The organism is Thermomicrobiales bacterium, from assembly GCA_041390825.1.
In the GTDB taxonomy this organism is placed as follows: Bacteria; Chloroflexota; Chloroflexia; order Thermomicrobiales; family UBA6265; genus JAMLHN01.
Window position 1 is genome coordinate 56,735 of sequence record JAWKPF010000009.1, and the last position, 115,343, is coordinate 172,077.

Below are 115,343 nucleotides of genomic sequence, written 5' to 3' on the forward strand. Positions count from 1 at the left end.
TGTGCTCGAGATGCCTTCGTCGACCGCCTGCACATCGAGCGCGCCGCCGCCGCGAATGGTGAACGAGACGTTCCCATAGAGCGCGGCATCCTGCTCCGCGGCGCCGCCATCGCTGATTGCATTGTTGGTGCCGTCCATCAGAGAGACGGTCGCTTCAGCAGCGCTTTCGAGATAGATAGCCGGGCCATCGCTGTTCGAAATCGTGGCCCCGGCAAGAACAAGATCGACCGAAGCACCCGGAGCGGCAACATGAATCATCCCGTCGGCGAGCGTCCCTTGCACAACGTAGGATCCACCTTCGGTGATGACGATGTCAGTGCCATCTTGCGTTGCGCCGTCTCCGTCGATGGCAATTTCCTCGGCCAGCGTGATAGTGGTCGCCCCAGTGATATCGATGGATGTTGCCGCCTGGGTGGCATCCTGAGCGTTACCGCTCGAACCGCCGAGCGCCAACAATCCAACCAAGGCAACTGCTGCAATCGCTCCGCTGAATCGACGTCCGTAAGGGTGCAATGGTGTTCCTTTCATCGTGCCTAGCCCAAACTTCTACCTGCGCGGAGTGTGATGGTCCGCGCTGTGGTTTCGCTGGGAAACGACTGTGCGTTGCCCAAGTAATCCCAATGGGCTTCGAACGCGCTGTGAATGGGTTGCATGGAGCAGTTCGGTACGTATTCGAGTGCCGGATGATTTCGAATCCAGCACTACGCAATGTGCAGATTCGCCATAGCGGTTCAGTCGATTCTTCTGTGAGTCTCAGCAATCAACCCGTGTGACCTGGACGATGTGCGTTTCTTCGTCCTCGTCAGCGCAGGAACAAGAATCGACGGGCGAATCACGGATCCTGGGGTACGTGGCCGATCTCGGTCGACGATGCATCGTGCACCGCCTCGAAAACATCGAGGAAGAAGCTCTCCTCTCCGATCGCCTGAACGATCCCGTCGCGAATCAGAATATCCATCACCAATGGCTTGACTCGCGCCAGACGGAGCGCAATTCCTCGCTCGGTTAGGAACTGCGCGATTCGATCGAGTTTCGCTGCGCCCTGGGAGTCGATGAAATTCACGCTCTGAAAATCCAGAACAACCAGACGCACATCGACGGGCGCTTCTTCTACCAGCGTGTGGACGCGGTCCTCGAAGGAGTCGGCGGTCACGAAGAACAGAGCTCCCTCGAGTCGAACGGCCACAATGCCCGGAAGTTGCGTGCTGTCGGGATGTGCTTCGAGATCGCGAAACACGTGCGTGCCCTTCGCAAGTCCCAGCAAGGAGACCGACGGGGAGGTAACGACCTTGAGGAGCCAAAGAATCGAGAGCATCACCCCGACCAGGACACCCGCCAGTACCCCGAACGTGACGACTCCAGTCAGCGCCGCGAGAGCGATCCAAAAGTCGGAGCGCTTAACCCTATAGAGTCGTCGCATTGCAGGCACATCCATCATGCCGAGCGTGACGGCTTCGATGACAACCGCGCCGAGCACTGCCTTCGGCAAGTCCGAGAAGAGTGGAGCGAGGAAAATCAGTGTGAGGATGATCGTGCCGCCTGTGGCCAAAGAGGCAAACTGGCTTCGCGCGCCGGCTCGGTCGTTGAGCGAACTCGCCGAAAGGCTCGTCGCGACCGGAATCCCTTGAAAAAGTCCCGATCCGATGTTCGCGACTCCTTGAGCCAGTGACTCTTGATCGATATCGACTCGGTAATCGTGCTTGGCGGCGAAGAACCGTGCGTCTCCGGCGCTCTGCGAGAAACCGATCAATACAATTGCTACTGCAGCCAAGAGAATCAAACCAGCGTGATCTGATACGAGGTCCCAGGACGGCACCGCGAGTGATGGCAATCCGCGGGGCACTTCACCAACGAGTGCAACGCCACGCTGGTCCAGCCCGAATAGTCGTGAGAAGAAGATCCCCGCCGCAACCACAATGAGCTCCCCCGGAAGGTGCGGAGAGAGCGCATGCATCCCAAACAGCGCTACCAGGGAGGCGATTCCGACGGCAAGAGTCGTGGAATGCGTATCCCCGAGCCCACTCACCCAACTCCACAGTTCACGCCAGGCATTGCTGCCATCCGCGTCTGTCCCTGTGATCTTGGAAAGCTCGCCGACAACCACATCGATGGCGGCGCCGAAGAGAAAACCAGTGATGACTGCCTTGGAGATGAACTGCGAGATCCACCCCATACGCAGGATCGACATCAAGACGAAGAGCAGTCCAGCGACGATGGCAATGGCGGCAACAAGCGCGGCCGCTTGGGTGACTGGTGCAACCCCAGCGGCAATCACCGCGCTGCCGGCGACAGCGGCCAGTCCAGAACTCGGTCCGGTGGAAATTTGCCGAGATGTTCCGAAGATGGCATACAGGATCGCGCCGGCCGCCGCGGCGTACAAGCCATTCTCGATCGGAACGCCGGCAATTTCAGCGTAGCCAAGGTTCTTTGGGACGACCAACGCGGCAACGGTGACACCGGCAAGGATGTCGCCGCGGATGAACGATCGTTGGTATGTCTCTTTCAAGCTGAGGATCGGAAGCGCCTTGGTCATTGCCGATCTCGCTGCTCCGGCACGCATTGCGAACTGCTGGACACCGAAGGCACGAGTTCTGGTGCCTTGGACCTATACCGAGATGGCGTCGATTGCGCAAGCGAGACCAACAGTTTCGAATGCCGGTCTCCTCGTCATGAATTTGGGGCTCGTTGCGGACAACCTGGCCGCATGTGCGACGAGCGCAAAGTACATGACTAGACTCCCAGCTCGGCCTCGATCTTTCCCGACTTTGCTGCTTCCACCAATGCCTTGTGGTCGGCCTCTGCTTGGTCTGCATAGCTCATCGCGAAGCGGGCCACCGCCTGATCGAACTCTTCGTTCTTTCCGAGATAGGCCGCGATTTGCAGCGCATCGCCGGAGCGCGCGTGTGCGCGCGCAAGAATTTCGCCGCAGACACCCGCGTAGGTCGCAAAGAGTGACGCCTTCATCGAAGCCAGATCGGCGGAAGCCTTCATGTTGAACAACTGCCGCACGTACAAGTCCCTGCCCGTTGTGTGCCTCACCCAACCAAGGAAGGGGTCGGAGACTGCCTGAATGAGGCGCTGACCCTGCACTACGCGCTCGCCTTCATTCTTGTACGGATTCAATCGGACATATTGAGACAAGACCGAGCTACCTGCTTCTTTGAGCTGCAACACAAGCGGGTCGCTGCTGTCTTTCCCAGCAAGGACGACGATGTAACAGCGTGTTCCCACGCTTCCGACCCCACCGACGCGAATGGCAGAGTCGATGTAGCGATAACGATCGAGTAGCGCGCGCCGATCATCCGTCAGCGTCTGCATGTATTTGGCGAAGACGGGTTGGATAACGGCTCCCACCTCGTCTTCAGGCAGCCGCACGATCAGGGGCGGTCGCTCGACGATGCGAAGGTCGCCATGAGCAGCATCGGTGAGCTTCGCCGCCGCGTAGAGACTGTCCTTTCCCCGGGCTTTCTGGATCTTGGCTAGGACATCTTTACGGCGTCGTGCGTTCGGAATGAAATCGAGCAACGACTCTGCAGTCACATGGGAATACCAGACCTCGAGCGTCGTCATCTCGGAAAACTCTATCAGCTTCTTGCGGTATTGATATACACAAGATCGAGCAATGTCCCTGCAATTGGGGTCCGAAAGGCCATTGCTCCGCCCAGCGAGAACCGCACTCGCAGCAAGCCGCTTCACGTCCCACTCGAATGGTCCCGGGATGGTCTCGTCGAAGTCGTTCATGTCGAACATAAGCACGCGTTCTGGCGAGCCAAAGAATCCAAAATTCGATAGGTGTGCGTCGCCGCAAAGCTGCGCTACCAGGTTGGTGCTTGTTGCGTGGCCGAGATCCCATGCCATGATCGCCGCCGAACCCCTGAAGAACGCAAACGGAGACGCCATCATCCGTCCATAGCGGATGGGAAGCAGGTGCTGGAGGCGGCTCTCGCCTTGTTGAACCAGTGTGTCGACCGGATCCGGACGGTAGGCGCTCTTCTGAAAGATCTCATGCGCTTGGCGTGGGACCGCTACGCGCTGCGCTCGTCCCTTGTCCCTGCGTTGGTCAGGAGTAAAGAGCTCGACACGCCCCGAAACGGAACGGTATTCCGCGGAACTTCCGTTGCTCGCTTTCGAGGTGACGGTTTCTGTGGCTGAAGGTCGATGTGCCATAGCATGACGTTCCTGTTGTCCGGGAACCGCGCGCCACTGCGCGCGGTTCCATTTTCCGTTTTCGGCGATCTACGAAGCTGTCGTTGCCTGACCGACCTGAAGGATGGTCAGCGGATGGTCGGTCGATCCCGGGCTCCCGATGACGACAAATGTGTAGGACTGCCCTGCCTCGATCGAGACTCCGTTGCTCTCCACCGCGACGGTATCTGTGCCAGTGGCCTTGCCGGTGATGTCGTAGCTGCCGGAGTGCACCTCGCCCGCGTCAGTTGCCTGACCAAAGCGGACGTCGGTGACGACCGGAGACAGATCGCCAACCACCGTCGCATCGCTGGCACGGGTGAGATAGAAATCGAGCGCTGGCGCCTGAGCTGCGCCATTGATCGCGCGAACGCGCGCCTGGTCCTCACCAGTGGCGGAGAGGTCGACCTCGGTCGGGATGATGAGTAGATCGGAAACGACGACCAGATACTCCTTGCCGGCTTCCGTCGGAACCACGACCTGGTACAGATATCGGTCGAACCCGCTGTTGACATTCTGCTTGACGATGACAGCGGTGACAGGAGCGGTTCCCTGATAGGCATCGGAAACGGTGCCGTACTCGAGTCCTTCGACAACGCGCTGATCGGATTCATCGCCGTTGATATAGACATCGATCTTGTCGAGCGATGTCATCGCATTGACAAAGCGAATGTTGACCGGAAACTCATTGGTCGGAGTGCCGTCCTGAGCGCGGGCGGCCGGCATGGAGGCCAGCATGCCCAATCCAAGTGCGGCGACTGCCGCGATGACGAGAAACCGAAGTCGAAGTGATTTCATTGGTGATCCCTTTCCGTGATGAATGCGAATTGGCATCGAATGACGATCGATAGTTGAGGCGAAATGCGCGACTACCTTGAGACCATTCACACGCCTCCCTTCTGTCTTTCAGCGGGTCCGCACGGCTGCGACCGTTCGTGCTGAACTTCTTGTCGCGGCGCGTACAATGACGGTCTATTCTTCCTCGCCGAAGGCATTTCGCAGGGCGGTTTCCTGCTCGGCTGATAGATTGCTGGCGATCAACTCAGGCGCAACACCGGCATCCTTGAGCTGTGCAATGACGCGGTCACGGGCGGTGACCTCGCCGAGCAGGAAGAGCGCAGACGTGCCTGGAGTCACCTTTCCCTGCACACTCTTGATGAAATTGTCATCGATGCCATAGTCCTGAAAACTCGCGGTCAACGCCCCAGCCGCCGCGCCAATCGCAAGACCCAGGAACGGAATGAAGAAAAGCAATCCAAAGAGCATGCCCCAGAATGCACCGCTCAGCGCTCCTGCGCTCTTTAGATGAACGAGTTGCTCTGTCTTGGGCTTCTTCTTACCGACTTCCCAGCGAACAATTGCTCCGTCCTCGATCGTGACGATTCGCTGAGCTTGCAGGCTCTTCAGAACCGCGAGCGCCCGATCCGCTCCGTCCACCGTATCGAACTTCCATGCCGTGAGCGTTGTCATGTTCCTTTTCCCAGTTTCGAAATTCGCATTGCGACCACATAGATCGCGCCATTTTCGTCGCTCCGCTCTGTGAGCCAATTCAGTCCTGCCGGTCGAGAGTCCTCCTTATTTCACTACTTGAGGAGCGGTTGCTCGCGCAGAAGCATCTGCGAGAGGAGCGTTGGTGTAATCCAGCAATTCGCAAGTACGTGCCCGTGCGCCTCAGCAGCAGCGATGTCTAGTTCAGCAGCCCATAGGTGCTCGATGAGCAAAATGAGCGCGCGTGAATTGACCGGAATCAGGTCGGCGATCTCGAGGAGTTGCTCTTCGGTAACGCTAAAGTCGGATTGCCTCTCGATCGAACTGTTTGGTTCCGGGAACGATCTCGCCTTCCAAGAACCTTGGTTTGGAAGACCAAAGAGTGCTTTGCTGAGCAGACCGCTCCAGCGTGGATCGCCGCGCGGAGCATCGAGCGTATCGAGAACGATGAGCTCTCCATCTTTTCCCTTCACGGTGACCACGCTGTCGATGAGTCCGATCAAACTCCTTCGACGCAGATGATCGACTTGCGCGTGCGCCAATGTTGGCAGTACTGCGCTGTCGAAGTTAATGACTACCAACTGGAGTGGTCCGACTGTGTTCATAAGCGACTCTCGGCAACATAAACTTATGACGGCGTTCCACCATGTGACATCAGATCCAGGGCAACAACGCTTGCAATGAGTAGTGCGTCTGGCTGGCCCGGAGTAGTTTCGATTCCATATGAGTTTGTCGTCCGAAACCATTTTCGAGATATGGCTGCGACAATGCCGCTTGGTCCGACAATCGAAAACTCGTAGGAAGCCGGGCTTCCCTTAACCTCGAGCGAGATCCCGTTCGAGAGTTCAATCGAGAAACGGTCTCGGAGTGGACTTGCGAGCGATCGGTGCACCACTCCTGTCTCTGTTCCCGTTGCGTCGTAGATGGTGAGACGATCGGTCTTGCGCACGTGATGTGCAGGAACCCGGAAGAGCGTGCGACCAGCGAGGTCTTCGACAACGATCGTGTCTCTCTCGGCAAGTTCGATTCCGCTGATACGCAGCACATGTTCTCCATCTGCGTTGAGGATCAGGAAGTCTGTGCCGAGCGCAGCTAGATCTGACGTCATCCGATAGCGGTTCGATCGTGACCGTGTTGGGTCTTCGCCTCCAGGATCAGCGCTGTCGCTGCTTGACGACGTGATCGGCTTGTCATCGTCCATTTGGTTCAACTCGCCTGTACCTCCGTCAACGCAGCGGGTTTCGCCACAACGAACGTAACAGGCGTGGTCGCACCTCACCATCACCAGAAAGCGGTAATGGTCAGGGGTACTCGTCGAGATAACGGGAAAATGGGCAGAATCGAAGGCTAGAGCAGACCGAGTTGCTGAGAGCGATTGATCGCTTGGGTTCGGCTGGAAACGTCCAGCTTGTCGAAGATGCGCCGGAGGTGAGTCTTGACGGTCTCTTCTGAGATAAAGAGAGCGTCGCCGACATCTCGATTCGAGAGGCCGGCGGCAACCAGGCGCATAACGTCGCGTTCGCGCGGACTCAGAACAGATTGCGCCGAATCGATTGGGGTCGTCGAGAGATAGGGTTCGCCTGCACTTGCGAACAGTGTGACTGCCTGCGCACGATGTGGTCCCGATTCGAGGGAGACGCGTTTCAACAGTTGGACAAGAAGCGGACCTTCGTCCAGGAACGTTCGCAGGAACCCTTCTCCGGCTCCGATCTGCAACGCATGTCCAATGGCGGAGCGAGCTGCCACATCGTTTCCGATCTGCACCTCAGCGAGAGCTCGTAGGCACTGTATCGAAATCAGGACTCGGTTCCAGCGCTGCTGGGTCGCCATTCGGCAGAGGGAATCCAGATGCGCGAGGGCTTCCTGAGCGTGTCCATCGCGGATCTGCACACGCAGCGCTGTCAGTACGATGGGCAGATCTTGGTATCGCGCTGAGTTGGTGATCTCGCTGCCGAGGTGTTGGCGCCAGCCTTGGGCGAGTGCGATTTGGTCGGTCATTAGCCACAGGCGAGACCTCATCTCTTCGAAGACCGGAACGATTCCCGAGTATCCTGCCCCTTCCGCGCCGGCTATTGCGAGCTCGATTTCATCAAAGGCCCGATCCCATTCGCCGCGCGCGGCAGCGACTCGCGAACGAAGCGCCGGAATCTGAGCCAAGTGAAATGGAGCGCCCATGCGGCGAGCCAACGCTTCGGCCAGGTCTGCATGCGTGATGACCTCGTCGAGCTGGTTCCATTCGTAGAGGATGCCGCCAAGTTTCTGATGCGCATTCTGCAAACCGAGATCGTTCCATTCGTCACCAATGGCAATAACGCGGCGAAAGACCTCCGCCGGTTCTCGCAACTTGGCCTGCGAAAGTTGCACGAGCCCGGTTGCCGCAAGTTCGGCAACTTGGAAACCGCGGACACCGAGTCGACTATTGACGGTTCTGGCTTCGTCGAGGACGCGCTCGGCTTCTTTCAGCTTCCCGCCGGTTTCGAGAAGCATTCCCAGCATGATGAGCGTCCGCGCTCGATCGGACAGGTCTTCAGGGTTGAAATACTCGAGGGCTGCGGCGGCGGCCGCTTCTCCCTCTGATGTTGCCCAGGCGAAAAGCGACTTGAGCACCTGGAGTTGTAATGCCGCACGCGCGACGACCGGATCGCCCTCTCGGCCCTCGATCGCCTTTTCCGCTACCTCGAGCGAGTGGTGTGCCTTTCGCGGTCGTCCAGTACGCACTTGCGCCCACGCGAGCCAATAACCCAATCTCGGTTCTATCGCGAGCGGTTCGTCGGGAAGGTCCTGCAACCACGATAAGAGAATGCCAATCCGTTCTTGATCAAAGAAGTCTTTGCAGATCTGCACCAGCAAGTGAGCTGCCAATTGCCACGACTGAGCCTGGATAGCGTGGTATGCGGCCTCGGATGTGAATTGGTTCGTCTCGTACCACCGGGCCGCGCGGACATGCAACTCCCGAACCGCTTCTACATCGTACTCGCGTACGAGGCGCTGGCGCAGCACATCCGTAAAGAGGTGGTGAGAGTGGTACCAGTTTCCTGGTCCGTCCAAACGAGAAATGAAGATGTTGTCGCGTGACAGAATGCTGAGCAGCTCGTCTGCCGCGGGGACTCCAGCGACCTCGGTGGCGATCTCCGGGTTGGTTTCGCGCAAGATCGCAGTCTGAAGCAAGAAACTCTTTCGTTCTGGGGGCTGGTTCTCGATAACTTCATCCCAGAGATATTCGGACACGGACGGAACGTTGTCCGTAAGGGATTCGAGCAAGCTGCGAATTTCAGTGGGGGAGCGTCGCCGAAGCGCTGCAGCCAAGAGTCGAAGGGCAACGGGCCAACCCTCTGCCCATCGCTCTATTTCTTCCAGATCGGCCTCCTGAAGATCGAGGTGCTGGCGTTCGATCAGGAACAATCTAGTTTCCTCAGTGGTGAACCTGAGATCGCCGGATCCAAGCTCGACCAGCTCCCCGCGTGCGCTCATGATTAGCGTCGGGAGACTCGGGTCGGTTCGTGACGTCAGGATGAGCGACATGTTCGCTGGCATCAGACTCAGCAACTGGGCGACAGCGTCCTGTACTTCGTCCGACTCGATGACGTGATAGTCGTCCAGAACCAGCACGAACGGGCGCGTAGACTCAGCAACTTCATTGCTCAGCAACTCTATGAGGTGGCGCGCTGGGGGTTGGGACGGATCGTTGATCATTGCCGCCGTTCCGTGGCATAGAGAATCATCGATCGACTGGATGGCAGCTACAACATACGAAAGAAAGATCCTGAAGTCATTGTCTCCGGCATCGAGCGAAAGCCATGCGGAAGCGCGATCGGATTCCGACTGCCATTGGCTCACCAGCGTCGACTTACCATACCCCGGAGGCGTGACTACCAGTGTCAGCTTGCCCTCGACTCCCCGATCGATCTCGCGAATCAAGCGATCGCGGATCACGCCATCGCTGGCGGCTCGGGGGGCGCGCAGCTTGGTGAGCAAGAGCCGCTCCCGCGGCTGGAGAGAGGTTCTGATCGTAGGTTGATTCGGATCCGACACGTCCCGGCTACCTCCACTGGGACTCCTAACGAGCTCGAGCGAATGCATGAGGCGTCACGTATGAGGTCTCAGATCTTATCCAATTCAGAACGACTGACTGAGTCTGGCTCGACGGTCGTCACTCGCTACGTTCTCCTCGGGACATCGGCTCGTACTGGTATCGTGTCGCTCCCGGCCTGGGTGGGAACGCCCAGATCCAGGCTGATTGCCACTGTTCACATGGTATGCCAGTACGGCGTCGATTGCTCGCGGCTTGAGGATGACTCGAATTGACACCCTTCAGCAATTTACCTGGCGAAACCCGGTCGGGCAAACAGCTACCGCTGCAATTACTTCTTTGCAGGGATACTTGTCCGTTTCCGAATCTAGTAGCGTGCTTTCATACTCGTCCGCTGCCGATCCGTTCCCATAGATCCATGAGAGGAAGTTACCTGTAGCTTGGCTCGACCTGCGTTGGATACGGGCGCTGATCGCGTGTTGGGCTCTACCGGTGTCGGATCCGGGACCATGGTGGTGCTCGAATCGCTGATCGCACATGCGTTTTCGGAACACAGGTGACGAGAGTTCGAAGTTCAGGGAATCGGAAACGAAATCGGCAGGATTGCTTCTGCGCGAGTCCAAAAAGGAAGTCGCGTTGGGATCGTTGCCACTTGCGAATACGAAGAAGGCTTTGAGCTGAGGAAGCGGAGAATCAGTGCCATGTTGAGACGACGAGGCGGACCAGGAATCATCGGCACAATGGCCACGACGGCGGTCGTGGCTGGCACTGCCGGAGCTGTGCATCATCGCCAGGATCAGCGATATCAGAACAAGGCGATGCAACAACAGCAAGACTACCAGGTGCAGCAGGCTGCATACGATAGCCAGGCGCAAATCGCAGACCTGCAAGCACAGGTGAATGCGATGCAGAACCAGCAAGCCGGCGGCGCTCAATCGGCCACTGGAGGATCCGACATCATGGCTCAGCTTCAGCAGCTATCGACCATGCAAGCGGCAGGGCTTCTGACACCAGAACAATTCGAAGCCGCAAAGAACAAGCTATTGGGTTCATGACGTTTTCGGTCGTGTGTCGCCCTGGGTCTTACTTCCGGTCGAGCGAACTCCTTCTCGTGTTGTGACTTTGCAATCATGCTGACGTTCGGCAAGCGGTCATGGCGGCGAGGGGCGCATTGAGCCGCTACTCGACATTCGAGTACGACGGTCTGCCCAACCGCACTCGAAAGGCAACGGGGCCAGCGGGTTCACCAGCAGAGCAGGAGACGGGACCGTATGGAGTCGGCGACGAGTCCGCGCAAGATCAGCACATTCAGCGCGGCGTTCATGGGCATCGGTGCCATGGTCGGGGCAGGTATCTTCGCATTGCTTGGCGAGGCGGGAGCAATCGCTGGGACTGCTGTGTGGCTCTCATTCCTGATTGCCGGTGGTATCTCCCTCCTCCAGGGTTATTCGTTTGCCAAATTGGGGCGCGTCTACCCTTCACGCGGCGGGATGCTCGAATTCTTTGTGAAAGGATTTGGCAACGGCCACATGACCGGGGCAACGTCATGGCTCTTCTACCTGGTGGGTCAGCTCATCACTGTGATGGTGGCGTTGTCATTCGGTAGCTACGCCGGAGCGCTTTTCTTCGGGGATGACGTGACGGTCCAGGCGGAGAAACTGCTTGCGATTGGCATCATCATCGTGATGGCGCTGCTTAACATGGAACTTGCTCGCGGAGCCGTCGCCCGCGTACAAACCGGCATCGTCTGGGCAGTTGTAGCGATCCTGGGCGGATTCGCGTTTATCACGCTTCGCAATGCAGACTATTCTCTCCTATCACCAGATGGGTATCCGGGCGTCTCGTCGATCATTTCGAGCGTGGCCATCACGTTTTTCGCGTTTCTCGGATTCTCTGTGGTTGCGTTCATTGGACCCGATATGGACGACCCCGACAAGAACCTGCCGCGTGCAATGTACTTATCACTCATCCTGACCACTGCGCTCTACGTTGCAATTGCGATCGGCGTGTTCGGGATGTTGACGCTCGATGAGGTGATTGCCGCCGGAAACACGGCAATTGCAGCGGCTGCTGAACCGGTGCTCGGCGCGGCAGGCTTCACCATCATGACCATTGCTGCAGTGTTTTCCACGTCATCGGCTGTGAACTCGCAGTTCTTCGCGACGACCGGTGTCACCGCCTACCTTGCCGAGATCGGCCAGTTCCCACCGGTTCTCGGGCAGAAGACGGGGAACTACGGCAACCTGGGCACTGTCATTTCGACGGTCGTTGTCATCGCGCTGACGCTGATGTTCGATTTGTCAGCCATCGCTTCCATTGGAAGCGCGGTGGCGTTGCTCATTTTCATGCTGGTCGGAATCGCTCACTTGCGGCTGATCGATGAAACCGGCGCTCGCCGCTGGATCATCTATCTCTCGATCATCACAGTCGTGATCACACTGCTGGTTTTCACGTTTGTGACCTTAGTCGACGAGCCGGCAACGGCCATCGCCATGGTGATCTTTCTCGTATTGGCAGTGATCATCGATCGAATTTGGCGCGGTATCAGCTGGCTCAACCAACCACTGCCCACACAGGAAGCGTCGGACACGTCTACGGTCTGAGCAGTCTGAAACTAGAACCGCGCGGTTGAGTGATGCATCGGTACCTCAAGAAGACGCTGGGCGTCGGCTCACTCCAGCCCGATCGACAGCGCCAAGCAGTGCCATGAGGGTCGTCATTTGCCCAGGTTTGAGCTAGTTCGGCTCACTCCTCGAATGCATTCGATTACCACTTTCCAGCGATTACGGCGTCCTGCACCGGCGAATAGGATCGAACTCGTCAGGAGTTCGATCCCGTCTCTCCGCGGGCGATTGGAGGTGGAAACAATGAGCGGCTATGGAGTTCATTCCGAAGTCGGGACGTTGCGGAAGGTCATCGTCCATCGCCCGGAGTTGAGCCTGAAACGGCTAACACCGGGGAATCACGACGAACTGCTCTTCGACGATGTGCTTTGGGTCGAGCAGGCGCAACGCGAGCATGATGCATTCGTCGAGGTGCTCCGCAGCCGTGGCGCCGAGGTGTTCTACGTCCAGGATCTTCTTGCGGAAGCGTTGGCGGCCAGCGACGTGGCGCGCGATCGAATCATCGAGCATGTCGCCGGCGCCTATACGGTTGGGTGGTCAGCATCCGACGAAGTTCAGTCGCTCCTCCAGGGGTTCAAGCCAGATGTGCTGGCAAAACATCTGCTCGGTGGCCTCACGATCGGCGAGTCCGGGCTCGACATGAAGCGACTTGGCTCGGTCTCCCTGCTTGCGGCTGCAAGCGACGATCCAGATGCGTTCCTCCTTCCGCCGCTCCCCAATTCCCTCTTCACCCGTGACTCTTCATGTTGGATCTACGGCGGCGTTTCGGTAAACCCGATGTACTGGCCGGCGCGCCGCCGCGAGGCCTTCAACATGATGATCATCTATCGCTATCACCCGATGTTCGATGGTGCCGACTTCGACTGGTGGTACCCCCACCGAGGATCGGACGGGCAGGCCATCCTGACCGATTTCGGCCAGGCTGCGCTCGAGGGTGGTGACGTGCAACCCATCGGCAACGGAACCGTGCTGATCGGCATGAGCGAGCGCACGACAGGCCGCATGATCGAACAGATCGCGCATGGGTTGTTCAAGGCCGGGCAAGCGGAGCGCGTGATCGCCGCAGTGATGGGCAAAGACCGAGCCCACATGCATCTCGACACCGTATTTACCATGCTCGATCGCGACGTCGTCACTGCGTACACCGAGGTTGTCGACAAGATCCGAGCCATCAGCCTGCGTCCCGGGAAGAAAGAGGGCGACTTTCACGTTACCGAGGAGGGGAGCTTCCTGGGGGCTGTCCAGGATGCGCTTGGGGTATCCAGGCTTCACGTGGTTGGAACCGGTGGCGATACGTATCAACAGGCCCGCGAGCAATGGGACGATGCCAACAACACGGTTGCATTGGCACCAGGGGTCGTCATCGCATACGAGCGAAACACCTTCACGATCTCCAAGATGCGCGAAGCCGGAATCGAGGTTATTCCGATCCAGGGATTTGAGCTTGGCAAGGGACGTGGCGGCGGCCACTGCATGACCTGCCCGATCCTTCGCGACCCGATCTAGGTCAGGATAGGAGAACCCATGCGCATCTGGGCGTATCTCTTTGGAGTCATCGCAGCGGTGGGAATCGTCGCGCTTATTGTCACGGACAACCGTGCGGATGGCGAGACGGTCGCCCCCCAGGCGGCCAACACCACGGCGGACTTGGAAGCCGGCGCTTTCGAGGCATCCATTGGGCTCCTGTCACCCGCGACATCGATCCAACTCTTGATAGATGGGGGGACGTTGCCCGAGTCGGCAATCGCGCCGCTCGAGGAAGCGTCGGGGCAATATCAGCAAGCGCTATCAGTACCGCCTGCAGAGGCCGCCGAACTCCTCGAACAATCCCTGGCGAACCTGAACGAGGCTGAGGCGATCGTTGAGGAAGCTGCGATCGATGCGTCGAACCAGGTAAGCAAGGACGCGCTCAAGCGGAGTGCGTCCGCGATCGATGCCATCGCTGCACGCGTCGAATCGGATCTCGGGCTGGTGCAACAAACGGGGAGCCCGGTCCCATCCGTGGTCGCCGAGGGAGAAGAGAAATGACCGAAGCTGCTGCTTCAACGCCGATTCAACCTGAGCCGTCCGAGAAAAAGCACGGTTTCAAGATGCCCGGCGCGTACACGATTCTGTTCATCCTGATCGTGATCGTGGCCATTTCCACGTACTTCATCCCAGCAGGGGTCTACGACCTGAATGCTGACGGCGAGCCGATCCCTGGCACATATCACGAGGTCGATGCTCAGCCAGCGCGCATCATCCGCGATTCACTCAGCGCCCCAATCGAGGGCATGTACGGCATCCAGGATGAAACCGGGAATGTCAACGCATTCAACTACGGTGAGCTCTATGGAGCTATCGATGTCGCGCTCTTTGTAATCATCGTCGGAGGCTTTCTGGGTGTGACGATGAAAACCGGAGCAATCAACACTGGGATCAACAGCTTGGTGAGGTCGCTCAAAGGGCGCGAGAAGCTCATGATCCCGGTACTTATGTGCATTTTCGCACTCGGCGGCTCCACGTACGGCATGGCGGAGGAAACACTCGCGTTTTACCCACTCGTTGTCGCAGTGATGATTGCCGCTGGATACGACGCGCTGACCGGCGCCGCGATTCTCTTGCTGGGTGCTGGGATCGGTGTGATTGGGTCGACAATCAATCCGTTCTCGACCGGCATCGCATCCGGATTCGCCGATGAGTCGATCGCTGACGGATTGCCCGGGCGGCTAGTCATGCTCGTAGTTGGTTCGGCCATCGGTATCTTCTGGGTGATGCGGTACGCGGAACGGGTCAAAAATGACCCGTCCAAATCGCTCGTCTTCAGCATGAAGGAAGAGAACGAGCAGAAATTCCTCTCCTCGAGCGCCGGAGAGGTGAATGAGTCGCTGACCGGAAAGCAGAAGATTTGCCTGATTCTCTTCTTCTTAGGATTCCTCTTCATGATGTACGGGGTCATTCCATGGTCGGATCTCGGGCTTGGGTTGCCCACCCTCTGGTGGTGGTTTCCTCAGATGAGCGCCTCGTTCATTCTCTTTTCGATCCTGATCGGGATCGTCGGCGGGCTTGGCGAAGAAGGATTGACCAATGGATTCGTCGATGGGGCTCGCGACCTGCTTGGGGTTGCGTTGATCGTTGGAGTGGCACGGGGTATCTCCGTGATCATGAACAACGGTCAAATCACCGACACGGTCCTGCACTGGGCGGAAGACGCGGTTAGCGGCTTGAGTGGGGCCACCTTCCTTATCCTGCTCTTCCTCTTGTTCATTCCGTTGTCATTTCTCATTCCTTCCAGCTCCGGTTTGGCGACTGTGACGATGCCGATCCTGGTGCCGCTTGCTGGCTTCGCCGGAGTCACCGGATTTCTTGTTGTGTCCGCATATCAATTCAGCTCTGGATTGGTTGCGTTGCTCACCCCCACGTATGCGGTCGTGATGGGCGGCTTGGCCATTGCCCGGGTGCCCTATCCCACATGGGTGAAGTTCGCGATTCCTGTCGTCGTAGCGCTTGGAATCTTGAGTGTCTTGATCCTGTTGGGAGGTAATGCCCTGCAGAGCTGATGTCGACGTTTTGAAAGCGCGCAGTCCGGTTGTTCCGGATCCAAGGGAGACAAGACAGATGAAATTCGAATTCTCGGGACGTGACCTACTGGATGTTGGCGAGTTGACCAAGGACGAGTTCGTCCGACTGCTCGATTTGGCGGCCGAGTTAAAAGCAGCCAAGAAGGCCGGTAATGAATTCGAATACCTGCGGAAAAAGGAGATTGTGCTCATCTTCGAAAAGACCTCGACTCGCACGCGTTGCGCATTTGAGGTCGCCGCGTACGACCAGGGCGCTCATGTGACGTACCTCGGACCAGAGGGGTCGCAGATCGGCCACAAGGAGTCGATGAAGGACACCGCCCGCGTGCTTGGCCGCATGTACGACGCAATCGAATACCGCGGCTTTTCGCAGGAGATGGTCGAGACACTCGCCCAGTATTCCGGTGTGCCGGTCTACAACGGGCTGACAGATGAGTTTCATCCAACGCAGATGTTTGCGGATGTCCTCACCATGCGCGAGCACAGCTCCAAACCTTTGGAAGAAATCGCGTACGCGTTCCTCGGAGATGCTCGCAACAACATGGGCAACTCGTTGCTGGAGTCCGGCGCGAAGCTTGGAATGGATGTGCGCATCGTCGCCCCGAAGCACCTCTGGCCACACGACGATCTGGTAATGAAATGCAAGCAATGGGCGGCAAAGAGCGGCGCGCGTATCACATTGACCGAAGACATCAGTGAGGGAGTGCGCGGCGCAGATTTCGTGCACACCGATGTCTGGGTCTCCATGGGAGAGCCGATGGAGGTGTGGGGCGAACGAATCGAGCTGCTGCGTCCGTATCAAGTCAATGCCGCGGTTCTTGCGCAAACGGGCAACCCGAACGTCAAGTTCATGCACTGTTTGCCAGCGTTCCACAACAACGAGACAAAGGTGGGCAAGGAAATCGAAGAGAAATACGGGATCGTTGGGCTGGAAGTTACGGAAGAGGTCTTCGAGTCGCCGGCCTCGATCGTCTTCGATCAGGCCGAGAACCGCATGCACACCATCAAAGCGATTCTGGTCGCAACCCTGGCTTCGTAGGACCGTCAATAGTCGTCGACCGGGATTGCCGCGATGTCTGCCGACTTGCCCAGTGCTCGACAAGACGAATCAATTCCGACGCCTTCGCTTGCCGAAGCATTGGTCGCTGTTGGGGTGCTTGTCACGCTGCTGGCATTGTCGGTCTACCTCTATGGTCTCGATTCGAGCAGCGGACCGATCCAGGTGAGTCTCCTGACAACGTCGCTCTTTGTGGCGATGTTGGCCGCGCGTCGCGGGGTGTCGTTCGACCATCTTCGGATTGCAATCATCGAGGGCATTTCCGCTGGCCTGGGCGCGATATTCATTCTGCTCGGGGTCGGTGCGTTGTTGGGGATTTGGAACATGGGGGGCACGATTGCGACCGTTGTCTATTACGGCCTTGATCTGCTCGAACCGAGCTATTTCTATTTCGCGGTCAGCATCGTTTGTGCAATCACGGGGTTGGTAACCGGCAGTTCGTGGACGACCGCTGGAACTCTTGGCGTGGCATTTGTGGGAATCGCGAAGGTACTGGGCATGGATCCCGCAATTACGGCGGGAGCTGCGATCTCGGGGGCGTACATGGGCGACAAGATGTGCCCGCTCTCTGAGACCACGGTCCTTGTGCCAAGCATCACTGGCGCCAAGCTGTCCGCTCACATCAAGGCAATGATGTGGACTGTTGTCCCGTCGTTTAGCATCGCCGCGGCACTTTTCTTGGCACTGAGTTTGCGAGCGAACCCTACCTCAAATTCACTGAATGTCGACGAAGTCAAAGCGACGCTCGACGCGACGTACAACATCGGCTTGGTCACGCTCCTACCGATCGTCATTCTTATCGTCTTGAGTGTGCTCCGGTTTCCTCCATTTGTTGCGATCTACCTCACTGCGCTTGGGTCCGGAATTCTGGCCTGTTTCACGCAACGTGACCGGGTCGATGCCTTCGTCGCCGATCCGAGTTTGGGTCCGGTCTTGACCTCCATCAAAGCGATCATTTCGGCCGCGGGAACTGGATTCACACTCGAAACAGGAAATGCCTCCATCGACAAACTCTTCAGCGGAGGTGGTATGTCCAGCATGCTCACGACGCTGTGGTTGATCATCGGCGCCCTTACCTTCGGAGCAGTAATGGAGCGAGCGGGGTATCTCGACGCGCTGGTTGCTCCACTCTTAAGGCACGCCACATCCAGCGGGCGACTGACTCTTGCCGTAGCGTCGAGCGCCATCGGACTCAACATTCTCGCTGGTGACCAGTATGTTGCAGACGTGATTCCAGCAAAGACTTTCAAAGAAGAGTTCAGAAACCGGGGGTATCGGCCGGAAACGCTCTCTCGCATTGTTGAGGACAATGGGACAGTAACATCCGTGCTCATTCCCTGGAATACATGCGGCGCATATCACGCCGCGGTGCTGGGAGTCGCAACATTTGACTATCTTCCCTATTGCTTCTTCAACTTGATCAACCCCTTGCTTTCCATCGTTTACGGATTCTTGGGATTCCGAATGGAAAAGTTCAAAGACGGGGAACGTGATGGCGAATCTGCAATCGACGCCAGAATTGCTATCTGAGGAGGTCCGAGATGAGTAGTGCGCCCGTTGGCCGTGATGAACATTGGTACAAGGATTCTCCAGAGAATGCTTGTAAGCAGCTCGGCGTCGTTCCCGCAATCGGTCTCTCGTTGGAAGAAGTCTCCAGCCGGCAGTCGAAGTACGGGCCGAACAAGCTGGCTGAGCAACCACCTGAACCTACCTGGAAAGCATTCCTCCGCCAATACAAGGACCTGATGCAGATCGTCCTCATTGGTGTTGCGGTCATCAGCATCGTAGCACTGGGCGATCTTGGCACTGGATTGCTGATTCTTGGGTTGACCGTTTTCAACGCTGTGCTTGGGGTAAACCAAGAGGGAAAGGCCGCTGAGAGCGTCGCCGCGCTGCGAAAAATGCTGATCATGAAATCCAAGGTCCGCCGCAGCGGTGAGATTCAGGAAACACCGGCAGAGGAGCTGGTCCCAGGCGACATCGTTACCTTCGAAGCAGGCGACAAGGTCCCGGCCGATGGACGGCTGATCAATGCTGCGTCGTTGCAGATCGAAGAGGCTGGTTTGACCGGAGAGAGCGCCCCCGTCGACAAGGACATTGCCACGATCTCGGCTGACGACGTGCCACTCGGAGACCGGGTGAACATGGCCTTCATGAACACAACGGTGACACGTGGCAGAGGCGAGATGGTGGTAACCGGCACCGGGATGCAAACGGAAATGGGCGCCATTTCGAACATGCTTGGGCAGGTGGAGCAGGAGAAAACGCCGCTCACCAAACAGCTTGACCAGCTCACCATCGCGATAACGATTGCTGCCGCCGCCGCGCTTGTGCTCATCGTGGCCATCGGACTGTATCGAGACCAGTCGGCTGAGCAGATGTTGCTCCTGGGCATCAGTCTCGCGATTTCAGCAATTCCAACGGGTATGCCGGCCGTGGTCACCACGCTTCTTTCTATCGGGACGCAACAGTTAGCGGAAAAGGGAGCGATCATCAAGCGGCTGCGATCCGTCGAAACACTCGGAGCCACATCCGCCATCTGCTCGGACAAGACCGGCACGTTGACACTCAATCAGATGACAGCACGCCAGATGGTGATCCCGGGGCGGAAATACGAGATTGATGGGGAAGGGTATTCGACCGTTGGCAAGATTCTGCGAGTGGCCGGCGAAGGAGAGCCCGAATTCGATGAAATCCTCATGCCGATGTCACTTTGCTGCGATGCGGTGGTCTCAGATGGGGAAATTGTCGGCGATCCGACCGAAGCCGCGCTGGTTGTGCTGGCGGCCAAGGGAGGCATCGATGTTTCTGGAACGCGCCAGCAATACCCGCGCGTTGCCGAGGTTCCGTTCGATTCCGCATACAAGTTCATGGCTACGTTCCATGAAATGGAGGGAAAGGACGGGAAGCCCACCGTTCGTTGCTATGTCAAAGGCGCGCCCGATGTCATCCTCGCGCGCTCGTCATCAGCGCGGTTGTCAGATGGGTCGCTGACCGACATTGCCACCTACCGTGACACCGTGTCGGCGGAAAACGATCGGTTGGCCAGCGAAGGTCTGCGCGTTATGGCGGTTGCGTCACGAGACATTCCTCCGAAGTCTTTCGATCCAAATGGGAACTTGATGGCGCAAGTCCAGGACTTGCAGATGCTGGCCCTGGTGGGCATAGTCGACCCGCCGCGCAAAGAAGCAAAGGACGCGATCGCGCTCTGCAAGGATGCCGGCATCCGCATTCGCATGATCACAGGAGACCACGCGACAACTGCTGCTGCGATTGCGAAACAACTCGGCATCGAGGGTGAGGCGATCACCGGAGCAGAGTTTGCTGCCATGAGCGACGAGGAGCTCGATCGCCGCGTGGCGAATATCGGGGTGGTCGCGCGCGTGGCGCCGGAAGACAAGGTCCGCTTGGTCGACATCCTCAAAAAGCAGAACAACGTGGTGGCGATGACTGGGGACGGCGTCAACGATGCTCCCGCGCTCAAGCGAGCGGACATTGGCGTCGCCATGGGGATCACCGGCACGGAGGTCACCAAGGAAGCTGCCGAAATGATCCTGACCGACGACAACTTCGCGACCATCGTGAAGGCAGTCGAGGGCGGTCGAGGACTCTATGACAACCTCATGAAGTACGTTCGCTTCCAGATTGGCGTTCTGGTGGCATTCATCGCGCTCTTCGTGTTGGCCGGCATTTTCAACATTGCGAAGGGCAGCCCACTCAATCCGCTTCAGGTTCTGTGGATCAACTTCGCGATTGACGTGCCGTTGGCGATTGGTTTGGGGTTCGATGCCCCGACGGCAGGACTCATGAGTCGGCGACCGCGACAGGCGAACGCTGCCGTCTTGCCACGCCCCCTTGCGATTCGGCTGATCTCAGCGGGGCTCTTGATGTCGGTTGTTGTCCTTGGCATCGTCAGGTACGCAGAGGACCACTACGGCCTGCCAGTGGCGTTGACCATGGGATTGACAACCTTGTCGCTCTGTCATGTTGTCGCTGCCATCACGACCCGCGATCCTGACCGGAGTGCGTTATCGCTCTATACGTTCGTCAACCGGCGATTTACGTACATGATTGGTCTCGTCACGCTCTTGACAGTGTTGGCGTCCGAGCTGGATTTCATGCAACGAATCTTCGACACGGTCTCGCTCACGAGGAATCAGTGGCTCATCTGTCTCTTGGGTACGGGCCTGCTGCTGGCGATCTATGAGGTTGGGAAGCTGGTGCTCGGCAAGACAGGCTGGCTTGGAGTGTCTGCTGCACAATCGGGTCGGCCAGAGGGAGCAACCGTCTCAATTGCGCCCGAAGGGGCGAACCCATAGTGCACATCGCAGCAATTGTCACCGACTGAGCCAGAGGAGAGCAGTCATGAGGATCGTCATCGCGCTTGGGGGCAATGCCCTACTCGAACGTGGGCAGGCAATGTCGCAAGAGAACCAGGAAGCCAATGTCCGCACTGCTGCCTCCGCAATCGCGCCGCTCGTTGCTGAACACGAGGTAGTGGTTACCCATGGCAATGGACCGCAAGTCGGTCTCCTCGCGCTTCAGTCGCACGCCTATTCCGGTGTGGAGCCATATTCACTGGACGTACTTGGCGCCGAAACGGAGGGGATGATCGGCTATCTGCTGGAAATCGAGCTTGGGAACAGGCTCCCACCCGACCAGCCGATTGCAACAATCCTAACCATGGTCGAGGTGGACGCCAACGATCCCGCGTTCGACGATCCAACAAAGTTTGTCGGCCCGATCTACGAAAAGGCCGAGGCCGATCGAATCTCTGCCGAAAAGGGCTGGGTGATGAAAGCTGATGGCGCGAAATGGAGACGAGTGGTCCCGTCTCCTGCCCCGCGGCGCATCTTCGAAATTCGCCCCATTCGCTGGCTGCTCGACAAGGGAACGCTCGTCATTTGCGCGGGAGGAGGAGGAATTCCAACTGCGTTTGCTGCCGGGAACCAACGGACCCTCGAAGGAATCGAAGCTGTTATCGACAAGGATTTTGCCAGTGAACTCCTGGCGCGTGAGATCGGCGCAGATCTCTTTGTCATGGCTACTGATGTGGATGGTGTCTACCGAGGCTGGGGGACGGCCGATCAGACCCGGATCGAGACGATTCGGCTCTCCGAACTCGAGGGCGTGTCGTTTCCCGCTGGGTCGATGGGGCCAAAGGTAGAGGCAGCCGCTCAATTCGTGCGGGAAACCGGGAACATCGCCGCGATCGGTTCCCTCAACGACATCGAGGGCATTGTTGCGGGCAACAAGGGAACGCGGTTCTCCGCGTAGCACCCTGGAGCGATAGATTCTGTGGACAACCCAACACAAATCACCAGCGACACTTTGAGCGTCGGGTCAGCGCCACAAGACGGGCTCTTGACTGGGTCAGATCGACGGCTTGCACTTCTGCTCGCGATGGCGATGTTTGTGCTTGTGGTCGATACCTCCCTAATGAACGTATCGATCTCGGCAGTTGTTTATGACCTTGGCACAACAGTCAGCCGGGTTCAGTCAACGATTGCGCTCGAAGCGTTGATTTCGGCATCGTTCATTCTCATTAACAGCAAGATCGGAGACCTCATCGGTCGCAAGCGCGCCTACGTTCTCGGTCTGTTGGCCTACGCGTTGGGTGCGGCCGCGATGGTGCTTGCGCAGAGCATGACCGCCATTGTCATCTTTTGGGCCATTCTCGGTGGGCTCGGTGCGTCGTTGCTCCTACCGGCCATGCAGTCGTTGATTCATGGCAATTTCGAGGGGACCGCACAGACGAAGGTTTACGCCATGGTGGGCGCGTCGGCTGCCATCGCTGCTGCAATCGGTCCATTGATTGGCGGGTTCATCACAACCTATCTCTCCTGGAGAGTCGGGTTTGCTCTGGAAGTCGTCATCATAGCCATCGTCCTGTCCGGCATCAAGCTTGTGAAGGATGTGCCATACACCGGCGAGCGAGGGATCGACATTCCGGGCGCGGTATTGTCGGTGATCGGGATGGGGGGCGTCGTGCTTGGGATCCTGGTCTGGCAGGAAGGTGGAGAGTCCGTCGCCATATTGATTGCGGTTGGTGCGTTTGCGATGGGCGCGCTCGTGTACTGGTTGATGCGACAGAAGCGCCTTGGAAAACGCGCACTGCTCGACATCGACCTCTTCCGCTCTCCGCACTACCGCCTGGGTATCTCGCAACAAATGTTGCAGCAACTGGCGCTCGGTGGCGCGATGATCGTGCTGCCAATCTTTTTCCAAATGGTGCTCGAGTACAACGCAATGAAATCGGGGCTCTCGATTGCTCCGCTGTCACTGAGCATGTTTGCGATTGCCATGATCGCTGGGCGACGAGCTGGCAAGCGTCGGCCGGCCATCATCGTGCGTGCGGGCTTTGCGTTGTTGGCAATCGGATCTGCCTTGCTCATCATCATCGTTCCCAGAGCAGACAATGGATGGGCCTTTGCTCCGGCCTTGATCGTCATGGGAAGCGGCTTGGGACTGCTGGTCTCACAGCTCAACAACTACACGCTTGCTCCGATCTCTGACGATCGCATCAGTGAGGCAGCCGGCGTGAACTCCGCCGCCGGTCAATTCGGGCTGTCAGTGGGATTGGCGCTCGCTGGAGCCATCATGTTGGCAACATTGGCCTGGGCATTCACTGACCTGGCCGATCAGAGCACCGTACTCACACCAACTGAGCAGGAACAAGTTGCTACCGCGTTGGATGAAGACGCGGAAGTCATGAGCAATACGCAACTTGAAGCGATTATCACGGATGTGCCGCCCGAAACCAAAGAAGAGGTGCTCCGAATCAACTCTGAGGCACGCCCGTTTGCGTTGCAGGTAGCGCTTCTCGTCCCGTTGCTGGCCGGAATCATTGGATTGTTTCTCTCGTTCCGTATGATTCGCCTCCCTGACATTGAAAATACCGCTGATCGGCCGTCGGTTCTGGGTGCATGACCAGCAAGTGCGCCAGAGACCGATTTCGAAAGGAGCACCAGAAGTGCCCGATCTCATTGCCATTACCTACCCAGACTCCGGCACTGCAGCCAAGGCAATTGAGCATGTCGACTGGGCTGGATTCGACAAGCGAGTCGACATCATTGACGCATGTTGGATGTCGAACGAAAACGGCAAGGTCGTTGTACGGCCAGGTGGCCATCCGGTTCTTGGACGTGCGGTTATCGGCGGCACACTTGGACTTGTGATCGGTGCTGTGTTCGCGCTTCCAGTGGCCGGAATCGCAGCTGGAGCGGCACTGGGCGCGCACCGCGGAGCTAAGAAGGCACATGAGCGGGACGATCCATTCATCGCGTCAATTGAATCCGAGGTCGCATCAGGCGGATCAGCGTTGGTCGTTCTATTCGAAGGTGGCACTGACACCGAGGGTGCGGGCGCCGACCTTCTGGAATTCGGAGGAACTATCAGAAGTACAACGATATCAGCCGAACGGCTGGCGGAAATCCAGGCCAGGCTCGATCTCGCTGGAGGTTGAGTTAATCACGCACGCTATCTAGGTCGCAGGTCGTTTGGGTCGTTACCCAGATGAGATGCGAGAGGAGACTTCGCATGAAGAATAACATCGATCGGATTCAGTATCACCGCGCCGCGTTCCGAATAGCCGCGGTCCTTGGCGTTGCCTTGATGCTGTTCATGGCGGTGAGCGCAACGTTCGCCCAGGATGCTACCCCGGTCTCGATGAGCCCATACGATCCGGCCAACTGCGCCACTGAGCCGATATCCACCGACCATATGGCGAGCCTGCTGGAGACTCCGGTCTCCCAGCCTGTGCAGCCGACAGATGCAAGTGGAGTTGTGGCGCTGCCGACCGGTGGTCCTGTGAGCGAGACCGACCAGGCGCTCGTGGTCGACACGCTCGAGCAGCTCTGGGCATGCAATAACGCCCGCAACAAGGCGGCGGTTTATGCGCTCTTCACCGATCAAGCGATCCAGGAGACGATCGGCTTCACCGATGGATCGTCCTGGGATGCCGCCGATCTGCGCGCCGATGTGGCGGCTGCATTGACACCCGGAGAGCCTCGATCGGAGGAAGAGTGGGCCACCGTGAACTCGATCGTGAGCGCCACCACCTATGACGACGGTCAAATTGGCGTACTCATTCTGAACACCGATCCACTTGTCGCGGATGGCGACCAGGTGCTCGACTATTTCCGCTTCATCATCGTGGATGGTGTCGCCAAGGTGAGCCAAGTTGTGCTCGATCCGTATGACCTCACGTCGGGGTATGGATTCGAGAAGTCTTCCTAACGACAGGAAACCGACATGCGGTCGGTGAACGAAGGAGCCACGGATGACATCAAGACTGCGAAATCTCCGTGAGCGCTGGGTGATCGTTGGGGGCATGCCGATCCATTACTGGGCGTCGGTTCCCACCGAAGACCAAAGTTCGCCGACCCTTATTCATTTGCACGGATTCGGCATTTCTGGATCGTATCTGTTGCCGACGGCAGACCTGCTCGCCGCGGAGTTTCCAACTTGTGTTCCGGACCTGCCAGGATATGGCCGCAGCCCGAAACCCGAGCATGTTTATGGAATTCCGGAGCTTGCGCAATCGGTGATCGGATTCATGGACGCGCTCGGGATCGAGCGTGCGTGGCTGGTAGGAAACTCGATGGGATGCATCGTGGCGATCGAGACAGCCAACGAGGCGCCGGATCGAATCGAAGCGGTGGTTCTGGTTTCGCCTGCCGGTGGCCAGAACAACCGACCGATTTTCAAGGGAGTCGGACAACTCGCGATCGACAGTGTGCGCGAGCCAGTGCGTATGTATCGCATCGCGCTCCCTGACTATCTGCGATTCGGCATGATCAATGCGGGGCGACTCTTTTGGCGGATGATCCACTACCCGACGGTCGACCGGTTTCAGGAAACGACCACGCCTGCGCTGGTCGTGATCGGGCGAAGGGATCCCCTCGTCAATGGGGCGCGAATACTGGAGGGGACTGCGTCGAATCCGCAGATTCGGGTCGAGTACATCGACGACGCAGCCCATGCCATCAACTATTCACATCCAGAGGTGCTTGCGAGGTTGATTCGCGACTTCCTTTCCGAGCGCCACTTCGAAGGTGAGCGCGTGATCCTGGTTGCCGATATCGAATAGGCTCCAGTTCCCTATCGGAACGTGACTGCGCCTCGAACGGCTCCTCATTCCACGTTACTGCAGATGATCACTATTAAGGGCCGCACCGCTGAGCTCCGTGGGGACGCCGATCAGTTTCCTGCCGGTGTTTGAGGACGAGTCTCCTGCTGGGAGCGAATTGCTGCCCAACAGGTTCATGTTGTCGTTGGCTTGGAAGCTGATCTCCGACCGCCACCTCGGCGGTTGAGGGCAGATGGAAGCGAACGCAATGCTCCCAGGACGTCATTCGCGGGATTCGCTTCGATGTCTGTTGGGCGCTCAGCCGGATCGATACAAGCTAGCCAGCGCCACTTTCAGTTGAACGCGAGAAGTCGATGTGGTGCCGCGTTGGACATGTGCAGTGCAGATGGTTAGCTGCGGTACGCCCGGCGTGACTCGAACACGCGGCCTCTTGCTCCGGAGGCAAGCGCTCTATCCACTGAGCTACGGGCGCGCAACCGTGAAGCTGTCGAAGCACTGTCCCGGAAACCGGGCCGACAGAGTTCGATCAGCTTCCCCATATGATACATGCTCCGTTCTTCTGGCTGTGGTGGTTCCCAGAAAGCGCCGCACGATTCATTCTCAGCCAGGCATCGGCCCGGTCGCCGGTTCCTGCGGGCGCGGGCGCAAGCGGACCGAGAGCCTGGAAAACCCGTTGCCGGGATAGACGCCTCGTTGCGCGGAATCCCCAGCGACACCTTTGATGACCGATGTGCGGGCGAGGAGTTCCTCCAGCGCGACGCGTAGCTCGAGCCGAGCCAATGGCGCGCCGATGCAGTCGTGGATTCCGGAACCGAACACGAAGTTGCCCCGCTGATCGCGGTCCAGGTGAATTCTTTCAGCATCGGGAAACGCTTGCTCGTCGCGGTTTGCCGCCATCCACATGAGCGTCACCTTGGAGCCTTCCGGAATCTGTCGGCCACCTATTTCGACGTCCTCGCTGGTGGTACGCCGATTTGCAACCAGTGGATCGTCGACGCGCAAGATCTCGTCGACGGCCGCCGCGATCGAAGCAGGGTCGTTTCGGAGTCGTTGTTGTAGCTGTTGGTCGGTCACCAGGTGAAAGATCAGGATGCCGAGCCCCGCCGCGACTGTTCCATGCCCAGCGATCCAGTTGCGCAAGATGCTGCCCCTGCCGTTGCAGCTGCTCAACCATTTCCGCTTTTTGCTCGAGGAGTACCTCGGCGATGACGTGATCTGCCGGAATGCCGGCCTGTTCGGCGATGGCCTTAGCCGTTCCTTTGTGATCGCCAGTAAGCATCCAGACATCGAGCCTCAGCGCGCGCATTTCCTGCACCGCCTCCGGTGATTCGGGGCGAAGTGCATCTGCAACCGCAAGATCCCAGCGATCTTACCGTCGATCACGACGTAGATCGGAGTCGCGCCTGTTCCGCAAGCTGCTGCGCTTTTCAGCAATCGTGCGCCCATCGATGCCGAGCTGGTCCAACAGTCCGAGGTTCCCCGCAGCAACCAACCGACCAGCAACCATGCCGGTAATGCCGCGACCGGGAATAGCCTCGAAGTCCTCTGCCGGTTCGAGCACGACATTCCGTTCTGCGCAGCGGTGACAATGGCTTCACCGAGCGGATGTTCTGAGCCAACCTCCAGCGCTGCTGCCACAGGATGTCGTCCTCGGTGAACGGCGCTTCGGGCGAAATACCGCTCACTGTTGGCCGGCCACTGGGTCAACGTGCCGGTCTTATCAACACGATCGCGGTAATGCGCTTCGCGCCTCCAGTGCTTCACCTCCCCGAATCAGAACACCATTCTCGGCAGCCTTGCCGGTTCCCACCATGATGGCAGTTGGCGCGGCCAGACCCAAAGCGTAGCGGACACGCGATGACCAGCACCGCGATAGCAGGTAATCGCCAGCGTGGTGGCGTCGGCTGCTGGTCCAAGAAGTACCAACCTAGGAACGTGAGGAGCGAGACTACCAAGACAATGGGAACGAAATAGCCGGAAACGGTATCAGCCATGCGCTGCATGGGAGCCTTCGACCCTTGCGCTTCCTCAACGAGCCGAACAATCTGTGCCAAAGTCGTATCTTCGCCGACCTTGGTGGCTCGAAAGACGAATGACCCGGTCGTGCCAATCGTGGCTCTGATGACCGGTCCCCCGGCCTCTGCCAACCGGAAGGCTTTCACCGGTCAACATGCTTTCATCGAGCGTCGAGCGTCCCTCGACGATGGTTCCGTCCACAGGGATTTTCTCGCCCGGCCGAACCCGTACGAGATCGCCGACGACCACGGCCTCAAGAGGGACGTCGATTTCCGACCCGTTTCGCACTACGCGAGCCGTGGTGGCCTGCAGGCCCATCAGCGCGCGACGCTTCACCAGTGGATCGCTGGCGCGCGCTTCCAGCCAGCGACCCATCAAGATCAGCGCGATGATGATGACGGCCGACTCGTAGTACAGATCGAAGGGCAGATCCCATCGCAAAGCCAGATGCGGCCAGAGGGTGACAAAGGCGCTGTATCCGAACGCCACGCTGGTCCCGACAGCGACGAGGGGTATTCATGTTCGCGGAACCGTGCTTCCCTGCCGCCCAAGCCGCCTGATAGAAAATGGCTCCGGCCCATACCTGCACAATCGTTGCAGCGATCAGCAGCAGCGGGGCGAGGGTGACCATACTGACATCCAGGGGCAGATACATCAGTCCCATCATCACCAGACCGATGGCCAGACTGACGAACGATTTGCGCTTCAGATCGGCAATCTCGGCGTCCCGCCGGATTTGGCGCTCGTCCTGCGCAGGGTACCTGTCATATCTGGAACTGTCACGCTCTTGGCGACAGAGAGTTGGCCCACGTGGTAACCGGCCCGCTCAACAGCTCGCTCGAGATCCTCGCGTGAAACCCGTGCTGGATCGAATACAACCGATGCTTGTTCGGTCGCCAGGTTGACGTTCGCCTGTGCAACGCCGTCTACCTTCTCCAGTGCCTTTTCGATCCGTCGGACACATGACGCGCAGGTCATCCCCTCCACCGGCAACTCGATGGTGCCCGTGGATCCGTTTAGAGAAGCGTGCCCATTGCTCGTAATCGCCGACGGTGCGGGAGCGGGGGGAGGCGCCACGGGTCGTGCCTGATAGCCCGCCTTCTCCACCGCCGCCTCAAGCTGAGCTGTCTCCACCAGCGTGGGATCAAACCGAACGCTCGCTCGCTCCGTGGCGAGGTTCACCGTCGCTTGGTCGACACCGGGAACCTTCTCAAGCGCCTTTTCCACCCGTCGCACACACGATGCACACGTCATTCCTTCTATTTCAAATTGCACATCGAGCGTCGTAGCCGACATGGGACCTCCATTTACGTCTGTATTCAAGTAGGGGACATCAGGTAACCAAGCGATTCCCGGTGCCCTTGGGCACCGGGAACCTGCGCTATGTGCCTTGCCAGGTGCGGTTAGTTGCCGCCGGCCTCTTCAAACGCCGAGACCGGATAGGACTCCTCCGCCAGCACGTCCCTGAGCTGGGTGATCGAGACCGTCTGCGGGTCGTAGTTCACCAGGATGGTTTTTGTAGGCAGGTCAACCGTCACCTGATGGACGCCGGTTAGCGGTGTAAGTGCCTCGGTCACGGTGCGTTCACAGTGGTCACAACTGAGATCAGGAACGGTCAACTTCGTCATGCTCATGGTCTGCTCCTTCGCGCTCTTTGGAAGAGCGACTTCATTGGACGATTGATACCCCCTGGGGGTATAATGCGAATAGGATACACCCCGGGGGTATACGGGTCAAGTCATAGGCTTGGCCAACTCCCGAGAAGGAGCTCGCGTTATGGAATCAGCAATCCCGTCGATGGAAGCGTCTGCGGCTGAGCCAGCCCGGACTACGGATTACGAGGCAGATCGAGAAAAAATCGTCAAGCGGTTGCGCCGCATCGAGGGGCAGGTGCGCGGCGTGCAGGCCATGGTCGAACGAGACGATTACTGCGTGGATGTGTTAACACAGTTGTCAGCAGTGATGGCTGCTACCCGATCAGTCGGCTTGGCAGTCCTCGATAGTCACATCAGCGGATGTGTGATGGGAAGTTGCCGACATGGGCATCACGACCAGCAAGAGCTGCTTGATGAACTTTCCACGGCCATCGAGCGGTTTGTGAAGGCCAATGGCTAATTCGGCTGATCCCGTTCGGAGCAGCTAAGGTAGACGCATGTTGATACGGCACACGCTTCCTTCTCTTACCGCGGTGGCGTTGTCCCTGACGCTGGCGCTGTTGGCGCACGACGTCCTGATGGCGGCCGATGGGCCGGTTCATCCGCCGCAGCACCGACTCCACGCGACTGCAGTGGTTTCCACAGATCGACCCATGAAAGCGGATCTTTTGCTTGCCGTTGCTCCTATGCATCCTGAAGGATGCGCTCCGAGTTTGCCGGCAGTTGCCCCGTTGAAATGGCCGTCAGCTGGCTCGCACACGAATAGCGTGGTGCTCATCAATCAAGAGCGCTACATTGCCTTGGAAGTATCTGAATCGAGAACTCCCCCAACCTGCTCTCCTCAGGTCCGTCGCGCATTGTTTCAGGTGTACCAAATTTGAGTTTCCTTCGATCACCACGACCGGGCGTTGCCGTGTTCGGCAGCTGACGCCCATGAACCTGGTTTGATACGAAAGGAATTCAATCCGTGAACAGCAACACCTTCTGGCGGTGCGCCGCCATGATGGTTCTCGCCCTGGGAACCTTTTTCAGCCTTGGCACCATGACCACTCACGCAGCGCAGTCGAGTGCCGCTGCAACACCAGCAAATTGCGACATCCCCGGCACTCCAACAAGCGACAGTCAGGCACATTCCAATATGGATATGGGCTCACCGGTGTCACAGGACATCGACTTGATCTACATCGATATGATGATCCCGCATCACGCCAGTATCATCGCGCTGTCCCAAGCCGCGCTCCCGCGATTGGAGGACGAACGGCTCCGCACCCTGGCCCAGAACGTCATCGACGCGCAGTCGGCCGAGATCGAGGAGCTACAGGGCTATCGACTCGAGTTGTATGGCAGCGCTGACGTGCAGCCAATCGACGAACAGAGCATGATGCTGCTGATGGGGGACATGGGCCATTCCATGGACGCGATGATGTCGGAAATGGATGCCACGGCCCAAGTGGCGGCCATCTGCGCCGCGCTCGATGTCGATGTCGCCTTCATCGACCTGACGATTCCGCATCACGAGAGTGCGATCATGACCTCGCAAGTGGTGGTCGAACAGGCAGTGCATACGGAAATTCGCGACTTCGCACAGCGTGTGATCGAGGATCAACAGCGTGAAATCGAGGAGCTGCAGCAGATTCGTCTGGAACTCACCGGATCGACCGTTGTCGCCGCGTCGAAGATGTAAGTGCCGGAGCCTCGTACTTCAGATGGTGCACCCATGAAGTTGGCGTGGCCAGACCTCGACCAGACCGTGGACGAAGGGCCGGAGACGGATGCGCGACTGCGGTGCATTCAAGCCTGCCTCATCTGTGCGCAGGTGTGCACTGCCTGTGGCGATACGTCGTTGCAGCAATTTGCGCTCAAGGAGCTGGTCGCCACCGTTCGGCTGACACTCGATTGCGCGGATCAATGCGAGGCAACCGGTCGCACCATCTCCCGTCTCACCCTAAGCCACCCGCAGGTGCTCCGAGCCTCCTTGCTTGCGTGTGCCACTATTTGCGGGCATTGCGCAGAGGAATGCGAGCTTCATGGTCGCCACGGGATGGACCACTGTCGACAGTGTGGTCGTGCGTGTCGCCGGTGTGAACAGGCCTGCCAGGCGTTTCTGAAGCAGCTCCGCTTGTAGCGGCTCAAAGCATTGCCACTTGCGATCGGCCATAACGGCTGGTCGCAAGTGGTTGCATCAGGCGCGAATGCTTTTAGCTCCCGACCACGGGCTGGGGTTGCAAGAAGTTGGTAGACAAACCACTGTCATCGGCCAACTGGCGCTCGACGCGCTTAAGTGACACTGCGTTCAAAGCCACGATAATTGACGACACACTCATCAAGAGCGCCGCCCATTCGGGACGCAATTCGATACCGTAGCGCGGGTAGAGCACGCCGGCGGCGATCGGTATCGCCAGGATATTGTAGACACTGGCCCACACGAGGTTCTGTTTCATCTTGCGCACGGTTGCCTTGCTCAGCTGAATGGCGCGCAGAATGTCTAGCGGATCCGAGCGCATCAGCACGACCCGCGCAGTTTCGATGGCCACATCGGTGCCAGCGCCGATGGCAATACCAACATCAGCTTGCGCTAAGGCCGGCGCGTCGTTCACGCCATCACCCACCATGGCCACCACCTTTCCCTCGCCTTGCAATTGCGCGATGTAGGTGGCTTTGTCCGCTGGCAGCACGTCGGCAAAGACGCGCTCGATGCCGAGTTGCCGCGCAATCGCTTGTGCCGTGCGAGCGTTGTCTCCGGTGAGCATGACCGGCTCGATACCTAGAGCGCGCAATTGCGTGATGGTTTCTGCTGCACTGGCGCGTTGAGTATCCGCCACTGCCACCACCCCAGCAATTCGGCCATCCAGCGCAACGAACATAGGGGTCTTACCCGCCGCGGCCAGGGTTTCCGCCGTTGTTTCCAACTCGCCAAGCTCGACGTTGTTAGTGGTCATGAGCGCACGATTCCCCACCAGAATGCGTCGATCGTCTACGGTGGCTTGCAAGCCAAGACCGGAAAGGGCCAGAAAGTCGTGCGCTTCTGGAAGAGCGAGTCCCCGCGCTTCCGCGGCGTTCACGATCGCACGGCCCAGCGGGTGCTCGGAACCGTATTCAGCCCCGGCCACCAACCGTAAAAGCTCGTCTTCCGTGATGTTGTCCGTCGTATGTACGTCGGTCAGACTTGGTCTTCCCTCGGTGAGCGTCCCGGTTTTGTCGAAGACAATCGCGTTGACCTGTGAGATCCGCTCAAGGGTAGCGGCGTCTTTGATCAACACTTTGTGCCGAGCGCCAATTCCCGTTCCAACGGCGACCGCCGTCGGGGTCGCTAGCCCGAGCGCGTCAGGACAGGCGATGACGACTGCGGCAATGGCAAAGGTCAGGGCTTCCAGCGCTGAGACATTAGCGACCCAAAACCAGACTGAGAAAGTCGCGACACCCGAGCCAACTGCCAGGATGACCAGATACTGGGCTGCCCGGTCCGCCAGTCGCTGTCCAGGCGCCTTGGACGACTGCGCTTGCTGCACCAGATTCACGATCTGAGCCAGGGTCGAGTCGGCACCAACTTTGGTCGCGCGCACCGTGATCGTACCGGAGCGGTTGATACTGCCACCGACCACAGCGTCACCCGGACGCTTGTCCACTGGCACTGACTCTCCCGTGACCAGTGACTCGTCGATGCTGGTTTCGCCCCGGAGCACTTCTCCGTCGACGGCCACCTTTTCTCCGGGACGAATCACAATGTCATCGCCGACCACGAGGTCCGCGGTGGGGACCTCGACTTCACGGCCGTCACGCAGCACGTTCGCCGTGGGCGGCACCAGATCCAGCAGGGCGCGGAGGGCATCCGTCGTGCCGCGCCGACTCTTCATTTCCAACCAATGTCCAAAAAGCACGAAGGTCACCAGCATGGCGGCCGCTTCAAAGAAGGTGTCTTCCCGATCGCTGTAGCCTGCCAGCGTCAAGCCAGCACTAAACCCCCACGCGGCCATGACGCCTACGGCGATGAGGACACTCATGTTCAACATGCGGTGCTTTAACGAGGTGATGGCTCCACCGATGAACATCCAGCCACACCAGAAGACCACCGGAATCGACAGCGCCAGCATCAACCAGTTGGGTGATGCCGAATGGTTCAAACGATTCGAGACCGAAGAGGGTCTCACCCAGCATGGACAGCAGAATGATCGGAATGGTGAGCAGGAAGGAGACGAAGAAACGGTTGCGCATGTCCCGCTCCATGGCCTCTGCCATGGACGGATCCGCCATCATGGCGCTATGGTCGTGCCCTCCGGCTTCGCTCGGTCGATCACTGGCATGCGTAGCGCTGCCGTGCCCCGCATGATCCTGCGCCGCTGCGTTCCTTTGTCGCAGCCCGAGCGAACGCTTCGTGCCCGTGAGCGGCGGCGGAGTGCGGGGCTTCGTACTGCATCCGGTCGTATTTGGTGCCCATGGTGATCGGACTGACATGGACCTGATGAGCGAGGCCTGCCGCGCTCTGGAGACGTCGCTGTCCGCTGGTGTCGTCTCCTCGATGCTCACACTGGCAGCCGAACGCGCTGATCATGCGCTCAACAGCTTCCGGATCGCCCTGAACTGTGGCGAAGACGATTTGCGCTTCATTCCGTCGAAAGTCAACGGGCCGACGTCACCGCCGGCAGGTTCGCCAGATCCGCCTGAGCGCCTCAGCGCAGCCGACGCAGTGCAACCCAAGAATGTGAAACGTTTGGGGAATTGACTCATCTTCAGATGAAGAGTGTTGATACTGGTGTTTCATGGTCGCGACAGTATACCTCACCGGGTAAACAACTCGACTCAACCTTCGATAATGATCGCTGAGTTAGACCAAGTCGTTATCGAGCAACCGACTGTCCAGTATTGCTCGCCAGAGTGTCGTATACCGGCTATTCCCCACCGGTCGGAAGATTGGGGCGCCGGTCGTTGCGTAATAGCTACGCAGCTTGAGCCGAACCTGGGGAGGGCTTCAACTCTTTTGCTTTTGGCTTCGCGCATCACTGCTGGGTAGCCACCGTACGTCCAACCGCTTGAAACGACTGAACGAGAGGCGATCGAACTCCAACAGCATCTCCCAAGGAACATCTTAAATTCTCACTTTTTTACTTGGTGGGAACAGAGTAACCGGCACACATCACGTACTGATCGTTCGGAAAATTGCAGTGTTTTTCAGGCCTCTTCTGGGTTAGGGATTGCTTTGTCCCTGCAAGCAAGCCGGGATGAACAGTCGTTCAGAAGTCTGAATGTCGAACGATGCTCTACGGAGACCTCAAGAAATATCACGGGTGATTGACCCGTCAGCTGATGCTCCACCCGCCCATGACAAATCAACGAGGATCACCAAAAGATTCAGACGATGCTCTGATGAATCTCGGAAATGATCTTCAGCCGCGCGGATGATCCTCATTGAGACTCAGGATCTGTGATCTTTCATGAGGCACCAGATGATGCTCAGTTGAATCTCCGGCCACAATTGGAATATCACGAAAAGTCCTGTCGCAGGGCGTGTCGCAGCTGGTGTCGCGCCGTTGTGGCAGGTCCTTCGATGATTGTTTGTCTGAGATATCAGCTGATGATCTAGTCGGGCGGATTACGCCCGACACCCCGAGGCGTCTTGCAAGACCAAGCGAAGCCGGTGCTAGCATGAACGGCATGATCACCAAGACCGGCTATGGCAACTACAACGTTGAACATCCTCTCGACTGGTGGGCCCAAGGTGGCCTCGAAGCCGTCTGCGCTGAATACGCCAAGTTTGAACCGGAGCGCGACTGGTCTTATCCGCACGCCAAACGCCGCGCCTACAAGCGCGTCCATGGAGCGCTCAACCGAATGCACAAAGCCACCGGCGACAAACTCTGGAAGCCGGTGGGGCACAAGCAGCATGAGCAGCTGCGCAAACGGATTGTCAGTTTCAAAATTTGGAACTACGACCTGGTGGATCACCTCCTTGTGCCGACAGGCACAGCCGCCAATCTGAAAGAGCAGGAAGAGTCGGGGCACCTACCTGGTTTTATCGTCCTCACCGACCCCCGCCGGCGTCAGCGGGTAGACGCTTGCTCGGACCAGTCAAAATGGGCGGCCCTGGTGTATGACCGCTTACTGCACACGCCTGCTCAAAGAGTTTAGGATTGGTCGTCCCTACCTGTCGGTTCATCCATTGTAGAGTCGCGTTTTCCTCCCTCCAACAACCAAACGTCCCTCCAGCTTGACTGGTGCAGGGCACCAAGGTGCGTGCTACAACAGACCAGTCTATGTGCGACCACTCCCCTGCCCACTCGCGCTACCGCCTCCATCCTTCTCGACGCCGAGACTACCCCCTACATCTCATTGATCAAGGGTTACCTATTCTTGAGTCGCTCAGCGCCATGCGTTTTGCCACCCACGGGCAGCTCACCAATCTGCACTTCGTGAATCGACTCAACCGGCAGGGTCGATCTCGCACCTTTGGTGGAGCCGATCGAGCCGGCCGGAATCGCACTCAAACGCCTCTGGGAAGCGGGATTTATCGAGCGCCGCCTGGTAATGATGGCCAGTCGAAGCACCGGACTCGGGTACCAGCACTTCGTCAATGTACTGACCGCCAATGGACAACGGTCGGTGTCGCCTGATATGACGCGCCCTCGAACGATTTCGATCAGTCACCAAACGGTGGACCATTCGCTGGCTATCAATGATTTCTACGTACTGATTCATCGTGCGGCAGAATTGCATGGCATCGCAGTGCATGACTGGCTGGACGATCGCCAGCTGACTGCCATGCAGGTCAAAGGATCGCTCAAGCTGGTGTCGATCCCAGATGCGTTCTTCGTCTTGGCCTACCACGGCAGATACTTCGGTCATTTCTTAGAAATCGATACCGGAACGGTGCGGGTGGGCAGCCGAAAACGCGCTCGCAGCTGGACCCAAACCATCGCCAATTACGGAACGTACTTTCGCGAGCACTACCCACATGACGGTTTCTTTCGGGGTTTCAGTGCGCCCATCGTGCTAACCATCACGAGGAGCAATGCTCGACTGGAACACTTGTTGACCGCCACCAAGCATGCTGGTGGTGCCGGTGTCTACTGGTACACAACCAAGGATCAAGTTGAGCCTATCCGAAGAGACGCCGAATCAAAGAAAGTCACCGCATTCGAGCCTGAGGTGCTGTGGCGGCCGATATGGCGAGTACTCTATGATCGCGCTCCCCGCTCGCTGTTGGATCGACTGGAACGCAGTCCTAATCCGCCAAAGCGTCTGGATCGCGTCTAGCGCCGTCGCATTTCGTAAGGATGACCTATGGAAGGTCTGACACGGCCAAATCAATCCTAGAGGCATTGACGGCCCGCAAAAGCGGCCATGGATTGTGGTTTGGAAACGTTGAACTTACGATGCTATGGGTAATGCGTCCGACTCGACCCACGGATCAATGACCAAGGCACCAGTCACAGCAAAGTGTTTGGTGTTGCGGGTCAAGACATGCAGTCCGCGGCGCAGGGCGGTGGCCGCAATCAATCCGTCACCGACAGGTACTTGGATGCCTTCACTTTGAGCGCGAGCAGTCAGTTCTCCCCACAGTCGAGCCGTTTCCAGATCAATGGACAAGATGTGATCGGCGTAGCGTTGCTCCAGCTTGGTCTGCCAAATGGAGAGTTCCCGTTTTCGCGATCCGGCTGACAGTTGGGCGATGCCCTTCGCCAGCTCCCCCATTGTCACTACACTCAGAAACATCTGTTCCGGATCCAGAGCGGCGACATAGTCGCGTACCTGAGCATTGCCTTTGGGTCGTTGGATCTCAGACAGGACGCAGGTATCGATTAGAACTCTTACCACGTCACCTCACGCATCGGCGTCTGGTCGCGATCCAGATCCAGATCGGTCAGATCGGGACCAGAAAGAAGGAAATCCTTGAGTGACGGCCGTTCACCAGTCAGGCGGTCGTAGTCTGCTTCAGAGACCATCACCACCGTGTCACCACGACGACGAATACGTTGGGGACCCTGCTCCAGCGCCTGATTCATGACTTCGCTCAGTTTGTTTTTTGCTTCGGCCAGTTGCCAGCTCATGGGGTGGATTCTCCAAAATGGCTAGATGATCTAGCTAGGTAATTTTATCATGAGCGGTCGTGCCCTCACGCACGTTCCTTCAAGCCAAGCCGTTCTTCCACCACCGAGAAAAAGTAGGCCATGGGTTTCTGTGGTCGATTCTTTACCGAGTTGCGCATTTCCTTGGTCGAGGCGCGTGCTTGAAACAGCAGATCCACGAATCCGTCGCGACCAGCTCCGCTCTGCTCGAACAGATTCATGGCTCGGGAGACCGATGACCGCGTCGGTGCTTGATCCCCCAACTCTTGCGCAAACCGTTCAATGACCGACCCAATGGCTTGGCGATCCTCGGTCATGGCAATGCGCTTGGGAGCACGGCGAGCCACCAAGTCCTTGAGCGGCGAATCAGTGGGTTTGGCTGTCGTGCTGGTTGCCTGCTGATATTCCGTTTTTCTGGGATGGACGGATTTCTGTCGGTCGCCGTCATCGTCTGCTAAGAATTCATTCGTCGAAGTATTCGAAGATTCGAAATCTGTATGTTGTTTGACTGTATGTTGTGTGGGGACTTTTTACCCCACGGGCCTGGGGTACTTTCTCCCCCACCCCCTGGCGTACTTTTTCCCCCACGGGTACCGCATCGACGTATTTCTCTGATGAAGCACCGCTCATATTCAGCCGGTAGCTGGTCGGTTCGTCTCCCGATCTTTACTACGACGTCGCTCGGTGACGATGATGTTTTGGGTTTCAAGACTGCGGATGGCTTGCAACAGCGTCTTCTTGGTCAGACCAACGCCGGAGTCCAGCTGACGGCCGTCCTGGGTGCGAATGCCGTTCAACATCTGAGACAGCGAGATGTTGTCACTGGCCTTCTTGAAGCCGAACGTCCGCCGCGTGATATACAGCAGCACCTTCAGTTCCCCTCCGGAGAGAATCGGCAGCAGTTCGTCGAGGTATTGATCTGGCACCTGGGTGGTGTTGGGTGAAGTGACGCCAGCAAATCGAAAGGTGGAGCTGGTGGACTTCAGGCGAGGCATGGGCTCCCCTTCCTGAGACTAAATCCGTACGGACGTACGTGCGATCGATTAGCTGACCGTCCGAACGAGCGTACGCCCGTACGCCCGACCGTCCGGAGGTTCGTCCGAACGATCAGGCGCAAGCTCATGCATCCTCCGGCCTTGGATGATTGGCAAGATACTCGTCAATCGCCAGCCGCACCATTTGGCTCATATTGCCGGACCCACCTTGGATGCGTTCTTGCAGCGACCGATCTTTCAATTCCGCAATCTGGTCTTGGTAAAACTCAAAGGCGTAGCGACTGACCGACCGTACGGGCGTACGTCCGACCGGACGAACAGACGAACGCCCGTCCGTATGTGCAGAGACTGTTGGTTCAGCGTCAACGACTGTTGTAGGAGGTGCTGGTGTTCGAGGAGCACGAGTCGCCTTCACAGGAGCCGCTTTCTTCGGTGGAGCAGGGGAGACCTCGGCAGTGGGCTCCTCATCAGGTTGCTCGACAGGGCTCTTAAAATATGAAGAGGCACCCTTCAGCTCGTTTTGGACTTTGGTTAGGTCGTACTTCTTGTTCATGCTGTGGCCTTACTTCGGCTGGTCTCGATCTGTTCCTTTAGATCCTGGCAACCAGCGAGGTTGTTGATCTTGATTTCGTTCTTGTCGTTGCCCACTGACAGCGCAATCGTGCCGTAGTCGAACTGCGAGGCGATCGGGCCAACACTGGTGGAGACGGAATGGATGTTGGCCAGGGAAAGCGCTTTTCCTGAATCGTTAGGAGTCCTTGCTTGAGCGTGACGCCGGTGTCGTCGATCAACACGCTAGTTCTGGTGTAGAGCAGGATCGATCGGGCGATTAGGACCACCCCGATGAGGGGAACCACGACGGTGAAGGAGGCGAACACGCTGGCGAGAAACCAAAAGGCGATGGACAGCAGAGTCCAGGCTCCGCTGACGCGGTACTGAGTAGATTCCATAACTAAACGCTAAACAGCTCTCCAATAAGCCGCTCATACGCCTGAGATCCTTTGGAACTGGCGTTGTAGGAGAAGATGTCTTGCTGGTTGAAGTGGGCATCACGCAGATCGACGTTCTTCGGGATGATCGTGTTGAGCACCGAGTCGCCATAGGTCTGGCGCAGCAATTTCAAAGAGTTCTTGGTATTGATAGTTGGCTCGCTCATGGTGAAGACGAACCCAGCCAACTCCAGTTCCGGATTGAAGTGAATCTTGACCTCTTCGATGGTCTTGCCCATCTGGACGGTCGAGTCAAGCTCAAAGTAGCCAGGGGAGACCACCACCAACACCTTGTCAGCGGCCGTGAAGGCATTCAGCGTCAACCAGGACAGTGCGGGAGGGCAATCGATCACCACGAAGTCGTAGTCGCCTTTGACCGCCTCCAGCGCCGCTTTGAGGCGAGCTTCACGGTGATCAATGGCGGTCGTCAGTGAGATGTCTGTCTCAGACAACAAAATGTGCGACGGCACGATGTCCAAATTGGGAATCGACGTAGGGGAGATCGCCAAAGGTTTGCGATCGATGATCGTCGCGTACAGCGTTCGATCTTTAGAAAATTCTTGGTAGTTGGGTAAAACGACCTTGGAGGAGTTGGCTTGGGAGTCCGTATCGATCAGAAGGGTCCGCTTGCCACGATGGGCAAGTCCGGCAGCGAGCGATATGGATGTGGTGGTTTTGCCAGTCCCACCTTTTTGAGAGGCAACAGCGAGAATCATTTTCCTCCAGGTCAGCCACGGTAGTGCCCGCGAGCGGGGTAGCCACACGTGATTGTGGTGATACGTCCATACTGGACATAATGCAAGCAAGTGTCAAGCTGGAATCACAGCTTCCCTGGGAAACCATTAACTGCATGGAGTAGCTATCAGGATCCTTGGGCGACGAGTCGTCGAAGTCCGACCTTAATATCACTCACCAAAACTTCTCCACCGCTTGGCTCAAAGACCGAGATCCAGCCGAGTGAGGCAAACTCTTTAAGGACTGATTCAACCAGCAGTGTCGGCAGCTCCAGGGCTCGCGCGATCGTGTCACTGTCAGTCGTTCCTGCAACGACAGACGTGGCGATCTCTTGGCGCTCCTGCTTGAACTCAGGGTGTGTTTGTTGAAAGTAGAGCCGTAAGGCACGGGGAGTGACGGTGATTGCCGCTGGAACTGAGCCAGCCGCGATGACCCACGCAACTTCAATGTGCCCCTTGCTCTCAAGGACCTCGATCGCATCATCAAGTTCTTGTCGGCTCAGCCCGTCAGTAAGCAGCATCTGGCAAATCGAATCGCCGTCGAGAAAATCTTGGCCTGCAGCCTCAGCCTGACGACACGCCGCCCACAATACTTTGATATCGGTTTCTGTTAATCCAGCTATCGCCGCAGTCGTTTCATGGTTGGTTGGTGTCGGATGATACAGGGAAGCGCCAGCGGTACCGAGATCTTTTCTCATACTCTGCGCGAGTTTTTCCAAGAGCTCGGCCATCCTTCCAACAGAGCTTTCTTTAACGGAGATCCGTTGGCCGAGCTTGAGTGCTAGATCACCGGTTTCGTCGAGGTACTTTTGATCAACTATTCCCTGTTGATGCTCCAAGAGGTGCCGTTGTTGGAATAGCTTCTGCAGTTGTGCCCACTCTTTCGGATCCAGGGTCTGAGTGTATGAACGGCCACCAGCTTGCGTCCAAAGCCGGTCGCCCCTCGACAAATTTTGAAATGCATTGCGACTAGGGACAGTTGTGAAGTTTGGTAGGCGAGGATAGGAGATCTCGGCAAACCGCTGAAAAGCGGTGACGAGATTGCCGATCTGCCCCTCTAACATATCTCGCTGATACTGATCTATGAGATTGATATCACCACCACTTGCTGCGATCAAGGCCACCGCCTTACCGACCGACCGCGCCTTCGTTAGGGTCTGGTCAAATGTCTGCCCGGCCGAGTTATGGCCGCAAGCGGGGCAAAAGAATCCAGAGCCAATCACTGCAAACTGACAACCACAGGATTCGCACTCGATTTGCAGAGTCATAAGATCGGCGGCGATAGGAGGGACGGGCGCTAACCGGGGGCTTGCCTTGTACTCAGCTGAGACAGACACCATTTCACGGGAACGACGACGGCGATTGATGCTGCGGGCGAAATCCCCGAGCATCTTGTCGAGATGGCCCTGCGCTTCCGCCAAGGCAGCGCTTCTTACATATTCCGCGAGTTCATCCGTGTTGAAAGCTTGGGGCTCGGCCTCAACGCGACAGAATGGGCAATAGGCAATGGCTTCGGGAACCTTTTCCTTCCAATGCGCGAAGAGAACCTTAAATGGTCGCCCACATTCGTCGTCGGGACACTTACGATCCCAATATCCTTTGTCATCAAGCTCGATAGGCACCTCTATGCGAAAAATTTCCGACACGGCAGGACCTCCAGAAACACGGATGGCGTTCGATTTAGCGAACTTGAAGAGTAGACCATGCGTTCTAAGATACGGCTGAACCTTGTTTCTGTCGACCACCCCAAATGTGAACAGGGGCGTCCATCGGCAGTTCCTCGATCGGCGAAAGGGTCACTTGCGTTTCAGCGGTATAATGTCTCCGATAACACCCCGGAGAAAAACCCTTGAATGCCTGATGAAATTCCACCTGGACCGTACTCTGTGACCCCGCAACAATTCCGAGGCCACAGCAATAAAGCTCACAAGCCATCCTGGCCAAAGCATTTCACAGGAAGCTGAGCGTCGGCGCTGAATTAGAAGTCGATGGAGCTCAATAATGGCGACTACGGTGACGGAGTCATTCCGAGGTTGCAAATCCAACTTGGAGATTACTGACCTGCAACAAACTACAGTGGCAAATAGGCAAAAGAGCGTTCGTGATGCAGTTTCTCGAAAAATGAATGTCATCGATTCATTCGTCACCGGTTCTTATAAGCGGCACACCATGATTAGCCCGCTGAAGGACGCAGACATAGACGTTTTCCTAATTCTCAATTCGAGTGAATTTGCGTCTGACGGCTATACAGCGCTCTTGGATAAGGTTCGAGCCGTCTTGCTGGAGACCTACCCTAGCACGCCCAAGATCAGTCGAAATGGACAGGCAGTCACTATAACGTTCACCGACTTTGTGGTTGATGTAGTGCCTGGTTTCCATCGGAAGGGCGGGGTTACTTAATCCCGAGTACACCAGAAAAGCGTTGGATACCCACGAACCCAAAAGTTCACGAGACCGCGATCACAGCCGCCAACGAACTGCACAATGGCGATCTCGTTCCACTTATTAAAATGATTAAGGCGTGGAACCGCGAAATTAGCAGCCCGTTCAGATCGTTCTACCTAGAGCTCATGGTTGAAAAGCTGCTGCGCGGCGTTACCATCAGCAGCTTTCCAAGCGGATGCAGGTACGTATTTGACAAGGGCCGTGTACAGATCAAATCGAAAATTGCAGATCCCGCGGGTTTCAAAAACCAGCTGAATCCCTGGGTACGGGCAGCGTAGAAGAGGCGGTACAGCGATTTGAGACCGCATATGGCAGAGCAATAAAGGCTGAGCAGCTGGACAAGAGCGGAGATTCCGCAGCTGCCGTGGCTGAGTGGCAAAAGATCTTTGGCAGTAGCTTTCCGGCATACGGCTAACTAACTATGACGTCACCCAATTTGAAGCAACCCACATTCGACGACATTGCGCGCAACCAGAACCAAGATGCGATCCTCAGGTTTATGCTGGCTTCGCGTCACTACTATGCTAGAGCGCGATGGATTCAGTACCTCGGGACCTGGGGTGCGATTGCTTTCGCGCTTGCAGCCCCAGTGGTGCTGCTGTTCTATCGGATCGAGGTCCACTGCTTGGCGCACTTGCTGGTCTTTGGATTTTCGCATCGCGTTTAGGACTTTCTCGCCTCAGAGCGTCGTACCAACGAAAGGGCGCGACCGCCCAAGAACAATTCGATTGCGCAGTTTTTCGTCTCGACTGGAACAAGACCATTGCGGTGCCTCTTTCCCCTGAAGAGATTCGGCACGCCAGCGGAAATATGAACGGAATCGACGCGATCCGAAACTGGTACGCCACTCCCGGAAAAGTGGATTGGCCGCGCAGCGTTACTCTCTGCCAAAGGGCGAATGCGGTATGGGCTCGCCGACAGCATCACTTATTTGGTGTGGTGCTGTATGTTGCCGCGACTACTTGGGCCGTAGTGGGGATTTTAATAGCAGTCTGGCAGGACGCTTCACTCAGTCAATATCTGACGACGATTGCACTGCCGTCTCTTCCGGCCCTATTAGACGCAACGGATCTTGCTCAGGAACACATCGAGTCATCGTGGGCCCGAGGGAGGATTGAGGTGCGTCTGGATGGTCTGTTGGATGATGGAACAGCTACAAATCTCGATATCCGTGAAGTCCAGGACGAACTGTTTGACTTGAGAAAGTCATCGCCCATTGTTCCCGAGTGGTTCTATAAAATAATCAAACCCGGCTACGAGGAAGATATGACCTACGCTGCAGAGACAAGGATCAACTAGTGACGCTCACGGTCAATGAAGGTTTTGAATCGTTTCTCACGCGGCTCACACCGACTGCGGCCGAGCGCTCTGCGAGTGCTAAGCATCGTGAATCCGTTAAATCGGCACTTGAAGCGAAATTCACCGTTAGCCGCTTCTTTGAAACTGGATCGTTTAGTCACGGCACAGGGGTGCGGAGCTTTAGCGATGTCGATGTTTTTGTCAGTGTCAGTGGCTCCCGGCCAGATTCGTCGTATGCCACTCTGGAAAAGATTCGCAACGCCCTTGCTGAGCGTTTTCAGGTAACTCTGGTGACGATTGATCGTCCAGCGGTGAAGGTCAAATTCGCTCTCGGCACGGAGACCTGGGAAGTCATCCCAGCCTACGAAGCAACGCAGGATAGCTACGGGCATCTGATCTATGACATTCCCGGCGCTAGTGTCGGATCTGGTTGGATTCAGGCAGCCCCCGATGCGCATCTCACGTATGTCAATGCCTGCAATGAATCCCCCTCCCGTGGCACGGGCAAAGCGTTGGCGCGGCTGGTTAAGGCTTGGAAGTATTACTGTAATGTCCCGATTTCATCCTTTTATCTCGAAATGCGCGCTGCTCAACACGTGTCTTCCGTCGAGACCTACATTCACGTCTGGGACATTTGCTTGCTATTGGAAAAGTTGAACACCCATCAACTGGCCAGCATGAACGATCCAGCGGCAGCCTCCGGTCGAATAAATGCGTGCTCTAGTGATGCGAAGCGGGAAGAAGCATTGTCCAAGCTCGCTACGGCTGCCGTTCGATCAAGAAACGCGCTAGACGCGCATAAGGCGGATAAGGCCGACTTGGCTTTTTACTACTTAGGTCAATTGTTCGCAGGACAGTTTCCTAGCCGCGCTTGAAGAATTTGCTGTTTTAGATGGTAAGAGCGGTATTCGTGAAAAGCGGGTCGGTTGTGGCCGACCCGCAGATATCTCACTCGATTCGCGTTCCCGGTCCGATAGCCAGCTTTTGATCCGTCTCGGTCATCATCGGCACGATGCTCAGATTCATGGTGTGAACACGAGCGTAGTACTCCCGAATATTTTCCGCAGCCGAATCCAGATTCGTTTCGGGCGGAACAAACACCAAGATGCTTCGCCCGGCCTGCAGGCTCTCCAGCAGAAGATCTTCCCCATCCATTGACGTTCTCCTCTCACGAGCCGCCAGCCAATCTGACGACTCAAGTCGAGGAGGGCAGTTATTTACTGATAGTGAAGAGCTGGGCGCGGCGACCTTGGCGGCGCAACGCCTGGCTAATGCTGTGTCCCACAGCCTGCAAACGTAGATTATCGGCCTGCGTGACCACTAATACGCTTCCTGGTGTCATTTGTCTAGATTCGTTCTCCCATCGAGCCAGTGAATCGAGTTCGCTGGCTGGAACCAGCGCAATGTTATCCAGGGATGTTTCGATCCGGCGCAGCGACCTCGGAGCAGGGGAGTAGTAGGGTCGGCGATACCTCACAGACTCGTTTCCTCCATCACCGCCGCTTCGTTCTCTCTTCCCAAATGCACATAAACCATCGTGGTGTCGAGCTTGGAGTGACCCAGTAAGCGCTGCAATTGATACGGTGAGACCCCTTTAGATGCCTTCACGGTGGCGAATGTGTGCCGCAGGGCGTGGCATGAAGCCTGTTTGGTTATGCCGGCATTCTCCCGGTACTTGGTCACCAGCATTCGCACGCCGCGTTCGGTGATCGCTCCGCCATCCCGCTCGTTGGTGAAGATGTGGTCGTGAGAAGCACTCGGTCGCAGCTGCAACCAAGTCTTGAGCGCCTTGATCCCTTTCGTCTCCAGTGAGATTTGGCGTGCATTCATGCCTTTGCCCGATCGAACTGACAGCTGCTTGGCCTTGAGGTCGATGTCATTGATGCGCAGATTGCAGAGCTCGGAGACCCGGATCCCAGTTTGCAGAAACACCGTCAGGATGCAGTAGTCGCGGGGATTCCCAGCTGCCAAAGAGAGCATGCGGCTATATTCATCGGGCCGGAGCCAGGCCTTGCCGTTGTGCTCGATCTTGGGGGTATCGACGCCGGTTGCCGGAGATTTCTCCAACAGGTCCATGTTGACCAGGTAGCGGCAATACTCACGAATCGCTGCCAGCTTGCGAGCTCGACTGACCCCGGTCAGTTTGCGTTCACTCAAAGACGCCAGGAAGTCGATGATGTGCACCCGCTGGATATCAGCCACCGTTTCGACGGTGGCATCGTTTTCCACGACCCACCCAAGAAATTGCTGCAAATCGGTGGAGTAGGCCAGGACGGTTTTGGGTGATCGGTTCTTGCCGGCCATCGATCGATAGAAGCCGTCGAGGCTGGTTTGGAAATAGGCGGGGAGTGGAGTAGTCATATGTGGCAACCCTTTCGTTGTGGTTCCACCTTCCCACTTTGGGTGGTTGTGGCACAACGACGCAGAGTTGAAAAACGAACTTCCGAATAACGGGCTGTAGATCCATTATATGGAAGTAAGGCACTCCAGCGTCAAGAGGGCAATTTCTGCTTGAAACCAGGGCAAAAGAGAAATCCGGCCACAATGCGACCGGATCGATGGCTTCCGGGAAGAGGTGTTATCGGAAGTGGCTGGCATCCAGACAGGAGACGAGTTAAGGCACGCATGTCTCATTCCTCACATTTCGCCATCAAAATCCGGAAAATCCGTAATGGCGATGAGCCATAATTCTTGTTATCGTGGTACCCCAAGCAATTCGATGCGGGTCGATCAGTGAGAGAGAACCCTCTATCCCTGTCGACGTCGAGTGCAGACTCAAGTCGAATTTCCGTATACAAAAGCTAAGAAACAACCTCATGAGATAGGCCCGTTTACCCCGTCATCTTCTTTGAAAGGAGTGGCAGTTGGCAGAGGCGAGTCTAGTAGGCACCGTGATTTGGTATGACTACAAGAATGGCTGGGGCAAAATTCAGCCGCATGGTACGACCGAGGAAGTATTTGTTCACTGCACTTCGATCCTAACCCCCGAGCCAAAAATCCTGATGATCGGGGAAGCAGTCAGCTTTGAGAAGGGGCAGAACGACCGGGGGCCAGTGGCGACCAATGTCCAACGCCTGGAGACCAGAATACGAGGAACGGTCGATAGCTTTAACAAGGCACGCGGATTTGGACACATCGTTGACGATACCGGTAAACAATACTGGGTCCACCATACCCACATCATTGGCGGTCGCTATCGTGTGCTCGAACCGAAAGAGTTAGTCGAATTCACCCCTGAGCAATCGCCCAAGGGACCGCAAGCTATGCGGGTCTGGCGGTACGACACACGGTTATCCTTAGACCGATTCGCTGTCCTGGGTGACCTCAATCGGCGCCTCGAGGAGCTTGCACGGCTCGCTCAGGAAGAAAGTTGGGACTATAAGTTCACCGAGTCGCCAACTCCCAGGCCGATTCTGCAAAGTTACCTGTATCACACCTTCGACCGGCTTGAAAAAGAAGGAAAGATTGCGGTCACGATGGATGGGACTCGGCGCCTCTCCGCATTCAATACCGGACTGGTGACCGAGCTGCAGGAACAAATCTTTGCGCTGTTCGGTGAGCATCGTCGAAGCAACCCGCAGGCACCCGAGTGGCAGTTGATCGAATTTGTCACCGAAAGTGATCGACGCTTGACGGTGTTTCCAGAGCGCCCGGATATCGCGAATTACTTCACCGACCCGGCAGACCTTATTTACGATTCGAATATTGAACTGGTCGTGGACCTGCCGCATGTCGTCAATGACAACCGCAACCGCTTTCCTCCAGAGTTGCGCAGTAACGACTACCTGATGCAATCGACGCTGAACGCGGCTCTATCCTCGGCCAAGCGCCGGGTGCGGGGCAATTACAAAGCCGCGATCCCGCAATACCACCATGACCGGCTACAGCTGCTCTTGCCGTTGTGCCTGCTCAAGCCAAATCGGGCCGATCTCGCCCTGGTCGTCGATCGACAAAATCATGTGTATTACGGGTCCACGGTGCTGCCGCTCGACTGGGCGTATAAGAATGCGCGCCTCATTGCCCGACCTGATCGGGAGTGGCTCGAACCCTAAGTGACGGTAATCAGCAGGAATAGAAACAGGGGTGGCGTCGAAACGCCACCCCAGGTTGGGTGATTGAGGCTCAAGAGAGCCGAAGAGACGGATAGATTCCGCGCCATGTGTCGACGTGCTCGTCGAGGGTGACGGCCCACCCGCGATCGGAGAAGGTCTGCTCGATCTGCTCTAGCAAGCCGGTCGGCATGTCGCAGGTTCCAGCCTCGACGTCGCAACAGCCCGCCTGGAACATGAGCATGGCGAGGTCTACATTGACCGCCATTCTTGGTGCACTCGATGGCTGCGCCGCGATGAGACACCCATCAATGTAGGTGAGGGCATCCTCCAAAAGCACGCCGTTTGTGCCGGCAGGATCGACAACTTGCGAAACATCACTCGCCAACATGGAATCCTCCTGCTGCAGTTCACCCGCACCACTTGGTGCTTCGGCAGCGAGCAGGGCTGGAGCCGTGACTCCAGCCGCGATCACCACCGAGAACAAAGGAGGATGATAAATTTAGTATAGCAAACTATAGGCTTCCTGTCAATGGGGCGGGCGGCTGCTGAATGCATGCATTGCTGCCCCTTATGGCCACGTTTGACTCATAAGATTCTGACTCAATGCCCCGCACTAGGGAATCTTAGTTAGTGCAGCGGGCGACAATCAGACTGAGATCGCCCAAAACTACCATGTGAATCAAGTTGCTCTACGACCAGTTCATTTCAACAGAAATACGCGTCATTGGATTTGCGAATGATTGACTTCTACACTACCGCTCATTACATTGTGTGTGATTGAGCGTGCGCAGCCACGGAAAGGGAATGCAGACATGCAAGATCGTACGCGGCTAAGAAATGATCTCTTGGAGGCTATTCAATCTGAAGGTCTGCCTGGGGTCATCCGGGTTTCGTATCTAATGGTTGATCCTGACGGGATCTCGGCGGAATGTATCGCAGAGGCAGACAATGCCTTCGAATCTGCGGCTAACGCGGACCAGGTGTGGGACGCTGCTCTCGGCATGGCCGACTGCTTGAGGAATGCCCCACTCTTCGACGTGGCCGAACCTGAGGAACCGGAGCCCGAGCCTGATCCCGTACCTGACCCCAATTTTGGAGGTGGTAAGGTCAGCACGGTGGGCACGCAAGTGCTGGCTGCCCTCCTAGTTCACCTCCGCAAGTAGTCCAAGGCTGGTACCCAATTTTCGAAGCCGGCGAGAGAGGGAAGGTTCGACTGTATCGCTGCTGAGCCTCAGTGTGAGTCTAGAACTGATCCGGCGGGTACGGCGTATCCGTGGACGGACCCTGGTCCCCCCAGGTGGCATCAACGGCCCTGCGGATTTCGGGGAGCGACTGACCCTCTGAAAGCAGTTGCATCACGTCACGCGTGACTCCAATGCAGATGTCTCAGCCAAAGCTCATCGCGTCAAGCGCGACTGAGCCATCCTCCCGAATATCCCGAACATAACAATCAAAATTGTTTCGATGTCCACCCGACATGCACCCGCAAAAGCAAGGCATCCATTGCAAGGTTTCATAGTTGCTGACGGCGAACTTGTAGGCCTCGCGAATGTCAGAAGGGGATTGCTCGACCTCCGGTGGCCAGATGTCGTCTGCCGGCCAAGCAATCAAGCCCGCCGTTGAGCGGCCCGGACCTTCAGATCGGGAGCACCCAACGAACAACAGGGCTCCGCTGAGCAGGCTCGCATTCAAGAGCGTGCGGCGCGTCAAGCAAGCTTTGGGGTGATAGCGTCGGCGGTGGGTTGAGGCTGCCATGTTGATCCCTCTAATGTGAGCACTCGTACTCGCTAGCGCTGGAGTCTACTACGGCGATGCGCCTCCGTCGCAGATGCCGTGATCATGAGCGTGGAGCGCCACTCGGCCGTACGCTCGACATTTCTGTGATCCAAACCGGGTATTCAGGCTGTCCAGCTGCGCTTGCGGTAGAGTCGGCATGGTGCGCCAACTTCCCGCGTCGTTTGATCGCCGGTGCCTGCACATCGCTAATACCACGGCATCAGCTCGACTCGCCCAGGGCAGGTTTGTCTGTACCTCGCGAACGACAATATCCGCCCAGGTGGCTCTCGCGCATGCGGCTCCCACGACTCGAGGCTGCCGCCCGACGCGAATAACTATTCTGGGTCACAACAACAGAACGTGATCGACGCGGAAATGCCCTCGATTATGCCGCTCGAAGGCCGGGCCGCTGTGTATGCTTTGTGGTCAACCCTCAGGCTGTGGGGACTGCATCGATGCGAGGGACCTTGGTGGACGATCGCCTCTTTCATAGCATTAATGGATTCAATGTCCGGTATGGTGGCATGGACGATGCTTTCGGGGCCATTGCCATATATTCGCCCTTCGTGTTCGTGGCGCTTCTGCTCGGGATATGGTTCTGGCCACGTGATCTTGCTGGACGCGAAGACCGGCAATGGTCATGTATGGTGGCGGTGGGAGCGACGTTACTCTCCTTAGGGATCAATCAACTCATTATCCAGGTCTGGCAGAGGCCACGTCCGTTCGCCACCCATGCTGCCCTTGTCCTTTTGCCCAGGTCGCCGGACCCGTCGTTTCCAAGTGACCATGCGACCTTTGGGTTCGCTGTCGCCGTCGCTATCGTGTTGGCGCAGCGCCGCATTGGCCTCCTCGCGCTTGCACTGGCAACGGCGCTGGCGTTCGCCCGAGTTTATGTTGGCGAGCACTATTTGGGTGATGTGATCGCTGGTGCGCTCATAGGCACGGTCTCGGCAATTCTGGTTTTTCGGATGCGCCCGCTGGTGTTGCCGTACCTAGGCCCAATTTTGCGCTTGGCGAGGCGCGTGCGACTGGCGTAGCCACCGAGGGCGCGCCCGAGAGCAGACGCTGCATTCAGCCCGGTAGCATCAAAACCCGCCGTTCGATTCCCGATCGTCCATCGCGGCTGTTCGTGTCCTAATTTCCCGGCACGGTCAGTAAGAGTTCACTTTGCCGCTAACAGGCGGCATATTTGGTTTAGTTCTGCGCCACCGTCAATCTAGTACACTCGGCCGAAGGCGTGAATTCTTATTCACACATTGGCTGACAACTCGTTGAAGGTCGCATTGCGAGCAAGGAGTGAAAAATGTCTATCAGCCGACGATTGGCGGTAGGGGTCGCGATGTTGATCCTTGGTGCCGGCGTGTTCTCTATCGGAAGCTATTCGATTGGAGAGGCCCATGCGGAGGTCGATCGATCGAACCCGGCTGTAGGGGGGCATGTGGAAAAACTCCCGGAGGAGATTGAGATCTTCTTCACCCAAGAAATCAACGCAGACGGGACCGTCATTGAGATCGTGGGACCCAACGGTGCACAGGTCGATGGGGGCGACACCACGCTTGATCTTATGGATCCAGACCGCAAGCGGGTAACTATTTCGATCAAGAGCGATGCGGGGCATGGTATCTACACCGTCCGCTGGACGACTCAGTCTAATGAGGATGGAGAAGAAGCAAGCGGTAGTTTCGAATTTACCGTTGGTGAGTCGATGAAAGGCACTCCCGCCGCGTCTCCGATCGCAAGTCCTGCTGCATCGCCAAGCGGTAGCCCAACGTCATAGCTTGAGTTTCGGCTCGCACTTGCTCAGATCGTGCCGCGTGTCCCGTGCTAGGTCATTGTCGGCAGCTTTATGCCCGAACTCTGACATGATGGAATAGACGGAACGGCACGCGCGAGATTTTCTCCCCACCATCATTCGAGACTGGTGCTTGAGATGGTCGGGCAGGGGGATACAGCGTAGAATGCAGAGATTCAAACATGTGAGTAAGAACTCAGCCCTCACGTGGTGTCGGTTTGCTGTGAGTGATCCGTGGTATGGCTCGACCTCGAAAAGTAGATCAATTGGCCGACGTTGACGATCTGGTGTGCGAAGAGCGCGTGGTTCACGTCGATGCGGTTCGTGACGCGAGACGTGATCTGCCGGCTCCGCGCACGGTCGTCGGCTTGGTTGAATTGTTCAGTGCACTGGGCGATCCGACCCGGTTACGTATTGTTTCGTCCCTTGCGGCACGTGAGTTATGCGTTTGCGATATCGCTGCGGCAATTGGGCAAAGTGAATCGGCCGTCTCTCATCAACTGCGATTGCTGCGCAACCTCGGGTTAGTGCGATCGCGTAGGGAAGGACGTCGTGTCTATTACGCGCTTGACGATGAACATGTTTCAGCGCTGTATGCCCAGGCGATCGATCACGTTGGCCATCAGGAAACGCAACCGCAACAATCCTGACATCGTTCTGGATCGAATGACGTGCGCGCGGCCAGAATGGACAGCCGAGAAATGACCCATCTTGATCCCAGCATCCCCTCCTGGAATCAGCTCAAGTTGCATGAGCGTTCGTCGGGCTGCCAGCCGACTGGACTGCCGATGAATCCCGGAAGTTGGAAGTATTGAAACTGCGGCCACGCCCTCTTTCAGCGCCATCGCGCACCAAGAAGTTACTGTGGAGACTTTCGTGGGCGGCCTGATTGTTCTGTTGGTCGCTGCGGCCCGTGGGCCATCGATCAGTGCGCATGCAGAACTGGAACGCGCCGAACCTGCTGCAGATGCCCTTTGTCAGCGCCACCGCAACGAATGGAATTCTGGTTTACCGAGCGGATAGCCGGTGAGCCCGCTCTGCCGTCGATCATCGTACTCGACCAATCAGGCGACGAGGTCAAGGTGGCTGGGGTCGAAGTTGATCCGAATGACTCACGCCATGTCAGCGCCGATGTTTCGGGGATTGGAACGGGAACGTATACCGTCAAGTGGTCGGTCCTCTCTGCCGACGACGGTCACACGCTCAGCGGAACGTATGGGTTCCGTGTTGGATCTGGCAGAGCGCCGGGAGCCGCCACCGTCGCAGGGGAGCGTCCTCAGCCTTGGGCAGTATTCACGCGGTGGACCACTTTTTTGCTGCCAGTGTTATGGCGGCATGCTTGATATGGGTAAGTCTATCCTGGAGAGTTGCAGCTCCCAGTGATCACCGGCGACAGCTTGTGGCGGCCACAATCGCTGGTGCAATCGGCCTCGTGGCGACGTCACTCGAACCTGTTTTTCAAACTCGTTTTCCGCCCGATGGTTCGATCGCCTTCGCTTTCCGACGCCATCGATGGATTGCCTGACGCTTGGTGGTTCCGTCCGCGCGGATTTTTCCTTGCGCTCGTCGCGACTGCTGTTGGTTATGTGCTTCTTGCCCGCGGACGGCGCGTGCAATTGCTAGTGAATGTCGGGGTCGCTGGTGGGATGGTTGCCCTCCTGGGGTTAAGCCTGACCACCCATGCGGCCGCTCGCCAGCGATGGGATTGGCTTTCGACGGCGTCGGTGGTGGTGCATGAATGGTCGGTTGGATTGTGGGTGGGCGGTTTAGCTGCACTCGCCATCTTCTGGACCAGTTCGCGGGGCGTTGAAACTATTCCATGGCACTTGAACCTATACGCGTTTTTTCCCGCGCCGCACTCCCTTGGCAGCGGTCGGATTGGCGACTGGAATCGTTAATTCTGGGCTGATTCTTCCTTCACTGACTCACTGTGGCAGAGCGACTGGGGGCGCATTCTGATCGCCAAAGTTGCCGTCATGCTACTGGTATTGCTGCTCGCGGCTCGCCATCGTCGTTGGTTGCATCGTCACTTGGAGTCTGTTGGTGTGGTTCTCAGGCGTAGCGTCCGAGTGGAGATGCTCTTGGCAGCCCTTGTGGTCTTGGGGGGTGTTCTCCTTGCGCTCTCGGCGCCGCCGATTCAGTCGCAAGGTGATCTTACGTCGGTCAATTTGGCCGCCCTGCTTCCGGGCACCAGCGATTCGCCTGACGTGGTGCATCTGGTCATTGATCCAGCAGTGGCCGGTGAGAATCAGCTTCGGGTTTTTGTCTCCCCGGCCGACCAGCTGAATGTCGTTTCACCGACGGTGGTCGATCGGGTTCGGGTGACCGTGACGAGCCTGACTGACAGCAGCGCCTCTCAACAACTGACCCTCGAGCCCGACGACAACGGCAATTTTGTCGCCCAGGGGACGCAGTTTTCCCTGGATGGATGGTGGCAAGCAGACGTGCTGGTCCGTCGACCAGGTGTTGAGGATGTTGTCGTTCCCTTCTACGTGCTTCTTCCGGATCCAAATGTCAATGGGTTCGACGCACCGCCAATTCCATCCTCCTCTTCAGAAGCCCAACAATTGGTAGAAGCAGCATTCGTCCAAGTCGATAGCATCCGAAGCCTCTCTTACCACTGGCGTCTGACCTCCGGACAAGGATCAGTCGCCACTGCCGAGCGACGGCTCAGTGTCGGGTTTGATGGCAATCCGCCAACCTCCCTCCTCAAGAGCGAGGGCATCGAGATTCTGACCGTTGGTGACCGCACCTGGCAACGCACCCCGGGACAGCCGTGGATCGAACGAACGTGGCAAGACATCTTCCCGCCGTCGGAATGGCTTGCCGCCTACGACGGTGCAACTGGGTTCACGCTTGGCCGCCAGATGGAGGTTGACGGTCAGCGTACGCGGGTCGTGACGTTTTTTGTGCCCGAGACTGAAGAACAGATAGCCGCGTGGTACGCATTTTGGATCGATGAGACGAGCGGCCATGTCGTTCAAGAAGTAATGATTTCTCGGCATCATTACATGCTCTACAACTACTCCGAGTTCGATCAGCCGGTCATTATCGCACCGCCCGATACGAATAGCGCTACGCCACAGGTGGGGTGATGCACAGAGTGCGGCGGGTGTGTAAAGGAGCCGTAGCTGTCCAGTCTTCCATTCTGTCGCTATCGCAAGACGGATCAAGGGCCCGCACGAGATGGCTATTATGGATATAATCTGAATAACTACTCAAGCGTTGGAATCGGCCGCTCGACGTAAATCAAGGGAACCATCCACCGTCTTTGCATCATCGAAATAGCGAAGCGAACTGGAGAACGTGATGTCGACAGGCGCATGGAGGATCCCAAAGCCTTCCCATCCTCATCCCACTCAGTGAATTTGGATGAGCGAATCACCAGATTGATCTGCGCACTCCATGCTCTAGGTTCTTCAGTAGGACTGGCACAGCGATGCTAGACGGGATCAAGATTAATGATATTGACCCTGAGCAAGTACGGAACGATGAGTTCGGATCTCGTGATCGAAGCCATCGAGCCGGGGAGTGAGAGAACGGGGGCGGCTGGGCTCATCCACTCGTTCAATTGATCGACAGAACTGTGGCTGGAAGGTTCGATTCCTTCCGCCTCCACCTCCGATTGCTCCGTTCCGGGGACCCGTTCCGCAGATCACATGTGCTTGAAATGTCTGGAGATGCGAAATGTAGAAGGCCCTTTGAGCGGACTCAGAACTTGAGCGGAGAATGACCAGCAAGGGCGCTTTTGGGGTGGCCCATGCCACAGGGTTAATCGCATTGGACCCGCATGCAACACGTAAAGGGGAGAGTTGAAGATGGACCGCAGGATCAGCCGTAGCGATCGCGCCGCACGAGTTCGTGCAACGATCCGGAAAGGAGGATCCCGCACGCTTCTGCTTGCGTTGACTGCCTTGCTGACGTTGCCGATGTTCCCGCTGGGAGCATCAGCACAGGACGACTGGGCGGCGCCGCGTACGGTGTACATCCCGGAAACCGGACATACGGTCGATGGTGTCTTCCTAGATACCTGGCGGGAGTGGGGCGGCGCTTCGGCGTTCGGGAACCCGATCACTCCGGAAATCGAGGAGAACGGGCGGACGGTGCAGTACTACGAGTACGCTCGGTTCGAGTATGTACCCGACGATCCGAATGGCCAGATCGTGCAGTTCGGCGAGATCGGCCGCGAGCTGAAGCCGACCACGGTGTTCCGGTCCAAGCCGCAGCTCTGGACGACGGGCGAGCAGAACGGACTGGAACAGATTGCGGATGAGCTCCGCGCCTGGGCGCCGGTGACGGGAAGCGCCGCACAGATTCCGGACAGCCCGACCCGCCGGTATGTGACCGAGTCACAGCACACCATTCAAAATGGGTTCAAGGATTTCTGGGAAGCCACGGGTGAGGCGAGCTATCTCGGCAACCCGGTTACCGAGGAGTTTCGCCGCGGTGATGCGACCTACCAGATCTTCGAGCGCGGCAAGCTTTCCTGGACGTCCGCCGGTGGGGTGAGGATGGAGCCGGTCGGCTCGATTCTGGTCAAGCAGTACGGACTGAAAACCGAACCGCTGCCGACGGCGACCGATTTCCCGGCGTACTCCGAGGATCTCTTCATTCCGCCGCCACCGCCGGTGCCGCAGATGCCGTCAAACCCGGGCGGTGAGCGCTGGGTCTCGGTCAATCTGAGCTCGCAGTACATGGTGGCCTATGAAGGCGATGTGGCGGTGAACGAGACGTATGTAAGCACCGGGCGACCGGGCTTCGAAACGCCGACCGGCTCGTTCTACATCAACTCCAAGTACGAGATTCAGGACATGGAGGGACTGGCCAGTGGTGAGAGCTGGTACGTGCCCGAAGTTCCGCATGTCATGTATTTCACTGACTTGGGCCATGCCTTTCACGGAACGTACTGGCATAGCAACTTCGGCGCGGTGATGAGCCATGGGTGCATCAACCTGCCGCTCTGGTTCGCAGAGTGGCTGTACTACTGGGCACCCTACGGAATGCGCGTTGAAATCACCTATTGATCGCTCTGGGTGCCGGATTGTAAACGGGCCCCACGCATATGCGACTGACCGAGAAAAGAGGTTGCACTGATGGCGCAAGCAACCCTGGAGGAACGCGGCTCGCGGAACAATCCGCTGGAAACCGTGGTAGACCGCATCTGGCGCTTCTTCTGCTCCGTGCGTGCGGCAGTCATTGAAATCGCCATTTTGGCAATCCTGGTCCTGATCGGCACCTTACGCGGCAGTTCAGTGCCACGCTGGATCGCTGATTACGTGCCGATCACTGAAGGGATCGTCGATCGTTGGTACGCATGGGATGTCTTCAAGTCGATCCCATTCATGTCCCTGCTGGCGATCCTGACCGTTGCCATCACCGTCTGCACAATCAACCGGGCACCCGGTATATGGCGCACGATCAGCGCTCCGACGATCACCACTACCCGCGGATTCATTCGCAACGCAGATGTCTCCGCTTCCGCGCAGCTTGCCGAGCCAATCGAACATGCCGCTGAAACCTACACGGCCACGCTTCGACGCATGCGGTATCGGGTCCTCACCCAGTGGCAGGGCGAGACGCTCCATGTGTATGCCGACAAAAATCGCTGGGCCAAGCTCGCCACATTCCCGTTTCATCTGGCGCTCATTCTCATCCTGATCGGCGGCATCGTGGGGGGCAGGTACGGGTTCCGCGAAATGGAATTCATCATCCCGGAGGGTGAGGTGCGAGATGTCGGGCACGGCACCGGGCTGAGCGTTGAGTTAGTGAACTTCAGCGATTCCTGGCGGGAGGATGGGATTCCTGCGAGTTATCGCAGCGATCTGGTGCTCTACAAGAATGGTGAGGAGATCAAGCGCGAATCGATCACTGTCAACAATCCAATGACCTATCGCACCGTGAGTTTCTATCAGACGAGTTACGGGCAAGCGGCGCTTATGCGCGTGACCGACAAGGACGGCAACCTCCTCTTCGAAGACTCGGTCGATCTCGGCATCTATCGATCCACCATAAATCCTGATGCCCCGGCCGGAATCATCCAGCTTCCCAACGTGAATACCCAGCTCAACATCATCTCGCCAGACGAAGACCGGCCCAATCTGCCAGAGCTCGACAACCTTAATCTCCAAAGTGGGCAGATGTATGTGCAACTTCGGGAAGTTGGGCCGGGAGCATCCGCCGAGCTGCCGGATACCGTTCTGACTCAAGGATCTCCAGCAAAGCTCGGAGATCTAACCGTCGAGTTCGTGCGGGAGAGCCGCTTCACGCTGTTACAAGTCGGCAGCAACCCCGGTATTCCTATCTTCTGGGCAGCGGCGCTTCTGCTCGTCGGCGGCCTCGCCATCACCTTTTACTTTCCGCACCGCCGCATTCGAGCAATTTTCGACCGGGGGGAGGATCCGGACACATCGCAGGTGTCGCTGGCGCCACTCGCCAAACGAGACTGGTCGGGCCAGCGCGATTTCCGGCGGGCTGTTGATGCGATCTCGAAACGATTCGAAACACCGGTCGAAATCCGAGAGCGGCCCGATTCCGAGCGCTAAGTGGGGGAGTGGACCCACCCAACGCCTGGAGCGTTGAGAACGATCAGGACTCGCGAAGCTAGAAAAAGCAAAGGACAGTTTCTTGGAAGGCATGGTTCGGCTCTCGTTTTATCTCTTCGCAGCAGCCTCTCTCGCGGTCGGCGCGGCATTCGTGGCGTATGTGGTGTATGGAATTGGGCATATGCGCGTGCGGCGGGCGGCTCTTGCCACGCCTAACGGGATGACGTTTTCGGGGACGGTGGCGGAATTTGGCCGCAGTTCGGTGAGTGCTGGCCGGTTTGCCACCCTTTTCGGCTGGCTCGCTGTGGTCTTTGCCGGCTTGGCAGTCTTGACCCGCGCCGTTGCATCGAAGCGCGGACCGTACTCGAACATGTACGAATTCAGTCTGGCATTCGTCTTTGTCCTCTGCCTGGCATATATGCTGTTCGAGCGGTTCTATGGCGTGAAACACCTCGGCGCGATCGTCATGTCGGTGTCGCTGGCCATGTGCCTTTACCTCTGGTCGCTCCCGACGAACATGCGGGAGGTCGACGCGCTCAATCCCGCGCTCCAGAACCGACCGCTAATGACGGTGCATGTCTCTGCGGCAATTGTCGCCTACGCGACGTTTGCTGTTGCCTTGCCGCCGCGGTGCTTTTCTTATCCAGAACCGCAAGCAGGTAGGATGGCTGCCGAGCGCTGAAATGCTCGATGACATTGGCTATCGTGCAGTCACCATTGGATTCCCGATGCTGGCGCTGGTTTTGATTCTCGGCTCAGTGTGGGCGCATCAGGCTTGGGGCGCCTATTGGTCCTGGGATCCTAAGGAAACGGCCGCGTTGTTCACCTGGCTGGTGTACGGAGTGTATTTACACACCCGCTCGTTGCGCGGATGGCGCGGCAAACGGAGCGCAATCATTCTCATTCTCGGATTCGGGCTGTCGCGTTTACCTACTATGGCAACTACTTCTTCGGCGGTTTGCATGCGTACGGCGGCGTGGACTAGCACGCTCATGTCAAACACAACGCTTTCTCCCACTCCTGCAGCAGTCCCGCGCGGCAAGACCACGCAGGCAGTCGTCGGTTTGGCCGTGGCCGCCACGATTCTTGTCGCAGCGTGGTTCGTCGCTGGGCGGGCAGGGCTGGATGACGTCGGGAGAGGTGGAATCAACGCCAGTATTCTGCCGAAGGTGGGCGACGAGGCCCGGACTTTATCGCCGTCAGCCCGACCGGCGAAGTGGTGCAACTCAGCGACTTTCGCGGGCAACCAGTCTGGATCAACTTCTGGGGAGCTTGGTGTGCTCCGTGCCGGGCCGAAATGCCGGATATCCAAGCGGCCTGGGAAGTGCTCGAACCACGCGGATTGATGTTGCTGGCGGTCAGCCTGGGGGACAAGCCTTCCGAAGCGGTCGCGTTTGCCGAATTAAACAACGTTACCTTTCCGATCTTGCTCGACCCCGATCGCACCCTGACCAGTCCGACTTATCCGATCTACAACTTCCCAACGCACATCTTCGTGGACGAGGACGGGATTGTTCGCAACATCGTAATGGCCCAGATGAATCGAGAGGAAGCTATCGCCGCTGCTGAATGGGTCATTCCCAACAATGGGGAGACAATTTCGCGATCTCAGGACTGAAAAATTCCCGCATTAGCAGGCCCCGCGAAACGAGCGAGATCACAAGTACAGAAGAATAAATCGTTGCTTCCATCAGTTGGACGTTAAGGCTCGACCCGCGAATTTGCTCCATGACCGCTCCAATGTGTCGCGAAGACCTCTGCGAATCGTTTCGGCCTGAATCCAAGAATCATCGCGTCGCCCACGACCAGCAGCGGCGTCGCCACAATTCCGGTCGCAATCAGCTCTGTCACGGCGGCATCGTCGCTCGATACGTCTCGCTCAATGAAGACCACCTCATGGGAGGCAAGCCATTCACGCACCCTGCCGCTATCGGCGCACTGAACGTGCGTGTAGAGGATTGGAGTTGGGTTGCGAGTCACCTGAACGATTCGATTCTTTGGCAGCAATTGGGGCTGGTACCAAGGGTTCCGGGAACGAAGCCGACGTGGTGGCTACTGTCGGCGACTCGCATATTCGAAGTCCTTCCGTTATCTAAACTGAGCCGGGCGGTCGAACAGATTGTATAGGGTCTAGGAACCTCGATTCCGCATTATGGGAAAAGTCACTTAGGAAATATAGAAATTTAGTCGAGGCTACACATGCGACCATTCCTCTGCTAATATCGCTTCATCTGTTGACTTAGGCCATGGTGAGACAAAACATGACAGGGATCCGTGGCGTCGATCGCCGACAGCTCCTACGGCTCGGGGCAAGTAGTGCCGTGATCGGCGGAATTGGCGCGTCAGCGTCGTCGCTGATCGAGCGTGGGTCATCGGCATCGGAGGGTGAGAAAGCCGTCCCAGGGCATTCCCGTATGCAGACCGATGCCGACCACATGAGTGACGACCATGTGATGGCGAACGGCTCCACGGTTGGGGACATCATCTTCTCAGAACCGCGGCTCGACCCCTCTGTTTTCGCCACGACATTCGACTACGGCGAAGTAACCACGATGGCCGATGGCACCGTGGTGCGCGAGTGGGACATCGTGGCACTCGACAAAGAGATCGAGATCGCGCCAGGGCTCTTTTTTCCCGCATGGACATACAACGGGCAAGTGCCCGGTCCGACCCTACGCTGCAACGAAGGCGAGCGGTTGCGGGTTAACTTCGTCAACAATGGCTCCCATCCGCACACGATGCATTTTCACGGGATCCATACCTCGCTTATGGACGGCGTTCCCGGAATTGGGCGCGGGAACATCGAGCCTGGCGCGCACTTCGTGTATGAGTTCAACGCCCGGCCCTTTGGGCTCCATCTCTACCATTGCCATACGGCTCCATTGAAACGCCATATCCATAAGGGCCTCTATGGGGCCTTCATCATCAACCCCGATCCCGCTCGCCGGGGAGAAAAGGCACGTGCGCGTCACCCGGAGTACGCCGAATCGGAGGAATGGCAAGAGTTCGTGATGGTGATGAACGCGTTCGATACCAACTTCGATGCGGGCAACGAGGTCTACGCGGTCAACACAGTGGCGTTCCATTACATGCGTCATCCGATCGTGATCGAAAAGTCTCGTCCTGTCCGGGTGTATCTGCTCAATCTGACCGAGTTCGATCTGCTCAACTCGTTCCATTTACATGCCAACTTCTTCAACTATTACGACACTGGCACACAGCTCGACCCGACGTTGCGCACGGTCGACACGATCATGCAGGCGCAGGGGCAGCGCGGGCTTCTCGAGTTTCGCTATGACGATGAGGATCACCAGCCGGGGCTGTACATGTTCCACGCGCACGTATCCGAATTCGCCGAGCTGGGATGGATGAGCATGTTCGATCTGCAGGATGGGGGTGGCGCGTGAGCAGCGAATCGATTGCCACTCCCAGTCGCGCCAACCGGGGCGTTCCCTGGCTCTACGCCATCGTGCCGATCGGTCTGCTGCTGTTGACGCTAGCCATCATAGTCGCTACGGGGGCAGGAGTACCGGACAATGGTGCTCCGCCGATCGAGACGCTGGCGGTGCAGCGCGTCTGGCTCCCTGCGCAAGACGAGATCCGCATCTCGGTGATCAACGACGGGCCGGATCCCATTACGATCGCGCAGGTGGTTGTGGACGATGCCTATTGGCCGTACACGATGGACGGCGATTCAACGCTGGACCGGCGTGAAGGGGCGACGCTGACGATTCCGTATCCCTGGATCGAAGGGGAGACGCATGCGGTTACGCTGCTCAGCTCGACCGGAGTGGCGTTCCCGGCCGAGATACCGGTGGCGATCGAGAGCCCGAAGCTGGACGGACAATCGATCTGGCGTTATGGGTTGATCGGCGTGTATGTCGGGGTCATTCCGGTGGCATTGGGATTGCTCTGGTATCCGCTGTTGCGCCGGTTGGGACGCAGCAAGCTGAACTTCATTCTGGCGCTGACGGTCGGGTTGTTGCTTTTCCTGGTGATCGACATGTTCCAGGAAGCGCAGGAGATCGCGCTTGCCGCACCGGCGTCGTTCGATACGCCGGTGCTGGTACCGCTGCTGGCAGTGCTGGCCGCGGGATTGCTGATTACGCTCAGTCACTGGTTGCGCCGGCGAGGCGAACGGTTCCGGAATCAGGAGAGTGGCGGCCTCATCCTCGCGTACCAGATTGCGCTCGGTATTGGTTTGCACAATCTGGGTGAGGGACTCGCAATCGGTAGCGCGTTTGCCATTGGCGAGGCGGCCCTGGGCGTGTTCCTGATCGTTGGATTCACTCTGCATAATGTGACCGAAGGGATCGGCGTGGCGGCACCGCTGGTGGAGCATCGGCCGGCATTCCGGCATTTCGTAGCGCTGACGTTGCTGGCGGGTGGACCAGCGGTCATTGGCACCTGGATTGGCGCGTTCACATTTTCGCCGTTCTGGACCGCGGTTTTTCTGGCGATTGGCGTGGGCGCGATCGTGCAAGTGATCTACGAGGTGAGCCGGATGATCTGGCGGAGTCAGCAGCGAGCGAACGAACCGGGGCTGACTTGGACGACCTTCGGCGGTCTGACGGCCGGCATCGCAGTCATGTACGCGACGGCGCTCATCATCGCTTGACTCCCAAATCAATTCCGCGCCCGGAGACGTGAGAGTCCACACCTGGCGCGGTCCGGTGCTGTCGGTGAGCGTTCAAGCCCCGCCGGTCGCCAGCAACTCCATGTGGGCGTCTTTGATGATCGACCAGGACGATTGTAAGAACAGGCCGGCAATGATGAAAGCAACGACCAAGTCGGGCCACGGCGAGGCCAGCCAGGCGACCAGAATGGCCGCGATGACCACCGCAACATTTCCGAGCGCATCGTTGCGCGAAAAGAGCCAGACGGCCCGCGCATTGGCGTCGCCCGCACGATGGGGCAGGAGCACCAGCGCTGCCGTCACGTTGATAACGAGCGCCACCAAACCGAAAGCGCCCATCAATTCAGCTTCTGGTTGCTTCTGGACGATCACCCGGTAGATCGTCGCCCCAAGCACAGTGAGACCGAGCGCCCCCAGAAAGATTCCCTGAATAAGGGCCGAACGTGCCCGCCAGATTGGGCGCCACGCAATGGCAAGCAGTCCCAAGAACGTAATCAGTCCGTCGCCCAGAAAATCAAGCGCGTCAGCCTTCAGGGCTTGCGAGTCTGAGAGATAGCCGCCACCCGCTTCAATGAGTCCATATCCGAAATTGAGCACAACGACGATCACGAGCGCCCGTTTGTATGCGGGTGTTAGATACGATGCTGGCGGCAGTGTGTCGGATGCGTCGTCCCGCGCATCCATACGGTCGAGCCGGTACCCAAGTTCGGTTATCTCCTCCTCGAGCCTCGGAAGCGGTTCCATGCCATCGACCAACTGGAGGGTCATTACTTGGGAGGTGAGAGAAACCCGGACGCTATCGACGCCGGGAACCTTGCGAGCGGTCTTCTCGATTTTCGCCACGCAATCGGTGCAGTCCATTCCAGTAACGCGGTAGCGCACGGTCTCTGAGGTCATCCGTCGCTCCGCTCCGGCTCCGGATAGCGCGTGCAATCGTAAATGCCTTGCCCGATGTCGGCGAGTACGCGTTCAGCAAGTTCCAGCAGTTCCGCGACCCGATGGTCGATCAGGGAGTAGACCACGAACTTCCCACGCTGCTCGCGTCTGACCAACCCGCATTCGAAGAGGCAGGCGAGATGGTTCGACGTATTGGATTGACTCAGGTCTGTGGCTTCGACAATCTCGTTGACAGTCAACGGGCCGTCCCGCAAGACGTCTCAGAATAGCCAGCCGCGACGAATCCGCGAAGCCTCGAAGGCTTCGCTCGCAGCATGTTCGCGGCTGGGCTTATGGAAGTCGACAACGCGGACTCCGTTCATATCATTAATCGCTGATGTAATGATATGACACCGTGACACGTTCCGCAAAGGAATCTCGAGAATCGAGCCAACCAGCCCTTGGCGTCGGGTGTCAGCCGAGGCACGTACAGCTGGTCGACCCATTAGCCTCACCCTAGAGAGAGGGCAACGAATACGCCGGCATATGCCGCGTAGACGCGATCAAAATGGGCTCTGTACCCATAGGCTGGCCATATATCGCATTGGTGTTTGAAATTCGAGGCTGTAGCAGGTTTCAAAGATAAGCCCGGCCGATTTATTCAGCCGGGCACGTTGTTTCTAAGGTGAGGTTCTATCATTCGATGCGGACAGCGAGCCATCGCCTGCGACGAAGTGCGTTACCACGAATATCTCACGGGATCGCTCTGCGCCATCGCTGCCGACCCACGATTCGGACTTCCATTTGCCCATGGCCGTCGTTTCGGCAGCACTAGGTAAATTGTCCCGCGCGAAGACAGCGGTCTTTCTCCACGCCTGAATATTGATCCACTTCCATCGGCCGTCATCATCGACAATCTTGAGTCCAGCTTCCCAGATGGCGATGCCTTTGCGCTCCACGAATTCCGGTCGTCCGACCTTGCCCGAGAGCGTAATGTCGCCGTTGGGATGAGTGAGAGGGGAATCGGGAACGGCTTGTTCTTCCTCGTCGACCAGTTGAAGTGCCTCGGTGAGCAGCTCCCGCACACGATCAGTGCGCATGTCGTTTCCTTTCTACTCAGTGATTCAACGTCGAGATAGAGAAGGGCAGCCAACTCGGGGTGAATCCACCACACCAGTCGACTGCCCACTTGGTCCGGCAGTTTCCGAAGCAGGGGAGCGCGTGCAGCTGACCGGCCGGAATCAGCATCGGACCCGCTCGCACTTGCCTATGGGAGACCGCCACTCCGATCCAACAACAATCCAGGCCACGAATTTACGGGAACCACCAAAGCGTTGGATGAGTAACACAGGACCCAAAGTTAGGAAGGTGGGCGAATGCCCTTGTTGAGAAAGCGACGCACATCTGGAGCGTCTCCCCAGACGCCACAAGCCAGGCAGTGAAACCGCCGACCTTTGACATAGAGCGAAGGCGATCCATCGTCGTGCCAGGGACATCGGCCTGATGCTTTGAACGGTGCGTAGACCTTGAGCTCAGTCAATTGACCCAAGAGCCTAGCCAGCACCTCGAAATCCCCACAAACATGCTCAAAGGATCGTGACGTAGAGATGAGAGTGGGCATCGAACGGGTAGGGGAGCATTCCAACCGTACTGGAACAATGCTGGTCAACGCTGAAGGCAAGTCGAGCATCTCACCGGTTTTTGGTTCAACAATCGGATAGATCAACCCAGTCTTCGGGTGCCGGGTACCGATTAGTCGGACCGCGTGCACGCCGCAGTATTTTGGGTAGACCTCGATGTCGCTAAGACCAACAGACGCGGCCAGTTCAACTCCTCGGTCGTGGGCCGTTTGCCAATCGACCAGCGAATGAAATAACCACAGATGCCCACCACGACGAGATCGTTCAAGCAGCCTCGATTCGATCGGCAGAGTCATCGCTAGCTCAGCCAGGGGCGCGAATAGCGTGACGTCATCCGCGTCCAGACAAGTCCAACGAGCCATGCCCGTTCCTGATACCGCCTGAATTCCCAAATGCATGTCGCCGCCAAGCGCCTTGGTCAGCACCTCTTTGTTGAGTGGTGCTCGACGCAGGACCCATCGGTCATACCAAGTCAGATAGCAGTCGACCCGGTTGATCAGCAATCGGTAGGTGTCGTGGATGAATGACTCGGCCATAGGTGATTCATGCAGGCGATGGGGCGGATACCGGTTATTTCCAGTCTCGCTTCCGTTGCACGCTCGGACGAGCGTCCCGTGGACCGGGATCAGCCAACGGGGAAGTCAAACCCAACGCCTTGGTCATGGTTGTGACTAAGCGGTGGATATGCCCCATCGACTGCTTGAGTTGTTCAGGAGTAGCGCCGTAGACCAGCAAATAATCCGATGCGGCCGGCGCCGCAATCCCCAGAATGTTGGCCAGCACCACGGTGACGGTCTCGGCTTCAAACTCTTTCTGAGCTTGTGGCCAAGCCGCCGCCTCGGGTTGACGATGAAAGAGCGCGTGCGCCCATTCATGGAGCAGCACCAATACTTGGTTATGCGAGTCTTTAGCCGACTCCAACACAATCTGGTGTCGAGCGCGATCGTAGTAGCCTTCCGCACCGCGAATATGGTCCGTCTCGCGAACTGATACCCCGGACGCCTCCACCTTCTCCCTTATATATAGAAGCAGGTCAGCTTGAGTGTCAGGGAGTTGCGAGCGCAGCGTCGGGAGGTTGAGCGTCTCGGCGTCGATGAGGTCCTTATCGGAAAAGACGTATCCGGTTCGAAAACCAACCAGCACGCGTTCGTCTGTGCCGTTCACTTCTGATTCGGCTGCATCCTTGCGGATCACCGGACACCAGATCTGCGCGGACTTGGTGTTCTTGCGCACCTGGTGGCCAAGTTCCTGCCACCGACGATACCCAGCCACCACCTCAGCATCGGGTTTCTGCTGCATGATGAGAATGGCGTTGGCCATCGAGTAGTGATGGAATTTGGCGTAGAAGGTGAGGACCTGGCGAAAGTGATCAGTGTGACCTCGGGCCAGTTGCTCTGAGAGGTCCTGAAGGGCTTGATCAATCTTCAGCTGTAAAGGGGCAGTTTCCAGTTGATCCAGCGCGAACACACTGTCGGACATGATTCTTCCTTGCCGCAAGCTTGTCACTGAAAATGGCAGCGACGACCTGACGGCGAGCAAGACATGTGGCGACGTTCGACTGGTGCCTTCATTCTGAATTGTGGTTGTGGCAAAGGCAACAAACAGCCGAAGCGGCTGCTGCCCTGCACCCGGTGACGAACGAAGGCAGCGTGACAATAAAATGCGAGCTCTGTTGCCATGGTTGGGCGGAGCTCGCATTTCGTTGGGTTGAGTGGACTCAGTTTGATGCTAGATCGGGATTAGTGGCCACTGGTTTCCGCGAAAATGAATGTCCGGATCTGGCCAGATGAGTGAACCGTGACCTTCGAGTTGGACATCGAACCGGAGATCTACATCCGCCCAAAGCGTATCCGCCGTGTTAACGCCGGTCACAAGGGCCGTGGGCATCAGGCGGAACCCTGGCATGGGCACCCAGACTGGCCGATCCATGTTTTCCTCAAAGATCAGCACCTCGTGCGATTCGCCGTTTCCGCGAATCAGCGGTACCGGGCCAGTGGGTCCAAACCCGAATTGGAAGATGGTGTGGCGCTGATGCAACCAGCATTTCGCCCACAGATCGCCAGTGGTGAAATCTGAATTGCCGGTATACCCACGCACTCCGCCGAACAGTTCGATCGGTGCTGAGGACTGCCAGCGTCCAGATGCCGAGAACGGTATCCGTTCGGCCGACAACCCGTATCTGACCGTCACGCCGAAACTTGAGGCGAAGAAATCGCCACTGTGATGGGTGTATCCACCGGTAATGTGAAGACCGTCGGGACGCCAGTCGAACCGCATGTTATTGGGGCCATTGACCCAGGCTTCTGCATACCAGAATGAATGATCAATGGGCTGGTCGACGGTGCCGGTGCCTCCGGCGGTGTAGGTGACAAATGGATCCCACTCGCCAATTCGCACTTTGATGGCCGACAGCACCGCGTCAGATCGGGCCTGAGCGGCTTCAGTGAGTGACGCCTTTAGTGCAGGATCATGGTCAAACGGTCCAGGCTTGGCCGCTTTCTCAGCCACGCTCGGACGGGATGCCGCGATGATGGCGTTTTGTTGGACGAGATCTGCTTCCTGCTTTTCGTACTGGGCTATGAGCACTGCCGCTAGTTCAGGGTCGATGGCGTTGTAGGGATTTTGATGGATTGATTGCATGATCATCCCCTCGACTTTCACTGACTCAAACGACCGAACACTGATGTTCAATAATCCTTGAACGGGATAACCGACGTCCTCCAGTGGTCGGATCCACCATACATAAAAATTTGAGAGCCCCATTGTACGGGTGCGACTGCGAAAATATAAGTAGTTATGGAAAGAATTAGGTACCTATTTTTCACATCGCCAGAGGGCTAGGGCAGAGAAGCACAGATACTCAGCTCGCCTCCAAAACCGAACAGCGAGGTGTCGTAAATTCACCGAAGCGGGTATCTATACTTCCGAGGTGAGACAACTGACTATTTGAAGGGTGGATACGTGAAGTACGACATCATCAGTGAGAACGACGCTCCAAAACCACCGGCGAAGCAAAGTCAGAATGCGGCCGAAGCGGCCAGCATCGTGGCACAGCTGAAGAAAGGCAAGGTCGCCAAGGTCGAACCCGAAGCGCCTCAAACCATTCGTGGTCTGCGAGTCAATCTTGCTCGGGCTGCAAAGACAGCGGGAATCAAGATTCAAACGTGGGACGTTGACGGAATTCTCTACGTCAAGGCCATCTGAATCCTCTCAAGCGGAACAGTAGAAGAAACTTCGCGCGATGACGCGTGTCGAGGAATGCGAAAAGACCGCAGCTGCTTAGGATTGAGTTCCCGGCAATGGCGCAGAGTAGGGTGGAGGAGGGCAGTGGCAAGGTCTTCCGCTTAGCAAGTCAACGCTGTTTTGCTCGTGCTCCAATTGATACAAAGTCCCTTCGATCAAACGCCTGACGACCATGGCGGATCCGTCAAGTTCATCCTCCGAGGGTGGATTATCCAAATTGTGGTGAAACGAACGTAAGAGAAAGACAAAGCTAGCGCAGGCTAGACGAAGTGATCCCGATCGAAGTCGACGGGTTCGACTGCTAAATTCGTAGACGACCTCCGCCGCTTCCCCGAATCGATCGATCAAGAGATTGATATCGGTTGAGGGGGAGGTGGTCACTGGCCAGGCTCTCAAGCGAATGCGTTCACGCCGCACTGCGAGCCGGGCTGCCTCAAGACTGTGCAGCAGACCAACCAATTCGTCGCGGCAGTGCTCCTGCTCACGGTCGTGCCGTTCCCAGTTGCGCCTCAACCACAGACCGCTCACCGAGACGAGGAAGCCGAGCGCGGCCCCCAGAACAAGCGAAAGCCCATTGATGCCTTCCAAGTTGGCACATCCTCCAGATGAAGAGAATCAGAAGTAGATCATATGTTCTACTTTTGGGATTGACAACCCTGAGTCGTGGAGTGAGTCCGAAGAGCGGTATAGTTGCAATCACCACCCACATTTCATGCCGGACCAGCGTCCGAAGGACATTGTGACTTTGTGCCCCAATAGAATGGTGCGGAGAGTTGCAACCAAGGAGTGTTTAATGAACGAGGATCAAGGCCCAGTTGGACCTGTAGACCGGGCCGAGCCATCTCCACTTCCCGCAGAACTGTTCGATTGCAACCGTGACGTTGCCGTTCCCCAAACCCTACTAGTTGACGAGGTCACCGCATGGATGACCATAGGGGACATCCCACCATCGGAAGTGCAGTTGACACTCTTACCCGGTAACGCCTGTTATGCGGATCGGGTGTATCTTGCGCCGATTCCGCAGGATCAACCCTATCCGATTGCCAAGTGCGTTTACTTTGGCGTGCCCAGCGATATCGCCGTTCAATATTCGAACGGTCTCGGAAGCTCCGAAACGATCATCCCTGATTTCGCCAACGGTCGCGACGTGGTGGCCGCAGAAGCGATTTTCACTCGTTTGACGCCACCGGCAACCATCTGAGATGCCGTTTGACGAACCCTTGCGTTGCAAGTCGGTCAGAAGTTTCGTGCCCGTTAGTGCTGCCAGACGTCCGCGCGGATGGTTCCTGGCGCGAGGTCGACTGGACTGCCGGAGAGGTTGCCCAATGTGACCTTGACAGTGTTGGTTGCTGAGACGGAGCCAGAAATAGTTACGCCGTCAGGCAGCGCTTGACTGAAACCAACGCTGACTACGTCGCCCAAAGCTGCGCCGGTCACGGTCACTGTCGAGCTTGCTGCGGTTCCTGAGGCTGTACTGAGTGGATCCCAGGAGGTGGTCGCTGATAAGTGCTTGGTGATGCGAGTACCGCCTGATCCGATCGTTACGCCACCGTCAGCTACGAAAAGGTCGTCTGTTTTGAGGGTATCGGATGCTGATCTGTAAAGGTTTGTGTCCCCAACATCGATACCAAGCACTCCGCCTGGTCCTCGCATTCCGATCCCGACATCATCATTCGCATTACCATTGAATCGCGCTACGAGGTCTTCAGAAGATAGGAATGTGGCGTTCAGATTCAAGTACCCGGCTGCTCCACGACGCAGAATTACATCGCGAGATGAGCCGAAGCTAATACCGCTGGCGGCGTCGCCGTCATCAGAGCTCAACCAGAGAGAAGCGGTGGCGGCATCATCAATACGGACGCCATAACCGTTACCAACTCCAGCGCCTTGTTGGGGAAGAACCCTGACCCCATAGGCAGTTCCGATGGATCCAACTCCTCCATCGGTCCAAGGGGCACCAATGTATAAACCATAACCATTCATCAGGCCGCCGGAGCTAGAGGGGGTTGAAACGATGTTGCCCGTGAACGCGCTGGCATTGTTGACGGTACCTGCGCCGCTCGAGCCCACCAGTCCAACCTCGGAAGAAAACCCGCCAACCCACTCGTAAGTAATGCCTGAAGGCTGCGAGGCGTAATTCACCGTCCGAGAGGCAATTAGAGCACCAGTGTGGTCAGCCGATGAGTTGACGCCCATGGTTACTAGCATTCCGTTTGCCGACTGCGCGGATGTCGTATTCCAAGTGGGTTGTCGTGTGATCTCAAAGCCCGAGCTGATGGTTGAAAGATCAAAGTTGCCAGATAGGGCCAATTGCCCGGTGGTGCGTGGAGTGATGGTAAGTCCGCCAGTGCTCCCAGTAGTGAATGAGACATAGTTGCTGGCGTCGTAGCCCAAACGCAATTGCTCAGTGGTCGATTCGACATGGAGTCGGCTTGATGGAGAAACTGTTCCGATGCCTACATTGCCAAAGGCCCCGGCTCCATTTGTATTGAGCGCTAGAGCCCTCATAGTCGAGTTATCGCCGGTACCAATGTATGCATATCGACTGGAACCAGTAGCCGAAGGATGGGTGCCTAGTGTGAGCCGCAGCGGTCCCAGAGTGCCATCGTCGCCACCGCTAATACGCAATTGTGGAACTGAGGAGTCATTGGCGATGCCTGTGTTGGCTACGTCGAGCTGCACTCCAGGATTGTTGGTTCCGATACCAATGCTTCCGGAAACAATCAGACCGTTGGTCGGTGCCGCATTGACACCCGCATAGCCGCCAATTGCTACTCCACCAGCCACATCTAATCTGTTCTGGGGAGTAACAGTGCCAATGCCGATTTTTCCACTGTCGTCCATTACCAGACGTGTGGAACTGGCAGTTGCGTCGTAAATACTTAGGCCCGTTTGGCTGACATCAGTGATACCGGATACCAGATCAAAAATCCGACCAGATGCCCCAGTATTTGATATACGAACACGCGAGACGGCCTGATCACCGCCCTCAACGGTCAACCTAGGTGCTCCTGGGCTACTTGTGCCAATTCCAATTCCCCCGGTAACTGGGTTGATCACCAATCGATCGTTTGAACCCAGGGAGCTACCAAAGGAGATTTTGAATTTGCTGCTGTCTGATTGGTCAAGGCCCACAGACCAGCTCGTGCCGCCGTTCACTTCGTAAATCGACGATGCATCACCGGTGGACACTGCCAAGGATCTAAAGGCCGCTACGCCGGTCCCACTGTTATATAGACTGATCAATCCTTGAGTGCTGGTATTGACACTGACCCTGAGCCCTTCCAGATATGGAATTGATGTGTTGTTTCCGGTGATAGTGAACAGAGGATTCCCGTCAGCGCTGGAATAACCATTGCTTTGGAAGGCTGCGATGATGCCTGGCACGCTACTGAATACGTTGAGTCGAGTGCCTCCCATAGCCAGATTTCCGATGTTGAGTTTCTGATAGGTGTTATCCCAAACGAGCCCCGGACTGGCTACTTGAGCAACTTGACCTGTGGCATCGGTATAGAGCAGGCCACCGTTTTGGGTGAAACTGTCAAATCTCACCGTGGTCCTTGCTCGGAAAGATCCATCTACATCCAGTTTGGTACTAGGGCTAGTCGTTCCGATACCAACGTTACCGGTGCTTGGTTGGATGACTACGTTGCCACTCCCGTGAATGACCAACGGCAGACCCGCATTCGAGAAAATCTGTGGCCCATAGGTTCCGCTGCCGCCGCCTTCGTCACGCAGCAAGATTCGTTGCGCGGCCGTTGAACCAAAGCTCGCAATGGTGGCCCCGTCACTAGCGGTTCCTTTGATCACAGTCAGCCGTGCACTTGGAGCGTTCGTTCCAATCCCCACATTAGTTCCGTCGTCAAAAAGGAGAGAGCTACCGATGGCGCCAGTGCCGGTGAACTTGGCTAGATAGTTGGTGGTGCCGTTGCCAATGATGCCTAGTGAGGAACAATTCCCAGATGTACGGCACACCGTTCCATCCAGCGCATACTCCAGATCATCATTGCCGGAAATAAGCGTCAGCCCGTCCCCAGCCGACAGCAACGCTTGGGTATAGCCAGATCCCGTACCAACCAGGATGGTGCCCGCGAGTGGGGTCATGGACAGTCCGGTACCGCCTTTGGCCACTGGCAAAATACTGACCACCTCGTCGCTAGACAGATCGACCGAGTCGCCCAGGGTGGTAGTGACCAAGCCGTTGGACAGCACAATGCCAACTCCAGTCTTGACGGCCAGTGACACCTTCCCAGATGTACCACCGCCAGTTAAGCCTAGCCCCGCCTCAACACTTGAAATGAAGGCTGGCAAAGTGGGCACCACCACAGGTGTTGGAGTGGGGAGGTTCTTATTGGTATAGATAACCGAGTCGGAATCGAGCTGGCCTTCCTCCACCAAGTCAGCGTAGGCGGAGTAGCGAGCCGTGTTAATGGTGCCGATCAGGTGGGAGGCATCGAGGTAGTACAGGCCGGTTTGGCCGGCCAGAGTTGTGGCGTCAATGGGAGTGAAGGACTGGGATTCTTGATGCTGACCGAGGAAGGCTAATGGCGCTCGCCAAAGGCTCGGGGTAAATACAACCGAGAGCAAGATCGCGACGAGACTGATAATTCCAAGGGGCACCAGAAGCGCCCGGAAATGACTGAACATAAGATGAATACTTTTCAGTCATCCTATAACAGCCAAGCATGAGAAATCAAATTATCGGAAGTAGGTCCAACCTTGGCGCAACTGAAAAGCGTTACACGAATGAACGGTGAAAGCTCACGCGAATTCCCAAAGAACCGATAGTCGACTGTTTAGACCTAGATCTTGCTGAACCCTTCAAGATCGCGCTGGGCCTCCAGCTCATCGAGCGTCAACGATCGCTGAATTGGCCATGGTGGGGTAGGCGAGAAGGCAATATCGCGAAATGCTTTCTGTTTCCCAAGCGGAGTTCGAAAGTTCTCTACAAATGGATTGTCTGCATCCCGCAACTGCCGAATGCTGGCGAGCAAATCAGCGCGGTCAAAGTCACCTTGGTTGTACACCGCTAGATGCATCATCACGCTGCCCCAAAGCAGTTCGGATTTCTGGTTGGCGTGCTCGATGTCAAAATGCACCATCAGCCAGCTTCGCAATTGCGCTGGGTTGTATCGACCATCGAGAAAGCGGTCGATGGCCTCAACGGTAGCAAAATACACGGGATTGCTGTCAGTCATGGGCGGAATCATACCCAGTTCTGTTCTGCAGCGGGCACTGCACCAAGATGGAACTGCATGGGCCATTGATGCACTCTGTGCCAACCCGAACCATCAGCTCGGGTCAGCCACAATGCACCAGCTCACGCAGCACGGTAGATGATGCGACCGAGGTGCAGCGCCACATCTTCCGGCAAGACTGCACCACACTGCCCACACACCCAGCGCATTGTTTCAGCACCATCGGACTCGGTCATGGCTAAGTACCAATCGCCCGGGCGGAAAAACCGGTTCGCTCGCCAGGTATGCGATTCGGTCACGCCAGTACGGATTTCGATCACCCCACGCCGCAGGTCAATGCCGCAATCCGGACACGGGGTTGGTGTCAGATCAAGTTTGTTCATCGAAGATTTCTCCCAAATATGATGGTGGGCTTCTTCGCCCACAGGATGTCTCTCTCCTTTCAGTTCTAGCCAGCCTTGACTGGCGTCAATGTGCGACGCTCGGAGGCCAGTCGCTCTTTCCATTTGGTCAAGTATTGGTAGGTGGCCAGTTCACCTGACGCGTCCATCAAGACCATCAGCGACATCACCTCGACTTCCAGGTTGTAGAGCCACACCCGGCGATCAGATGCAGCTCGTGCGTTGTCATTCATAACAAGATTCCTCCCAAATAATGGTGTCTCTCTCCCACTTCACATAACCCCTAGCCTCGTGCTAGGATGCGACTAATGCGCAACGTGAAAGCTCTTGAGCGGCTTACCCTGCCACTGCCGGAGCTTCAATTTGCAGACATCTCGTCGCGCTCGAAGCTGATCCATTTCGTTGTACATCGTTAGAATCGCTTCGTTGCGGTGCACCAGTTGCAGCTCGATGGCTTGCACCTCCTGGTGCAACAGTCGCTGGCTGGACGGCTCAGACCGGTCCAACCAGTCTTTCATGCGATTGATCATGGTTGATCACCTCACTTTCTGGAGCGTAAATTGATGGGCTCCAGCCCGGCCAGATCGTTGCTTGATCTGACCGGAAGCAACCCACCTTCGAGTTAGTAATCGCTGGGGTAGAGGATGGTGAACGCTTGCACATCCTCGATCACCCAGACCGTCTCCCCGTTCATACGAATCCAGAACAACTGATCCTCCGGCGGTAGCTTGGGGCATTCCTCTCGACGCCACTTGACGTAGGCGTTCCAGATTTCCATCAGTCCGGCATCGCTGAGATCCGCCTTGATTGCGGCGGTGGCTACCAATGGCTTGCCGTGGGTAATCTTGTCCCAGCGGTGGGGCCAGAGCTTGTGGAGCACGCCGTCTTGTTCGGCTTCAGCTAACGAGTAGCTGGAGATGACGAGCTCGTCGTGGTGTTGTGTGGTGGACATAGTTTTTCCATCACCTCGCTTTCTGGCAGGGTGCTGCCGACTCACTTGGGAGCTGCGGCGGTCAAGCCCTTTGAGCGCATTCGGCGCGTGGCTTGAGGACGCTGAGCACAATGGGGAGAGCAGGACCGTGCCCCTTCGTGAGTGCGGGGATGCGGTCGACCATCGTCGGTACCTGGGTGCAGATGACTGCGGACTCTTCGATGCGGTCGGGCGTTCCACGTGCTTCGTCTTGTCGTATGAGGGTCATGGCTGGCCTGAGCGTGGTGTCAGATTCCACTAGCCTTGTGTGTGTTTGTCGCTGATTGCCTTTTGGCTTTCTGGCTCTTGGAGTGTGGTTCCACAGTGCGTTGCGCACTTGAGGCGTGCGGTAGCGCGGGTCAAGGGCATCGGTCCACCGGTGGTACGGGTGGAGTGGTTCATGGGATGGTTGTCGAGTGGTTATTGGGAGACGTCCGGCCGGTGAGGCTCGGGTACAGGGCGGAGTCTTGTCAGCGTTGCCTTGGCTGGTTCAGGCATTCTCTCGGAGAGGAGTTGATTCATTCCTGATCATGGGGATGTATTCGTTTGTTGTTCTATAGATGTCGGACTTGGCACGGTAAGACGATCCTAAAGACGGTTCGAAGGACAAATCCACTCGGCCAGCGAATGCTCTCCCATCGTCCCCGATCGTAAAAACGAATCACCCGGTGGCGTGTAGCGGACAGGCTCGAGTTGGAAAAGTGTCGTTAGCCACCAATGCCCAGGACTTCCCCATTGCTCGAAAACGCGATGTAGATTCCGCAATCGCTCTCCGGCCGGAGCGATCACCAGCACCTGAGGTTTTTGGCATCCTTCAAAGAGCGGATCGTTGCTGGCTAAGTCCCTCAGGTAGTTTTCATACCTCGCAATTTTGATCCGCCAGGCATTGGGAGCGTCGCTCTCTATCGACTCCGTACCCATATCTACCTCGACGAGCAGCGGCACTTGATATTCTCCTGCGGTCAAGATGAGATCTGGTGCTTGGATCAATTGGGTGCCTCCACTGGCGATCCAAGCGCGGCTGTCGAATGTCCACCATGCGACTGGAATGCTGTGGGTTTCAAACAGGCGCAGCAGGCCGATCAGCGCGTCGCGGACAGCTACCTCATGTTTGATCAACTCAGGCACGAACTCGATCGCAGCGTTCGATGAAGGAGCTAACGCCCACGTCTGTGGATCCGACGCATACAGGCGACGGACCATCTCGATTCCCGAGTCAGTCAAGACGTTCAGTTCAATAGCAGTCAAACGTTTGGACTGCCGGGCCATCGTGAATACGGGTTCGACCCGCACCCATCCGCGATCCTTGAGCCGAAACAAACTACGATTTGCCGCCCGAGTTGCTCTGGCCATTTCCGTTTCCACTGCTCGATCTGGCTGATAGGGACGGTGAAGAATCGGTTGGCGACTTGGCGGCCGGTCAGAAACTGGGCCTGATCCAGCAGCACCAGAATCTCGGCTCCCTTGGGGATCGCTTCCAGCGGAATGGCTCGAGCCTTTGCCGGATCCCGATGCCACCGGCCCTGTCTTTGTTGCTTTGGCTCCATTCGACTTGGCTTTCTGCTTCGAGTCCACAAAGGTTTGGAAGTCATACAAATCCCGCAACTGCGATCTCGGAAGGGCGCGGTCGATCCCTTCGCGACGCAGACGCGCCAATTGATCGAGATCTTCCTCCCGATGCCATGGATGCAAATGGAGCACGCCTTCGTTGTCGAACCCCTTGGGCGGCTTGGTCAAGCGGTAGTGCGCCGTGAACTCCTCGCGACTGCGAGCCGCTGCCAGCTCTTCTGGAGTGCGCGTCCAGCGCAACCCGGCCAAATCTCGTTCTGCCAGCATCAATTCGAATTGCGCCGACGTTAGGTCAGCTGCAGCCAGCAGCTCAGGATTCTTCTCCATCTGCGTGCGCGACTGAGAGGCGATCACGGGATAGGCACTATAGGTGCGCATCTGCGTGACCATGCGCGCGAATGGCAGCGTCGCCAGCTCGTGGGCTTCATCGATGATGATCCGCCAGCGTTGACCGCGCTCGCCAGTTGGCCGCTTATTGATCTCCCCGGCCATATAGCCCAGGATGAGATTCCCAAGTCGGGTGGCGGTTAGTGCCGACAAGTGACTTTGATTGAAATCACAGATGATGAGTTTTCCCTGATTCAACCACTCGACCAGTTTCAGGCTGCTGGCGGGCTGGTTGAGCATGTAGGACAGATACGGTCCTTCCAAGATTTCCCGGATACGAGAATCGGTGGATTCGACCACATTGCGTTGCTCTCGTAGAACCGTCGGGAAGACATTCATCCAGTAGTGCACCGTCATCGGAGGAACGCCATCGGCGGTCAGGAACTTACTGCGATGCGCTTCATCGTGCAGGATCAGATAGATGTCGGTCAGAGTCGTTCCCCGGCGGGCCAATGCCAGGTGAATCGACTCTTTCATCACCTTGCGAATCAGCTTCATCAACTCGGGAGCCACTTCTCCGATGTAGACGAAGGTCTCGAACAGCGAGTTGCCGTAGAGCTCGTAGTTGAGCCGGTTGGTCCGGTCAAAATCGAGTGGGTTGAGGGTGTAGTAGCGCTGCTGCTTGTGGGCACCCGCTGGATCGAGATAGATCACCCGTTCGGGATGCTTGGTGCGCGCCGCCACCTCCTCGGCCAATCCTCCCTTGATATCGATCAACAAGACCCCTTCACCTGCATCGACAAAGGCTTCCGCCAGGTTACCCAGGAAGGTCGACTTTCCGAATCCCGGCTGCCCGACAATCCAAGCACTGCGCAGCTCCTGCGGTTCCACCCGCAGATTCAGGGGCGGCAACGTGAGTAGTTTGGCGCGCGGATTGGAGCGTTCGACTTTACCCAAATCGATGCTCATTTGCGGTTGATCCATCGATCGAGCACCGTCAGTAGCATCTCGCTGATGGCTTCAAAGCGCTGTTGTGCGTCCGCTGTCAATTCTCCTCCGCCGGAAAGATCTCCCAGCAGCTCGTCGGCTCCGGCTTGCGTGGTTTGAATAGCTCCGGATATCTGATCGTACAGTGCGCGGAACGACGGATCCTTCTCACTTTTCTCCCAAGCAGCCAGCTGCAAGGCTGTCAATGATTGCGACAGCCGCACCAGGTCATCCCGCATGGCGCGGGATTCGGTCAGCTGGATATGTTGTTTCTTGAGCATGCCGCGTAGGCGCTCAATGTCCAAATCTCGCGTGGAATTGGTTTGATTGATCAGCACCATCGGGTCATGCAGAAGCAAATCCAACGCTCGCTGGTGCCGAACGACTTCTTCCTTCTCCTGCAACCGTGAGCCGTAGAGTAGTGACCCACCGATCAGCACGACTCCGGCCAGAATGCCAATCAAATCACGGCCAATGAGCGACAGGAGCAACACCACGCCCCCAAGTGAGCCGCCCCACATCATGACCGACTGACCAGTGGATCTTGGTGGTTCTATGGTCGTGGGAGCCACGGCTGGTGGCGGTTGAGAGTAGCGATCCATGGACGGTCTCCCTCCTTACAACGCCGCCATAGCCATAAAGATCCCAATCGGGATGTACAGGAGCAGGAACGGGAATTTGTCTGGCCAGGGCACAAAGGGTATGACTACCCCGAGCAACAGCAGCGCCGAAACGACCACCTTTGTTCCGGTGTCACCCAGGTTCAGCAATCCCCCCTCCTCAGTGCCAGTGTGTCCAGCCAAGTTGAGGCAGCTAGGCAAGTCCGGCGTAGCCACGGGGGTGCCTGCAGCATTCGTACTGCCGCGCACCGCGTCCGGCACGCAGTGCAATTCTTGTTCTGTCACCGTTGCGATCCGGTAGGCCATGTCGCGACTGGCCGCTTCGCTACCGTTGTAGAGCAGCTCAGCCAAGACCGCGAGCTTGTACCCGACCTCGGCACGGGCATCGGCACTGTTGGATCGGTCATCGGGGAATTGCAGCAATCCGAGGTAGCGCTGCGCGGATTGCCGCCACCCTTCTTGGCGCAAGTTGGGATACCCAGTTCGGGCAAATCGATCGAACCGCCGGAACTGCAAATCGTCCGTGGCGACGTCGGTCAGCTGACCGTTTTGTGCCAATGACGAGATTTCAAGCAGAAACCGAATGGCACTGGATTCGACTCTCGGATCAGGCTCCCTCCCCATGGTGGCGTCCGCTTCCAAAGCACTCTTGACGCTCTCACCACAGGTGCGCAGCAGTGACGGATCCGATCGCGCCTCCAATTGGTTCGGTCCTTCCGTCATCACCAGTTGGCAGGCCGGACTCAAGTCTGCTGGTGCCCAATCCTGGACTTCCCGATCGAGTTCATCCTGAATGGCGGCGCTTTCTCGCTCTCGGATTGGATCGATACTGCGATCGTTCAAAACCCGAAAGACTGGTCCCTCAATCGGCCAGCCCGGTGCGAAGAGCACGCACAAAAACACCACCACCACAATGGCCATCACGCGCTGAACCACGACATCACCTCCACTGACGCTGGGAATCGATGTACCACCAGAAATGCCCCGGAACAGGAAAGACCCCAAGCTGACGAAGAGCCAGGTCACGAACGCCCAGCAGCCCACGATGGTCACGGCCGTTCCAAATGGGGTTGAACCGCGTGGCCCGACCCACAGTTCGTCGAAGTACCGATCGACCGAACTGAAATCCAAACCCACCGCGTTGCCGACACTGGCAACGAAGTTGCCCACCGCCTGTGCTCCGGGCAGCAAGCGGCGCAGGTTGTCATAGCCGAACTGACCGTATTCGGTTGACTGCGAAGAAATCAGAACGACGAGCAGAAACGAGGCCCAGAGATACCAGGCCGTCCACAACCAACTACGCCTAGGCATCGTTGCGTCGACTCCACAAACAGCGGCGCGCTCGGAAAGGAGTCGAACCGCCAACAATTAAGTTATAGGGAATGGAAAGAGTATAAAGTCTATCTTCTGAAAAATGCTTTACGCTTTTATGAAACATAATCTATCGTTGACATTTAGCGTAAATGGCTCAAAGATGGGCGCGACACGAACTTGCGTGTCACTGTGATCATCAGGCGGGCGTCTGGCTAGATTCGGGAGACAGTAGTGTCGAGCGGACTACTAGAGGCAAGACCATGCGTTACTTTGCCCATGCCCTGCGTGAGGAGTTGGAGCGCTGTAAAGTCAGTCCGTATTACCTGGCCGAATTCACTGGGTTGGACCAAGCCTTCGTGCGAAGGTTGGCCAGTGGCGAAAAGAATCCGTCACTCTCGACCGTGATCGTGATCGCGCAAGCGATCCCAAGCGATCAACTGAAGTTCAAAGCCAATCCGTTGGTGGCTCAGGTATTGCCACGGTTGGTCTCTGCAGCGATGTCCGACGCAGTGATGGGAACTCGCCGGCGCGATTAGACGGTGGAGGCCAACGCACGACGTGTTGCGAGGGGAAGGGTGGTTTCACCCTCCCCCTTATTTATATGTCTCGTCGACCTGAGCTGAGATATTGCTCGCGACGGCACGTTGAACTTGGCTCACGAAAGCTGGCTGAAAAGGAACATAACAATGCTCAAGAAATGCTGATTTCGCTGGCGGGTCAAACGATGTTACCGTCACAGATTGGATCGCCACTCCAGCACGTGCAACCATTGCCTGGACCGTGTCATCGAAAGTCACGAACTCATCATCGTTCCAGGCGATAATCCGTATGTCGGTGTTCGCGCTGATTAAGTTCTGCAGTGACAGCTCGAGGCGCTGGAGAATCGCATCGCGACGCCGCGCCATGGTCAGCAGCGTCGTGGAAACGTGCCCAGGTCGTTCGTGGATGGCGCCGATCAAATTTAACGAGAGGGAGAATGCCGGCTGGCAAAGAATGATTTTCGGAAATCGTCTCCTCACCGCGCTCGCCGATGAGACTCCCCAGCTGATTGCCTCGTCACATGCCAAGGTAAATATTAGGGCTCCCAGACTGTAACCAATGAAGGTGTTGCCGCTCCCATCGGCGTGGAGATAGTTCTTCACTATGTCGTAGGAATCCGCCAAGAGATTCAACTCAGTGTCAGCACGGACATAATGTCGATCCGGTCCCTGGTAACTCAGTCCAAAGAGTTGTGCGTTCGGTTGAACTGCACGCAATGGCTCTCGGTAGCGCTCAAGCAAGTGGTGGTACGGCGGATGAACGCCAGGTGCAGACCGAGAGAGATAGCCATCAGCGATCAAGAAAGAGGGGCCGCTGTGAGGAGCGGCCCCGAAATCCCATGGCTCATCAGACAGTGGTGAACGCCTATCTCTTTCACGCAGTGTCCGCATCGAGTCAAGAGATCGTGACAGGTCATGTCGTACTGGTTCACGCATGAGCAATCACGATGAGTGAACTGCAAGCCAAACCATGCTCGCTCTGTCTCGAGAGCCATCTCCAGGTGCAGACCACAACGAATCCTGAGATCCAGAGAGCAATTCGTTTGCCAGGTCGTGCAACTCCTGGGCATCCTCATTCCCCTCGGTCTGCAAATACCACTGCTCCGTGGCGATTTTGCGGTGGAGCTTTCGAATATCCCCACGGAGAGCTGAATGGACCCAGTCGGTTTCGTCAAGAAGCCGCTGAGCGGTCGCATCACCCGAGATCGCTGCTTGGACATCGGTCGCCACATGCATGCTGAGCGTGACGTAGTCACCGTCCATTGATTGGGACACCGCGATTGCGGGCACACCGGTCAGATGTGCAACAGCATCGAGATACTGCTCAAACGCCCCCTGAAGAGACTCGATGCCCGATGAGGCAGCAATCGAGCGTGCCATTTCGGCGCGCGACTGCGCCCGGTCCAAGTCGAAATAGGCCTCACGATCGTCAACATTCCAGTGAACTGCAACCAAAGTCATTGTCTCTCCCGCCTCTTGCAAATCAGAGCCGCTCGGTACGAGCAGCACATTGTGAATTTTTTCACAATGATACTGTTTGGGCAAGAAGCGCCGAGCGCCACGGGCCAATCCGTGCGCGTGTTGATGAGATTCCGTCTATTGGGAGACGCTTGTTGATTCGCAAAAGAGCCCCAAGCCAATAACGAATCTGCGGAGAGATCCGTCGACTCTGATACCTGCGAAGTATGACAGGGAATACTAGTCGACTTGAAGAATGGAATGCAACGCACTTCGGCGAATGCCCGTTTCTGAACGCTCCATAACCGCGACTAGGTGGCCTTCAGGCTTAGTCGCTTCCGTCGCGCAGGCATCTCAACCACTGCCGACTGCTGCTGGAGCTTCTCGAATGGCGAGGCCGCCGCATGCTTGTTTCGCAAATCCTCATCCGAAAGTGATAGGTATTGCAGCGTAGTCGAGATGTCTGAATGTCCGAGGATGCGCTGGACCGTCGCCACGTCAGCATGGTTACGGACCAGCATCGTGGCCGATTGATGGCGCATTTGGTGGGGATAGAACCGCGCTAGTCCGAGCTCGTTCTGAATCGAGCGGAAGACCATGCGGATGCCCTGCGCTTGGAGCCAAAACACCGAACCTGGTTCGTCGCCACGAATTTTGAACCATTCCTCCAGCAGGACTCTCACCGAAGTTGAGAACGGCACTCGCCGTTGCTTTTTTCCTTTGCCGGTAACCGTGAGGAGATGATCGCGCAGATCGACGTCTTCGAGCTGCAGCGCCACGACTTCGCCGCGCCTGAGGCCGGTGTCGATCATCAGACCCAACATGGCACGATTGCGAGTAGCTAGGTCGGATTTTCCAGTCAAGTAGCGGCTGGTCCAAACCCGTTCCAATTCCTGGTCGGAGAGAATAGGAAACAAGTGGTCAGGCAGTTTCGGGAACTCCACTTTGACTCGTCTTCGAGCAACCGTTCTTCCTCAGAAATCTGAGCCATGCTGAATATCTCGTAGATGCGCATGCACACCAGCGATCGACCGTTGCGTTGAGCCCCTGGTCGGTCGCACTGGCTCGTCCGCAACCAAACGAACGCCATCATCGTGTCATTGGTCAGCGATCGACTGTCTCCCGACGCGGATTCAGCGTAAGAACCGATCGAACAGCAGAAAGGTCATGTTGTAGCGGGCGATCGTGCTCGGGGATAGATTGCCGCGAAGTCGTGCCGGAGTAAGTAGCGCTCTGTAAGTCTTTGATGGGATGGACATCCATCTGGCGTCTCCCTTTCGTTGAACGTCAACCGATGTCGTGAGCTTGTCGCAAGAGCCTTTCCTGAACTGTCCAGAGGACCCGGCCAAACCCCTTGTCTGGAATAGACCGAACCCTCTGCCTCGAACGAAGGAAGGCGAAAGGTCTTAATCGATGGTGGAACCACCTGTGGAGGCATTTACTGAGGGTTTATAAAGGGGTGGTACGCCCGGCGTGACTCGAACACGCGACCTCTTGCTCCGAGGCGAGCGCTCTATCCACTGAGCTACGGGCGCGCAACCGTGAAGCTGTCGAAGCACTGTCCCGGAAACCGGGCCGACGAAGTTCGATCAGCTTCCCCATATGATACATGCTCAGTTCTTCTGACACAGCGGTGGTTCCCAGAAAGCGCCGCACGATTCATTCTCAGCCAGGCATCGGCCCAGGTCGCGGTTCCTGCGACAGGCACCAGAAGCGGACCGAGCCTGGAAAACCCGTTGCGGGATGAACGCCTCGGTGCGCGGAATCCCCCTCGACACCTTCGATGACCGATGTGCGAGCGAGTTTCCTCAGCGCGGCAGCAGCAGTGACAATGGCGCGCCGATGCAGCCGTGGATTCCGGAACCAACCACCAAAGTTGCCCTTGATCGCGGTCCAGGTGAATTCTTTCAGCATCGGGAAACCTTGCTCGTCGCGGTTTGCCGCCATCCCTGAGCGTCACCTTGGAGCCTTCCGGAATCTGTCGGCCACCTATTTCGACGTCCTCGCTGGTGGTACGCCGATTTACCCAACCAGTCGTCGACGCGCAAGATCTCGTCGACGGCCGCCGCGATCGAAGCGGGTCGTTCGGAGTCGTTGTTGTGGCGCTGTTGGTCGGTCACCAGGTGAAAGATCAGGATGCCGAGCCCCGCCGCGACTGTTCCATGCCCAGCGATCCAGTTGCGCAAGATGCTGGCGAGGTCGCTATCCGAAAGCGGCTGTCCGTCGACCTCGGTCGCCATGAGTCGCACGGTAGGTCGTTCGACGGTGTGCGTGACAGTCGGCGGGCTGGTTCCCGCAACTTCCACATAACGTTCGAGCTCTTCGGCGAGCGATTTGCTGGCGGCCCGATCCCGCGAGAGAGCGGCTTCCTGATTCCCATGTGTCCATCCTTGCAAGTGCACCCAGACTACTTCGGGCCACCCAAGAAATGCGCATTGCGCGCCGAGCGCATACGGTTCGGCAAATTCCCCCACGAACTCCATCTTGTCGAGTCCGACGGCAAGCTCCGCCAATTGCGCCGCGATGGCGCGGCATCGTGGCTCGAACGCGGACATCTGGTCGGTATCGAAGAACGGCACGAGCGCCGAACGGTAGCGGGTATGGTCCGGTGGGTCCATGCCGTTTGGGATCGCTCGGTGGGGTGATCCGCTGCGATATATTTCAGGGTGCGCCAGAACCTCAGCAATATCTTCATGCCGAAAGAGCGACCACCCGAGGAACTCGCTATACGCGACCGGGCAATTGGCGCGCATCGCGTCATAGGCGGCACGCTGGTCGCGCAAAACCGTGACGTCGCGTGGATCCCAATCGGGCTGTTGCATCGGAAAACTCTCCATTGATTGGAGTGGCCCGCATGGCTGTCCCGCCTATCGATAGCGGGCGCTCGAGACTGCTGCGTGCGCGACGGCACAGGGAGAACTCGGCTCGTCATCACGCTCGGCGTTCAGGGTGTAGCTGCCCTGTCGCCCAGTTGGGGGGATCGCTGGCGGGAAAGGACTCGGCCGAGGCTTCGTCCACGATGTCCCGTGGTCGATTTGCGTCGGTCCCCTCGGTGTTTGCTGGCGGCGTTCCCGGCGTGCTCGGGGCACGATCCTCGTCGACTCGGTTTGCGTCATTGCCGACGCCACTTCTGGGCGTCGGTTCGGTGTTCTGAGTCCTTGACATGCTGTTGCCTGTCATGATTGGAGGCTGCGACCGGTACTGCCCGAGGTCAAACCCGTGACGACAGTGGCCGTGGATGTCAGCGCCCGCTTCCTCCTACGGTACGCCACCTGTGCCGATAAGGACAGATTCCAGCAGCCAAGAAATGACCCGTCGGGTCGGTCGACTGGAGGGAGCGCCGGACTCGGGCGGCCCCTCCAGCAGCGATTCTGGAGCTAAAGCTTCGTGATCTGGACCTGCCAAACGGTGGGGCCTTCTTCGACGTAGTCCCAACCGACCTGACCGGGCCGCTCGGCCATCAACTGATAGTAGAGCGGCTTGGGGTCGTGGTCGTTGACCAGGCGCATGGTTTCGCCAGCGTCGAGGCCGTCAATTGTTGCGAAGATCAACGGGTGGCGTTCCCGCGGAACCATTCCGCGGACATCGACCTTGACGGTTGCTTCGGTCTGCTCTGTCATGAGACATGTCCTTCCTTGCCTGCCCGGAGGGGTCCACCCCGAGCGGCGCTATCGAGCGGTTCTGCCGTTGCGGACCGCGCATGCGTGGCGATTCGCGCGACATTCATCAGGAAACACCCAAGGGCGGCCAACGCCGCGACGCCTGCCGCGATTGCCAGCGGGCGATTCCCCACGGCCAAGGCAGCCAGCGCACCGGCTAGCGCGCACACCCAGAGACTCCAGCCGGCCTGGGCGAGCCGACGGTCATACAGATCTTCGAGTCGAGGAGCTTTTTGTCGTCCGGCCACCGGCGCATAGCGATGCAGCCAGACGAGGAAGGTGGCGATCTTGTAGAAGAACCCCTGTATGGCGCTGATCGCCACACCGGAGATGGCAAGAAAGCCGACCGCGATCCAAAGCCTATCGTCGATGGCGCTCTCGCTCTGGAGTCCGTAGACAAGCAAGAACGCGCCACCAAGCCCGCTTGCCGCTGCGGTCAACGCATACGGAATGTGAATGTCGAACCCACGACGCCGTCGCACGCGATAGAGATGGATGAGTTGGGCAGCGAAAAGCGCTTGACCGCCGGTGATGAGCAGCGCTGCGATGAGCAGGAACTCGCGCTGCGCGCTGAGGAGAAGACCACCCGCGAGCAGCCATGCTCCAGTGCCCGAAAGAGCGAGCTCCAGCCAGGCCACCCGTCGCCACAACTGATCCTCAGAGAGGGTGAACATACCGACGAGGCGATAGGCCACCCCATTCAGCATCACGATCACCCACCCAGCCAACATCAACGTGGCGTGGGCGGCGAGAATGCGAAAGGTCATCGAACCCAGAAATCCGGATCCCTTGTTGATGGAAAGAAGCAATCCGGCCGCGATTCCGCCTGCGAGACCGATCATCGCGATCGAGATGTGCCAACTCACGACATCCGGATGGGGCGCGGCGATGAGCGTTCTTGCGATGACGAAGAGATAGATCGCAAGTCCGGTGAACACCAGCAAGGCGCCCAGAGCAATTGCGGGACGCCAGGTGAGCGTCAGGCCCGGCAAGAAGGCCAGGAGGCCTACAAGGTAGAACCAGAACGAAATGCGTCCAAGCGTCACCGAAGCCAATGGCGTTTGCAGCACCACGGGCACCAGTTGATAGCTCGCGCCGATGAGCACGGCGGCGATCACACCGAGCGTATTGAGATGAACGAACGCGAGCAAGCGTGGCGCATAGAAGCCGTCGAGCATGAGGGGATACGCCCAGGGCGAGGCAATCGCGACGGCAGCGAGCATGATCATGCCCAGACCCATGAAGCGGGCCGGCAGATCGAGCGCAGGACCGTGCTTCGAGCTGATCCCGCCAGGGCCTCCGGTCATTCCGGCGCGCCGTCCGCAGTCGCCGGTTTCTCGATCAGCAACTCGACTCGACCAGGTCCGAGATCACGTGTCTCGTGTCGGTAGCCGAGCTCGTCGAGCCGTGGATAGAGATGCATGGGGCGACGAACATGGTGAACCAGCAAGGTCGAACCTGCCGGTAGTGCTTCGAGCTCGGACAGGATGCGGATCATGGGTTCCGGGGGAACGAGCTCACTGACGTCGATGGTGAGCGTTGCAGTTGGAGAGGACCATGACGTGGGCGCGGCATTGGGGCTCGGTCGTGACTCAGCCACAGGCGGCTCAGTCGTGTTATCCGCGTGGTAGAAGAAGATCTCCCAGTCGTCGTCCGCCAATCGACGCGCCCAATGCTCGAATCCGCGTTGGCTCATCACCTGATAGAGCGGTGTCGGGGCAAAGGTGTTGCGCAGGACGAGCATCTGGCCGACAGGCACCTGCCGTGACGCGGCCATGATGGCGCTGAACGGTTCCTCGCCGCGCTTTTGGAACGGGCGGACGTCGAGCTCCTCGGCAACGGGCGATGCGACCCAGGCAGGGGCTTCCGGTGGCGGAACATCAACGGTCAACTCGACCGGTTCGGGTTCGAACGGGCGCAATCCCGCCGCCTCGTTGAGTCGCGCAACGAGCATTGCAGGATCGACACCTCCAATGCCAGCGGCTTGCTCGACCGTCACCAGCCGGCTCTGGACGCGCCGGACGAGCGGGTTGCGCAACCGCTCGAATGCTGGAGCGCTCTCGATGAGCACTTCGAGCAGAGCTGGGTAGCGCTGGAGCACCTGGCTGATTTTCCACGAGGGTGTGATAGGGTCGCTGGTTGCCGAACGTGAGCTCGTCATTGCTAACGCCATCCCAGCGCTTCGCGGCCTGCCTCGGTGATCATGGACGGGCTCCATGGCGGATCCCAAACGAGATCGACGGAGACCGTCTCGATGTCCGAAATGAAATAGCGCAGGGATGTGTCCACGGCTTCGGCGATCGTTTCGTGCAGCGGGCATCCCGGAGTCGTCAGAGTCATGACCACGCGGACCGCGTCGTCCTCGGCTTCGATGCCATAGACCAGCCCCAGGTCAACGATGTTGATCCCCACCTCGGGATCGATCACGCCGTGCAAGACGTCCCACGCCATGGCTTCTGTCTCTGTTCTGGGTTCCATGCGTCCTTTCGAAAGCGCGTGCAACGCGGAGGTTGACGCTGATCAAACAAAGTGCGTTTCGTTGGGATACTCCGGCCCCTGGTGGGAGATGGCCGCCCGGTTCAATTCGTCGAGAAATCGGTCGGCTGGTTGCCGGTATGCGCGGCATGCCCCGGAAACTGATTCGAATCTCGCAATGGGACATCCAACGCAGTGCATCCGCCATCGAAGGAAAACGGCAACCGTCGATGGAAACATCGTCAAGACCTGCTCGACGTTCGAGTCGATCGATATCGGTTGGTCCCGTTCGCTCACGAGTGCCTCCCCTTGCGGGCAGACGAATCCGATCTGCCCACGAATCTGTGGACAGCTTCCCACGGCGAACGGCAGCCGTCGTTGCGCTAGCGCAAAGAACGTGCCCGAATTCGACGGAGCGTCAGTTTTCGGAATCGTGCTCTGTCGGGACCAGGTCTTCAGCGACCATGACGAGCTCGTGCGGTTTGGTAATCGTCACCCGTTCGCGTCCCGCATCGATGAGACCGCGGCGATCCCACTCGCGCAGCACGCGGCTTACCGTGGTGAGTGTCGCGCCGGTAAGCTCGGCCAGATGTTGCCGAGATTGGGGAAGTTCAATCTCGATTCCGAGCGGCGTCTCGTTGCCGATGCGGCCGGCGAGCCGCAGCAGCGTCCGCGCGATACGCCGCTCGACCCGCTCGGCCTGGAGCTCGCGAATGCGGGCCTCGGCTTCCCGTAGCCGCGTCGCCAGTTCCAGGATCATCGCGTGGGCAAACACAGGATGTCGGGAAAGCAGAAGAGAGAACTCCGCAGCCGGCAGGCGAAACTCCGAAACGTCATCCAGCGCGATCGCCGTTGCCGGGTATCGATCGTCGCCCCAGCCGCCAGCCCCGCCGAAGATCTCTCCTGGATTGATGAGCCTGAGAATGACCTCGGCCCCATCCTCCGTTTCATTCACGATCTTGACCCGTCCAGAAAGAAGAAAATGGACGTGGTCGGCAGGATCGCCGGAGAAGAAAAGAAACTGGCCGCGTTCCCATTGTTCGATTCGTCCGCAGGCCGAGATTGCTGCGGTGATCGGATCGGGCAGTTCCTGGAACAGGCGAATGGCGTGCAGGTCCGCCGCTAACGCTGCGCGTGACACTCGTTGCATCCTCCAGAGATCGGTCCGCCTCGATCGAACCGACCGCGTGGACTCGACGGGCAACCCATGGCGGTCCGCCTGGCGCGTCAGAGCGGTGGCTCGATCGGCAACTTCGGGAAGCCTACTCAATTTGCGGAAAGTGGGCGGTGCGTACCGGGGAGCAATCGCGGGACGAAGGACCCTGATATGTGAAGGCAACAGTACGCCCCCTCCGGTCGAAACCTTTGGGGGCGTACCAGCCTATGCGCAGCGTGTTCCAAGTGATTGGAATCAAGCCGTTCTCCACACTGCGTTTCTTGCGATTCGCGCTGCTTCGATTGGCATCGAGACGTCGCTGCCGCCCTCGCCCGTGAAGGTTGCTCCGGCGTTCAGCGTGCCCACGTATGCTGCCCAAGCTGGAACGGCAAGACAGTCTGTTGTCTCGTGCGCCCGTAGGGAGCGACGCTTCCTTGCGGATGCGCTCCCGCCCGAAGGCGTTCGCAAGACCTGTCGGCGCTCCTCGACTGACATATGCACCCTACGTGCCGTCGGTCGTTTCGCTGGGTACCAGCCACCGTCGCTCAGGGGATAAACTCCACGCCCTGTGCGTTCCCTTGTGTGGCCGAGGCGACTGAGCGTTGCTGCTTCAGCACACCGGCTAGGCAATACCAATGCACCCACACCATATCATGACTGTAAGTCAATGTACATACACTTCTGGCGCGAATATTCTTGGCAATTCTATGCAAGCCATCTTTCGGAATTGACTTGCTGGTCACAGATCGGTGCGGTCATCGAGCCAGCGGCTGGTGGTGACCGGTCTCCACCGCTCACCGCTTTGGAAACAGCGCGCTTCCACCTGAAACCCTCCCTTAGAAGGGGAGACGTACCGCTGGCTCCTTCCTTATGATGGCTGTGGGCTCAGGGCGGTTTGGACTCTGAGCCATCTGTATTCAATGCGCGACAGCGCGGGAGTCCATGATGAGGTCTATGTTGCGGAGAACGGTTTCGATTCTCGGAGCGGGCGCGCTCCTTGCAGGGGCTTTTCAGTTCGCGCCAGTCGCTGCGCAATCAGACGGCACGGCATTTCAGATGGACTCGTTCTCCCAGGTGCAGATCGAAGGCGCTGGTCACGCCATCATCACGATCGGTTCTCCTGCATCGGTGACCGTCTCCGGTCCCGAGGCCGAGATCTCCAACCTGCAAGTCCAGGTCTGGTTCAACACGCTCGAGATCGAGCCCAACAACGACAACAACAACACGGCTGGGGCGGATCTGGTCTATCACATTACCGTCCCCTCTCTGAATCAGATCGAACTCGAAGGCCGTGTGACTGCTGAAGTCGATGGACTGACGACCGATTCGTTGCAGGTCTCGGTCGAAGACTCCGCTGGATTGCAGTTGACGCACCTGACCGCGCAACGGCTCGAGACACAAGTGGAAGGGAACTCCACCGTCACCATCACGGGTTCGGCCGCAACACAGCAAGTCGAAATCGAAGACAACGCCAAACTGAATGCGGTCGAACTCGAGAGCACATCGATCGACATCCAGGCCGAAGGGAATTCGCACAGCCAGGTGCGATTCACGGACACGCTTTCGGGTGAGGTCGAAGATGGCGCGATTGTCGAGTACATGACCGAATCCGGAAGTGTCAACGTGAGCACCGAGGACGGCGGCCGCGTGACTGCGCTTCCCTTTGAGGCGCTTGGGTCGTAGGCGGGTGTGCGCCGAGCTGCCGGAACTCACCGCCGGCGGCTCGGGCGCCTCACGTAAGCCAGATAGTCATCCGATCCTGGCCCATCGACCGCGAATCGAGCGACGTGCGAGCGTGGGCGAAGGGCGCGCGCTCTTCGCCCACTCCGGGTACACTGAAGCGGTCGAGTCAGACGAGGGGTGAATTGTTTTCAATCGCTCAGACGCGGTCGTTGGCCATTGGCGACGGCCATGGTATATTCGCGTCGCGTCCGCTCTGTTGATTCGAGGCACCAATGTTGGTAGCTTGCCGGCTTATCGGCCGACTGGAGCGCAGGCGACCGAACGGAGCAGGAACACTCCTGATAGTCTGACGAGAACTGGTTTCGGTTCCCGTTGAAAGGGCAAGAGATGTCCGCGGAAGCCTCTTCGAAGGAGTCCACTGCCACCCGAACAAGCGCGGGAAGCAATGGACGCGGCGGTGAACCGCTGCTGGAAGTGAAGAATCTGAGGACGCAGTTCTTTACGCAGGATGGCGTCGTCAAGGCAGTCGAAGACGTTTCCTTCTATGTGATGCCCGGCGAGACGCTAGGGGTCGTGGGGGAGTCCGGCTCGGGCAAGAGCATCACCGGTCTGTCGATCATGCGGTTGATCCCGAATCCGCCAGGCAAGATTGTCAACGGAGAGGTGATCTTCGAAGGCCAGGACCTGCTGAAGCTCAATGACGATCAGATTCGCCGGATTCGCGGAAATCAGATCGCAATGATCTTCCAGGACCCGATGACCTCGCTCAATCCGGTCCTCACCATCAACCGGCAGATCAGCGAAGCGCTTCAGCTTCACATGGGGATGTCGAAGGATCAGGCCAAGGCGCGTGCCATCGAGTTGCTCCGCATGGTCGGTATCCCGAACGCCGAAGAACGAATCGATCAGTATCCGCACCAGTTCTCCGGCGGTATGCGCCAACGCGTGATGATCGCGATGGCGCTTTCGTGCAATCCGAAGCTGATCATCGCGGACGAGCCGACGACCGCGCTCGACGTCACGATTCAGGCGCAGATTCTCGACCTCATGCGGTCGTTGCAGGCTGAGCGCGACACCGGCGTGATCATGATTACCCACTCGATGGGAGTGGTGGCCGGCATGGCCGACCGCGTGCAGGTCATGTACGCCGGCTCGATTGTCGAGACTGCCAGCACGGAAGAGATCTTCGCCAATCCGCGCCACCCGTACACGGTCGGCCTGATGAAGTCGATCCCTCGGCTCGATGCGCGCGAGCGCGAGAAACTCGAGCCGATCCGCGGACTTCCGCCTGACTTGATCGACCTCCCCGATATTTGCCCGTTTGTGCCACGCTGCGACTACGCGCGTGAGAAATGCGAGCAGAAACGGCCTCCACTGCAGGAGGTCGCGCCCGGTCACTTCAGCGCGTGCTGGTTCTGGGAAGAAGTATCGAAAGAAGACGTTCCGACTAAGGGAGAAGCCTGATGGCGGTCGAAACAGCGAATGCTCAGGCGGTTTCCAGCAACGGGGATCAGCCGTTGTTGGACGTTCGCAACCTGGTGATGCATTTCCCCCTGACACAGGGAATCATCTTCCAGAAGAAGGTCGGAGCGGTCCAGGCGGTGGATGGCGTTTCACTTGCCGTCAAGAAGGGTGAAACGCTCGGGCTGGTCGGCGAGTCGGGTTGCGGCAAGTCGACCACCGGCCGCGCCATCTTGCAGTTGTACAAGCCGACATCCGGAGAAGTGATCTTCAACGGACAGGACCTGACCAAGCTCGATGGTGGCAGCATGCGCAAGATGCGCCGCCACTTGCAGATGATTTTCCAGGATCCTTATGCGTCGCTGAACCCCCGCATGACCGTCGGCAGCATCGTGTCCGAGCCGATGCAGATTCACAATCTCGTGCCAAAGAATCAACGCAACCAGCGCGTGCAGGAGTTGCTACAGACGGTCGGTCTCAATCCGTACTTTGCAAATCGCTACCCGCACGAGTTCTCCGGCGGTCAGCGCCAGCGCATTGGTATCGCGCGCGCGCTGGCGGCGAATCCGGATTTCATCGTCTGCGACGAGCCAGTTTCGGCGCTCGACGTGTCGATTCAGGCGCAGATCGTCAACCTGCTGGAGGATCTGCAGAACGAGTTTGGCCTCACGTATCTCTTCATCGCCCATGACCTCTCGGTCGTGCGACACATCTCCGACCGGGTGGCGGTGATGTACCTTGGCAAGATCGTAGAGCTTGCCGACCGAAACGCCCTCTATGAGGATCCGCTGCATCCGTATACCAAGGCGCTCCTCTCGGCGGTTCCGATTCCGGACCCGGTTATCGAGCGCAAGCGCGAACGCATCATTCTGACCGGTGACGTTCCGAGCCCGATCAACCCGCCAAGTGGTTGCCACTTCCACACGCGATGTCCATACGTGATGGATGTCTGCAAGAAGATCGACCCGATCCTGGCTGATCAGGGTGAGGGGCATTTTGTGGCCTGTCATCTCTATTCCGGGTCTGGCGCCTGATCAGTGCTGCGCGATTCCGATCGCCATAACCTGCATTTCGTAAGCCGCGGAAGCCCAAACTCCGGCATCTACATCATCATGCTGCTCCTTTTGCTGGGGCAGCTGATGAGCGGTCACACGCTGCCACCGACGAAGCAGATCATCACCATGCTCGCCTGCTTTGTCGTGGCAATCTCTATTCACGAATTCATGCATGCCTTCGTGGCCCTCAGGCTGGGCGATCACACCGCACAGCAGCTGGGCCGCGTTACCCTCAATCCGGTTTCCCATTTCGAACCGTTCGGGTTCATGGGAATGGTGCTCATTTCGCTGGGATACAACTTCATCGGGTGGGGCAAGCCGGTGCCCGTCAATCCGAGCCGCTTGACGAAGTTCACACCCGATCACCGGCATCGCGCGATGGCGATCGTGGCGGCGGCTGGACCCATCACGAACGTGGCGCTCGCGGCAATCGCGGCGGCCGTCCTCCGCATGACCGATCGGGGCGCGGGCGATGTCGGCTATGTGGCGTATTGGTTTTTCTGGGTCAATGTTCTGCTGGCCTCGTTCAACGCGATTCCGTTGCCCCCGCTCGATGGGTACAAGATCATGGTTGGCATCCTGCCGAAGTTCTGGACGCCGGTGCTGGCGCCGCTCGAGCGCTATGGGTTCTTGCTCCTCTTTCTGATCTTTTTCCTAGGTGGCCGTGTTGGTTCGTCCCTGACCAATGAGATGATCGATCCGGTGCGCAATCTCCTGGTGCGAATCCTGCTATGAGCACCCAGCTCCACATAGGCGAGCAGTCGTCCGCGGCGTATGCGCGCAAGCGCATCGTGCAGGGTCTGCGGGGCCTGCGACCGAAATGGGGCGCATCGAGCACCGATCGCAGCATCCTCGAACTGCTCACCCCTGAGCAGCGGTCGCGATTCACGGCATTGCCAGTATTCGATCAGCAGCACCTCTGCCGGGTTGCCAATCATCTCGTCGCCCAGGGCGTCACCGACCGGGATGTGCTGGTAGCTGGCTTGCTGCATGACATTGGCAAGTCGGACGGCCGAACGCAGGTGCGTCTTACCGACCGCATCGCCAAGGTCGTGCTTCGGCATGCCTCCCCCGGAACGCTGCGTTCGGTCGCGAGCAGCTATCCAGGAGGGAGGTTTCCCGGTCTCGCGCTCACGATGTTGCATCCGGAACTCGGCGCGGATCAGGCGCGCGCCATGGGATGCAGTGAACGCACCTGTTGGCTGATTCGGAACCACGAAGCCGAAACCGATTTGGGCGATCATGATCTGGCCCGCTTGCAAGCAGCCGATTTTGCATCCTGAATCGGCGGATCAGCGTACAATCGGCCCCGCATGAGCGCTATCACCTACGATCACAACACCGCTATCACATGGCAACTGCGGCTCCCGACGTTCGAGGGGCCGCTCGATGTGCTGCTGCGCCTCATCGAGAAACAGCAGTTGCCCATCACCGAGGTGTCGCTCGCGCTCGTCAGCGACCAGTTCCTCCAGGCCGCGCGCGAATTCGGTGGCTCGTCTCCCGAGACCGTGGCCGAGTTCACCGCAGTGGGAAGCCGTCTGGTGGCGATCAAGGCCCGTTCCCTGATTCCACGGCCACCGGCGCCCGTGGAGGAGGTCGAAGAGGACGGATTGGTCGTTCAACTGCTGGAATACAAGGCCATCAAAGAAGCGGCCCGTCAGTTCGCGCAGATCGACAAGCTCGGCATGGTGGCATTCTCACCCAGCGCGGAAGCGATCGAGCTTCCGGACAAGCCGAAGGAACTGCCCCTCGGACGGCACGAGGCATCCTGGCTGGCGCGTGCCTTGCAGCGCAAGCTGATCGTAGTCGAACCCGTGCGCCAGATGGTGCTGATCAAGCCGGTGGTGAGCCTGCGTGAGATGATCGGCCGGTTGAGTGCCGCGTTGACCAGCGGTTCCACCTCGTTCGACAGGATCGCTCAGGCGAATTGCGCCGATGCATCCGAGCGCCGCGCGCTCTTTCTGGCGCTGCTCGTCATGATTCGCCGGGGTGCGGCCAATGCTGAGCAAGATGAGCCCTTTGGGGAGATAACGGTCGAGCGGTTGGGTACCGACCCTGCCCCGCTCTTTGACGAGATCGAAGAGTTCTGAGTGAATCCAGGTCCAGAATCGTGCATCGAGATCATCTCGACTCCCTTCCTGGACACTGGTCACCCGACTCTGGATGACGAAAGTGATTGGGAATGTCAGAAACTGAGCAGCTCATCGCACTGGAGATGCGCGATCCGTTTTCGCTCGAGACTGAGCTCCCCGCGCTGATCGAGGCGTTGCTGCTGGTCGCACGGGGACCGGTTGCGATGGCCGATCTGGCTGAGGTGGCGGGCGCAAGGATCGACGAGATCGATGCGGCGGTCGAGCGCATGAGCCAGCGCGAGGATCGCGGCTGGGTGGTGCAACGGCATCGAGATCGAGTGCAGTTGTCGACCGCGCCGCGCTTTGCGGGGCATATCCGGCGGTTTCTGGGACTCGAGCGCGAAGCTCGGCTCTCCAGCGCGGCGTTGGAGACGGTGGCCATCATTGCCTATCAGCAGCCGATCACTCGCTCGACCATCGAGGCCGTTCGCGGAGTCGACTCCACGGGAGTGATTGCCACGTTGATGTCACGGGGACTGGTCGAGGCGAGCGGCCGGGCGGACACGGTTGGACAACCGTATCAATACGTCACGACACCTGCGTTTCTGCAACACTTCGGGTTGTCATCGCTCGACGAGCTGCCTCCGCTCGGCACGAGCGATGGTATTCATCTTGGGGACGTGTTGCAAGCAAAGGTCGATGAAGCGGAGCAAGTCGAACCGGAACTCCAGTTGGTTGGCGCATCCCTCCTGATGAGGGCGGACGGGTCAGGCGAGTTCGCGGATTCGTAAGACCGCGTCGACCAGGCTCTCGGCAGCGTCGATGATCTGATCATCGTCGTTGCAGCGTCCCACTGTGAGTCGAATGCTCGTGCGGCATTGTTCGTCCGAATAGCCCATTGCCTTGAGCACATGGCTTGGTTGCGCATTGCCAGTCGTGCACGCTGAACCAGCAGACGCGGCGATGCCGGCCATGTCGAGATTCAGCAACACCGTTTCACCTTGCACCCCGTCGATCGCGAGATTCAAGTTGTTGGCGAGGCGGCCATCCGCCAACGATGGACCATTCAGAGTGATCCCCTCGACGCGTTCTTCGATCTCCGAAAAGAGGCGGTCTCGCAGGATTCGACAGTCGCGCGCGTACGCCTCGCGGTCGCGTTCCGCGATGGCCAATGCGGCGCCCATTCCCACGATCAGGGGCACGTTTTCCGTACCGCCCCTTCGGCCGCTTTCCTGTCCGCCGCCCAGTTGTTGCCAACTCAACGGAGTTCCACGGCGCACGTACAGCAACCCGACCCCTTTGGGACCATAGAACTTGTGCGCGCTCAATGACAGGAGATCGACGCCCAACTCATCGACCACGAGGGGCAGCAAACCGGCTGCCTGTACCGCGTCCGAGTGAAGCGGAATCTGATGCGCTCGGGCGATGGCCGCAATCTCCGCGATCGGTTGGATGGCGCCGGTTTCGTTGTTGGCATACATGACAGAGATGAGCGCGGTTTCCGGACGAATCGCGCCGGCGATTGCAGCCGGATCCACCACGCCGAGCTCATTTACCGGGACGATGGTCAACGCGAAACCGATCGATTCCAGCCATTCCGCCTTGTGCAGAACAGCATGGTGCTCCACTGCCGTCGTGACGATGTGTGGAGGCGGCCCGCCCGGACTCCGCTCTCGCAAAGCCCACACCGATCCCGCCAGCGCGAGATTGTTGCTTTCGGTTGCGCCGCTGGTGAAGACGATCTCGCTTGGGTGGCACCCAAGGACACGGGCGCACTGCGCGCGCGCTGTGTCCAGTGCGGCTCGGCTCTGTTGGCCGAGTTGATAGATGCTGGAAGGGTTACCGAAGAACTCGGTGAACCACGGCGCCATCACACGCAAGACGTCCGGATCGACCGGCGTCGTGGCGGCATGGTCGAGATAGATCGATTCTGTTTCGATCTGACGAATCATGGAAACGAGTTCGAGTCGAGGCTAGCCCGCGACGCTGGTCAGATCGGGCGCGGGCACATGGCCAATACCGCCCTGTCGCAAGAGATCGGCCAACGTCATCGAATCGAGCGTGGAGGCGATCGAGTTGCGCACTTCGAGCCAGACAGGCCGCGTCTCGCAATTGGGAATCAAGGGGCACGACTGCTCCGAGAGGTCCTCGGACACGCACTCCATCGGTGCAATCGGCCCTTCCATAGCGCGATAGATCTCGCCAATGCCGATATGTTCTGGCGCGCGTGACAGTTGATAGCCGCCAGCCGCGCCACGACGGCTCGTGACGAGCCCAGCCTTCTTCAACGGCGAGATGAGTTGCTCGAGATACGAATACGGCACGGAGGACTCGACCGAAAGCGTCGAGATCGACGCTGGCCCCTCACCGTAGTGCTTCGCGAGCGCAACCATTGCGCGTACGCCATATTCGCCTCTGGTGGAAACCTTCATTGTTCTTATCCTGTCGCCGAAGTTCTCACTGGGGCACGTAGATCGTACGGCGAACGCGAGGAATCGGTCAACTGACCGGCGTGCTGCATCGACAGTGAAGCAGCTAACGATAGTTTAGCGCACCCGGCTGCGAAACGTTTGACTGAGCGAACCGGACAAGTGCGCGAAATGACGGCGCTCCGGCGTTCTGGCGGCGACATGCCGCTGCACATGGACAAATCGGTCGGCCGTAAAGAGTCCCCGGTACATGCCGCCATCTGCCACCGGCATGGACCATTGATTGGTGTCATTCATCAATCGTTGCGCATCGTAGACCGACGTGTCGCTCGAGATCGAGACAAACCGTCGGTCCATGATCTCGGAGATCTTTCGTTGCAAACCGCCATGACTCATGGCGTCGATCAACTGCTGCCGCCAGACCATCCCGATCAACCGGCCGTTCTCGGTGACTGGCAGGTCACGCGCACCCTGGCGCAGGGCCAAGGCAATCGGATCGTCCGGGGAGACGCCCCCTCGATCCCAGACTGCGAACTGACCGACCCGCAAGCGGCGCATAGATTCTTCGAGCCGCACGGCGCGTCCCTCTGCGATGGCCGCGAACACGACAAATGCCATCACCAGCACGATCAGGTACTCGCCCGACATGAGGCCGAGAATTCCGATCAAGACTCCCAGGGTGATGCCGATCGCAACGGCGACGGTGGTCGCGCCTTGTCGACCCATGAACGGGGTGATGCCGGCGCGCAGAATGCGTCCGCCATCCATCGGAAAGGCGGGAAGGAGGTTGAAAACAGCCAGCGTGAGATTGGCAAGGAGGAGATAGAAAAGGAAGCCGGTGAGCGAAACCTCTCCCAGCCCGAAGCGGGCGAAGTCCTGAATGGAGTCGTTACCACGAGCGAGGCCGACCATCAAGAGCAGCGGCAACATCAGGAGCGCAATCGCGAAATTCACCAGCGGTCCGGCAACGGAAATCATTGCCTCGGCGCGGGGGCGCGTTGGCATCTGTTCGATGCGCGCGATGCCGCCGAATGGCACGAGCGTGATATCGCGCACGCGCAATCCATACTCATGCGCCATCATGCTGTGCCCAAGCTCATGAAGCAGCACCAGCAAGAAGATCGAAAGCACCAGCGCGAGGCCGTAGATCGTGCCCGCGATGCCCGAGTCCTGCCGGAACCCCCAGTGATAGATCACCCAAAGCGCAATCAACACAAAGCTGGGGTGGAGCTTGATTTCGATTCCCTGGATTCGCCCGAGTGTGAGCGATTTCATGTCCTGGCCTGGACCCCCGAACCCCAATGCGGGATGGATTCGAACGAACGACACCGACACGTCGTTGCATCGGGCTTGCCACGGTAGCGTTCGGGACGCGCCGCCGGGCTTTTCGCTCAGGGTCGCCAGGTCCTGCTCATCCGATGCGGGTATCGGGACGTTTCGTCACGCACCAGTATAACGATGCGCGCGGCGCAAACATCAAAAGCACCTTATCGACCTGGAGGGGATCATAGCAGATCGTACGCCGCGGCGCGAACATCGTGTTCGCTGGAAGCGTAGACGATGGCTGCCTTTCAAAGTGGGCGTACGTTCGCTATAGTGTCGCGCGCAAGGGAAGGGAGCATCGTTTCTTGGTTCTCGCACTGCATGATTCGGGCGCGGAGCGCGCTTATCTCGTCGCGCTGTCGCAGGTAACGCACATCGGTCCGGTGCGGCTGGGTCGGTTGCGCGATCGTTTTGGCACCCTCGATGCTGCCTGGTCCGCGGACGAACGAGAGCTGTTGGCAGTTCTCGACGAGCGCACATGCCGCGCGGTGCTCTCCGCGCGCATGAAGGTCGATCCCGAGCGGGTCATGGAGCGAATCACCGGTTCCGGCTCGGAGATCGTAACCGTGCTGGACGATGACTATCCGATGATTCTGCGCGAGATTCCGGGTCCGCCTCCGGTCCTCTACTACCGGGGATCCTTGCCGGGGCATGACGATCCAACCGTTGCCATTGTCGGTACCAGGCGGGCTACTTCGTACGGCCGTGAAGCGACCCAGCGAATCGCGGGTGAGCTGGCGGCAGCGGGAGTGACGGTGGTTTCCGGACTGGCGAAGGGAATCGACGGCTTTGCCCATCGCGCCGCGCTCGAATCGGGTGGTCGAACCATCGCCGTGTTGGCCAGTGGCGTGGACATCATCTATCCGCCCGAGCATCGCCAGCTCGCTGAGCGGATCCTCGAGGCCGGAGCGCTCGTTTCCGACTATCCGCCAGGCACGAAACCAGACGCCCCGAACTTCCCCGCCCGCAACCGGATCATCTCCGGGCTGTCGCGCGCCACCATTGTGGTGGAGGCGCCATCGAGAAGCGGCGCGTTGATCACAGTCGGATTCGCGGCGGACCAGGGACGCGACGTCTACGCTGTTCCCGGCAGCATCCTCTCCGCCTCGAGCGAGGGGACGAACAAGCTGTTGCGGGACGGCGCCACGCCGCTGACCAGCGCCGCCGACGTGCTGGGCGATCTCGATCTCGCCCCAACGAATTCGCGTGAAGAGCCGGAACAGATCGCATTCCCGATCTCGGATGAAGAGCGGGCCATCTATGCCCTCGTGACTGCCGAACCCCAACACATCGATGAGTTGGCATACAGCGCCGGTCTCACGATTTCGCAGGCGTCGGCGTTGATGACCATGCTGGAACTCAAGGGGTTGGTCGCCAACGCGGGCGCCCAACACTTCGTCGCGACGTCTATGCGTCCACGATCGCGATCCAGGGCACCCTCTTGACAAGCAGTGTGCGGAGGGTGCTACGTTTGAAAAGCACGTCAAGCATTGCAAGCATGACTTGACCCCGGCGCACGTTGCCGTCGGACTATTGGAGCTTGCAACCGAATCGAATCGAGCACATGACCGATACCATTGAGAAAGCACCGGCCAGGAAAGCGCCGGCCAAGAAGAAGAGTGCCACAGCGGCCCCGAAACCGAAGGGCAAGCTGGTCATCGTCGAGTCTCCGACGAAGGCCAAAGCCATCGGCCGCTATCTGGGGAGTGGCTACACCGTCAAATCGTCCATGGGCCATGTGCGTGACCTGCCGAAAAGCACGCTAGGCGTAGATGTCGACGACGATTTCACGCCCAAGTACCTGGTGCCCCGTGAGAAGACCAAGACGATCAAGGAATTGAAGAGCAGCGTTCAGGGGGCCAAGGAGCTGATTCTGGCGACCGACCCTGACCGCGAGGGCGAAGCCATCGCATGGCATCTCGTGCAGGCAACAGAGCCCGGCGACCGCCCGGTTTCCCGCGTGGTCTTCCACGAGATCACGCCCGAAGCAGTGCAGGAAGCCATGCAGCATCCGCGCGAGATCGACATGGCTTTGGTCGACGCGCAGCAGGCGCGCCGCGTGCTCGACCGGCTGGTCGGCTACAGTGTGAGCCCGCTTCTTTGGAAGAAAGTCAAGCGTGGTCTCTCCGCCGGGCGCGTGCAGAGCGCCGCGCTTCGCATCGTCGTCGAGCGAGAGCGCGAGATCGAAGCGTTCGACCCGGTCGAATACTGGTCGGTAGAGGCAGATCTGAAACAGCAGGCGCCAGCCAAGCCAGTGGTGTTCCGCGCGGCGGTGAACAAGGTCGCCGGCAAGAATGCCGAGTTGTCCAACGGCGAGCAAGCGCATGCGATCGTCGACGACCTGCGCGCTGGGGTCTTCAAGGTCGCAGCCGTGAAGACCCGCGAGACACAGCGTCGACCGCAGGCCCCGTTCACCACCAGCACGTTGCAGCAGGAAGCCTCTCGCAAGCTCGGCTTTCCGGTACGTCGCACCATGCAGGTGGCGCAGGAGCTCTACGAGGGGATCGATCTCGGCAAAGAAGGGATCGAGGGCCTCATCACGTATATGCGCACCGACTCGCTGAACGTGTCGGCGCAGGCGCAACAGGCCGCGCGAGCGGTCATCAGCGGTAAGTTCGGACCGGAGTACGTGCCAGCCACCGCTCCCGTCTATCGCACGCGGTCCAAGGGCGCGCAGGAAGCGCACGAGGCGATCCGTCCCACACACCCGAACAGGGAACCGGCGGCGGTCAAGTCGTTCCTCACGCCGCAACAATTCAAGCTCTATCAGCTGATTTGGCAGCGGTTCATTGCCAGTCAGATGAACCCGGCAATTCTGGACGGCACGACGATCGATATCGCTGCCGGCCAGCCGGCGCAACTCGACGCTCCACCTTACATGCTGCGAGCGACGGGTTCGGTGGTGAAGTTCCCTGGGTACATGAAGGTTTACACCGCTGGACGCGACGATGGCGATGTCGATGAATTGGACAAAGGCGCGCTGCCGCGCGTGACCGAGGGTGAGATGCTCGATCTCGTTGAGCTCTTTGCCGACCAGCATTTCACCCAACCGCCGCCACGCTACTCCGAGGCAACGTTGATCAAGGCGCTCGAGGAAGAAGGCATCGGCCGGCCGAGCACCTATGCGCCGACGTTGGCGACTCTGCTGGCGCGCAGTTACGTGACGACGGAGCAAAAGAAGCTCATTCCGACCGAGCTCGGCACCGTCGTGAGCGATCTGCTGGCCGAGCATTTTCCGAACGTGTTCGATATCGGGTTCACCTCGCAGATGGAAAGCGAGCTGGACGATATCGCCTCGGGTGATCGTGCCTGGGTGCCAACGCTGCGCAGTTTCTACGATCCGTTCAAAGACACCCTGACGCAGGCCGAGCAAACGATTCAGCGTGTCAAGCTCAAGGACGAGCCGGCAGGCGAAGACTGCGAGCAATGTGGGCGGCCGATGGTCATCAAGATGGGCAAGTTCGGCAAGTTCATGGCCTGCAGCGGGTTTCCCGAATGTCGAAACTCGAAGCCGCTTCTCACCAAAATCGGAATGACGTGTCCAACGTGTCACGAGGGCGAAGTGGTCGAACGGCGGTCGAAGAAGGGGCGCACCTTCTACGGGTGCAGCCGATACCCTGATTGCGATTTCGTCACCTGGAACAAGCCAGTCGAAACGAAGTGCCCTCGCTGCGGCTCACATATGGAACAGGTCGGCAAGCAGGGCAACCTGAAATGCCCCGCGTGTGGCCAGACTGGAACGGCTCTCCCCCAGGCTGGCTAGCTTGGCGCGACGCTCGTGACGCGGCGACCGACCTAACGTAAACTTGACCGGTTGAGCCGCTCGTGCAAACGAGCGGCTCCTGATCATTCGAAAACCTATCGAAAGACAAAGATCGTTGACCTACGAACGAGATTCTTCTTCCCCTGTGCGGCCCCATGGCACCACGATTCTTGGCGTCAAACGAGGGAACACCGTCGCGATGGCCGGTGACGGGCAAGTCACGCTGGGCGACGTTGTGCTCAAACACGGCGCGCGAAAGATTCGCCTTATGGACAACGGGCGGATCGTGGCGGGGTTTGCTGGCGCGGTGGCTGACGCGTTGACGCTGTTTGGCAAGTTCGAGAGCCAGCTCAAAGCTGGTGACGGCAACGTGCGCCGAGCCTCGGTTGAGCTGGCCAAGGAGTGGCGCACCGATCGATACCTGCGGCGGCTCGAGGCGCAACTCATCGTGGCCGATGCTGAGTCGATTCTGGTGATTTCCGGTGAAGGCGATGTGATCGAGCCGGATGACGGCATCGTGGCCATTGGATCTGGCGCTCCCTATGCCACGGCGGCTGCCAAAGCGCTGATGCTGCATTCGGATCTCGATGCGGTGGATCTGGTGCGAGCCGCCATGGAAATCACCGCAGATATCTGCATCTTCACGAACGATCACTTCACCATCGAGTCGGTCTCACTGACTGCTGAGGACGATGCGCCGCCGGCATCGGACGCAGTCGACGCCGAAGAAACGCCGAAGCCGAAGTCACGTGGGCGCAAGAAGGGAGCGGAACGCTAATGGCAGAAGCTGCCCGCCAAGCCGACCGAATGGAAACGCCACGGCGCGCCGGAGGCGACGGGGCCGAAGAGCCGCTGGTCGAAAACCTGACTCCCGCCCAAATCGTGCGCGAGCTCGATTTGCACATCATTGGCCAGAACGATGCCAAACGCGCGGTGGCCGTGGCGCTGCGGAATCGCTATCGGCGCCGGCTCTTGCCAGATGAGCTGCGTGAGGAGATCCATCCACGAAACATCTTGATGATCGGACCGACCGGTGTGGGCAAGACCGAGATCGCCCGTCGAGTCGCCAAGATGGTCGATGCGCCGTTCATCAAGGTCGAGGCAACCAAGTTCACCGAGGTGGGCTACGTCGGCAGAGATGTCGAATCGATCGTGCGCGATCTGGTCGAAGTCGCGATCAGCAATCAGCACAACAAGCGGATGGATGAAGTCAAGGAACAGGCCAGCCAACTCGCGGAGGAGCGTCTGGCCGATCTCGTGACCGAGCAGATGTTGCGTCGCAAGCCAGTCCGAAACGGCAAGCGCCAGGGCGACGACGCGGGCCCAGATGAACAGGATGCGCGCCGGACACTTACCGAACAGCGGCGCGCCCAGCGGGAGCGCAAGCGGATGCTTCGCCTCCTGCAAGATCATCAGCTCGACGAAGAGACGGTGGAAATCGAGATCGACTACGACGAGTTCGGTGGCGCCGGTGACTTCGATCCCGGCGAGTTCGGCGACGATTTCGATGACATGCAGGGCACGTTTCGCGATTTTCTCGATAGCCTCATGCCGCGCCGTCCCACCCGGAGGCGGGTCTCGGTGCGCGAAGCCGAACGCATCCTGACCCAACAGGAGGCGTATCGCATGGTGGATGCGGGTTCGGTCATCGATGACGCGATTATCCGCGTCGAGGAGTCAGGCGTGATCTTCCTCGACGAGATCGACAAGACGATCTCCTCAGGAAATGACTACGGCGGAGATGTCTCGGGCGAGGGTGTGCAGCGCGACTTGCTGCCAATCGTCGAAGGATCGGTCGTCATGACGAGATACGGCCCCGTCAAGACCGATCACATTCTGTTCATCGCTGCGGGATCGTTTCACGATTCGCGACCAAGCGATCTGATTCCCGAACTGCAAGGGCGGTTCCCGATTCGTGTCGAGCTCAGCAGCCTGGAGGAGGACGATCTCTACCGCATCCTCACAGAGCCGCGCAATGCGTTGACACGGCAATACGAGGCTCTGCTGGCCACTGAAGGGGTGGAGCTCGTCTTCACGGACGAATCGCTGCGTGAGATGGCGCGTCTGGCCACGCTCGTGAATGGGCGCACTGAGGATATCGGCGCGCGGCGCTTGCAGACGATCTTCGAGAAGGTTTTGGAGGACATCTCCTTCTCGGCGAGCGATCAGCCGGGCGAGCGAATCCAGATCGAAGCCGGATTCGTCGCTGAGCGGATTGGCGAGATTGCCGAAGACGAAGACCTGAGCAACTTTATCCTCTGAGTCCGAACGAACGCAGGCACAACTGGACACGTGGCACGACCAGGCGAGGCGGGTGTTGCGGCGCGGTTGTCGCTGGTAGGGCGGGGTGCTACACTCCCGCCCATTCTTCACATCCGCGCGCGGGTTCAACGATGTAGCTCGTGAGTGACTGCCTCAACAGCAGTCGGTACAGGTCGACGACCGGGTAGCCGAATCTCATGCTTCGATACATTCTCTTCCGCGTCGCTTTGCTCGTTCCCACTGTGTTCCTGATGGCATGCGTGACCTTTGTCATCATGCAGTTGACGCCTGGCAGCCCGTTCGCGCTGGGCAACATGGATCGCATCACCCCCGAAGCACGCGCGCGCATCGAAGCGCAGTATGGGCTGGACGACCCGAAGATCGTCCAGTTCGGCCGCTACCTCAAGAACTCGCTTCAGGGCGACTTCGGCGTCTCGTATGTGTGGCGAGGCCAGGAGGTTAGCAGCATCATTCGCCGCACCTTCCCGGTTTCGCTGCAGCTCGGATTCATGGCGTTGATCGTGGCGGTAGTCGTCGGCATCACGCTTGGCACGCTTGCGGCCGTCAACCAGAATGGCCCGATCGACTATATGTCGATGACCTCGGCGATCCTCTTCTACAGCATGCCGAACTTCGTCATGGGGTTCTTGCTCCTGCTCTTGTTCGCGGTTTGGTTACCGCAACGCGGGCTGGATCTGGGATTCTCCGTGCAAGGTTGGGAGCGACCGCAGGACTGGATTTTGCCGACGCTGGCCCTGGCTGCCGCGCCGCTCGCCTCGATCGCCCGCTATACGCGTGGCTGCATGGTCGAGGTCATCCGTTCCGACTACGTGCGCACCGCGCGCGCAAAGGGTCTGGCAGAGCGCAAAGTCATCGTCAAGCATGTCCTCAAGAACGCGCTCATCCCCGTGATCACCATCATTGGACCCATCTTTGCCGCCATTGGCACCGGAACCTTCTTCGTGGAGCAGGTGTTCAACATCCCCGGAATGGGCAAGTTCTATGTGCAGAGCATGCTGACCAAGGATCAGCCGATGATCATGGCGGTGGTGCTCATCTATGGGATCTTCCTGGCGCTCATGAACATTCTGGTGGACGTGATCAACGCCTTTATCGATCCACGTATCCGGTACTAGCGGTCGATCCGGGGAAACGATGTCGCGAGCCTCTGAACACTCCTTCGATACGCCAACCCCAGTCATCCTGGGAGACGGCCAGGACGTGAACCCCGCGCTAGGCGCAGCAGATTCGATATCCGCCGAGCAAGCCGCGGAAGCTGGTTCGCTCGCAGCGCTTGGCGCGTCTGGCGAGGAATGGACCCGGCCGCATTCGAATCTCTGGGCCGATGCCTTCCGCCGCCTGATTCGCAACCGGCTCGCGTTGATCGGGCTGATCATCGTCACCGTTTTCGTGCTGATCGCCCTCCTGGCGCCTATTCTCGCTCCCTATGGACAAAGCGAAGTGGTCGACGTTCGGCTTACGCGCTTCGCCCCGAGCTGGAACTGGCCGATGGGGCTGGACAAGAACGGGCGCGACATCTTCAGCCGCCTCATGTGGGGAGCGCGTGTTTCCCTGATCGTGGGATTGGCCTCGTATGCCCTGATCCTGTGCATTGCGCTGCCATTTGGATCGATCGCCGGTTTCTACGGCGGTGTGACGGACACGATCCTGATGCGCATCGTGGACGTGATCTACACGATCCCGCAGGTGCTCCTGGTGATGCTGTTCGTCAATGCCCGAGGCGCCAGCCTGATCAACATCATCCTGGGCATTGGCCTGATCGGATGGACGACGGAAGCGCGGTTGATCCGCGCGCAGTTCCTCACGTTGCGCGAGCAGGAATATGTGAAAGCGTCCAGAGTGGCCGGGGCCAGCGGCCCGTACATCATCATGCGCCACCTTCTGCCGAACAGTCTTACTCCCATCATCGTGGCAGCGACCTTTGGCATTCCCACCGCGATCTTCATCGAGGCGGCGCTCAGTTTTGTCGGAGTCGGAATTCAGCCGCCACAGGCATCCTGGGGCCAAATGGTGGGAGCAGCCAGCACTCCCGCGGACATCATTAGCGATCCGCACATGCTGATCTTCCCGGTGATCGCCATCGGATTGGTGATGCTCGGATTCACCTTCCTCGGAGACGGTTTGCGTGATGCGCTCGACCCGAAGGGCAATGACTAGGTACCCGCTGGCGCACGCCAGCACCCCGTTCCGTGTCGCACTTTGCGAAGCAGGATCCCAATGGCAGTAGCCCAGACGCAATCGCAATCGACCACGACCCCCCAGCCGGGTGGCGCTCCGGTTCTGGAGGTGCGCAATCTCCAGACCCACTTCTTTACGAGAAACGGTGTGGTCTCGGCGGTGGACGATGTTTCCTTCAGCGTTGGCGCTGGGGAGACGCTCGGGATCGTGGGCGAATCTGGGTGCGGCAAGAGCGTAACGTCGCTAAGCATCATGCGGTTGATTCCCAGCCCTCCCGGCAAGATCGTGGGTGGTCAGATCATCCTGCGGGTGGGGGACACCGAAAAGGATCTCGTGAAGCTCGACGATGGCGCCTTGCGCAAAGTGCGCGGCAATGACATCGCCATGATCTTCCAGGACCCGATGACCTCGCTGAACCCTGTCTACACGGTGGGGAACCAGCTCTGCGAGCCATTGATGCTCCATCTCGGGCTGAGCAAGAAAGACGCCGAGGCTCGTGCTATCGACTTGCTTCGCCGTGTTGGTATCCCGGGTGCGGAAGATCGCTACCATGCCTACCCGCACCAGTTCTCGGGGGGAATGCGGCAACGCGTCATGATCGCCATGGCGCTTGCCTGCAATCCGAAAGTCCTCATTGCCGACGAGCCCACCACCGCGCTCGATGTGACCATTCAGGCGCAGATTCTCGATCTGATGGTGGGTCTGAACAAGGACTTCGGAACCGCGATCATTTTGATCACCCACGACCTTGGCGTGGTGGCGGAGGTTTGCCAGCGAGTCTGTGTGATGTATGCCGGAAAGGTGGTCGAGGAAGCGAGCGCGCACGATCTCTTCTCCGCTCCACAGCATCCCTACACTGTCGGCCTGCTCTCTTCGATCCCCACGCTTGGCGACCATGTCAAAGACCGGCTGGTTCCCATCGGCGGCTTGCCGCCCGATTTGCTCAATCCTCCGACCGGGTGTCGTTTCGCTCCGCGCTGCTCGCGCAGGCAGGCGAAATGCGCGGAGCCGCCGCCATTGTCGACCGTTGGCAAAAATCGGCGCGCTGCGTGCTGGTTCCCGGGTCCGTCGAATGAAGCGGCTCGTCCGCTCGAGGATGTATCGGCTTCATGACGGCAAACCAAGTGGAATCGACCGTGACTGAACAGAATCCTCCAGCCGCCGATCAGGATCTGATTCTCCAGCTCACCAATGTCAAGAAGCACTTCAACATTGGCGGCGGGTTCTTGCGTGGCCGGCCACTGGTGATCCATGCCGTCGACGATGTCTCGTTCTCCATCAAGCGGGGCGAGACGCTTGGACTGGTCGGTGAATCTGGCTGCGGCAAGACCACGTTGGGCCAGACGATTGTGCGGCTGTATGAACCGACCGCTGGCTCGATCGTTTTCCGCGGGCAGGAAATCGGCAAACTGGGCGCCAAGCAGATGCGGCCGCACCGGCGCTATTTGCAGATGATCTTTCAGGATCCGTCGGCTTCACTCGATCCCCGCATGACAGTCTCGTCGGTGATCTCCGAACCGTTGAATGTCGCCGGTTGGGGATCGAAGAAGGACCGGCAAGATCGGGTGCGCGAGCTCCTGAAAGAGGTCGGGCTCAATTCGTATTTTGCCAATCGCTATCCGCACGAATTCTCCGGCGGACAGCGGCAGCGCATCGGCATCGCGCGCGCGCTCGCCTTGAGCCCGGAGTTGGTGGTCTGCGACGAGCCGGTTTCCGCGCTCGACGTGTCTATCCAGGCGCAGGTGCTCAACCTGATGAAGCAGCTGCAGGACCAGTACAACCTCACCTACCTCTTCATCGCGCACAACCTGGCAGTCGTTGCCCACATTGCCGATCGGATCGGGGTCATGTACCTCGGCAAGCTCGTGGAAATCGGCGATGCACGGACGATTACCGAAAACCCGAAACATCCCTACACCAAGGCGCTCATTTCCGCGATTCCGATTGCAGCGCCTGGCCGAACGCGAGATCGAATCATTCTGCAGGGCGATGTTCCGAGCCCGGCGAATCCTCCGCGAGGATGCCGGTTTCATCCACGTTGCCCGATTGCGCAACCAAACTGTTCCGTTCAAGAACCGTTGCTCGAAGAAAAGGAGGTCAACCATTTCGTGGCGTGTCACTACGCATAGACTGCGAAACGCACGTTGGTGGCGAGTCGATGCACCGGATTTTGTCCACGGGTTCGGAGTTTTGCTAGAATCGCCCACCTAGGGTCAGAAACGATAGGCGTGGTCTTACTGATTTTCGTTGGCGGCGAGTGTGCCGTCAGCGGGCAGGGTAAATTCAGGAGGATTCCCGGATGACCGAACACTCTCAGCTCGATGCGCAGCTTTCCCAAATTCGGGAGAGTGTGCTGAGCGGCAAGATGAGCCGACGCGCCGCGCTCAAAGCGGCGGGCGCCGCTGCGGCTGTCGCCACCTTTGCCGCCAAGGGCATTTCGAACGTGAGCGCGCAGGACGAAGTCGTCCAGACGTTCTACCAGCGCGGCTACACCTCGAATCCAACCTCGTTCGACTTCAACGCCAACTTGTATTGCAACGGTGACACGAATGCATTCGAGGGCGTGCTGACGTTCGATGCCGACTTGAACCCGGCTCCCGGTTGGGCCGAGACCTGGGAGTCCAATGAGGACGCCTCGGTCTGGACGTTCCACATCCGACCCGACAATACAGGTTGGTCGGATGGATCTCCGGTGACCGCTCACGACTACGTCTATTCGTGGGGACGCCAGCTCTTGCCCGAGACGGCGGCGCCGTATGCAAGCTTCTTCTTCGACGTGAAGAATGCCGAGGCGCTGAACACCGGCGCAGACGGTGTGACGGTCGACGATCTTGGCCTGAAGGCCATCGATGACTGGACCCTGGAAGTTACCTGCGAGGGCCCGCGCGGTGGTTTCCCCCTGAAGACCGCCTATGCAGCTGCGTGGCCGGCGCCCAAGTGGGCCGTCGAAGAGCATGGTGAACTCGAATGGGCGCTGGGCAACGTTCCGTTGGTGTCCAACGGTCCGTTCAACCTGGTGGAGTTGGTTCCTGATGTCAAGTGGACCATGGAGCGCAACGAAGGCTTCTGGGACGCCGAAAACATCAGTATTGACACATACACCTCCCCGATCTATCCGAGCGCAAACCAGATGCTGCTCTTCGAGAGCGGTTCGGGCGACCAGCAGCTGGACTGGGCCATCCTCCCAGGCGCGGATTACCTGCGCTATCTCGAGGACCCCGAGCTTGCGCCGACCATGAACCCGTACGTGTTCCCCGGCATCTGGATGATGCTGCCCTCGAACGGGCAAGCACCGTTCGACAATCCGGCAGTGCTCAAGGCGTTGTCTCATGCCATCGACCGCGATCGCCTCGTGACCGTGACCAACGGTCTTGTGGCGCCGGCGTATTGCATGGTGCCGCAGGGCGTCTTCGGATTCCTCGACGATCCGTCGCTTCTTGGGCTGCAGGGGTACGATCCTGAGCTGGCCATGGCCTCGCTCGTCGGCACCGATTTCGAGGGTGGTCAGAACTGGCCCGAAATCACCATGTGGATGCGTGCTGAGGAAGAGCAGTACAACGCGGACATCATGGCGAACGACATCGTCGATCAGCTCAAGCAGAACCTGGGGATGGACGTTTCGATCCAGCCGGTTCCGCAGTCGAACTTCTCCGAGCAGCTCTTCGAGAACAAGTGGCAGCTCGTCTTCATCCGCTGGTGGTACGACTATCCGGATCCCGACAACGGCTACGGCGACATGTTCTTCAGCCGCAAGGCGTCCGGCAAGCGGCAGGCGTGGTCGAATGACGCCTTCGATGACCTGGTCATCCAGGGCAAGGAAGCGCCGACACCCGAAGACCGGCTTGCGGTCTATCTTCAGGCCGAGACGATCATCCAGGAAGAAGTTGGCTACATGCCGCTGGTCTTCCGCCTGGACCAGAACGTCTTCAAGCCATGGGTCCAGAACGTCTCTGTCAACTCGTACGGCCAGAAGGTGCCGGATGGCAACATCTACGTCAACATGCTTCGCAGCGTGACGACCGACACCCGCCCGGCCGAGTAGGCGCATATCGCACAGATAGCACGGCTATCGAGACGCCGGGATGGCAAACCGCCATCCCGGCGTTCTTTTCTGTACGCTTCGGGTTTCGGCCACCTCGGGCCGAGCGAGAGCGAATCTGGCAAGGACGCCAGCTATCAGGAGCACCAGCATGGCCCCCAATCATCCAACCTACCTCTGGTACAACGGCGCAATCACTCCCTGGGACGAGGCCACGGTGCACGTCTCGGAAATGGGTTGGTCGAGTATTGGGGCCGTGTTCGAAGGAATCCGGGGATACTGGAACGACGACCAACAGGAACTGCATATCTATCGCTTGCGCGAGCATCTCGAACGCCTGGCGCGATCGATGAAACTCGTGCACCTCGATCTCGAGTACTCGATCGATGAGTTGATCGATGCCATCACGGAGCTGGTCCGCCTGAACGAGCACCGGCAGGACACCTACATCTTCCCGCTCGCCTACACGGCCGACACCTACTTCACGCGTTATGACAGCATGGACGTGAAGACGGCGTTGCAGATCCTGACTCGGCCAATGCCATCGCATCTGGGCAGCGGCAAGGCTATGCACGCCAAGGTCAGTTCATGGCGACGCATTTCGGAAGACGTCATGCCGCCGCGCATCAAGAACATCTCCAACTACCGAAACGGCCAGATTGCCCGTCAGGAAGTTGCCCAGGACGGTTACGACACTGCCATCATTCTCAATGCCCAGGGAAAGGTCTCGGAAGCTCCTGGCGCCTGCGTCATGTTCGTCCGGGATGGCAAGCTGATTACTCCAGATTTGACCTCGGGTATTCTCGAGAGCATCACGCGGGATGCGCTGATCATCCTGGCGCGGGAAGTCCTTGGCATGCCAGTGGAAGAACGTGTGGTCGATCGGACCGAACTCTATGTGGCTGATGAGGTCTTCCTTTGCGGCACCGCCGCGGAAATCTCCCCGATTGTCAGCGTCGATCGATTCACGGTCGGCAATGGCGAGATCGGACCGGTCACGCGCCAACTCGAGCAAGCGTTCGAAGCGACGTTGCGCGGCACCGAATCGAACTACGAGCACTGGCGCACCCAGGCGGGTTACGCATCCCGCGTTCCGGCGTAGCTCGAGAGATTTCTGTTTCCGAGATCGGCCGGCTCCGTTCCTGGAGCCGGCGTTTCTTCTGTCATGCGTGGTGATGAGGCTCGTCGTCCGGGTTGGAGGCGGTGCCGCAAATTGCGTCGACCTCGATCTCGATGAGCATGTCAGGTGAGATCAGCGCCGCCACCGCCACAAGTGTGCCGGCAGGGCGGACAGCACCAAAGTACTCACCCAGAAGCGGAACGACCTTCGCGCTGTCGTCGATGTTGGTCAGGTAGACGCGATAGCGGACGACATCGCCGATCGAGGCTCCCGCTTCGTGCAGGGCGTTCACGATCGTCGACATTGTTTGCCGAGTCTGCGCGATGACATCGCCCGGTCCGACCAACTTCCCATCCTTCATGGCGGTCGTTCCCGCCACGTAGAGATGCTCGCCGACGCGAACGGCGCGTGAATAACCGCCCTTTGCTTCCCAGGGTCCCCGGACGAGATCAATTGGCGTTTCATGGTTTCTCCATTCCAGCTGCGACGTTTTGTATCGGGCTCATGCCGATCGAGACTGGCTCTCGGAAGGGACCCCGCTACCGATGATTGCGTCGACATCGATTTCGATTTTCAGATCGGGATGAATCAGCCCCGCCACTGCCACCAGGGTGCCGGCTGGCCGAATGGCGCCAAAGGACGGCGCGAGTTCCTCACGCACCGCGGAGAGATCTGCCATGTCGGTGAGATAGATGCGATAGCGAACGATATCGTTCATCTTCGCCCCCGCGCGTTCGAGAGCGGCTTCGATGTTGGAGAGCACTTGTTGCGTCTGGGCGCGCACATCGTCCTTGCCGATCACCTGTCCGTCCAGCAGAGAAATCATGCCGGAGACAAAGACACTCGTCCCGACGCGAACCGCCGGGGAATAGTTTCCCGCGGGTGGCCCAAACGAAATCAACTGACGTGGAGCCTCGTTTCCGTCGTTTGTCATGATCGGTCGGTGCTTTCGCTTGTGGCGAGCTCGAGCTCCCACTGGACCCCGTAGGGCCGTTTGGCATAGTCGAAGAGATAGTCGGCATAGCGCGCTCGCTCCGGATCGGTGATGCCGCGATCGGCCTCCTTGACCTCGGAGAACTGGAACATGAACGTCACGTCGCCGTTGCGGTAGAAGAAGTAGAGGCTCCAACGCTCGTCCCGCTCCAGCATGGTGAAATCGCTGATGAGCCGGTCCCGGTTGCGTTGCAGGTGCGCGTACGCCGCGGCCAAGTCGTCGACGACAAAGCCGAGGTGGTGCCAGCGTGAGGCTCCGCCGGTCGAGAGTGGTCCGCCTTCACCTGTGTCGAAGAGCATGATGGTCGTGGGTCCAGTGGTGAGCACTGTCAGATGGGGATCGTCGCGCATGACCCGCATCTGAACGACATCGCGCAGGAAGTCGCGCGCGCCGGGCCGATCCTCGACAGAAATCGCCAGATGATCGAATCCAATGTTGCGCCAGGATCCGTCCGCCTCAGGGATCGGTTCGGCAAAGGTGACGATCCGGTCGATGTGAAGATGATCCGCCAAATCGCCGAGGAAGTTGTCGGGATAGAGCTCGCGTCCGTCTTCGCTGCGAAAAACGAGCCGGTGCCCTGCAGTGAACTGGGTCGGCAACGCTGCATGGAACGCCTCATGGATGATGGCGCCGCGTCGAGCGGTGAGTGGATACTCTGTCCCGTTCAAGAGAAAAACGATGTCGATCTGCTGATCCGGATTGATAGGGGGCATGTGCTCGCTCCGTAGAGGAAACGGTCCGGATTCGGAACCACCGGCTAGCTCCAAGCGTACACTCATGCGAAACGGAGCGGATGAGCCGTTCCGACGATGGGGCATGCCCAATTCAGGAACAACAACGCCATGAATCGATTGTCACCCAACTCTGAGCCAGCTCCTCGATTTCGAGGCGCCGCGGCCGGCAGGGTTTTGCTTGCTTGCCTGGTGTTCGGCGCGTTTCTCGCAGGCATTGTGACCGCCGAGGCTGTCGGGATGCGCGTGGCCACCGCTTCGACCTCGATTGCCGACCAGCCCGACTTTTCGACGCTGCAAACGGTCTGGGATCTCATTCACGACGAGTTCGTCGATCCCGAAAAGATCGACGATCAAGCGCTCCTCTATGGCGCCGCCCGCGGGATGGTCGACAGTCTCGGAGATACCGGGCATTCGAGCTTCCTCGATCCAGCCGAAGCGAAGGTGTTTCGCGCCGCACTCGAGGGAGAACTCATCGGCCTGGGGATCAGCATCGAATACCGCAATCGGGAACCGGTCGTTGTCGCGCCGATCAAGAATTCCCCGGCTGAAAAGGCCGGCATCCGCGCGGGCGACATCATCGTCGAGATCGACGGTCAGCCGACCTTGGGCATGACCGATGCCGAGGTATCGCTCCATCTGCGCGGCGAGGAGGGAACGCCGGTCACGCTGACGGTCGATCGGGCGACCTCCGCGGAGCTGATCGAGATTACGGTGATACGTGGGCGGGTCGATCTCGATCCGGTGACCTGGG

The 115,343-nt window shown here is 58.3% G+C and carries 106 protein-coding genes, 2 tRNA genes and 2 pseudogenes (2 of these 110 running past the window's edge); 54 read left to right on the forward strand and 56 right to left on the reverse strand.

The annotated features are described in order from the left end of the window. The 8 genes from R2855_05605 to R2855_05640 all read right to left on the reverse strand — a co-directional run. On the reverse strand, nt 1–513 hold the 5' portion of the coding sequence (locus tag R2855_05605; protein ID MEZ4530491.1) for a carbohydrate-binding domain-containing protein. It extends 594 nt beyond the left edge of the window; the window shows 513 of its 1,107 coding nt (coding positions 1–513); its start codon is at nt 511–513; the stop codon falls past the left edge of the window. Nucleotides 514–832: 319 nt separating this feature from the next. Then, entirely contained in the window at nt 833–2,533 is a 1,701-nt protein-coding gene (gene sulP, locus R2855_05610; GenBank protein MEZ4530492.1) for a sulfate permease, read from the reverse strand. Between the two features lie 197 nt (nt 2,534–2,730). Then, on the reverse strand, nt 2,731–4,167 hold the full coding sequence (locus R2855_05615) for a DUF2252 domain-containing protein (GenBank protein ID MEZ4530493.1): 1,437 nt from the start codon (nt 4,165–4,167) through the stop codon (nt 2,731–2,733). A 69-nt stretch (nt 4,168–4,236) separates the two neighbouring features. After that, entirely contained in the window at nt 4,237–4,983 is a 747-nt protein-coding gene (locus R2855_05620) for a DUF4397 domain-containing protein (GenBank protein ID MEZ4530494.1), read from the reverse strand. Nucleotides 4,984–5,157: 174 nt separating this feature from the next. Then, nucleotides 5,158–5,655 (reverse strand): DUF1269 domain-containing protein, encoded by a 498-nt coding sequence (locus R2855_05625; GenBank protein MEZ4530495.1) that lies wholly within the window; start codon nt 5,653–5,655, stop codon nt 5,158–5,160. A 113-nt stretch (nt 5,656–5,768) separates the two neighbouring features. Continuing rightward, nucleotides 5,769–6,278, reverse strand: a complete 510-nt coding sequence (locus R2855_05630) for a hypothetical protein (protein ID MEZ4530496.1) — start codon at nt 6,276–6,278, stop codon at nt 5,769–5,771. Nucleotides 6,279–6,301: 23 nt separating this feature from the next. Beyond that, nucleotides 6,302–6,781 carry an LURP-one-related family protein gene (locus R2855_05635; protein ID MEZ4530497.1) on the reverse strand — a complete coding sequence of 160 codons (480 nt, stop codon included), beginning with the start codon at nt 6,779–6,781 and terminating at the stop codon, nt 6,302–6,304. A gap of 239 nt (nt 6,782–7,020) precedes the next feature. After that, on the reverse strand, nt 7,021–9,648 hold the full coding sequence (locus R2855_05640; GenBank protein MEZ4530498.1) for a LuxR C-terminal-related transcriptional regulator: 2,628 nt from the start codon (nt 9,646–9,648) through the stop codon (nt 7,021–7,023). 756 nt (nt 9,649–10,404) lie between these two features. On the opposite strand from R2855_05640, the gene R2855_05645 reads away from it, so the two are divergent. The 13 genes from R2855_05645 to R2855_05705 all read left to right on the forward strand — a co-directional run bounded on the left by R2855_05645 (nt 10,405) and on the right by R2855_05705 (nt 26,035). Continuing rightward, entirely contained in the window at nt 10,405–10,758 is a 354-nt protein-coding gene (locus R2855_05645) for an SHOCT domain-containing protein (protein ID MEZ4530499.1), read from the forward strand. 216 nt (nt 10,759–10,974) lie between these two features. Then, complete coding sequence (locus R2855_05650; protein MEZ4530500.1) at nt 10,975–12,306, forward strand: APC family permease; 1,332 nt, start codon at nt 10,975–10,977, stop codon at nt 12,304–12,306. 264 nt (nt 12,307–12,570) lie between these two features. Then, the gene (locus R2855_05655; GenBank protein MEZ4530501.1) at nt 12,571–13,833 is read left to right on the forward strand and encodes an arginine deiminase; all 1,263 of its coding nucleotides are present in this window, start codon (nt 12,571–12,573) and stop codon (nt 13,831–13,833) included. Between the two features lie 18 nt (nt 13,834–13,851). Beyond that, nucleotides 13,852–14,355, forward strand: a complete 504-nt coding sequence (locus R2855_05660; GenBank protein ID MEZ4530502.1) for a hypothetical protein — start codon at nt 13,852–13,854, stop codon at nt 14,353–14,355. Continuing rightward, entirely contained in the window at nt 14,352–15,866 is a 1,515-nt protein-coding gene (locus R2855_05665) for a hypothetical protein (GenBank protein ID MEZ4530503.1), read from the forward strand. The genes R2855_05660 and R2855_05665 overlap by 4 nt, the downstream gene beginning before the upstream one ends. A gap of 58 nt (nt 15,867–15,924) precedes the next feature. After that, nucleotides 15,925–16,926, forward strand: a complete 1,002-nt coding sequence (locus tag R2855_05670; protein ID MEZ4530504.1) for an ornithine carbamoyltransferase — start codon at nt 15,925–15,927, stop codon at nt 16,924–16,926. Nucleotides 16,927–16,959: 33 nt separating this feature from the next. Further along, nucleotides 16,960–18,474 (forward strand): Na+/H+ antiporter NhaC, encoded by a 1,515-nt coding sequence (gene nhaC / locus R2855_05675; GenBank protein MEZ4530505.1) that lies wholly within the window; start codon nt 16,960–16,962, stop codon nt 18,472–18,474. A gap of 11 nt (nt 18,475–18,485) precedes the next feature. After that, nucleotides 18,486–21,263, forward strand: coding sequence for an HAD-IC family P-type ATPase (locus R2855_05680; protein MEZ4530506.1), 2,778 nt, complete (start codon nt 18,486–18,488; stop codon nt 21,261–21,263). Nucleotides 21,264–21,309: 46 nt separating this feature from the next. Continuing rightward, a complete protein-coding gene (arcC, locus tag R2855_05685; protein ID MEZ4530507.1) occupies nt 21,310–22,221 on the forward strand; it encodes a carbamate kinase in 912 nt (303 codons plus the stop codon). 132 nt (nt 22,222–22,353) lie between these two features. Further along, on the forward strand, nt 22,354–23,874 hold the full coding sequence (locus R2855_05690; protein MEZ4530508.1) for an MFS transporter: 1,521 nt from the start codon (nt 22,354–22,356) through the stop codon (nt 23,872–23,874). Between the two features lie 43 nt (nt 23,875–23,917). Then, nucleotides 23,918–24,409, forward strand: a complete 492-nt coding sequence (locus R2855_05695; GenBank protein MEZ4530509.1) for a DUF1269 domain-containing protein — start codon at nt 23,918–23,920, stop codon at nt 24,407–24,409. A 74-nt stretch (nt 24,410–24,483) separates the two neighbouring features. Then, on the forward strand, nt 24,484–25,182 hold the full coding sequence (locus R2855_05700) for a hypothetical protein (GenBank protein ID MEZ4530510.1): 699 nt from the start codon (nt 24,484–24,486) through the stop codon (nt 25,180–25,182). 43 nt (nt 25,183–25,225) lie between these two features. Next, entirely contained in the window at nt 25,226–26,035 is an 810-nt protein-coding gene (locus R2855_05705; protein MEZ4530511.1) for an alpha/beta fold hydrolase, read from the forward strand. Nucleotides 26,036–26,434: 399 nt separating this feature from the next. Here R2855_05705 and R2855_05710 read toward each other — a convergent pair. Together R2855_05710 and R2855_05715 are read right to left on the reverse strand one after the other, a co-directional pair. After that, nucleotides 26,435–26,507 (reverse strand) — tRNA-Arg (locus R2855_05710). Between the two features lie 128 nt (nt 26,508–26,635). Further along, complete coding sequence (locus R2855_05715; GenBank protein MEZ4530512.1) at nt 26,636–27,175, reverse strand: cytochrome P450; 540 nt, start codon at nt 27,173–27,175, stop codon at nt 26,636–26,638. Here R2855_05715 and R2855_05720 point away from each other — a divergent pair. Further along, nucleotides 27,168–27,362: a hypothetical protein gene (locus R2855_05720; GenBank protein ID MEZ4530513.1), complete on the forward strand. Its 195-nt coding sequence runs from the start codon at nt 27,168–27,170 to the stop codon at nt 27,360–27,362. The genes R2855_05715 and R2855_05720 overlap by 8 nt on opposite strands. A 701-nt stretch (nt 27,363–28,063) precedes the next feature. On the opposite strand, the gene R2855_05725 is transcribed toward R2855_05720, so the two are convergent. The 3 genes from R2855_05725 to R2855_05735 all read right to left on the reverse strand — a co-directional run bounded on the left by R2855_05725 (nt 28,064) and on the right by R2855_05735 (nt 29,685). Next, nucleotides 28,064–28,540: a hypothetical protein gene (locus R2855_05725; GenBank protein MEZ4530514.1), complete on the reverse strand. Its 477-nt coding sequence runs from the start codon at nt 28,538–28,540 to the stop codon at nt 28,064–28,066. 216 nt (nt 28,541–28,756) lie between these two features. After that, nucleotides 28,757–29,347, reverse strand: a complete 591-nt coding sequence (locus R2855_05730; GenBank protein MEZ4530515.1) for a copper ion binding protein — start codon at nt 29,345–29,347, stop codon at nt 28,757–28,759. A 107-nt stretch (nt 29,348–29,454) separates the two neighbouring features. Beyond that, nucleotides 29,455–29,685: a heavy-metal-associated domain-containing protein gene (locus R2855_05735; GenBank protein ID MEZ4530516.1), complete on the reverse strand. Its 231-nt coding sequence runs from the start codon at nt 29,683–29,685 to the stop codon at nt 29,455–29,457. A 142-nt stretch (nt 29,686–29,827) separates the two neighbouring features. On the opposite strand from R2855_05735, the gene R2855_05740 reads away from it, so the two are divergent. Both R2855_05740 and R2855_05745 read left to right on the forward strand, forming a co-directional pair. Then, nucleotides 29,828–30,166, forward strand: a complete 339-nt coding sequence (locus R2855_05740; protein MEZ4530517.1) for a metal-sensitive transcriptional regulator — start codon at nt 29,828–29,830, stop codon at nt 30,164–30,166. 507 nt (nt 30,167–30,673) lie between these two features. Continuing rightward, the gene (locus R2855_05745) at nt 30,674–31,390 is read left to right on the forward strand and encodes a DUF305 domain-containing protein (protein ID MEZ4530518.1); all 717 of its coding nucleotides are present in this window, start codon (nt 30,674–30,676) and stop codon (nt 31,388–31,390) included. A gap of 514 nt (nt 31,391–31,904) precedes the next feature. Here R2855_05745 and R2855_05750 read toward each other — a convergent pair. Together R2855_05750 and R2855_05755 are read right to left on the reverse strand one after the other, a co-directional pair. Beyond that, a complete protein-coding gene (locus R2855_05750) occupies nt 31,905–33,707 on the reverse strand; it encodes a copper-translocating P-type ATPase (GenBank protein ID MEZ4530519.1) in 1,803 nt (600 codons plus the stop codon). Beyond that, nucleotides 33,661–33,942 carry a hypothetical protein gene (locus tag R2855_05755; protein ID MEZ4530520.1) on the reverse strand — a complete coding sequence of 94 codons (282 nt, stop codon included), beginning with the start codon at nt 33,940–33,942 and terminating at the stop codon, nt 33,661–33,663. The genes R2855_05750 and R2855_05755 overlap by 47 nt, the downstream gene beginning before the upstream one ends. A 223-nt stretch (nt 33,943–34,165) precedes the next feature. On the opposite strand from R2855_05755, the gene R2855_05760 reads away from it, so the two are divergent. From R2855_05760 to R2855_05770, 3 genes are all read left to right on the forward strand, one after another. Then, nucleotides 34,166–34,426, forward strand: coding sequence for a hypothetical protein (locus R2855_05760; protein MEZ4530521.1), 261 nt, complete (start codon nt 34,166–34,168; stop codon nt 34,424–34,426). 920 nt (nt 34,427–35,346) lie between these two features. Continuing rightward, nucleotides 35,347–35,829, forward strand: coding sequence for a hypothetical protein (locus R2855_05765; GenBank protein ID MEZ4530522.1), 483 nt, complete (start codon nt 35,347–35,349; stop codon nt 35,827–35,829). A gap of 321 nt (nt 35,830–36,150) precedes the next feature. Beyond that, nucleotides 36,151–36,954, forward strand: coding sequence for a replication-relaxation family protein (locus R2855_05770; protein MEZ4530523.1), 804 nt, complete (start codon nt 36,151–36,153; stop codon nt 36,952–36,954). Nucleotides 36,955–37,068: 114 nt separating this feature from the next. Here R2855_05770 and R2855_05775 read toward each other — a convergent pair whose 3' ends face one another. The 7 genes from R2855_05775 to R2855_05805 form a co-directional block, all read right to left on the reverse strand. After that, nucleotides 37,069–37,515, reverse strand: coding sequence for a type II toxin-antitoxin system VapC family toxin (locus R2855_05775; GenBank protein MEZ4530524.1), 447 nt, complete (start codon nt 37,513–37,515; stop codon nt 37,069–37,071). Next, nucleotides 37,509–37,748 carry a type II toxin-antitoxin system Phd/YefM family antitoxin gene (locus R2855_05780; protein ID MEZ4530525.1) on the reverse strand — a complete coding sequence of 80 codons (240 nt, stop codon included), beginning with the start codon at nt 37,746–37,748 and terminating at the stop codon, nt 37,509–37,511. The genes R2855_05775 and R2855_05780 overlap by 7 nt, the downstream gene beginning before the upstream one ends. A 65-nt stretch (nt 37,749–37,813) precedes the next feature. Continuing rightward, on the reverse strand, nt 37,814–38,083 hold the full coding sequence (locus R2855_05785) for a hypothetical protein (protein ID MEZ4530526.1): 270 nt from the start codon (nt 38,081–38,083) through the stop codon (nt 37,814–37,816). Between the two features lie 315 nt (nt 38,084–38,398). After that, complete coding sequence (locus tag R2855_05790) at nt 38,399–38,761, reverse strand: replication protein (GenBank protein MEZ4530527.1); 363 nt, start codon at nt 38,759–38,761, stop codon at nt 38,399–38,401. A gap of 124 nt (nt 38,762–38,885) precedes the next feature. After that, entirely contained in the window at nt 38,886–39,314 is a 429-nt protein-coding gene (locus R2855_05795; GenBank protein MEZ4530528.1) for a hypothetical protein, read from the reverse strand. A 399-nt stretch (nt 39,315–39,713) separates the two neighbouring features. Then, nucleotides 39,714–40,466, reverse strand: a complete 753-nt coding sequence (locus R2855_05800; GenBank protein ID MEZ4530529.1) for a ParA family protein — start codon at nt 40,464–40,466, stop codon at nt 39,714–39,716. Between the two features lie 146 nt (nt 40,467–40,612). Further along, nucleotides 40,613–42,130, reverse strand: coding sequence for a hypothetical protein (locus R2855_05805; protein MEZ4530530.1), 1,518 nt, complete (start codon nt 42,128–42,130; stop codon nt 40,613–40,615). A 1,298-nt stretch (nt 42,131–43,428) separates the two neighbouring features. Between R2855_05805 and R2855_05810 the strand changes: the two are divergent. Continuing rightward, nucleotides 43,429–44,228: pseudogene (locus R2855_05810) on the forward strand (S-4TM family putative pore-forming effector). Then, the gene (locus R2855_05815; GenBank protein ID MEZ4530531.1) at nt 44,228–45,103 is read left to right on the forward strand and encodes a nucleotidyltransferase; all 876 of its coding nucleotides are present in this window, start codon (nt 44,228–44,230) and stop codon (nt 45,101–45,103) included. Before R2855_05810 ends, R2855_05815 begins: the two are co-directional and overlap by 1 nt. A gap of 73 nt (nt 45,104–45,176) precedes the next feature. On the opposite strand, the gene R2855_05820 is transcribed toward R2855_05815, so the two are convergent. Together R2855_05820 and R2855_05825 are read right to left on the reverse strand one after the other, a co-directional pair. After that, the gene (locus tag R2855_05820) at nt 45,177–45,383 is read right to left on the reverse strand and encodes a hypothetical protein (protein MEZ4530532.1); all 207 of its coding nucleotides are present in this window, start codon (nt 45,381–45,383) and stop codon (nt 45,177–45,179) included. A 318-nt stretch (nt 45,384–45,701) separates the two neighbouring features. Then, nucleotides 45,702–46,589 carry a tyrosine-type recombinase/integrase gene (locus R2855_05825; GenBank protein MEZ4530533.1) on the reverse strand — a complete coding sequence of 296 codons (888 nt, stop codon included), beginning with the start codon at nt 46,587–46,589 and terminating at the stop codon, nt 45,702–45,704. A gap of 503 nt (nt 46,590–47,092) precedes the next feature. Here R2855_05825 and R2855_05830 point away from each other — a divergent pair. Continuing rightward, complete coding sequence (locus R2855_05830; protein MEZ4530534.1) at nt 47,093–48,280, forward strand: DUF3825 domain-containing protein; 1,188 nt, start codon at nt 47,093–47,095, stop codon at nt 48,278–48,280. Between the two features lie 70 nt (nt 48,281–48,350). On the opposite strand, the gene R2855_05835 is transcribed toward R2855_05830, so the two are convergent. Further along, a complete protein-coding gene (locus R2855_05835; GenBank protein MEZ4530535.1) occupies nt 48,351–48,545 on the reverse strand; it encodes a hypothetical protein in 195 nt (64 codons plus the stop codon). 1,981 nt (nt 48,546–50,526) lie between these two features. On the opposite strand from R2855_05835, the gene R2855_05840 reads away from it, so the two are divergent. From R2855_05840 to R2855_05890, 11 genes and pseudogenes are all read left to right on the forward strand, one after another. After that, complete coding sequence (locus R2855_05840) at nt 50,527–51,093, forward strand: phosphatase PAP2 family protein (GenBank protein MEZ4530536.1); 567 nt, start codon at nt 50,527–50,529, stop codon at nt 51,091–51,093. 266 nt (nt 51,094–51,359) lie between these two features. After that, nucleotides 51,360–51,833 (forward strand): copper resistance protein CopC, encoded by a 474-nt coding sequence (locus R2855_05845; protein MEZ4530537.1) that lies wholly within the window; start codon nt 51,360–51,362, stop codon nt 51,831–51,833. Between the two features lie 281 nt (nt 51,834–52,114). Then, nucleotides 52,115–52,498 carry a metalloregulator ArsR/SmtB family transcription factor gene (locus tag R2855_05850; protein MEZ4530538.1) on the forward strand — a complete coding sequence of 128 codons (384 nt, stop codon included), beginning with the start codon at nt 52,115–52,117 and terminating at the stop codon, nt 52,496–52,498. 729 nt (nt 52,499–53,227) lie between these two features. Further along, nucleotides 53,228–53,746 carry a hypothetical protein gene (locus tag R2855_05855; protein ID MEZ4530539.1) on the forward strand — a complete coding sequence of 173 codons (519 nt, stop codon included), beginning with the start codon at nt 53,228–53,230 and terminating at the stop codon, nt 53,744–53,746. Between the two features lie 30 nt (nt 53,747–53,776). Beyond that, nucleotides 53,777–54,943 carry a CopD family protein gene (locus R2855_05860; protein MEZ4530540.1) on the forward strand — a complete coding sequence of 389 codons (1,167 nt, stop codon included), beginning with the start codon at nt 53,777–53,779 and terminating at the stop codon, nt 54,941–54,943. A gap of 723 nt (nt 54,944–55,666) precedes the next feature. Then, on the forward strand, nt 55,667–56,872 hold the full coding sequence (locus R2855_05865) for a L,D-transpeptidase (protein ID MEZ4530541.1): 1,206 nt from the start codon (nt 55,667–55,669) through the stop codon (nt 56,870–56,872). A gap of 69 nt (nt 56,873–56,941) precedes the next feature. After that, nucleotides 56,942–58,390, forward strand: a complete 1,449-nt coding sequence (locus R2855_05870; protein ID MEZ4530542.1) for a cytochrome c biogenesis protein ResB — start codon at nt 56,942–56,944, stop codon at nt 58,388–58,390. A gap of 91 nt (nt 58,391–58,481) precedes the next feature. Further along, on the forward strand, nt 58,482–59,072 hold the full coding sequence (gene ccsA / locus R2855_05875) for a cytochrome c biogenesis protein CcsA (GenBank protein MEZ4530543.1): 591 nt from the start codon (nt 58,482–58,484) through the stop codon (nt 59,070–59,072). Nucleotides 59,073–59,573: 501 nt separating this feature from the next. Next, a pseudogene (locus tag R2855_05880) lies at nt 59,574–60,008 on the forward strand (TlpA disulfide reductase family protein). An 817-nt stretch (nt 60,009–60,825) separates the two neighbouring features. After that, complete coding sequence (locus R2855_05885; protein MEZ4530544.1) at nt 60,826–61,797, forward strand: multicopper oxidase domain-containing protein; 972 nt, start codon at nt 60,826–60,828, stop codon at nt 61,795–61,797. Then, complete coding sequence (locus R2855_05890) at nt 61,794–63,008, forward strand: ZIP family metal transporter (GenBank protein ID MEZ4530545.1); 1,215 nt, start codon at nt 61,794–61,796, stop codon at nt 63,006–63,008. Before R2855_05885 ends, R2855_05890 begins: the two co-directional genes overlap by 4 nt. 72 nt (nt 63,009–63,080) lie before the next feature. Here R2855_05890 and R2855_05895 read toward each other — a convergent pair whose 3' ends face one another. The 6 genes from R2855_05895 to R2855_05920 form a co-directional block, all read right to left on the reverse strand. Further along, nucleotides 63,081–63,923, reverse strand: coding sequence for a cation transporter (locus R2855_05895; GenBank protein ID MEZ4530546.1), 843 nt, complete (start codon nt 63,921–63,923; stop codon nt 63,081–63,083). After that, a complete protein-coding gene (locus R2855_05900) occupies nt 63,920–64,162 on the reverse strand; it encodes a metalloregulator ArsR/SmtB family transcription factor (GenBank protein ID MEZ4530547.1) in 243 nt (80 codons plus the stop codon). The genes R2855_05895 and R2855_05900 overlap by 4 nt, the downstream gene beginning before the upstream one ends. A gap of 420 nt (nt 64,163–64,582) precedes the next feature. Then, complete coding sequence (locus tag R2855_05905; GenBank protein MEZ4530548.1) at nt 64,583–65,002, reverse strand: hypothetical protein; 420 nt, start codon at nt 65,000–65,002, stop codon at nt 64,583–64,585. A gap of 260 nt (nt 65,003–65,262) precedes the next feature. Next, nucleotides 65,263–66,078 carry a hypothetical protein gene (locus tag R2855_05910; protein ID MEZ4530549.1) on the reverse strand — a complete coding sequence of 272 codons (816 nt, stop codon included), beginning with the start codon at nt 66,076–66,078 and terminating at the stop codon, nt 65,263–65,265. Nucleotides 66,079–66,112: 34 nt separating this feature from the next. Next, nucleotides 66,113–67,021 (reverse strand): ArdC family protein, encoded by a 909-nt coding sequence (locus R2855_05915; GenBank protein ID MEZ4530550.1) that lies wholly within the window; start codon nt 67,019–67,021, stop codon nt 66,113–66,115. Nucleotides 67,022–67,270: 249 nt separating this feature from the next. After that, on the reverse strand, nt 67,271–68,305 hold the full coding sequence (locus R2855_05920; protein ID MEZ4530551.1) for a hypothetical protein: 1,035 nt from the start codon (nt 68,303–68,305) through the stop codon (nt 67,271–67,273). Between the two features lie 198 nt (nt 68,306–68,503). Between R2855_05920 and R2855_05925 the strand changes: the two genes are divergently transcribed. Together R2855_05925 and R2855_05930 are read left to right on the forward strand one after the other, a co-directional pair. Further along, a complete protein-coding gene (locus R2855_05925) occupies nt 68,504–68,746 on the forward strand; it encodes a hypothetical protein (protein ID MEZ4530552.1) in 243 nt (80 codons plus the stop codon). An 832-nt stretch (nt 68,747–69,578) separates the two neighbouring features. Then, the gene (locus R2855_05930; GenBank protein MEZ4530553.1) at nt 69,579–69,986 is read left to right on the forward strand and encodes a hypothetical protein; all 408 of its coding nucleotides are present in this window, start codon (nt 69,579–69,581) and stop codon (nt 69,984–69,986) included. A gap of 53 nt (nt 69,987–70,039) precedes the next feature. On the opposite strand, the gene R2855_05935 is transcribed toward R2855_05930, so the two are convergent. The 9 genes from R2855_05935 to R2855_05975 all read right to left on the reverse strand — a co-directional run bounded on the left by R2855_05935 (nt 70,040) and on the right by R2855_05975 (nt 80,150). Then, nucleotides 70,040–73,432, reverse strand: a complete 3,393-nt coding sequence (locus R2855_05935) for a hypothetical protein (GenBank protein ID MEZ4530554.1) — start codon at nt 73,430–73,432, stop codon at nt 70,040–70,042. Nucleotides 73,433–73,587: 155 nt separating this feature from the next. Next, the gene (locus tag R2855_05940; protein ID MEZ4530555.1) at nt 73,588–73,983 is read right to left on the reverse strand and encodes a hypothetical protein; all 396 of its coding nucleotides are present in this window, start codon (nt 73,981–73,983) and stop codon (nt 73,588–73,590) included. 122 nt (nt 73,984–74,105) lie between these two features. After that, the gene (locus R2855_05945) at nt 74,106–74,408 is read right to left on the reverse strand and encodes a hypothetical protein (protein MEZ4530556.1); all 303 of its coding nucleotides are present in this window, start codon (nt 74,406–74,408) and stop codon (nt 74,106–74,108) included. A gap of 23 nt (nt 74,409–74,431) precedes the next feature. Then, nucleotides 74,432–74,617, reverse strand: coding sequence for a hypothetical protein (locus R2855_05950; GenBank protein ID MEZ4530557.1), 186 nt, complete (start codon nt 74,615–74,617; stop codon nt 74,432–74,434). 72 nt (nt 74,618–74,689) lie between these two features. Then, nucleotides 74,690–74,914 carry a hypothetical protein gene (locus R2855_05955; protein MEZ4530558.1) on the reverse strand — a complete coding sequence of 75 codons (225 nt, stop codon included), beginning with the start codon at nt 74,912–74,914 and terminating at the stop codon, nt 74,690–74,692. Between the two features lie 92 nt (nt 74,915–75,006). Continuing rightward, nucleotides 75,007–75,336 (reverse strand): hypothetical protein, encoded by a 330-nt coding sequence (locus R2855_05960; protein MEZ4530559.1) that lies wholly within the window; start codon nt 75,334–75,336, stop codon nt 75,007–75,009. A gap of 606 nt (nt 75,337–75,942) precedes the next feature. Then, on the reverse strand, nt 75,943–78,219 hold the full coding sequence (locus R2855_05965) for a replication-relaxation family protein (GenBank protein ID MEZ4530560.1): 2,277 nt from the start codon (nt 78,217–78,219) through the stop codon (nt 75,943–75,945). Next, nucleotides 78,216–78,839, reverse strand: a complete 624-nt coding sequence (locus tag R2855_05970) for a hypothetical protein (protein ID MEZ4530561.1) — start codon at nt 78,837–78,839, stop codon at nt 78,216–78,218. Before R2855_05970 ends, R2855_05965 begins: the two co-directional genes overlap by 4 nt. A 15-nt stretch (nt 78,840–78,854) precedes the next feature. Continuing rightward, nucleotides 78,855–80,150 carry a hypothetical protein gene (locus tag R2855_05975; GenBank protein ID MEZ4530562.1) on the reverse strand — a complete coding sequence of 432 codons (1,296 nt, stop codon included), beginning with the start codon at nt 80,148–80,150 and terminating at the stop codon, nt 78,855–78,857. A 281-nt stretch (nt 80,151–80,431) separates the two neighbouring features. Here R2855_05975 and R2855_05980 point away from each other — a divergent pair, with 281 nt between their 5' ends. After that, nucleotides 80,432–80,707 carry a helix-turn-helix transcriptional regulator gene (locus R2855_05980; GenBank protein ID MEZ4530563.1) on the forward strand — a complete coding sequence of 92 codons (276 nt, stop codon included), beginning with the start codon at nt 80,432–80,434 and terminating at the stop codon, nt 80,705–80,707. Between the two features lie 57 nt (nt 80,708–80,764). Here R2855_05980 and R2855_05985 read toward each other — a convergent pair whose 3' ends face one another. The 10 genes from R2855_05985 to R2855_06030 all read right to left on the reverse strand — a co-directional run bounded on the left by R2855_05985 (nt 80,765) and on the right by R2855_06030 (nt 89,443). Further along, nucleotides 80,765–81,313, reverse strand: a complete 549-nt coding sequence (locus tag R2855_05985) for a hypothetical protein (GenBank protein ID MEZ4530564.1) — start codon at nt 81,311–81,313, stop codon at nt 80,765–80,767. 339 nt (nt 81,314–81,652) lie between these two features. Continuing rightward, the gene (locus tag R2855_05990; GenBank protein MEZ4530565.1) at nt 81,653–82,255 is read right to left on the reverse strand and encodes a hypothetical protein; all 603 of its coding nucleotides are present in this window, start codon (nt 82,253–82,255) and stop codon (nt 81,653–81,655) included. A gap of 224 nt (nt 82,256–82,479) precedes the next feature. Next, nucleotides 82,480–83,112 (reverse strand): tyrosine-type recombinase/integrase, encoded by a 633-nt coding sequence (locus R2855_05995; GenBank protein MEZ4530566.1) that lies wholly within the window; start codon nt 83,110–83,112, stop codon nt 82,480–82,482. 516 nt (nt 83,113–83,628) lie between these two features. Then, nucleotides 83,629–83,703: transfer RNA gene (locus R2855_06000), tRNA-OTHER, on the reverse strand. A 372-nt stretch (nt 83,704–84,075) separates the two neighbouring features. Further along, nucleotides 84,076–84,990: a hypothetical protein gene (locus R2855_06005; GenBank protein ID MEZ4530567.1), complete on the reverse strand. Its 915-nt coding sequence runs from the start codon at nt 84,988–84,990 to the stop codon at nt 84,076–84,078. A gap of 555 nt (nt 84,991–85,545) precedes the next feature. Further along, a complete protein-coding gene (locus R2855_06010; protein MEZ4530568.1) occupies nt 85,546–85,788 on the reverse strand; it encodes a DUF2249 domain-containing protein in 243 nt (80 codons plus the stop codon). After that, nucleotides 85,785–87,134, reverse strand: a complete 1,350-nt coding sequence (locus R2855_06015) for a hypothetical protein (protein MEZ4530569.1) — start codon at nt 87,132–87,134, stop codon at nt 85,785–85,787. The genes R2855_06010 and R2855_06015 overlap by 4 nt, the downstream gene beginning before the upstream one ends. Beyond that, nucleotides 87,131–87,988: a DUF2249 domain-containing protein gene (locus R2855_06020; protein MEZ4530570.1), complete on the reverse strand. Its 858-nt coding sequence runs from the start codon at nt 87,986–87,988 to the stop codon at nt 87,131–87,133. The genes R2855_06015 and R2855_06020 overlap by 4 nt, the downstream gene beginning before the upstream one ends. A 2-nt stretch (nt 87,989–87,990) precedes the next feature. Then, complete coding sequence (locus R2855_06025) at nt 87,991–88,305, reverse strand: metal-sulfur cluster assembly factor (GenBank protein MEZ4530571.1); 315 nt, start codon at nt 88,303–88,305, stop codon at nt 87,991–87,993. A 415-nt stretch (nt 88,306–88,720) separates the two neighbouring features. Beyond that, the gene (locus R2855_06030) at nt 88,721–89,443 is read right to left on the reverse strand and encodes a Crp/Fnr family transcriptional regulator (GenBank protein MEZ4530572.1); all 723 of its coding nucleotides are present in this window, start codon (nt 89,441–89,443) and stop codon (nt 88,721–88,723) included. A gap of 969 nt (nt 89,444–90,412) precedes the next feature. Between R2855_06030 and R2855_06035 the strand changes: the two genes are divergently transcribed. The 7 genes from R2855_06035 to scpB all read left to right on the forward strand — a co-directional run bounded on the left by R2855_06035 (nt 90,413) and on the right by scpB (nt 96,520). Then, nucleotides 90,413–91,141, forward strand: coding sequence for a DUF2807 domain-containing protein (locus R2855_06035; protein MEZ4530573.1), 729 nt, complete (start codon nt 90,413–90,415; stop codon nt 91,139–91,141). A gap of 387 nt (nt 91,142–91,528) precedes the next feature. Beyond that, the gene (locus R2855_06040; GenBank protein ID MEZ4530574.1) at nt 91,529–92,605 is read left to right on the forward strand and encodes an ABC transporter ATP-binding protein; all 1,077 of its coding nucleotides are present in this window, start codon (nt 91,529–91,531) and stop codon (nt 92,603–92,605) included. After that, on the forward strand, nt 92,605–93,636 hold the full coding sequence (locus tag R2855_06045) for a dipeptide ABC transporter ATP-binding protein (protein MEZ4530575.1): 1,032 nt from the start codon (nt 92,605–92,607) through the stop codon (nt 93,634–93,636). The genes R2855_06040 and R2855_06045 overlap by 1 nt, the downstream gene beginning before the upstream one ends. A 3-nt stretch (nt 93,637–93,639) precedes the next feature. Next, nucleotides 93,640–94,392 (forward strand): site-2 protease family protein, encoded by a 753-nt coding sequence (locus R2855_06050; GenBank protein MEZ4530576.1) that lies wholly within the window; start codon nt 93,640–93,642, stop codon nt 94,390–94,392. Next, the gene (locus tag R2855_06055) at nt 94,389–94,940 is read left to right on the forward strand and encodes a hypothetical protein (GenBank protein MEZ4530577.1); all 552 of its coding nucleotides are present in this window, start codon (nt 94,389–94,391) and stop codon (nt 94,938–94,940) included. Before R2855_06050 ends, R2855_06055 begins: the two co-directional genes overlap by 4 nt. A gap of 30 nt (nt 94,941–94,970) precedes the next feature. Beyond that, the gene (locus R2855_06060) at nt 94,971–95,747 is read left to right on the forward strand and encodes a ScpA family protein (GenBank protein ID MEZ4530578.1); all 777 of its coding nucleotides are present in this window, start codon (nt 94,971–94,973) and stop codon (nt 95,745–95,747) included. 92 nt (nt 95,748–95,839) lie between these two features. Further along, nucleotides 95,840–96,520: an SMC-Scp complex subunit ScpB gene (gene scpB / locus R2855_06065; protein MEZ4530579.1), complete on the forward strand. Its 681-nt coding sequence runs from the start codon at nt 95,840–95,842 to the stop codon at nt 96,518–96,520. On the opposite strand, the gene R2855_06070 is transcribed toward scpB, so the two are convergent. From R2855_06070 to R2855_06080, 3 genes are all read right to left on the reverse strand, one after another. Continuing rightward, the gene (locus R2855_06070; GenBank protein ID MEZ4530580.1) at nt 96,497–97,681 is read right to left on the reverse strand and encodes a cysteine desulfurase family protein; all 1,185 of its coding nucleotides are present in this window, start codon (nt 97,679–97,681) and stop codon (nt 96,497–96,499) included. The two genes, scpB and R2855_06070, sit on opposite strands and share 24 nt — an antisense overlap. Nucleotides 97,682–97,702: 21 nt before the next feature. Continuing rightward, nucleotides 97,703–98,161, reverse strand: a complete 459-nt coding sequence (locus R2855_06075; GenBank protein ID MEZ4530581.1) for an Rrf2 family transcriptional regulator — start codon at nt 98,159–98,161, stop codon at nt 97,703–97,705. Between the two features lie 114 nt (nt 98,162–98,275). Then, entirely contained in the window at nt 98,276–99,487 is a 1,212-nt protein-coding gene (locus R2855_06080) for a site-2 protease family protein (GenBank protein MEZ4530582.1), read from the reverse strand. Nucleotides 99,488–99,786: 299 nt separating this feature from the next. On the opposite strand from R2855_06080, the gene dprA reads away from it, so the two are divergent. From dprA to R2855_06130, 10 genes are all read left to right on the forward strand, one after another. Continuing rightward, nucleotides 99,787–100,926, forward strand: coding sequence for a DNA-processing protein DprA (gene dprA / locus R2855_06085; GenBank protein ID MEZ4530583.1), 1,140 nt, complete (start codon nt 99,787–99,789; stop codon nt 100,924–100,926). A 119-nt stretch (nt 100,927–101,045) separates the two neighbouring features. Beyond that, nucleotides 101,046–103,244 (forward strand): type I DNA topoisomerase, encoded by a 2,199-nt coding sequence (topA, locus tag R2855_06090; GenBank protein ID MEZ4530584.1) that lies wholly within the window; start codon nt 101,046–101,048, stop codon nt 103,242–103,244. A gap of 145 nt (nt 103,245–103,389) precedes the next feature. Next, a complete protein-coding gene (gene hslV / locus R2855_06095; protein MEZ4530585.1) occupies nt 103,390–104,022 on the forward strand; it encodes an ATP-dependent protease subunit HslV in 633 nt (210 codons plus the stop codon). Next, entirely contained in the window at nt 104,022–105,506 is a 1,485-nt protein-coding gene (gene hslU, locus R2855_06100; protein ID MEZ4530586.1) for an ATP-dependent protease ATPase subunit HslU, read from the forward strand. Before hslV ends, hslU begins: the two co-directional genes overlap by 1 nt. Nucleotides 105,507–105,703: 197 nt before the next feature. Next, nucleotides 105,704–106,642, forward strand: coding sequence for an ABC transporter permease (locus tag R2855_06105; GenBank protein MEZ4530587.1), 939 nt, complete (start codon nt 105,704–105,706; stop codon nt 106,640–106,642). Nucleotides 106,643–106,661: 19 nt separating this feature from the next. Then, complete coding sequence (locus R2855_06110) at nt 106,662–107,684, forward strand: ABC transporter permease (GenBank protein MEZ4530588.1); 1,023 nt, start codon at nt 106,662–106,664, stop codon at nt 107,682–107,684. 60 nt (nt 107,685–107,744) lie between these two features. Further along, nucleotides 107,745–108,818, forward strand: coding sequence for an ABC transporter ATP-binding protein (locus tag R2855_06115; protein MEZ4530589.1), 1,074 nt, complete (start codon nt 107,745–107,747; stop codon nt 108,816–108,818). A 23-nt stretch (nt 108,819–108,841) separates the two neighbouring features. Then, complete coding sequence (locus tag R2855_06120; protein MEZ4530590.1) at nt 108,842–109,834, forward strand: ABC transporter ATP-binding protein; 993 nt, start codon at nt 108,842–108,844, stop codon at nt 109,832–109,834. 170 nt (nt 109,835–110,004) lie between these two features. Continuing rightward, entirely contained in the window at nt 110,005–111,747 is a 1,743-nt protein-coding gene (locus tag R2855_06125; protein ID MEZ4530591.1) for a peptide ABC transporter substrate-binding protein, read from the forward strand. A 148-nt stretch (nt 111,748–111,895) separates the two neighbouring features. Further along, complete coding sequence (locus R2855_06130; GenBank protein MEZ4530592.1) at nt 111,896–112,846, forward strand: branched-chain amino acid transaminase; 951 nt, start codon at nt 111,896–111,898, stop codon at nt 112,844–112,846. A gap of 61 nt (nt 112,847–112,907) precedes the next feature. On the opposite strand, the gene R2855_06135 is transcribed toward R2855_06130, so the two are convergent. From R2855_06135 to R2855_06145, 3 genes are read right to left on the reverse strand one after another with little or no spacing between them, the layout of a single operon-like run. Further along, nucleotides 112,908–113,345 carry a RidA family protein gene (locus R2855_06135; GenBank protein ID MEZ4530593.1) on the reverse strand — a complete coding sequence of 146 codons (438 nt, stop codon included), beginning with the start codon at nt 113,343–113,345 and terminating at the stop codon, nt 112,908–112,910. 21 nt (nt 113,346–113,366) lie between these two features. Next, on the reverse strand, nt 113,367–113,798 hold the full coding sequence (locus R2855_06140; protein ID MEZ4530594.1) for a Rid family hydrolase: 432 nt from the start codon (nt 113,796–113,798) through the stop codon (nt 113,367–113,369). After that, a complete protein-coding gene (locus R2855_06145) occupies nt 113,795–114,571 on the reverse strand; it encodes a VOC family protein (protein ID MEZ4530595.1) in 777 nt (258 codons plus the stop codon). Before R2855_06145 ends, R2855_06140 begins: the two co-directional genes overlap by 4 nt. A 129-nt stretch (nt 114,572–114,700) precedes the next feature. Here R2855_06145 and R2855_06150 point away from each other — a divergent pair, with 129 nt between their 5' ends. Then, nucleotides 114,701–115,343 carry the start of a S41 family peptidase gene (locus tag R2855_06150; GenBank protein MEZ4530596.1) on the forward strand. Its footprint extends 650 nt past the window's final position, so only the first 643 of its 1,293 coding nucleotides appear in the window; it begins with the start codon at nt 114,701–114,703; its stop codon lies off the right edge, out of view.

Excerpts from the sequence above, each read along its gene's own strand:
- R2855_06010 (MEZ4530568.1), bottom strand. The coding sequence starts at position 85,788 with ATGACAGAGCAGACCGAAGCAACCGTCAAGGTCGATGTCCGCGGAATG.
- R2855_05800 (MEZ4530529.1), bottom strand. The coding sequence starts at position 40,466 with ATGATTCTCGCTGTTGCCTCTCAAAAAGGTGGGACTGGCAAAACCACC.
- R2855_05730 (MEZ4530515.1), bottom strand. The coding sequence starts at position 29,347 with ATGTCGGCTACGACGCTCGATGTGCAATTTGAAATAGAAGGAATGACG.
- R2855_06105 (MEZ4530587.1), top strand. The coding sequence starts at position 105,704 with ATGCTTCGATACATTCTCTTCCGCGTCGCTTTGCTCGTTCCCACTGTG.
- R2855_06110 (MEZ4530588.1), top strand. The coding sequence starts at position 106,662 with ATGTCGCGAGCCTCTGAACACTCCTTCGATACGCCAACCCCAGTCATC.
- R2855_05870 (MEZ4530542.1), top strand. The coding sequence starts at position 56,942 with ATGGCGCAAGCAACCCTGGAGGAACGCGGCTCGCGGAACAATCCGCTG.
- R2855_05820 (MEZ4530532.1), bottom strand. The coding sequence starts at position 45,383 with ATGGATGGGGAAGATCTTCTGCTGGAGAGCCTGCAGGCCGGGCGAAGC.
- R2855_06035 (MEZ4530573.1), top strand. The coding sequence starts at position 90,413 with ATGTTGCGGAGAACGGTTTCGATTCTCGGAGCGGGCGCGCTCCTTGCA.
- R2855_05750 (MEZ4530519.1), bottom strand. The coding sequence starts at position 33,707 with ATGAGTGTCCTCATCGCCGTAGGCGTCATGGCCGCGTGGGGGTTTAGT.
- R2855_05620 (MEZ4530494.1), bottom strand. The coding sequence starts at position 4,983 with ATGAAATCACTTCGACTTCGGTTTCTCGTCATCGCGGCAGTCGCCGCA.
- R2855_06055 (MEZ4530577.1), top strand. The coding sequence starts at position 94,389 with ATGAGCACCCAGCTCCACATAGGCGAGCAGTCGTCCGCGGCGTATGCG.
- R2855_05885 (MEZ4530544.1), top strand. The coding sequence starts at position 60,826 with ATGAGTGACGACCATGTGATGGCGAACGGCTCCACGGTTGGGGACATC.
- R2855_05680 (MEZ4530506.1), top strand. The coding sequence starts at position 18,486 with ATGAGTAGTGCGCCCGTTGGCCGTGATGAACATTGGTACAAGGATTCT.
- R2855_06020 (MEZ4530570.1), bottom strand. The coding sequence starts at position 87,988 with ATGACGAGCTCACGTTCGGCAACCAGCGACCCTATCACACCCTCGTGG.
- R2855_05795 (MEZ4530528.1), bottom strand. The coding sequence starts at position 39,314 with ATGAACAAGAAGTACGACCTAACCAAAGTCCAAAACGAGCTGAAGGGT.
- R2855_05655 (MEZ4530501.1), top strand. The coding sequence starts at position 12,571 with ATGAGCGGCTATGGAGTTCATTCCGAAGTCGGGACGTTGCGGAAGGTC.
- R2855_06130 (MEZ4530592.1), top strand. The coding sequence starts at position 111,896 with ATGGCCCCCAATCATCCAACCTACCTCTGGTACAACGGCGCAATCACT.
- R2855_06145 (MEZ4530595.1), bottom strand. The coding sequence starts at position 114,571 with ATGCCCCCTATCAATCCGGATCAGCAGATCGACATCGTTTTTCTCTTG.
- R2855_06115 (MEZ4530589.1), top strand. The coding sequence starts at position 107,745 with ATGGCAGTAGCCCAGACGCAATCGCAATCGACCACGACCCCCCAGCCG.
- R2855_06070 (MEZ4530580.1), bottom strand. The coding sequence starts at position 97,681 with ATGATTCGTCAGATCGAAACAGAATCGATCTATCTCGACCATGCCGCC.
- R2855_05915 (MEZ4530550.1), bottom strand. The coding sequence starts at position 67,021 with ATGTCCGACAGTGTGTTCGCGCTGGATCAACTGGAAACTGCCCCTTTA.
- R2855_05950 (MEZ4530557.1), bottom strand. The coding sequence starts at position 74,617 with ATGAATGACAACGCACGAGCTGCATCTGATCGCCGGGTGTGGCTCTAC.
- R2855_05615 (MEZ4530493.1), bottom strand. The coding sequence starts at position 4,167 with ATGGCACATCGACCTTCAGCCACAGAAACCGTCACCTCGAAAGCGAGC.
- R2855_06140 (MEZ4530594.1), bottom strand. The coding sequence starts at position 113,798 with ATGACAAACGACGGAAACGAGGCTCCACGTCAGTTGATTTCGTTTGGG.
- R2855_05780 (MEZ4530525.1), bottom strand. The coding sequence starts at position 37,748 with ATGAGCTGGCAACTGGCCGAAGCAAAAAACAAACTGAGCGAAGTCATG.
- R2855_06015 (MEZ4530569.1), bottom strand. The coding sequence starts at position 87,134 with ATGACCGGAGGCCCTGGCGGGATCAGCTCGAAGCACGGTCCTGCGCTC.
- hslU (MEZ4530586.1), top strand. The coding sequence starts at position 104,022 with ATGGCAGAAGCTGCCCGCCAAGCCGACCGAATGGAAACGCCACGGCGC.
- R2855_05940 (MEZ4530555.1), bottom strand. The coding sequence starts at position 73,983 with ATGACTGACAGCAATCCCGTGTATTTTGCTACCGTTGAGGCCATCGAC.
- R2855_06045 (MEZ4530575.1), top strand. The coding sequence starts at position 92,605 with ATGGCGGTCGAAACAGCGAATGCTCAGGCGGTTTCCAGCAACGGGGAT.
- R2855_05690 (MEZ4530508.1), top strand. The coding sequence starts at position 22,354 with ATGTTTGTGCTTGTGGTCGATACCTCCCTAATGAACGTATCGATCTCG.
- R2855_05905 (MEZ4530548.1), bottom strand. The coding sequence starts at position 65,002 with ATGCGCACTGATCGTGTGCGGGAGCTGCTCACCGAGGCACTTCAACTG.
- R2855_05765 (MEZ4530522.1), top strand. The coding sequence starts at position 35,347 with ATGAACGGCATGATCACCAAGACCGGCTATGGCAACTACAACGTTGAA.
- R2855_05960 (MEZ4530559.1), bottom strand. The coding sequence starts at position 75,336 with ATGTCCACCACACAACACCACGACGAGCTCGTCATCTCCAGCTACTCG.
- R2855_05935 (MEZ4530554.1), bottom strand. The coding sequence starts at position 73,432 with ATGTTCAGTCATTTCCGGGCGCTTCTGGTGCCCCTTGGAATTATCAGT.
- R2855_06040 (MEZ4530574.1), top strand. The coding sequence starts at position 91,529 with ATGTCCGCGGAAGCCTCTTCGAAGGAGTCCACTGCCACCCGAACAAGC.
- R2855_06025 (MEZ4530571.1), bottom strand. The coding sequence starts at position 88,305 with ATGGAACCCAGAACAGAGACAGAAGCCATGGCGTGGGACGTCTTGCAC.
- R2855_05625 (MEZ4530495.1), bottom strand. The coding sequence starts at position 5,655 with ATGACAACGCTCACGGCATGGAAGTTCGATACGGTGGACGGAGCGGAT.
- R2855_05670 (MEZ4530504.1), top strand. The coding sequence starts at position 15,925 with ATGAAATTCGAATTCTCGGGACGTGACCTACTGGATGTTGGCGAGTTG.
- R2855_05760 (MEZ4530521.1), top strand. The coding sequence starts at position 34,166 with ATGAGCGAGGCCTGCCGCGCTCTGGAGACGTCGCTGTCCGCTGGTGTC.
- R2855_06060 (MEZ4530578.1), top strand. The coding sequence starts at position 94,971 with ATGAGCGCTATCACCTACGATCACAACACCGCTATCACATGGCAACTG.
- R2855_05980 (MEZ4530563.1), top strand. The coding sequence starts at position 80,432 with ATGCGTTACTTTGCCCATGCCCTGCGTGAGGAGTTGGAGCGCTGTAAA.
- R2855_05785 (MEZ4530526.1), bottom strand. The coding sequence starts at position 38,083 with ATGACCGAGGATCGCCAAGCCATTGGGTCGGTCATTGAACGGTTTGCG.
- R2855_05630 (MEZ4530496.1), bottom strand. The coding sequence starts at position 6,278 with ATGAACACAGTCGGACCACTCCAGTTGGTAGTCATTAACTTCGACAGC.
- R2855_05835 (MEZ4530535.1), bottom strand. The coding sequence starts at position 48,545 with ATGGCGGTCAATGTAGACCTCGCCATGCTCATGTTCCAGGCGGGCTGT.
- R2855_05740 (MEZ4530517.1), top strand. The coding sequence starts at position 29,828 with ATGGAATCAGCAATCCCGTCGATGGAAGCGTCTGCGGCTGAGCCAGCC.
- sulP (MEZ4530492.1), bottom strand. The coding sequence starts at position 2,533 with ATGACCAAGGCGCTTCCGATCCTCAGCTTGAAAGAGACATACCAACGA.
- R2855_05635 (MEZ4530497.1), bottom strand. The coding sequence starts at position 6,781 with ATGACGTCAGATCTAGCTGCGCTCGGCACAGACTTCCTGATCCTCAAC.
- R2855_05845 (MEZ4530537.1), top strand. The coding sequence starts at position 51,360 with ATGTCTATCAGCCGACGATTGGCGGTAGGGGTCGCGATGTTGATCCTT.
- R2855_05970 (MEZ4530561.1), bottom strand. The coding sequence starts at position 78,839 with ATGGATCGCTACTCTCAACCGCCACCAGCCGTGGCTCCCACGACCATA.
- nhaC (MEZ4530505.1), top strand. The coding sequence starts at position 16,960 with ATGTCTGCCGACTTGCCCAGTGCTCGACAAGACGAATCAATTCCGACG.
- R2855_05735 (MEZ4530516.1), bottom strand. The coding sequence starts at position 29,685 with ATGAGCATGACGAAGTTGACCGTTCCTGATCTCAGTTGTGACCACTGT.
- R2855_06125 (MEZ4530591.1), top strand. The coding sequence starts at position 110,005 with ATGACCGAACACTCTCAGCTCGATGCGCAGCTTTCCCAAATTCGGGAG.
- R2855_05790 (MEZ4530527.1), bottom strand. The coding sequence starts at position 38,761 with ATGCCTCGCCTGAAGTCCACCAGCTCCACCTTTCGATTTGCTGGCGTC.
- R2855_05700 (MEZ4530510.1), top strand. The coding sequence starts at position 24,484 with ATGAAGAATAACATCGATCGGATTCAGTATCACCGCGCCGCGTTCCGA.
- R2855_05705 (MEZ4530511.1), top strand. The coding sequence starts at position 25,226 with ATGACATCAAGACTGCGAAATCTCCGTGAGCGCTGGGTGATCGTTGGG.
- scpB (MEZ4530579.1), top strand. The coding sequence starts at position 95,840 with ATGTCAGAAACTGAGCAGCTCATCGCACTGGAGATGCGCGATCCGTTT.
- R2855_05965 (MEZ4530560.1), bottom strand. The coding sequence starts at position 78,219 with ATGAGCATCGATTTGGGTAAAGTCGAACGCTCCAATCCGCGCGCCAAA.
- R2855_05910 (MEZ4530549.1), bottom strand. The coding sequence starts at position 66,078 with ATGGCCGAGTCATTCATCCACGACACCTACCGATTGCTGATCAACCGG.
- R2855_05665 (MEZ4530503.1), top strand. The coding sequence starts at position 14,352 with ATGACCGAAGCTGCTGCTTCAACGCCGATTCAACCTGAGCCGTCCGAG.
- R2855_05650 (MEZ4530500.1), top strand. The coding sequence starts at position 10,975 with ATGGAGTCGGCGACGAGTCCGCGCAAGATCAGCACATTCAGCGCGGCG.
- topA (MEZ4530584.1), top strand. The coding sequence starts at position 101,046 with ATGACCGATACCATTGAGAAAGCACCGGCCAGGAAAGCGCCGGCCAAG.
- R2855_06075 (MEZ4530581.1), bottom strand. The coding sequence starts at position 98,161 with ATGAAGGTTTCCACCAGAGGCGAATATGGCGTACGCGCAATGGTTGCG.
- R2855_05755 (MEZ4530520.1), bottom strand. The coding sequence starts at position 33,942 with ATGGCAGAGGCCATGGAGCGGGACATGCGCAACCGTTTCTTCGTCTCC.
- R2855_06005 (MEZ4530567.1), bottom strand. The coding sequence starts at position 84,990 with ATGCAACAGCCCGATTGGGATCCACGCGACGTCACGGTTTTGCGCGAC.
- arcC (MEZ4530507.1), top strand. The coding sequence starts at position 21,310 with ATGAGGATCGTCATCGCGCTTGGGGGCAATGCCCTACTCGAACGTGGG.
- R2855_05660 (MEZ4530502.1), top strand. The coding sequence starts at position 13,852 with ATGCGCATCTGGGCGTATCTCTTTGGAGTCATCGCAGCGGTGGGAATC.
- R2855_05645 (MEZ4530499.1), top strand. The coding sequence starts at position 10,405 with ATGTTGAGACGACGAGGCGGACCAGGAATCATCGGCACAATGGCCACG.
- R2855_05825 (MEZ4530533.1), bottom strand. The coding sequence starts at position 46,589 with ATGACTACTCCACTCCCCGCCTATTTCCAAACCAGCCTCGACGGCTTC.
- R2855_05930 (MEZ4530553.1), top strand. The coding sequence starts at position 69,579 with ATGAACGAGGATCAAGGCCCAGTTGGACCTGTAGACCGGGCCGAGCCA.
- R2855_05895 (MEZ4530546.1), bottom strand. The coding sequence starts at position 63,923 with ATGACCTCAGAGACCGTGCGCTACCGCGTTACTGGAATGGACTGCACC.
- R2855_05920 (MEZ4530551.1), bottom strand. The coding sequence starts at position 68,305 with ATGGGGCTCTCAAATTTTTATGTATGGTGGATCCGACCACTGGAGGAC.
- R2855_05955 (MEZ4530558.1), bottom strand. The coding sequence starts at position 74,914 with ATGATCAATCGCATGAAAGACTGGTTGGACCGGTCTGAGCCGTCCAGC.
- ccsA (MEZ4530543.1), top strand. The coding sequence starts at position 58,482 with ATGGTTCGGCTCTCGTTTTATCTCTTCGCAGCAGCCTCTCTCGCGGTC.
- R2855_05865 (MEZ4530541.1), top strand. The coding sequence starts at position 55,667 with ATGGACCGCAGGATCAGCCGTAGCGATCGCGCCGCACGAGTTCGTGCA.